Origin of the sequence: Streptomyces tibetensis, assembly GCF_040647715.1 — a bacterium.
GTDB classification, from domain to species: domain Bacteria; phylum Actinomycetota; class Actinomycetes; order Streptomycetales; family Streptomycetaceae; genus Streptomyces; species Streptomyces tibetensis_A.
Genome location: NZ_JBEZCR010000008.1, coordinates 285,057 through 397,579, shown reverse-complemented (window position 1 = coordinate 397,579; position 112,523 = coordinate 285,057). Strand labels below are relative to the sequence as shown.

At 71.8% G+C, this 112,523-nt stretch carries 106 protein-coding genes and 1 riboswitch (1 of these 107 only partly in view); of the genes, 48 read left to right on the top strand and 58 right to left on the bottom strand.

What is annotated here, in order from left to right:
• Positions 1 to 429, bottom strand: partial view of an ABC-F family ATP-binding cassette domain-containing protein gene (locus AB0B29_RS23375; protein ID WP_362242920.1) — the 5' end (the start) only. Its footprint begins 1,170 nt before the window's first position; 429 of the gene's 1,599 nt are visible here — the first part of the coding sequence; its start codon is at positions 427 to 429; the stop codon falls past the left edge of the window.
• Between the two features lie 279 nt (positions 430 to 708).
• Between AB0B29_RS23375 and AB0B29_RS23370 the strand changes: the two genes are divergently transcribed.
• The gene (locus AB0B29_RS23370) at positions 709 to 1,125 is read left to right on the top strand and encodes a VOC family protein (protein ID WP_362242918.1); all 417 of its coding nucleotides are present in this window, start codon (positions 709 to 711) and stop codon (positions 1,123 to 1,125) included.
• A gap of 19 nt (positions 1,126 to 1,144) precedes the next feature.
• Here the strand turns inward: AB0B29_RS23370 and AB0B29_RS23365 are convergent, their stop codons facing one another.
• From AB0B29_RS23365 to AB0B29_RS23355, 3 genes are all read right to left on the bottom strand, one after another.
• Complete coding sequence (locus tag AB0B29_RS23365; protein ID WP_362242916.1) at positions 1,145 to 2,545, bottom strand: hypothetical protein; 1,401 nt, start codon at positions 2,543 to 2,545, stop codon at positions 1,145 to 1,147.
• A gap of 282 nt (positions 2,546 to 2,827) precedes the next feature.
• The gene (locus AB0B29_RS23360) at positions 2,828 to 3,955 is read right to left on the bottom strand and encodes an alpha/beta hydrolase family protein (protein WP_362242913.1); all 1,128 of its coding nucleotides are present in this window, start codon (positions 3,953 to 3,955) and stop codon (positions 2,828 to 2,830) included.
• Positions 3,956 to 4,310: 355 nt separating this feature from the next.
• Positions 4,311 to 5,042 carry a class II aldolase/adducin family protein gene (locus AB0B29_RS23355; protein WP_362242910.1) on the bottom strand — a complete coding sequence of 244 codons (732 nt, stop codon included), beginning with the start codon at positions 5,040 to 5,042 and terminating at the stop codon, positions 4,311 to 4,313.
• 296 nt (positions 5,043 to 5,338) lie between these two features.
• On the opposite strand from AB0B29_RS23355, the gene AB0B29_RS23350 reads away from it, so the two are divergent.
• The 15 genes from AB0B29_RS23350 to cobC all read left to right on the top strand — a co-directional run bounded on the left by AB0B29_RS23350 (position 5,339) and on the right by cobC (position 24,442).
• Positions 5,339 to 6,604 (top strand): inorganic phosphate transporter, encoded by a 1,266-nt coding sequence (locus AB0B29_RS23350; RefSeq protein ID WP_362242908.1) that lies wholly within the window; start codon positions 5,339 to 5,341, stop codon positions 6,602 to 6,604.
• Positions 6,605 to 6,635: 31 nt separating this feature from the next.
• Entirely contained in the window at positions 6,636 to 6,857 is a 222-nt protein-coding gene (locus AB0B29_RS23345; RefSeq protein ID WP_362242905.1) for a hypothetical protein, read from the top strand.
• A gap of 119 nt (positions 6,858 to 6,976) precedes the next feature.
• Positions 6,977 to 7,134: riboswitch (cobalamin riboswitch) on the top strand.
• A gap of 100 nt (positions 7,135 to 7,234) precedes the next feature.
• Positions 7,235 to 8,188, top strand: a complete 954-nt coding sequence (locus AB0B29_RS23340) for a cobalamin biosynthesis protein (protein ID WP_362242903.1) — start codon at positions 7,235 to 7,237, stop codon at positions 8,186 to 8,188.
• Position 8,189: 1 nt separating this feature from the next.
• Positions 8,190 to 9,698 (top strand): cobyric acid synthase, encoded by a 1,509-nt coding sequence (locus AB0B29_RS23335; protein ID WP_362242900.1) that lies wholly within the window; start codon positions 8,190 to 8,192, stop codon positions 9,696 to 9,698.
• The gene (gene cobN / locus AB0B29_RS23330; protein ID WP_362242898.1) at positions 9,695 to 13,351 is read left to right on the top strand and encodes a cobaltochelatase subunit CobN; all 3,657 of its coding nucleotides are present in this window, start codon (positions 9,695 to 9,697) and stop codon (positions 13,349 to 13,351) included. The genes AB0B29_RS23335 and cobN overlap by 4 nt, the downstream gene beginning before the upstream one ends.
• Positions 13,348 to 15,345 (top strand): putative cobaltochelatase, encoded by a 1,998-nt coding sequence (locus AB0B29_RS23325; RefSeq protein ID WP_362242895.1) that lies wholly within the window; start codon positions 13,348 to 13,350, stop codon positions 15,343 to 15,345. Before cobN ends, AB0B29_RS23325 begins: the two co-directional genes overlap by 4 nt.
• Positions 15,345 to 15,944, top strand: a complete 600-nt coding sequence (gene cobO / locus AB0B29_RS23320) for a cob(I)yrinic acid a,c-diamide adenosyltransferase (protein ID WP_079308227.1) — start codon at positions 15,345 to 15,347, stop codon at positions 15,942 to 15,944. The genes AB0B29_RS23325 and cobO overlap by 1 nt, the downstream gene beginning before the upstream one ends.
• Positions 15,941 to 17,347, top strand: a complete 1,407-nt coding sequence (locus AB0B29_RS23315) for a cobyrinate a,c-diamide synthase (protein ID WP_362242892.1) — start codon at positions 15,941 to 15,943, stop codon at positions 17,345 to 17,347. The genes cobO and AB0B29_RS23315 overlap by 4 nt, the downstream gene beginning before the upstream one ends.
• Entirely contained in the window at positions 17,344 to 18,093 is a 750-nt protein-coding gene (gene cobI / locus AB0B29_RS23310) for a precorrin-2 C(20)-methyltransferase (protein WP_362242889.1), read from the top strand. The genes AB0B29_RS23315 and cobI overlap by 4 nt, the downstream gene beginning before the upstream one ends.
• A gap of 52 nt (positions 18,094 to 18,145) precedes the next feature.
• Entirely contained in the window at positions 18,146 to 18,964 is an 819-nt protein-coding gene (cobM, locus tag AB0B29_RS23305; protein WP_362242886.1) for a precorrin-4 C(11)-methyltransferase, read from the top strand.
• A complete protein-coding gene (gene cbiE / locus AB0B29_RS23300; protein ID WP_362242884.1) occupies positions 18,961 to 20,199 on the top strand; it encodes a precorrin-6y C5,15-methyltransferase (decarboxylating) subunit CbiE in 1,239 nt (412 codons plus the stop codon). Before cobM ends, cbiE begins: the two co-directional genes overlap by 4 nt.
• Positions 20,196 to 21,887: a precorrin-3B C(17)-methyltransferase gene (gene cobJ / locus AB0B29_RS23295; protein WP_362242881.1), complete on the top strand. Its 1,692-nt coding sequence runs from the start codon at positions 20,196 to 20,198 to the stop codon at positions 21,885 to 21,887. Before cbiE ends, cobJ begins: the two co-directional genes overlap by 4 nt.
• A complete protein-coding gene (locus tag AB0B29_RS23290; RefSeq protein ID WP_362242878.1) occupies positions 21,884 to 22,471 on the top strand; it encodes a precorrin-8X methylmutase in 588 nt (195 codons plus the stop codon). The genes cobJ and AB0B29_RS23290 overlap by 4 nt, the downstream gene beginning before the upstream one ends.
• Positions 22,468 to 23,397, top strand: a complete 930-nt coding sequence (locus AB0B29_RS23285; RefSeq protein ID WP_053670747.1) for a sirohydrochlorin chelatase — start codon at positions 22,468 to 22,470, stop codon at positions 23,395 to 23,397. Before AB0B29_RS23290 ends, AB0B29_RS23285 begins: the two co-directional genes overlap by 4 nt.
• The gene (cobC, locus tag AB0B29_RS23280; RefSeq protein ID WP_362242875.1) at positions 23,387 to 24,442 is read left to right on the top strand and encodes an Rv2231c family pyridoxal phosphate-dependent protein CobC; all 1,056 of its coding nucleotides are present in this window, start codon (positions 23,387 to 23,389) and stop codon (positions 24,440 to 24,442) included. The genes AB0B29_RS23285 and cobC overlap by 11 nt, the downstream gene beginning before the upstream one ends.
• 156 nt (positions 24,443 to 24,598) lie before the next feature.
• Here cobC and AB0B29_RS23275 read toward each other — a convergent pair whose 3' ends face one another.
• Positions 24,599 to 25,510, bottom strand: a complete 912-nt coding sequence (locus AB0B29_RS23275) for an SCO1860 family LAETG-anchored protein (RefSeq protein ID WP_362242872.1) — start codon at positions 25,508 to 25,510, stop codon at positions 24,599 to 24,601.
• A gap of 186 nt (positions 25,511 to 25,696) precedes the next feature.
• On the bottom strand, positions 25,697 to 26,788 hold the full coding sequence (locus AB0B29_RS23270) for an amidohydrolase family protein (protein ID WP_362242869.1): 1,092 nt from the start codon (positions 26,786 to 26,788) through the stop codon (positions 25,697 to 25,699).
• Positions 26,789 to 26,922: 134 nt separating this feature from the next.
• Here AB0B29_RS23270 and AB0B29_RS23265 point away from each other — a divergent pair, with 134 nt between their 5' ends.
• The 6 genes from AB0B29_RS23265 (at position 26,923) to thpD (ending at position 32,164) form a co-directional block, all read left to right on the top strand.
• Positions 26,923 to 28,023, top strand: a complete 1,101-nt coding sequence (locus tag AB0B29_RS23265) for a pyridoxal-phosphate-dependent aminotransferase family protein (protein WP_362242867.1) — start codon at positions 26,923 to 26,925, stop codon at positions 28,021 to 28,023.
• A 57-nt stretch (positions 28,024 to 28,080) separates the two neighbouring features.
• Entirely contained in the window at positions 28,081 to 28,617 is a 537-nt protein-coding gene (locus AB0B29_RS23260; RefSeq protein WP_362242865.1) for a DinB family protein, read from the top strand.
• 339 nt (positions 28,618 to 28,956) lie between these two features.
• Positions 28,957 to 29,463 carry a diaminobutyrate acetyltransferase gene (gene ectA / locus AB0B29_RS23255; RefSeq protein ID WP_362242863.1) on the top strand — a complete coding sequence of 169 codons (507 nt, stop codon included), beginning with the start codon at positions 28,957 to 28,959 and terminating at the stop codon, positions 29,461 to 29,463.
• A 64-nt stretch (positions 29,464 to 29,527) separates the two neighbouring features.
• The gene (ectB, locus tag AB0B29_RS23250) at positions 29,528 to 30,799 is read left to right on the top strand and encodes a diaminobutyrate--2-oxoglutarate transaminase (protein ID WP_362242860.1); all 1,272 of its coding nucleotides are present in this window, start codon (positions 29,528 to 29,530) and stop codon (positions 30,797 to 30,799) included.
• Positions 30,800 to 30,843: 44 nt separating this feature from the next.
• The gene (locus AB0B29_RS23245; RefSeq protein ID WP_053670739.1) at positions 30,844 to 31,242 is read left to right on the top strand and encodes an ectoine synthase; all 399 of its coding nucleotides are present in this window, start codon (positions 30,844 to 30,846) and stop codon (positions 31,240 to 31,242) included.
• A 7-nt stretch (positions 31,243 to 31,249) separates the two neighbouring features.
• Complete coding sequence (gene thpD / locus AB0B29_RS23240) at positions 31,250 to 32,164, top strand: ectoine hydroxylase (protein ID WP_362242857.1); 915 nt, start codon at positions 31,250 to 31,252, stop codon at positions 32,162 to 32,164.
• A gap of 366 nt (positions 32,165 to 32,530) precedes the next feature.
• Here the strand turns inward: thpD and AB0B29_RS23235 are convergent, their stop codons facing one another.
• From AB0B29_RS23235 to AB0B29_RS23215, 5 genes are all read right to left on the bottom strand, one after another.
• Positions 32,531 to 33,583: an aminotransferase class V-fold PLP-dependent enzyme gene (locus AB0B29_RS23235; RefSeq protein ID WP_362242854.1), complete on the bottom strand. Its 1,053-nt coding sequence runs from the start codon at positions 33,581 to 33,583 to the stop codon at positions 32,531 to 32,533.
• Between the two features lie 96 nt (positions 33,584 to 33,679).
• The gene (locus AB0B29_RS23230) at positions 33,680 to 34,396 is read right to left on the bottom strand and encodes a DsbA family oxidoreductase (protein WP_362242851.1); all 717 of its coding nucleotides are present in this window, start codon (positions 34,394 to 34,396) and stop codon (positions 33,680 to 33,682) included.
• Positions 34,397 to 34,469: 73 nt separating this feature from the next.
• Positions 34,470 to 34,964, bottom strand: a complete 495-nt coding sequence (locus AB0B29_RS23225) for a GNAT family N-acetyltransferase (protein WP_362242849.1) — start codon at positions 34,962 to 34,964, stop codon at positions 34,470 to 34,472.
• A gap of 46 nt (positions 34,965 to 35,010) precedes the next feature.
• Positions 35,011 to 35,619 carry a DUF1349 domain-containing protein gene (locus AB0B29_RS23220; protein WP_362242847.1) on the bottom strand — a complete coding sequence of 203 codons (609 nt, stop codon included), beginning with the start codon at positions 35,617 to 35,619 and terminating at the stop codon, positions 35,011 to 35,013.
• A gap of 99 nt (positions 35,620 to 35,718) precedes the next feature.
• On the bottom strand, positions 35,719 to 37,248 hold the full coding sequence (locus tag AB0B29_RS23215; protein ID WP_362242844.1) for an aldehyde dehydrogenase (NADP(+)): 1,530 nt from the start codon (positions 37,246 to 37,248) through the stop codon (positions 35,719 to 35,721).
• Between the two features lie 132 nt (positions 37,249 to 37,380).
• On the opposite strand from AB0B29_RS23215, the gene AB0B29_RS23210 reads away from it, so the two are divergent.
• The 6 genes from AB0B29_RS23210 (at position 37,381) to AB0B29_RS23185 (ending at position 42,586) form a co-directional block, all read left to right on the top strand.
• Positions 37,381 to 38,154, top strand: a complete 774-nt coding sequence (locus tag AB0B29_RS23210) for an IclR family transcriptional regulator (RefSeq protein ID WP_362242841.1) — start codon at positions 37,381 to 37,383, stop codon at positions 38,152 to 38,154.
• Positions 38,155 to 38,157: 3 nt separating this feature from the next.
• A complete protein-coding gene (locus AB0B29_RS23205) occupies positions 38,158 to 38,631 on the top strand; it encodes a GNAT family N-acetyltransferase (RefSeq protein WP_362242839.1) in 474 nt (157 codons plus the stop codon).
• Between the two features lie 88 nt (positions 38,632 to 38,719).
• A complete protein-coding gene (locus AB0B29_RS23200; RefSeq protein WP_362242836.1) occupies positions 38,720 to 38,929 on the top strand; it encodes a hypothetical protein in 210 nt (69 codons plus the stop codon).
• Positions 38,926 to 40,176 carry a sensor histidine kinase gene (locus AB0B29_RS23195; RefSeq protein WP_362242833.1) on the top strand — a complete coding sequence of 417 codons (1,251 nt, stop codon included), beginning with the start codon at positions 38,926 to 38,928 and terminating at the stop codon, positions 40,174 to 40,176. The genes AB0B29_RS23200 and AB0B29_RS23195 overlap by 4 nt, the downstream gene beginning before the upstream one ends.
• A 213-nt stretch (positions 40,177 to 40,389) precedes the next feature.
• Entirely contained in the window at positions 40,390 to 41,052 is a 663-nt protein-coding gene (locus AB0B29_RS23190) for a response regulator transcription factor (RefSeq protein ID WP_362242831.1), read from the top strand.
• Between the two features lie 76 nt (positions 41,053 to 41,128).
• Positions 41,129 to 42,586, top strand: a complete 1,458-nt coding sequence (locus AB0B29_RS23185) for a peptidoglycan D,D-transpeptidase FtsI family protein (RefSeq protein ID WP_362242828.1) — start codon at positions 41,129 to 41,131, stop codon at positions 42,584 to 42,586.
• 107 nt (positions 42,587 to 42,693) lie between these two features.
• Here AB0B29_RS23185 and AB0B29_RS23180 read toward each other — a convergent pair whose 3' ends face one another.
• Positions 42,694 to 44,151, bottom strand: coding sequence for an NCS2 family permease (locus AB0B29_RS23180; protein WP_362242825.1), 1,458 nt, complete (start codon positions 44,149 to 44,151; stop codon positions 42,694 to 42,696).
• 270 nt (positions 44,152 to 44,421) lie between these two features.
• Between AB0B29_RS23180 and AB0B29_RS23175 the strand changes: the two genes are divergently transcribed.
• The 4 genes from AB0B29_RS23175 to AB0B29_RS23160 all read left to right on the top strand — a co-directional run bounded on the left by AB0B29_RS23175 (position 44,422) and on the right by AB0B29_RS23160 (position 49,383).
• On the top strand, positions 44,422 to 45,021 hold the full coding sequence (locus tag AB0B29_RS23175) for a SigE family RNA polymerase sigma factor (protein WP_362242822.1): 600 nt from the start codon (positions 44,422 to 44,424) through the stop codon (positions 45,019 to 45,021).
• On the top strand, positions 45,018 to 45,869 hold the full coding sequence (locus AB0B29_RS23170) for a hypothetical protein (protein ID WP_362242819.1): 852 nt from the start codon (positions 45,018 to 45,020) through the stop codon (positions 45,867 to 45,869). The genes AB0B29_RS23175 and AB0B29_RS23170 overlap by 4 nt, the downstream gene beginning before the upstream one ends.
• 84 nt (positions 45,870 to 45,953) lie before the next feature.
• The gene (locus AB0B29_RS23165) at positions 45,954 to 46,787 is read left to right on the top strand and encodes a pectate lyase (protein WP_362242816.1); all 834 of its coding nucleotides are present in this window, start codon (positions 45,954 to 45,956) and stop codon (positions 46,785 to 46,787) included.
• Between the two features lie 379 nt (positions 46,788 to 47,166).
• Positions 47,167 to 49,383 carry a family 43 glycosylhydrolase gene (locus tag AB0B29_RS23160; protein ID WP_362242813.1) on the top strand — a complete coding sequence of 739 codons (2,217 nt, stop codon included), beginning with the start codon at positions 47,167 to 47,169 and terminating at the stop codon, positions 49,381 to 49,383.
• Between the two features lie 7 nt (positions 49,384 to 49,390).
• On the opposite strand, the gene AB0B29_RS23155 is transcribed toward AB0B29_RS23160, so the two are convergent.
• The 19 genes from AB0B29_RS23155 to AB0B29_RS23065 form a co-directional block, all read right to left on the bottom strand.
• Positions 49,391 to 50,503 carry a right-handed parallel beta-helix repeat-containing protein gene (locus AB0B29_RS23155; protein ID WP_362242810.1) on the bottom strand — a complete coding sequence of 371 codons (1,113 nt, stop codon included), beginning with the start codon at positions 50,501 to 50,503 and terminating at the stop codon, positions 49,391 to 49,393.
• A gap of 39 nt (positions 50,504 to 50,542) precedes the next feature.
• Positions 50,543 to 51,700 carry a dienelactone hydrolase family protein gene (locus tag AB0B29_RS23150; protein WP_362242807.1) on the bottom strand — a complete coding sequence of 386 codons (1,158 nt, stop codon included), beginning with the start codon at positions 51,698 to 51,700 and terminating at the stop codon, positions 50,543 to 50,545.
• Positions 51,687 to 52,952 carry a pectate lyase family protein gene (locus AB0B29_RS23145; RefSeq protein ID WP_362242804.1) on the bottom strand — a complete coding sequence of 422 codons (1,266 nt, stop codon included), beginning with the start codon at positions 52,950 to 52,952 and terminating at the stop codon, positions 51,687 to 51,689. Before AB0B29_RS23145 ends, AB0B29_RS23150 begins: the two co-directional genes overlap by 14 nt.
• Positions 52,945 to 53,973 carry a pectinesterase family protein gene (locus tag AB0B29_RS23140; protein WP_362242801.1) on the bottom strand — a complete coding sequence of 343 codons (1,029 nt, stop codon included), beginning with the start codon at positions 53,971 to 53,973 and terminating at the stop codon, positions 52,945 to 52,947. Before AB0B29_RS23140 ends, AB0B29_RS23145 begins: the two co-directional genes overlap by 8 nt.
• Positions 53,974 to 55,101 (bottom strand): pectinesterase family protein, encoded by a 1,128-nt coding sequence (locus AB0B29_RS23135; RefSeq protein ID WP_362242798.1) that lies wholly within the window; start codon positions 55,099 to 55,101, stop codon positions 53,974 to 53,976.
• Positions 55,102 to 55,211: 110 nt separating this feature from the next.
• Positions 55,212 to 56,525 carry a pectate lyase family protein gene (locus AB0B29_RS23130; RefSeq protein WP_362242795.1) on the bottom strand — a complete coding sequence of 438 codons (1,314 nt, stop codon included), beginning with the start codon at positions 56,523 to 56,525 and terminating at the stop codon, positions 55,212 to 55,214.
• 36 nt (positions 56,526 to 56,561) lie between these two features.
• Positions 56,562 to 57,359, bottom strand: coding sequence for a rhamnogalacturonan acetylesterase (locus AB0B29_RS23125; protein WP_362242792.1), 798 nt, complete (start codon positions 57,357 to 57,359; stop codon positions 56,562 to 56,564).
• Between the two features lie 148 nt (positions 57,360 to 57,507).
• The gene (locus tag AB0B29_RS23120; protein WP_362242789.1) at positions 57,508 to 58,854 is read right to left on the bottom strand and encodes an ABC transporter substrate-binding protein; all 1,347 of its coding nucleotides are present in this window, start codon (positions 58,852 to 58,854) and stop codon (positions 57,508 to 57,510) included.
• 49 nt (positions 58,855 to 58,903) lie between these two features.
• Entirely contained in the window at positions 58,904 to 60,886 is a 1,983-nt protein-coding gene (locus tag AB0B29_RS23115) for a pectinesterase family protein (RefSeq protein WP_362242786.1), read from the bottom strand.
• A gap of 43 nt (positions 60,887 to 60,929) precedes the next feature.
• Entirely contained in the window at positions 60,930 to 62,438 is a 1,509-nt protein-coding gene (locus tag AB0B29_RS23110; protein WP_362242783.1) for a glycoside hydrolase family 43 protein, read from the bottom strand.
• Complete coding sequence (locus tag AB0B29_RS23105; RefSeq protein ID WP_362242780.1) at positions 62,435 to 63,280, bottom strand: PmoA family protein; 846 nt, start codon at positions 63,278 to 63,280, stop codon at positions 62,435 to 62,437. Before AB0B29_RS23105 ends, AB0B29_RS23110 begins: the two co-directional genes overlap by 4 nt.
• A complete protein-coding gene (locus AB0B29_RS23100; protein WP_362242777.1) occupies positions 63,277 to 64,428 on the bottom strand; it encodes a Gfo/Idh/MocA family protein in 1,152 nt (383 codons plus the stop codon). The genes AB0B29_RS23105 and AB0B29_RS23100 overlap by 4 nt, the downstream gene beginning before the upstream one ends.
• Positions 64,429 to 64,448: 20 nt before the next feature.
• Complete coding sequence (locus AB0B29_RS23095; protein WP_362242775.1) at positions 64,449 to 65,735, bottom strand: pectate lyase family protein; 1,287 nt, start codon at positions 65,733 to 65,735, stop codon at positions 64,449 to 64,451.
• Positions 65,732 to 66,625, bottom strand: a complete 894-nt coding sequence (locus AB0B29_RS23090) for a carbohydrate ABC transporter permease (protein WP_362242773.1) — start codon at positions 66,623 to 66,625, stop codon at positions 65,732 to 65,734. Before AB0B29_RS23090 ends, AB0B29_RS23095 begins: the two co-directional genes overlap by 4 nt.
• Complete coding sequence (locus AB0B29_RS23085; protein ID WP_362242770.1) at positions 66,622 to 67,557, bottom strand: carbohydrate ABC transporter permease; 936 nt, start codon at positions 67,555 to 67,557, stop codon at positions 66,622 to 66,624. Before AB0B29_RS23085 ends, AB0B29_RS23090 begins: the two co-directional genes overlap by 4 nt.
• A 160-nt stretch (positions 67,558 to 67,717) precedes the next feature.
• Complete coding sequence (araD, locus tag AB0B29_RS23080; protein WP_362242768.1) at positions 67,718 to 69,448, bottom strand: L-arabinonate dehydratase; 1,731 nt, start codon at positions 69,446 to 69,448, stop codon at positions 67,718 to 67,720.
• A complete protein-coding gene (locus AB0B29_RS23075; protein ID WP_362242765.1) occupies positions 69,445 to 70,356 on the bottom strand; it encodes a dihydrodipicolinate synthase family protein in 912 nt (303 codons plus the stop codon). Before AB0B29_RS23075 ends, araD begins: the two co-directional genes overlap by 4 nt.
• Positions 70,353 to 71,012 (bottom strand): GntR family transcriptional regulator, encoded by a 660-nt coding sequence (locus tag AB0B29_RS23070; RefSeq protein ID WP_362242762.1) that lies wholly within the window; start codon positions 71,010 to 71,012, stop codon positions 70,353 to 70,355. Before AB0B29_RS23070 ends, AB0B29_RS23075 begins: the two co-directional genes overlap by 4 nt.
• 194 nt (positions 71,013 to 71,206) lie before the next feature.
• On the bottom strand, positions 71,207 to 71,806 hold the full coding sequence (locus tag AB0B29_RS23065) for a TIGR03086 family metal-binding protein (protein WP_362242759.1): 600 nt from the start codon (positions 71,804 to 71,806) through the stop codon (positions 71,207 to 71,209).
• A gap of 289 nt (positions 71,807 to 72,095) precedes the next feature.
• On the opposite strand from AB0B29_RS23065, the gene AB0B29_RS23060 reads away from it, so the two are divergent.
• A complete protein-coding gene (locus AB0B29_RS23060; protein WP_362242757.1) occupies positions 72,096 to 73,334 on the top strand; it encodes an MFS transporter in 1,239 nt (412 codons plus the stop codon).
• 36 nt (positions 73,335 to 73,370) lie between these two features.
• On the opposite strand, the gene AB0B29_RS23055 is transcribed toward AB0B29_RS23060, so the two are convergent.
• Positions 73,371 to 74,537, bottom strand: a complete 1,167-nt coding sequence (locus AB0B29_RS23055; RefSeq protein ID WP_362242754.1) for a hypothetical protein — start codon at positions 74,535 to 74,537, stop codon at positions 73,371 to 73,373.
• Entirely contained in the window at positions 74,534 to 75,475 is a 942-nt protein-coding gene (locus AB0B29_RS23050; RefSeq protein WP_362242752.1) for a 5-dehydro-4-deoxyglucarate dehydratase, read from the bottom strand. Before AB0B29_RS23050 ends, AB0B29_RS23055 begins: the two co-directional genes overlap by 4 nt.
• A 270-nt stretch (positions 75,476 to 75,745) precedes the next feature.
• On the opposite strand from AB0B29_RS23050, the gene AB0B29_RS23045 reads away from it, so the two are divergent.
• The 8 genes from AB0B29_RS23045 to AB0B29_RS23010 all read left to right on the top strand — a co-directional run bounded on the left by AB0B29_RS23045 (position 75,746) and on the right by AB0B29_RS23010 (position 83,425).
• A complete protein-coding gene (locus AB0B29_RS23045; RefSeq protein WP_362242750.1) occupies positions 75,746 to 76,555 on the top strand; it encodes an NAD-dependent epimerase/dehydratase family protein in 810 nt (269 codons plus the stop codon).
• A 307-nt stretch (positions 76,556 to 76,862) separates the two neighbouring features.
• Positions 76,863 to 77,630 carry a DeoR/GlpR family DNA-binding transcription regulator gene (locus tag AB0B29_RS23040; protein ID WP_362242747.1) on the top strand — a complete coding sequence of 256 codons (768 nt, stop codon included), beginning with the start codon at positions 76,863 to 76,865 and terminating at the stop codon, positions 77,628 to 77,630.
• Between the two features lie 87 nt (positions 77,631 to 77,717).
• A complete protein-coding gene (locus AB0B29_RS23035; protein WP_362242745.1) occupies positions 77,718 to 79,091 on the top strand; it encodes an ABC transporter substrate-binding protein in 1,374 nt (457 codons plus the stop codon).
• Positions 79,088 to 80,029 carry a carbohydrate ABC transporter permease gene (locus tag AB0B29_RS23030; RefSeq protein WP_362242743.1) on the top strand — a complete coding sequence of 314 codons (942 nt, stop codon included), beginning with the start codon at positions 79,088 to 79,090 and terminating at the stop codon, positions 80,027 to 80,029. Before AB0B29_RS23035 ends, AB0B29_RS23030 begins: the two co-directional genes overlap by 4 nt.
• Positions 80,026 to 80,850, top strand: coding sequence for a carbohydrate ABC transporter permease (locus tag AB0B29_RS23025; RefSeq protein WP_362242741.1), 825 nt, complete (start codon positions 80,026 to 80,028; stop codon positions 80,848 to 80,850). Before AB0B29_RS23030 ends, AB0B29_RS23025 begins: the two co-directional genes overlap by 4 nt.
• A complete protein-coding gene (locus AB0B29_RS23020; RefSeq protein WP_362242738.1) occupies positions 80,847 to 81,836 on the top strand; it encodes a zinc-dependent alcohol dehydrogenase family protein in 990 nt (329 codons plus the stop codon). Before AB0B29_RS23025 ends, AB0B29_RS23020 begins: the two co-directional genes overlap by 4 nt.
• A gap of 73 nt (positions 81,837 to 81,909) precedes the next feature.
• Complete coding sequence (locus tag AB0B29_RS23015) at positions 81,910 to 82,131, top strand: hypothetical protein (RefSeq protein WP_362242735.1); 222 nt, start codon at positions 81,910 to 81,912, stop codon at positions 82,129 to 82,131.
• Between the two features lie 64 nt (positions 82,132 to 82,195).
• The gene (locus AB0B29_RS23010; protein ID WP_362243086.1) at positions 82,196 to 83,425 is read left to right on the top strand and encodes a TerD family protein; all 1,230 of its coding nucleotides are present in this window, start codon (positions 82,196 to 82,198) and stop codon (positions 83,423 to 83,425) included.
• Between the two features lie 85 nt (positions 83,426 to 83,510).
• Here the strand turns inward: AB0B29_RS23010 and AB0B29_RS23005 are convergent, their stop codons facing one another.
• From AB0B29_RS23005 to AB0B29_RS22980, 6 genes are all read right to left on the bottom strand, one after another.
• Positions 83,511 to 84,092: a TetR/AcrR family transcriptional regulator gene (locus AB0B29_RS23005; protein ID WP_362242732.1), complete on the bottom strand. Its 582-nt coding sequence runs from the start codon at positions 84,090 to 84,092 to the stop codon at positions 83,511 to 83,513.
• A gap of 38 nt (positions 84,093 to 84,130) precedes the next feature.
• Positions 84,131 to 84,283: a hypothetical protein gene (locus tag AB0B29_RS23000; RefSeq protein ID WP_362242729.1), complete on the bottom strand. Its 153-nt coding sequence runs from the start codon at positions 84,281 to 84,283 to the stop codon at positions 84,131 to 84,133.
• Positions 84,284 to 84,433: 150 nt separating this feature from the next.
• Entirely contained in the window at positions 84,434 to 85,459 is a 1,026-nt protein-coding gene (locus AB0B29_RS22995) for a LacI family DNA-binding transcriptional regulator (RefSeq protein WP_362242726.1), read from the bottom strand.
• Positions 85,460 to 85,738: 279 nt separating this feature from the next.
• Complete coding sequence (locus tag AB0B29_RS22990) at positions 85,739 to 86,125, bottom strand: VOC family protein (RefSeq protein ID WP_362242723.1); 387 nt, start codon at positions 86,123 to 86,125, stop codon at positions 85,739 to 85,741.
• Between the two features lie 17 nt (positions 86,126 to 86,142).
• Positions 86,143 to 87,588 carry an alkaline phosphatase PhoX gene (locus AB0B29_RS22985; protein ID WP_362242721.1) on the bottom strand — a complete coding sequence of 482 codons (1,446 nt, stop codon included), beginning with the start codon at positions 87,586 to 87,588 and terminating at the stop codon, positions 86,143 to 86,145.
• Between the two features lie 186 nt (positions 87,589 to 87,774).
• Entirely contained in the window at positions 87,775 to 89,193 is a 1,419-nt protein-coding gene (locus AB0B29_RS22980) for a hypothetical protein (RefSeq protein ID WP_362242718.1), read from the bottom strand.
• A gap of 314 nt (positions 89,194 to 89,507) precedes the next feature.
• On the opposite strand from AB0B29_RS22980, the gene AB0B29_RS22975 reads away from it, so the two are divergent.
• The gene (locus AB0B29_RS22975) at positions 89,508 to 91,337 is read left to right on the top strand and encodes an endonuclease/exonuclease/phosphatase family protein (RefSeq protein WP_362242715.1); all 1,830 of its coding nucleotides are present in this window, start codon (positions 89,508 to 89,510) and stop codon (positions 91,335 to 91,337) included.
• A gap of 68 nt (positions 91,338 to 91,405) precedes the next feature.
• Here AB0B29_RS22975 and AB0B29_RS22970 read toward each other — a convergent pair whose 3' ends face one another.
• The 5 genes from AB0B29_RS22970 to AB0B29_RS22950 form a co-directional block, all read right to left on the bottom strand.
• On the bottom strand, positions 91,406 to 92,377 hold the full coding sequence (locus AB0B29_RS22970; RefSeq protein ID WP_362242712.1) for a DMT family transporter: 972 nt from the start codon (positions 92,375 to 92,377) through the stop codon (positions 91,406 to 91,408).
• A gap of 69 nt (positions 92,378 to 92,446) precedes the next feature.
• A complete protein-coding gene (locus tag AB0B29_RS22965; RefSeq protein ID WP_362242709.1) occupies positions 92,447 to 93,175 on the bottom strand; it encodes a 2OG-Fe dioxygenase family protein in 729 nt (242 codons plus the stop codon).
• Positions 93,176 to 93,193: 18 nt separating this feature from the next.
• Positions 93,194 to 94,393, bottom strand: coding sequence for an argininosuccinate synthase-related protein (locus AB0B29_RS22960; RefSeq protein ID WP_362242706.1), 1,200 nt, complete (start codon positions 94,391 to 94,393; stop codon positions 93,194 to 93,196).
• 416 nt (positions 94,394 to 94,809) lie between these two features.
• Positions 94,810 to 95,175, bottom strand: a complete 366-nt coding sequence (locus tag AB0B29_RS22955) for a DUF3618 domain-containing protein (protein WP_362242703.1) — start codon at positions 95,173 to 95,175, stop codon at positions 94,810 to 94,812.
• Positions 95,172 to 95,591: a phage holin family protein gene (locus tag AB0B29_RS22950; RefSeq protein WP_362242700.1), complete on the bottom strand. Its 420-nt coding sequence runs from the start codon at positions 95,589 to 95,591 to the stop codon at positions 95,172 to 95,174. The genes AB0B29_RS22955 and AB0B29_RS22950 overlap by 4 nt, the downstream gene beginning before the upstream one ends.
• Positions 95,592 to 95,768: 177 nt before the next feature.
• Here AB0B29_RS22950 and dapA point away from each other — a divergent pair, with 177 nt between their 5' ends.
• On the top strand, positions 95,769 to 96,713 hold the full coding sequence (dapA, locus tag AB0B29_RS22945; RefSeq protein WP_362242698.1) for a 4-hydroxy-tetrahydrodipicolinate synthase: 945 nt from the start codon (positions 95,769 to 95,771) through the stop codon (positions 96,711 to 96,713).
• Between the two features lie 87 nt (positions 96,714 to 96,800).
• Here dapA and AB0B29_RS22940 read toward each other — a convergent pair whose 3' ends face one another.
• The 4 genes from AB0B29_RS22940 to AB0B29_RS22925 form a co-directional block, all read right to left on the bottom strand.
• Positions 96,801 to 97,031 (bottom strand): hypothetical protein, encoded by a 231-nt coding sequence (locus tag AB0B29_RS22940; protein WP_362242696.1) that lies wholly within the window; start codon positions 97,029 to 97,031, stop codon positions 96,801 to 96,803.
• Between the two features lie 118 nt (positions 97,032 to 97,149).
• Positions 97,150 to 98,139 carry a 2,3,4,5-tetrahydropyridine-2,6-dicarboxylate N-succinyltransferase gene (gene dapD / locus AB0B29_RS22935; protein WP_142164661.1) on the bottom strand — a complete coding sequence of 330 codons (990 nt, stop codon included), beginning with the start codon at positions 98,137 to 98,139 and terminating at the stop codon, positions 97,150 to 97,152.
• 331 nt (positions 98,140 to 98,470) lie between these two features.
• Positions 98,471 to 99,019, bottom strand: a complete 549-nt coding sequence (locus AB0B29_RS22930; protein ID WP_362242693.1) for a TetR/AcrR family transcriptional regulator — start codon at positions 99,017 to 99,019, stop codon at positions 98,471 to 98,473.
• The gene (locus AB0B29_RS22925) at positions 99,019 to 99,339 is read right to left on the bottom strand and encodes a DMT family transporter (RefSeq protein ID WP_362242690.1); all 321 of its coding nucleotides are present in this window, start codon (positions 99,337 to 99,339) and stop codon (positions 99,019 to 99,021) included. The genes AB0B29_RS22930 and AB0B29_RS22925 overlap by 1 nt, the downstream gene beginning before the upstream one ends.
• A 202-nt stretch (positions 99,340 to 99,541) precedes the next feature.
• Here AB0B29_RS22925 and AB0B29_RS22920 point away from each other — a divergent pair, with 202 nt between their 5' ends.
• Entirely contained in the window at positions 99,542 to 100,369 is an 828-nt protein-coding gene (locus AB0B29_RS22920) for an AbfB domain-containing protein (RefSeq protein WP_362242687.1), read from the top strand.
• A gap of 56 nt (positions 100,370 to 100,425) precedes the next feature.
• Here the strand turns inward: AB0B29_RS22920 and AB0B29_RS22915 are convergent, their stop codons facing one another.
• The 8 genes from AB0B29_RS22915 to AB0B29_RS22880 are packed head-to-tail and all read right to left on the bottom strand — an operon-like array spanning position 100,426 to position 107,003.
• A complete protein-coding gene (locus AB0B29_RS22915; protein ID WP_028809645.1) occupies positions 100,426 to 100,758 on the bottom strand; it encodes a metal-sulfur cluster assembly factor in 333 nt (110 codons plus the stop codon).
• Positions 100,755 to 101,225, bottom strand: a complete 471-nt coding sequence (gene sufU / locus AB0B29_RS22910; RefSeq protein ID WP_033310795.1) for a Fe-S cluster assembly sulfur transfer protein SufU — start codon at positions 101,223 to 101,225, stop codon at positions 100,755 to 100,757. Before sufU ends, AB0B29_RS22915 begins: the two co-directional genes overlap by 4 nt.
• A 19-nt stretch (positions 101,226 to 101,244) precedes the next feature.
• Complete coding sequence (locus AB0B29_RS22905; protein WP_362242684.1) at positions 101,245 to 102,501, bottom strand: cysteine desulfurase; 1,257 nt, start codon at positions 102,499 to 102,501, stop codon at positions 101,245 to 101,247.
• Positions 102,498 to 103,262 carry a Fe-S cluster assembly ATPase SufC gene (gene sufC / locus AB0B29_RS22900; RefSeq protein ID WP_362242681.1) on the bottom strand — a complete coding sequence of 255 codons (765 nt, stop codon included), beginning with the start codon at positions 103,260 to 103,262 and terminating at the stop codon, positions 102,498 to 102,500. The genes AB0B29_RS22905 and sufC overlap by 4 nt, the downstream gene beginning before the upstream one ends.
• Before the next feature lie 7 nt (positions 103,263 to 103,269).
• A complete protein-coding gene (locus tag AB0B29_RS22895; protein ID WP_053670666.1) occupies positions 103,270 to 103,587 on the bottom strand; it encodes a non-heme iron oxygenase ferredoxin subunit in 318 nt (105 codons plus the stop codon).
• Positions 103,584 to 104,807, bottom strand: coding sequence for a Fe-S cluster assembly protein SufD (sufD, locus tag AB0B29_RS22890; protein WP_362242679.1), 1,224 nt, complete (start codon positions 104,805 to 104,807; stop codon positions 103,584 to 103,586). The genes AB0B29_RS22895 and sufD overlap by 4 nt, the downstream gene beginning before the upstream one ends.
• Positions 104,808 to 104,862: 55 nt before the next feature.
• Entirely contained in the window at positions 104,863 to 106,284 is a 1,422-nt protein-coding gene (gene sufB, locus AB0B29_RS22885; RefSeq protein ID WP_053670664.1) for a Fe-S cluster assembly protein SufB, read from the bottom strand.
• On the bottom strand, positions 106,281 to 107,003 hold the full coding sequence (locus AB0B29_RS22880) for a helix-turn-helix transcriptional regulator (protein WP_362242676.1): 723 nt from the start codon (positions 107,001 to 107,003) through the stop codon (positions 106,281 to 106,283). Before AB0B29_RS22880 ends, sufB begins: the two co-directional genes overlap by 4 nt.
• 161 nt (positions 107,004 to 107,164) lie before the next feature.
• On the opposite strand from AB0B29_RS22880, the gene AB0B29_RS22875 reads away from it, so the two are divergent.
• The 4 genes from AB0B29_RS22875 to AB0B29_RS22860 all read left to right on the top strand — a co-directional run bounded on the left by AB0B29_RS22875 (position 107,165) and on the right by AB0B29_RS22860 (position 110,859).
• Positions 107,165 to 107,977 carry an aminoglycoside N(3)-acetyltransferase gene (locus tag AB0B29_RS22875; RefSeq protein ID WP_362242673.1) on the top strand — a complete coding sequence of 271 codons (813 nt, stop codon included), beginning with the start codon at positions 107,165 to 107,167 and terminating at the stop codon, positions 107,975 to 107,977.
• Positions 107,978 to 108,008: 31 nt separating this feature from the next.
• Positions 108,009 to 108,932, top strand: coding sequence for an ABC transporter ATP-binding protein (locus AB0B29_RS22870; RefSeq protein WP_362242671.1), 924 nt, complete (start codon positions 108,009 to 108,011; stop codon positions 108,930 to 108,932).
• A 148-nt stretch (positions 108,933 to 109,080) separates the two neighbouring features.
• Positions 109,081 to 109,797 (top strand): ABC transporter permease, encoded by a 717-nt coding sequence (locus AB0B29_RS22865; RefSeq protein ID WP_362243083.1) that lies wholly within the window; start codon positions 109,081 to 109,083, stop codon positions 109,795 to 109,797.
• 54 nt (positions 109,798 to 109,851) lie between these two features.
• Positions 109,852 to 110,859, top strand: coding sequence for a COX15/CtaA family protein (locus AB0B29_RS22860; RefSeq protein WP_362242668.1), 1,008 nt, complete (start codon positions 109,852 to 109,854; stop codon positions 110,857 to 110,859).
• A gap of 35 nt (positions 110,860 to 110,894) precedes the next feature.
• Here the strand turns inward: AB0B29_RS22860 and AB0B29_RS22855 are convergent, their stop codons facing one another.
• Both AB0B29_RS22855 and AB0B29_RS22850 read right to left on the bottom strand, forming a co-directional pair.
• On the bottom strand, positions 110,895 to 112,001 hold the full coding sequence (locus AB0B29_RS22855; RefSeq protein WP_362242665.1) for an amidohydrolase family protein: 1,107 nt from the start codon (positions 111,999 to 112,001) through the stop codon (positions 110,895 to 110,897).
• 152 nt (positions 112,002 to 112,153) lie between these two features.
• Positions 112,154 to 112,486, bottom strand: coding sequence for a hypothetical protein (locus tag AB0B29_RS22850; RefSeq protein ID WP_362242662.1), 333 nt, complete (start codon positions 112,484 to 112,486; stop codon positions 112,154 to 112,156).
• Between the last annotated feature and the right edge of the window lie 37 nt (positions 112,487 to 112,523).

Here is a 112,523-nt window from a genome sequence, read left to right as displayed (position 1 = left end):
GGCGGCGATGGTGGCGGCCTCGGCCTCGGCGGCGTACCCGCCCTTGGTGAGGAACTCGGTCTCCTGGCGCTCGTACTGCTTGAGGGCCTTCTCGCGGGTGGCGCCCTGGCCGTTGGCGATGCGCTGTTCGTTCTCGCGCATCTTGCGGAGCAGCACGTCCAGGCCGCGCGCGGACAGGATGCGGTCGCGGGCGAGGACGTCGAGGTCGCCGGTGCGGGGGTCCTGCGGGAGGTAGCCGACCTCGCCGGAGCGGGTGATGGTGCCGCCGGCGGGGATGCCGTCGCCGGCGAGGCACTTGGTGAGGGTGGTCTTCCCCGCGCCGTTGCGGCCGACCAGCCCGATGCGGTCGCCCTTGGCGATGCGGAACGAGGCGTTTTCGATGAGGACGCGGGCACCGGCGCGCAGCTCGATACCGGAAGCGGAGATCACGGACAGACTCCAGGGCGGATACGGGGGCGGGATGGACGGATCAGGGGGTGCCGTGCCGCGCGTAGCACGCCGTTGGAAGGGCGGTGGCGGGCGACGGGCGGGCGTTCCCGCCGTCTAATGCGCGAGGAGAATGGCCATGGAGGACAGTCTAACGGGGACGTGCAACCACTTTTTCTGTGTGCGGGTGTTCGATCACCGGCGGCCGGACGGGGGAGCTTTGTCGGTGGCCGGTGGAACACTGAGGGGGACAGCCCCGCGAGACACGAGGAAGTGATCGCCATGGCAGGCACGTCCGGCGGGCGTCCGAGCATCTACCCGACGCTGCTGTACGCGGACGCGAAGGCGGCGATCCGGCAGCTCACGGAGGCCTTCGGGTTCACGGAGCTGTCGGTGTACGAAGGCGAGGACGGCTCGGTGCTGCACGCCGAGCTGGCCCAGGGCAACGGCGCGGTGATGGTCGGCACCAAGGGGCGGGGCGGGCTGTTCGACACGGCCATGAAGAACGCGGGCACCACGGGGGTGTACGTGGTGGTGGACGACGTGGACGGGCACCACCGCCACGCCGTGGAGCACGGCGTGGAGGTGCTGATGCCCCCGACGGACCAGGACTACGGCTCGCGGGACTACATGGCCCGGGACCTCGAGGGCAACGTGTGGAGCTTCGGGACGTACGCCCCGGAGATCACGACGGGCTGACGCCCCGGCCCGACGCGCCTCAGCTGCCTCCGGTGTGCACCTGGAAGGCGGCCCGGCGGACCGCCTTGGCCAGGGCCGGGTCGGGGTGTGCGGCGGCGAGGGCGACCAGCACCTGCACGGTGCGCGGGTGTCCCACGGCGCGTACCTCGTCCAGGAGCCTCGGGACGGTCGGCTGCACCGCCGACTCCAGGTGGCGCACCAGCAGCGGCGCCTCACCGTGGTCCGCGACGGCGGCGGCGGTGTCCACCCACAGCCAGGTCGCCTCCTCGCGGGTGAGGACCTCGTGGGCGTCCTCGGGGTCGGCGCCGTCGTGCTCGGCCAGCCACAGCAGCGCGTACGGCCTGAGCGTGGGCTCGTCCAGCACGCCCCGGACGTCCGGCTCGGCGGGGGCGCCGACCACGCGCAGCGCCTCGAAGGCGAGGCCGCGCAGCAGGGCGTCCTCGCCGCGGGCGGCGTCGAGGAGTTCGGTGACGGCGCTTCCGACCGGGCGGGCGGCGAGCCAGGCGCGGTACTCGGCACGGGCCGCGTTCGGTCGCAGCTGGGCGCAGCCTCGGAGCATGTCCTCGGCGGCCTGCTCGATGTTCCCGGCGGGGCTCTGCGCGGCGACGCAGATCTGCTCCAGCTTGACCCAGACGGCCCAGTTGCCGAGGGGGGTGAGAGTGGCCTGGCCGTCGCCGTAGGTGAGGGCGCCGACGGAGGCGAGGGCGCGCAGGGCCCAGTCCAGCAGCGGGGCGAGCGGGGCGTCGGTGGGCTCCGGTTCGGCCGGCGGCTCGGGCTGGGGGCCGTAGGGGATCTCGCAGCGGGCGGTCCGCAGCTCGGTGACCCGCTGCTCCAGGAGGTCGAGGAGCTGCTCGACGGGGACGGGGCCGGCGGACAGCTGGAGGAAGGAGAGCGCCTGCGGCATGGCCGAGACGACCTCGGCGACGGCGGCGGGCTCGTGCTCCGCGGGCTCCGGGTATGCGAGCGACCACGCGTCGAAGAGCGCGACCCAGCCGCGCAGCACGGCGCTGTCGTCGCGGTCCCAGGCGCGCAGCCGCCAGCCGGGGCGGGCGCTGTCGCCGTGCACCTCGACGAGGCCGGCGAGGCGGGCGGTGTCCCAGTCGGCCCTGACCTGAGCGGGGGTCAGGCCCAGATCGCGGGCGGCCCGTTCGGCGGTCGCGTCGGAGAGGGTGGCCTTGCCGTCGTCGGTGGCGCTGTCCCGGCCGGGGCCGAGCGCGGCGTCCGCCCAGCGGGCGACGCGCGCCGCGTCGGCCAGACCTGAGCGCGCCATTCTGGCCAGCTCCGCCGGTGCCGGGGTGCCCTCCGGGGGGCGCGGCGCGGGGCGGCGCGAGCGCCGCTGGTTCATCGTTGGAGGGGCGGCGGCCAGGGGTCGCGGGCGGACGAGTCGAAGCCTGGAGTCGCGCGGGATACGGGACGTCACGGGGGCAGTCTTCCGGTTGACGGTCCGAAAACCCAAACGGAATGTCACGGCGGGCGACGGGGATGGCCAACGCACCGGCTCACGGAAGTGGTCGAGGGCCGGGAATCGGCCAGTGGTACGACGCTAAACGGAATCGTGGCGACCGGTCCGCGGGGAGCGGGAGGAGAGGTGGTTGCTGCAGGGCGAACAGGGTGTGAACGGGAGGTGTGGGAGAGACCGCCGGGAGCGGCTCGGCGGGTGGTGGGCCGAAGACGGGGGCCGGAGTGGGGTCAGACAGTGGGGTCAGACAAGGGGCGTCAGGAAACGCCGGAGCGCCTCCTCGTAGCCTTCCGGGTCGGCGTTCCACATGGCGCCGTGCGGAGCGTCGGCGACGGTGCGGAGGGCGACCAGGTCGGGGCGGGCGTCGGCGAGCCGGCGCGACGGCTGCCAGGGGGCGACGGTGTCGTCCGGTCCGTGGAGCACGAGCGCCGGGACGCGCAGTCCGTCGGCCGGGGCCGTACTCGCGACGCGGTCGCCGGTCAGGGCTGTGCGGCCCTGGGCGGCGCGGACCGCGAGGGGCAGCAGCGCGCCCGGGGTGCGGCGGGCCGAGGCGAGGGCGCGCAGGGTGGCCTCCCAGTCGAGCACCGGGGAGTCCAGGACCAGCCCGGAGACGCGGTCGCGGAGCTCCGAGTGCGCGGCGGCGCGCAGGGCCATGGTGGCGCCGGTGGACCAGCCGTGCAGGACGACCTGCCGGGCCCCGTGGCGCACGGCGTAGCGGATGGCCGCGTCGAGGTCGCGCCACTCGGTCTCGCCGAGGTGGTTCAGGCCGTCGGGCGGGCGCGGTGCGCCCAGGTCGCCGCGGTAGGCGAGGGCGAGCACCGGGAAGTGGCTGCGGTGCAGGAACCCCATGACGTTCAGGGCGAGTTCCCGGGTGGTGCCCAGGCCGTGCACGGCGATCACCCAGGTGGTGCGCTTGCCCGGCACGAACCAGGCGGGCAGGGAGCCGAGTTCGCCGGGGACGTCTACGTCGGTGTGGTCGAGTCCGAGAGCGGTGCCGGGGTTGCCGACGTACACGTTCGGCGTGAGCCAGACCTTGTCCCCCGATTCCAGCGTGCCGTGCGTGACGGTCTCCAGGCGGCGCACGACGGTGTCGGCGGGGTGCTGGGTGCCGGTCAGGACCGGGCCGACGACGGCGTGGGAACCGTCACCGGAGAGGCCGTAGCGGCCGGGACGCAGGGCGGCGAGGTCCCGGGTGAGGCGGATCTGCCCGGCGGCGGTGCCGTGCACGGTGAGCCGGGGTTCGGTGGGCAGGGGCCTGCCGGGGGGCGCCTTGAGCGCGGCGTCGCTGGCGAGCCGGCCGGCGGCCACCGCGGCGGCCCCGGCCCCGATCACGGCGGTGACGGCAGCGGCCGTCGCTTTGACGATGCGCACGGCTCCAGTGTCCCGGCGGACGCCGCGGGTGACCAGTGGGAGGGAGCCGCGGGGTGATCTCCGCTGTCGCGACGGAGGGAGCCGGCGACCAGGGGGACGAGGCCGGGGGTGATCTCCGCCGTCCCAGCGGAGGGCGCGGGCAACCGGTGGGACGAGGCCCGGGGGGCCTCGCCGTCCCGACGGACAGCGCGGGCTGCGCGGGCGGCCGGTGGGACGGGGCCGGGGCCGGGGGTGATCTCCGCCGTCCTGGCGGACGGTCAGGGCGGCCGGTGGGACGGGGCCCTGGTGGTGGGGCTCCGCGGGCGGCCGGTGGGCCGGGCCGGGTGGTGGGCTCCGCGGCGGTCGTGCGGACGGCTCAGCCGCGCTGGCCGTAGCCGCGCAGGCGCTCTTCCACCTCCGTCAGCTGCTCCCGGGACAGCAGGCTCGGGGTCAGCCCGGGCACCGCGGAGGCGGTGAGCCACAGGCGGCACATCCACTCCAGCTGGGCGGTGCGGTCGTAGGCCTGGGCGAGGGTGCCGCCGTGGGTGACGGTGCCGTGGTTCTGGAGCAGGCAGCCGGAGCGGCCGGTGAGGGCGTGGAGCATGTTCTCGGCCAACTCCTCGCTGCCGTAGGTCGCGTAGGGGGCGACCCTGACGGGTCCGCCGAGCGCGGCGGCCATGTAGTGGACCAGCGGGAGCTCGGTCACGAGCGTCGAGACGGCCGTGGCGTGCACGGCGTGGGTGTGGACGACGGCCAGCGCGCCGGTCGTGCGGTAGACGGCGAGGTGCATGGGCAGCTCGCTGGTCGGAACGAGGGTGCCGAGGACCTGCCGGCCGTCGAGGCCGACGCCGGTCATGTCGTCCTGGGTCAGCCGGTCGTAGGGGACGCCGGACGGGGTGACCAGGACGGTGTCCCCGACGCGCACCGAGACGTTGCCGGACGTCCCGACGACGAGTCCCTCCGAGACCGTCCGGCGGGCCGTCGTGACGAGGTCGTCCCAGGCGCGTATCTCCTCCGGGCGCGCGGTCCTGCGGCATGGCTCCCCCGCACCCGCCTCGCGCCCCGGTACGTCCGCCGTGCCCCGCTCGTCGCCTCGCTGCTCAGCCATGCCGCGATCCTTCCAGGCTGGGCCCCGGGCCGCTGCGGGCGGGGTACGTCGGGGGCGGTCTTCGTACACGATCGCGGCGGCATCCCGACGCCTGACCGAGGTCCGTTCGACACGTCACTCGTACGAGTGACGCGGAACGCCCTCGGCGGTCGGCTGCCGAGGCGCCGGACGGCCGTTCCGAGGCGGAATGCCGACCCCCCGTTGCGGTCACCCCTGCGCCCCTCCCAGTTCATCTTCCGTTCACCCAGGTTCCCTACGTTCATCGAGCCAACAACCTCGAACGATTGCCTGGGTAAATGGAAAGCTTCTCGCTGATCCTCGCGATTGTGGTGGTAACCGCACTCGCGTTCGATTTCACGAACGGTTTCCACGACACCGCGAACGCGATGGCCACAACCATTTCCACGGGCGCCATGAAGCCCAAGGTTGCGGTGGCCATGTCCGCGGTCCTCAACCTGGTCGGCGCCTTCCTGTCCGTCGAAGTCGCCAACACGATCTCCAAAGGCCTCGTCGACGAGGCCGGCATCCGTCCCGAGGTCATCTTCGCCGCCCTGGTCGGCGCGATCCTCTGGAACCTGCTGACCTGGCTGGTCGGTCTGCCCTCCAGCTCCTCCCACGCCCTCATGGGCGGTCTGATCGGCGCCACGATCGCCTCCGCGGGCGTCGGCGCGGTGCACGGGGACGTGCTGGTCACCAAGGTGCTGATCCCGGCGATCGCCGCCCCGCTGGTCGCGGGCATCGCGGCGATGCTCGCCACGCGGCTGACCTACTCCCTCGGCAGCAAGGCCGACGGCAAGGCGTCCAAGAAGGGCTACCGGGCCGGCCAGATCGCCTCCGCGGGCCTGGTCTCCCTGGCCCACGGCACCAACGACGCGCAGAAGACCATGGGCGTCATCACGCTCGCCCTGGTCGCCGGCGGCGCCGTCGCGCCCGACTCGGACCCGCCCATGTGGGTCATCCTCTCGGCGGGTCTCGCCATCGCGCTCGGCACCTACCTGGGCGGCTGGCGCATCATCCGCACCATGGGCAAGGGACTGACCGACCTCCAGCCGCAGCAGGGCTTCGCCGCCCAGACCTCCGCTGCCACGGTCATCCTGGCCTCCTCGCACCTCGGCTTCTCCCTCTCCACGACGCACTCCGTGTCCGGTTCGGTGATGGGTGCCGGGCTCGGCCGCAAGGGCGGCGTGGTCCGCTGGTCCACCGCGACGCGGATGTTCGTCGCGTGGGGTCTGACGCTGCCGGCGGCGGCCCTGGTGGGGGCTCTCGCCGAGTACGTCACCGGCTTCGGCAGCTGGGGCACCGCCGTGGTGGCCGTCTTCCTCATCGCCTCCAGCGCGGCGATCTGGAAGCTGTCGCGGCGCGAGGTGGTCGACCACACCAACGTCAACGACACCGACAGCGAGATCGACGACGCGGAGCCCGCGGGCGTGGTCACCACGGCGATCGCCGCCGTGACGCCGCCCCCGGCGGGTGGCACGGCCACGGCGCCGGAGGACCCGGTCCCCTCGTTCCCGGCGCAGGCCACCGCCGAGCGCACGCCGACCACGACCACCACGGTCTGACCGCCACCGGTTACAAGGAAGAGTCTCCGATATGAAGATCGACTGGGCGGCCCTCGGCTCCGTCTTCGGCGTCAGCCTCGTGGTCACCGTGGCCCTCGTCGGCCTGTTCACCATCGGCATCACCGGCCTGTCGCGCCGCGAGCGGGCGGTGGCGCAGGGCGGGTCCGCGGGGCTCGCGGTCACCGGCGCGTACGCGTGCTTCGCGGCGTGTGCCGCGGCCGTGGGGTACGGGATCTATCTGATCGTGGCCTGAGGGCCCGACCGACCGCACGTCGTGTCCACCGGGCGGCACGGGACTTCGGTCCCGTGCCGCCCGGTCGTCGTGTGGCGGCAGGGGCGATGTGGGGTTCTCCACACTCTCCCCCCGCAGGTCAACGGCAAGTTGACGGCGGTTCCCGGCCGTGGTGGACTGCCGGGGCCAGTACGGCGGCAGGAGAGGAAGCCGGTGCGAGTCCGGCGCGGTCCCGCCACTGTCACCGGGGTAGCAATCCCCGGGAGCCAGGAACTCTCGCCGCCGGTCTCGTCGAACCAGGGCGTGGACACCCTGAGTGAGGACACATATCGCCATGCGCGGCTGCCGATCGAGGTTCAACACCCCACCCCTGCCCGCCCTCCTGGCCGGCTGAGCCCATGGGTGCCGGTCGCGTCTTCGCGTACGGCGCCGCCGCCGGTCTGATCGGTGACCTGCTGCTCGGTGATCCCCACCGGGGGCATCCGGTCGCCGCGTTCGGACGGGCCGCGGGCGCCGTGGAACGGGTGCTGTGGCGGGACCACCGCGGGTGGGGCGCGCTGCACACCGCCGTCTGTGCCGGAGGGGCCGTCGCCCTCGGGTCCGTCGCCGCGCGTGCCGTGCGCACCTCCCCCGCCGCCTCCGTCGCCCTGACCGCCGCCGCCACCTGGGCCGTCCTCGGGGGGACTTCACTCGCCCGGGAGGCCCGGACCATCGGCCGTGCCCTGGAGGCCGGGGACGTCGAGGCGGCCCGGGCCCGGCTGCCGCACCTGTGCGGGCGGGACCCGCAGGCCCTCGACGCCGACGGCATGGCCCGGGCCGTGGTCGAATCCGTCGCCGAGAACACCTCCGACGCGGTGGTGGGGGCCCTGGTGTGGGGGGCCGTCGGAGGGGTGCCGGGGCTGCTCGGGTTCCGGGCCGTCAACACCCTGGACGCCATGGTCGGGCACAAGTCGGCCCGGTACCGCCGCTACGGGTGGGCCTCCGCGCGGCTGGACGACCTCGCCGGGTGGCCGGGAGCGCGGCTGACCGCCGTGCTCGCCGCCCTGGCCGGGCCGGATCCGCGGGGGGCCGTGCGGGCCTGGCGGGCCGATGCGGCCAAGCATCCGAGCCCCAACGCCGGGCCGGTGGAGGCCTCGTTCGCCGGGGCGCTCGGGGTGCGGCTCGGCGGGACGCTCTCCTACGGCGGGCGGGTGGAGCACCGGCCCGCGCTGAACACCCAGGGGCGTGCCGTCGGTACGCGGGACGTCGAACGGGCCGTGCGGTTGTCGAAGCACGTCACCTGGCTCGCGCTGGGAGTGTGCGCCGGTGCGCGGTTGCTGATGAGCGCGCGGTCATCGAGAAGGGGGAAATGACATGAGCGGTGGGCTTCTCGTCGCCGGTACCACCTCCGACGCCGGCAAGAGCGTCGTGACCGCCGGGATCTGCCGGTGGCTGGTGCGCCAGGGCGTCAAGGTCGCGCCCTTCAAGGCGCAGAACATGTCCCTGAACTCCTTCGTGACGACGGAGGGTGCCGAGATCGGGCGGGCCCAGGCCATGCAGGCACAGGCCTGCCGCGTCGAGCCGACCGCGCTGATGAACCCGGTGCTGCTCAAGCCCGGTGGCGAACAGAGCAGTCAGGTGGTGCTGCTGGGCAAGCCGGTCGGGGAGCTGAGTGCGCGCGGCTACCACGGCGGACGGCAGCAGCAGTTGCTCGGGACGGTGCTGGACTGCCTGGAGCAGTTGCGGGGCACGTATGACGCGGTGATCTGTGAGGGGGCCGGTTCTCCCGCCGAGATCAATCTGCGGCGGACGGACATCGTGAACATGGGGATCGCCCGGAACGCCGGGCTGCCCGTGCTCGTCGTCGGTGACATCGACCGGGGCGGTGTGTTCGCCTCGTTCTTCGGGACGGTGGCGCTGCTGTCGCCCGAGGACCAGGCCTGTGTCGCCGGGTTCCTCGTCAACAAGTTCCGCGGGGACGTCTCCCTGCTGGAGCCGGGCCTGGACATGCTGTACGGGCTCACGGGGCGCAAGACGTACGGCGTGCTGCCGTTCCGGCACGGGCTCGGGATCGACGAGGAGGACGGCCTCAGGGTCTCTCTGCGGGGGGCCGTGCGGGAGTCCGTCGTCGCCCCGCCGGTCGGCGAGGACGTGCTGCGCGTCGCGGTGTGCGCCGTGCCGCTGATGTCCAACTTCACCGACGTGGACGCGCTGGCCGCCGAACCGGGCGTCGTGGTGCGGTTCGTGGACCGGCCGGAGGAGCTGTCCGACGCCGACCTCGTCATCGTGCCCGGCACCCGGGGGACGGTCCGGGCGCTGGAGTGGCTGCGCGAGCGCGGGCTCGCCGACGCCCTGGTCCGCAGGGCCGCCGAACAGCGGCCCGTCCTCGGCATCTGCGGCGGCTTCCAGATCCTCGGCGAGCACATCGAGGACGACGTGGAGAGCCGCCGGGGCCATGTCGACGGGCTCGGGATCCTGCCCGTGCGGGTGCGGTTCGCCCGCGAGAAGACCCTCACCCGGCCGCAGGGCGAGGCCCTCGGGGAACGCGTCGAGGGATACGAGATCCACCACGGGGTCGCCGACGTCCAGGGAGGCGCCGCCTTCCTGGACGGCTGCCGGGTCGGCCAGACCTGGGGCACGCACTGGCACGGCTCGCTGGAGTCGGACGGCTTCCGGCGGGCCTTCCTGCGCGAGGTGGCGGCCGCCGCGGGCCGTCGCTTCGTGCCCGCGCCGGACACCTCGTTCGCCGCGCTGCGCGAGGAGCAGCTCGACCGGCTCGGCGACCTGATCGAACAGCACGCGGACACCGACGCGCTGTGGCGGCTCATCGAGTCCGGCGCGCCGCAAGGACTGCCCTTCATTCCACCGGGAGCACCCGCATGAGCACTGTGTTGTTGTTGTCGACCGCCGACACGGACCTGCTGGCGGCCCGGGCCGCCGCCGGTGCCGACTACCGGATCGGCAACCCGACCCGCGTGGACGTCCGGGAGGAGCTGCCCGCCCTGCTGGACGGGGCGTCCGTCGCCGTCGTCCGGCTGCTCGGCGGCAAGCGGGCCTGGGAGGACGGGCTCGCCGCGCTGAAGGCCTCCGGCATCCCCACCGTGCTGCTGGGCGGCGAGGCCGTGCCGGACGCGGAGCTGATGGCCGAGTCGTCCGTCCCTGCCGGTGTCGTCGCGGAGGCCCTGCGGTACCTCGTGGAGGGCGGCCCGGACAACCTCACCGAACTCGCCCGGTTCCTCTCGGACACCGTGCTGCTGACGGGCGAGGGGTTCGTCGAGCCGCGGAAGATGCCCGAGTACGGCGTCCACGGCGAGCGTGAGATCGTGCCGGGCCGTCCGACCGTCGGCGTGCTCTTCTACCGGGCCCACGAGCTGAGCGGCAACACCGCCTTCGTCGACACCCTGTGCGACGCGATCGAGGCGCACGGCGCCAACGCGCTGCCCGTGTACTGCGGTTCGCTGCGCGGCGCGGACGCCGGGCTGTACGAGATCCTCGGGCAGGCGGACGCCCTGGTCGCCACCGTCCTCGCCGCGGGCGGCACCCACGCCTCGCAGGCCTCGGCGGGCGGCGACGAGGAGGCCTGGGACATCGGCGCCCTCGCCGAGCTGGACATCCCCGTGCTCCAAGGCCTGTGCCTGACGTCCTCGCGGCAGACCTGGGCGGATTCGGACGCCGCCCTCTCCCCCATGGACGCCGCGATGCAGGTGGCGATCCCGGAGTTCGACGGGCGGCTGATCACCGTGCCGTTCTCCTTCAAGGAGCAGGGCCCGGACGACGTGCCCGTCTACGTCGCCGACCCGGAGCGGGCCGCCCGCGTCGCCGGCATCGCCGTACGGCACGCGCGGCTGCGGCACAAGGACAACGCCGAGAAGAAGCTGGCGCTGGTCTTCACCGCGTACCCGACGAAGCACTCGCGGGTCGGCAACGCGGTCGGGCTGGACACCCCGGCCTCGGCGGTGCGGGTGCTGGACGCGCTGCGGGACGCCGGGTACGTCGTCGAGGGGCATCCGGACGAGGGTGACGAGCTGATCCACCGGCTGATCAACGCCGGCGGGCACGACGTGGAGTGGCTGACGGAGGAGCAACTGGCCGCCGCTCCCGCCCGGGTACCGCTGGCTGACTACCGGGCGTGGTTCGACACGCTCGACCCGGAGCTGAAGGACGCCATGACGGAGGCGTGGGGCGAGCCGCCGGGCAGCCTCTACGTCGACGGCGACGACATCGTGCTGGCGTCCCTGCAGTTCGGGAACGTCGTGGTGATGATCCAGCCGCCGCGCGGTTTCGGCGAGAACCCGATCGCGATCTACCACGACCCGGACATGCCGCCGTCCCACCACTACATGGCGGCCTACCGGTGGCTGGAGAACAGTTTCGGCGCCGACGCCATCGTCCACATGGGCAAGCACGGCACCATGGAGTGGCTGCCCGGCAAGGGGCTCGGGCTGAGCGGGGGCTGCGCCCCGGACGCGGTCCTCGGGGACCTGCCGCTGATCTACCCGTTCATCGTCAACGACCCGGGCGAGGGCACCCAGGCCAAGCGGCGCGGGCACGCCACGGTCGTCGACCACCTCGTGCCGCCGATGGCCCGCGCCGACACCTACGGCGACCTGGCCAAGCTGGAGCAGCTCCTCGACGAGTACGCGCTCGTCTCCGACCTGGACCCGGCGAAGGCCCCGACCGTGCGCGCCCAGATCTGGACGCTGGTCAAGGCCGCCGAGCTCCACCACGACCTGCACGTCGACGAACAGCCGGACGACGCCGAGTTCGACGAGTTCGTCATGCACATCGACGGCTATCTGTGCGAGATCAAGGACGTGCAGATCCGCGACGGCCTGCACATCCTGGGCGGCGGTCCGGTCGGAGAGCCCCGCGTCAACCTCGTGCTGGCCGTGCTGCGCGCCTCGCAGGTGTGGGGCGGTCAGGCCAACGCGCTACCGGGCCTGAGGGCGTCGCTCGCTCAGCACTTCGGGCTGGTGGAGAAGGAGCTGCTGGCCGAGCCGGGCGCTCCGGTGAAGGTGCCCGTCGAGCTGACGGACCTGGTGGACGGCCCCTCGCGCAGCGCCGCCGACGCGATCGACCTGCTGGAGCAGCTGTGCCGGCGGATCGCCGAGGGCATGGAGGAGCGCGGCTGGGCGGTCGCCGAGAGCGCGCCGCTGGTCCGGGAGGTCCTCGGCACCGAACTGCCGGAGGCTGTCGCGGTGCTGGAGTTCGCCTGCACCGAGGTCGTGCCGCGGCTGGAGAAGACCACCGACGAGATCGGGCACATCCTGCGGGCGCTGAACGGCGGCTACGTCCCGGCGGGCCCCTCCGGTTCGCCGACCCGCGGGCTGGTCAACGTCCTGCCGACGGGCCGGAACTTCTACTCCGTCGACCCCAAGGCCATTCCGTCCCGGCTGAGCTGGGAGGTCGGGCAGTCGCTCGCGGACTCGCTGGTGCAGCGGTATCTGCAGGACACCGGTGAGTACCCGACGTCCGTCGGCCTGACGGTGTGGGGCACCTCGGCGATGCGCACCCAGGGTGACGACATCGCCGAGATCCTGGCGCTGCTGGGCTGCCGGCCGGTGTGGGACGACGCCTCGCGGCGCGTGACCGGGTTCGAGGTGGTCCCCCTGGCGGAGCTCGGCCGGCCGCGCATCGACGTGACGGTCCGCATCTCGGGCTTCTTCCGGGACGCGTTCCCGCACGTCGTGGGCCTGATCGACGACGCCGTGCGCACGGTGGCCGAGCTGGAGGAGCCGGCGGAGTCCAACTACGTCCGGGCCCACGCCGACCAGGACACCGCCGAGCACGGCGACCGCCGCCGGGCCACGGCCCGCATCTTCGGCTCCAAGCCGGGGGCGTACGGGGCCGGTCTGCTGCCGCTGATCGACGCCCGCAACTGGCGCTCCGACGCGGACCTCGCCGAGGTGTACGCGGTGTGGGGCGGCTACGCCTACGGCCGGGGCCTCGACGGGCGGGCCGCGCGCGGGGACATGGAGACGGCGTTCAAGCGGATCGCCGTCGCCGCGAAGAACGTCGACACCCGCGAGCACGACCTGGTCGACGCCGACGACTACTTCCAGTACCACGGCGGCATGGTCGCCATGGTGCGGCACCTGACGGGCGCGAGCCCCGAGGCCTACGTCGGTGACTCGGCCACCCCCGACCAGGTGAAGACCCGCACGCTCGGCGAGGAGACGCACCGCGTGTTCCGCGCCCGGGTGGTCAACCCGCGCTGGATGGCGGCCATGCGGCGGCACGGCTACAAGGGCGCCTTCGAGATGGCGGCGACCGTGGACTACCTGTTCGGGTACGACGCCACGGCCGGGGTCGTGGACGACTGGATGTACGAGAAGCTCAGCGCCGAGTACGTCTTCGACCCGGAGAACCGGGACTTCATGAAGAAGTCCAACCCGTGGGCGCTGCGCGGCATCACCGAGCGGCTGCTGGAGGCCGCCGACCGCGGCCTGTGGGCCGAACCGGACGCGGAGACGCTGGAGCGGCTGCGCGCGACCTATCTGGAACTCGAAGGCGACTTGGAGGGCGACGAGAAGTGAGCACCCCCTTTCCGTTCACGGCCGTCGTGGGCCAGGACGACCTGCGGCTGGCGCTGCTGCTGAACGCGGTGTCCCCGGCGGTCGGCGGTGTGCTGGTGCGCGGCGAGAAGGGCACGGCCAAGTCGACGGCGGTGCGGGCGCTGTCGGCGCTGCTGCCTCAGGTCCCGGTCGTCCCAGGCTGCCGTTTCTCCTGCGACCCCGCCTCCCCCGACCCGGGGTGCCCGGACGGGCCCCACGAGGCCGGCGGCGGTGCCGAGCGGCCCGCCCGCATGGTCGAACTGCCCGTCGGCGCCTCCGAGGACCGGCTCGTCGGCGCGCTGGACATCGAGCGGGCCCTCGCGGAGGGTGTGAAGGCCTTCGAGCCGGGCCTGCTGGCCGACGCGCACCGCGGGATCCTCTACGTCGACGAGGTCAACCTCCTCCACGACCACCTGGTCGACCTGTTGCTGGACGCGGCCGCGATGGGCGCCTCCTACGTCGAGCGCGAGGGCGTCTCCGTACGGCACGCGGCCCGTTTCCTGCTCGTCGGCACCATGAACCCCGAGGAGGGCGAGCTGCGGCCGCAGCTGCTCGACCGCTTCGGGCTGACCGTGGAGGTCGCGGCCTCCCGGGAGCCGGACCAGCGGGTGGAGGTCGTCAAGCGGCGCCTGGCCTACGACGACGACCCGGCCGCCTTCGCCGCGCGCTGGGCCGAGGACGAGGCCGCCGTCCGGGCCCGGATCGTCGCCGCGCGTGAGCTGCTGCCGTCCGTGCGGCTGGGCGACGGGGCGCTGCGGCAGATCGCGGCGACCTGCGCGGCCTTCGAGGTGGACGGCATGCGCGCCGACATCGTGATGGCGCGCACCGCCACCGCGCTGGCGGCCTGGGCCGGGCGCACGGACGTGCTCGCCGAGGACGTCCGGCAGGCGGCGCTGCTCGCGCTGCCGCACCGGCGGCGGCGCAACCCCTTCGACGCGCCGGGGCTCGACGAGGACAAGCTCGACGAGACCCTGGAGGAGTTCGGCGGCTCGGACGACGACGACCCGGACCCGGATCCCGGCCCTGACGGGCCCGGCGGGGGTGGCGGACAGCCGGAGCCCGACGACGCACCGCAGGGCGACGGCGACACGGCGGCCCGGCCGGAGGCCGGCGAGGGCGGGCAGCCGCAGCCGTCGGGCGCCGGCGAGCAGTCGGCCGTACGGGCGTCGGAGCCGTTTCGCACCAAGGTGCTGAGCGTGCCCGGCATCGGGGAGGGTGCCGCCGGGCGGCGTTCGCGGGCGCGGACCGAGCACGGGCGGACGACCGGGGCCCGGCGGCCCCGGGGCGCGCTCACCAAGCTGCACCTGGCCGCGACCGTGCAGGCGGCGGCCCCGCACCAGCGGGCGCGCGGACGGTCCGGGCCGGGCCTGGTGGTGCGCCGGGACGATCTGCGGCAGGCCACCCGCGAGGGGCGCGAGGGCAACCTCGTGCTGTTCGTCGTGGACGCCTCCGGGTCGATGGCGGCACGGCAGCGGATGAGCGCCGTGAAGGGCGCCGTGCTGTCGCTGCTGCTGGACGCCTACCAGCGGCGCGACAAGGTGGGCCTGGTGACCTTCCGCGGCACGGACGCGGACGTCGCGCTGCCGCCGACCTCGTCGGTGGACGCGGCGGCGGCCCGGCTGGAGACGCTGCCGACGGGCGGGCGTACACCGCTCGCGGCGGGACTGCTGCGCGCGCACGACGTGCTGCGCGTGGAGCGGCTGCGCGATCCCGCGCGGCGGCCGCTGGTCGTGCTGGTGACGGACGGGCGCGCCACCGGCGGCCCGGAGCCGGTCGCCCTGGCCGGGCGTGCGGCGCGGCTGTTCGCGGCCGACTCGGTCGCCTCGGTCGTCGTGGACTGCGAGTCGGGGCCGGTACGGCTCGGGCTCGCCGGGCAGCTCGCCGGTGAACTGGGCGGTACGGCCGTGACATTGGACGAGCTGCGGGCGGACAGCATCGCCGGGCTCGTGAAGGACGTGCAGAGGAGGGCCGCGTAATGCCGCAGGGACAGCCGAGTGTGGTGCCGGACGACGGGCTGACGACCCGGCAGCGCCGGAACCGGCCGCTGGTCGTCGTCCACACGGGCGTCGGCAAGGGCAAGTCCACCGCCGCCTTCGGGCTCGCGTTGCGGGCCTGGAACCAGGGGTGGCCGATCGGGGTGTTCCAGTTCGTCAAGTCGGCGAAGTGGAAGGTCGGCGAGGAGAACGCCCTGCGGGTGCTCGGCGCCTCCGGCGAGGGCGGGTCCGTCGACTGGCACAAGATGGGCGAGGGCTGGTCCTGGGTGCAGCGCGACGCCCAGATGGACAACGAGGAGAAGGCCCGGGAGGGCTGGGAGCAGGTCAAGCGGGACCTGGCGGCCGAGACGTACAAGCTGTACGTGCTCGACGAGTTCGCCTACCCGATGCACTGGGGCTGGGTGGACACGGACGAGGTGATCTCCGTGCTGCGCGACCGGCCCGGGACGCAGCACGTCGTCATCACCGGCCGTAACGCGCCCGAGAAGCTCGTCGACTTCGCCGATCTCGTGACCGACATGTCGAAGGTCAAGCACCCCATGGACGCGGGCCAGAAGGGCCAGAGGGGCATCGAGTGGTGAGTGCTTCCGTCCCACGGCTGGTCATCGCCGCGCCCTCGTCGGGCAGTGGCAAGACCACCGTTGCCACGGGGTTGATGGCCGCGTTCGCCGCGCGGGGGCTCGCCGTGTCCCCGCACAAGGTCGGGCCGGACTACATCGACCCCGGGTACCACGCGCTCGCGACCGGGCGGGTGGGACGGAACCTGGACGCGTACCTGTGCGGGCCCGAGCTGGTCGGGCCGCTGTTCCTGCACGGGGCGCGGGGGTGTGACATCGCCGTCGTCGAGGGCGTGATGGGGCTGTACGACGGGGCGGCGGGCGAGGGTGAGCTGGCGTCGACGGCTCACGTCGCGAAGCTGTTGCGGGCGCCGGTGGTGCTGGTCGTGGACGCGTCGTCGCAGTCGCGGTCGGTGGCGGCGCTGGTGCACGGGTTCGCCTCCTGGGATCCGGAGGTGCGGGTCGGGGGCGTGATCCTGAACAAGGTCGCCTCGGACCGGCACGAAGAGCTGTTGCGGGAGGCGCTGGAGCAGGCCGGGGTGCCGGTGCTGGGGGTGTTGCGGCGGGCTGCGCAGGTGTCCACGCCGTCGCGGCATCTCGGGCTGGTTCCTGTCGCCGAGCGGCAGGGTGCGGCGGTCGAGGCGGTCGAGGCGATGGCTGCGCAGGTGTTGGACGGGTGTGATCTGGGGGCGTTGGAGGCACTGGCACGTGCAGCCGGTGCCGTACCAGGGGGCTCCGCCCCTTGGACCCCCTCCTCGCGGTCGGATGAAAGGCCGGCCACCCCCGCCGGCTCGACGCGGGCGGGTGAAGTGGTCGGGCGGCGGGCGCCTGTTGTCGCTGTCGCCAGTGGGGCTGCGTTCACCTTCTCCTACGCCGAACACACCGAGCTGCTCACCGCCGCCGGGGCCGAAGTCGTGACCTTTGATCCGTTGCGGGACGAGGAACTGCCGGAGGAGACCTCCGGGTTGGTGATCGGGGGTGGGTTCCCCGAGGTGTACGCCGCCGAGCTGTCCGCCAACGAACCCCTGCGCAAGGCCGTTGCCGAACTGGCGGCGAGCGGTGCTCCCGTGGCCGCCGAGTGTGCGGGGCTGCTGTATCTGTGCCGGGAGCTGGACGGGCTGCCGATGTGCGGGGTGCTGGACGCCCGGGCGCGGATGACCGAGCGGCTCACGCTGGGCTACCGGGACGCCGTGGCCGTGGGCGACAGTGTGCTCGCGGCGGCCGGGACACGGATGCGGGGGCACGAGTTCCACCGGACCGTCGTGGAGCCCGGCGCGGGGGCGGAGCCCGCCTGGGGGGTCCGGGGGCCCCGTCCGCGGGTCGAAGGTTTTGTACAGCGCGGTGTGCACGCGAGCTATCTGCACACGCACTGGGCGTCCGAGCCCGGTGTCGCCCGTCGGTTCGTGGAGAGGTGCGGGACGTCATGAGCAGCAGGCTGGTCGGAGTCGGGGTCGGGCCCGGGGATCCGGAGCTGGTGACCGTCAAGGGCGTCAACGCCCTGCGGGAGGCCGAGGTCGTGGTGGTGCCCGTGATGGCCGCGCCCGACGGAACGGACGGCGGGGAGCGCGGGCGGGCAGAGGCGACCGTGTTGCACTACGTGCCCGAGGAGAAGGTCGTCCGGGTCGTGTTCGCGCTGAACGAGCGCAGCGACCGGGAGCGGCGCGAGGCGGCCTGGGACGCGGCCGGTGAACGGGTCGCCGAGCTGCTGCGGCGGCACGCGTCGGTGGCCTTCGCGACCATCGGCGACCCCAACGTGTACTCGACGTTCACCTACCTCGCGCAGACCATCGCCGAGCTCGTGCCGGGGACCGTCGTGCAGACCGTGCCCGGGATCACCGCCATGCAGGACCTCGCCGCCCGGTCGGGTGCCGTGCTGACCGAGGGCACCGAGCCGCTCACGCTCGTGCCCGTCACCGCCGGGTCGGCCGTGTTGAAGGACGCGCTGGCCGGGCCCGGGACCGTGGTCGCCTACAAGTTCGGGCGGCAGGCGCACGAGGTCGCCGAGGCGCTGCGCGAGACGGGGCGGCTCGGCGACGCCGTGTGGGGCTCGGCGCTCGGCCTGCCGGAGGAGTCCGTGCGCCGGGCCGCCGAGCTCGACGACACGCCCCTGCCCTATCTGTCGACGCTCATCGCACCCGCCCGGCGTGACGGCGGACGCGGCGGAAAGCTCTGACGAGCCCCGCCTCCAGCCCCCGTTCCACCCCCTGTACGAGAGGACCCATCCCATGGCCGACGCCCCCGCCGGCAAAGTGACCTTCGTCGGTGCCGGCCCCGGCGCCGCCGACCTGCTGACGTTCCGTGCCGCGCGCGCCATCGCCGAGGCCGACGTCGTGATCTGGGCGGCCAGCCTGGTCCAGGAGGAGGTCCTGGAGCACGCCCGCGAGGACGCGGAAATCCTCGACTCGGCGACCATGTCCCTGGAGGACGTCGTCGCCGTGTACGAGCGGGCCCGCGACGAGGGGCTGAAGGTCGCCAGGATCCACTCCGGCGACCCGGCCCTGTGGGGCGGCACGCAGGAGCAGGTCGACCGCTGTGCCGCGCTCGCCATCGCGACCGAGATCGTGCCGGGGGTGTCCTCCTTCTCGGCCGTCGCGGCGCTCGCGCAGCGCGAGCTGACCATCCCCGAGGTCGCTCAGTCGGTCGTGCTGACCCGGCTCGGCGGCGGCAAGACGCCCATGCCGCCCGGGGAGGAGGTCAGGGAGTTCGCCAAGCACGGCACGACCATGGCCGTGTTCCTCTCCGCCGCCCGCAGCGGGCAGCTCGTGCGGGAGCTGCTGGAGGGCGGCTACCCGACGTCGACGCCGGTCGTGGTGGCGTACCAGGCGACCTGGCCGGAGGAGCTGGTCGTGAAGTGCACGATCGGCACGCTGGAGGAGACGGTCAAGGAGCACAAGCTCTGGAAGCACACCCTGTTCCTGGTCGGCCCGGCGCTCGACGCGCACGGCACCCGCTCGCACCTGTACCACCCGGGGCACTTCCACGGCTACCGCAAGGCCGACCCGGAGGCCCGGCGGGCGCTGCGCGAGCGGGGGGCGAGTACGTGATCACGGTGGTCGGCACGGGGACGGGGGCGGCGCCTTCCGACGACGTCCTCGCCGGTGCCGGGCTGGTGGTGGGCGGGCGGCGGCATCTCGACGCCGTACGGCTGCCGGAGACTGCGGAGCGGGTGGTGCTCGGGCCCCTCGCGCCGGCTCTCGACACCATCGGCGAGTACGTCGTGAAGGACCGTCCCGTGGTGGTGCTGGCCTCCGGTGACCCCGGGTTCTTCGGGATCGTGCGGGTGCTGGCCGAGCGGTTCGGGCCGGAGCGGCTTCAGGTGCGGCCCGGAGTGTCGTCCGTCGCCGCGGCGTTCGCGCGGATCGGGCTGCCGTGGGACGACGCCGTGGTGGTGAGCGCCCACGGGCGGGAGCTGCGGACGGCCGTCAACGTGTGCCGGGCGCAGCCGAAGACGGCCGTGCTGACCGGCCCGGGTGCGGGGCCGGCGGAGCTGGGTGCCGCGTTGCGGGACGCGGCACGGGTGCTGGTCGTCGCGTCCGGGCTCGGATCAAAGACGGAGCGCGTGGAGCGGGTGACGCCCGCCGAGGCCGCCGCCCGGGACTGGGGCACGGCGGTGAGCGTGGTGCTGTGCCTGGACGAGGCGCGGGCGCTCGGCCCCGTGCGGACGGTCGCGGGGCCCGGGGAGCGGCCCGCCGGCTGGGCCCTGGACGAGGCGGAGTTCACCCACCGGGACTCGATGATCACCAAGTTCGAGGTGCGGGCGCTGGCCCTGGCCCGGCTGGGGCCGCGCCCGGGCGACCTGGTGTGGGACGTGGGCGCGGGCTCGGGGTCCGTGGCCGTGGAGTGCGCGCGGCTGGGTGCGGCCGTGACCGCCGTGGAGAAGACCGCCGACGGGGTGGAGCGGGTCCGCGCGAACGCCGCCGCGCACGGCGTGGCCGTGAACGTGGTGCGGGGCGCGGCGCCGGACGCGCTGGCGGATCTCGCCGAGGAACCCGACGCCGTGTTCGTGGGGGGCGGCGGGCGTGAACTGCCCGCGATCGTCGCCGCGTGCGCGGGGCGTGCCCGGCGCACGGTGGTCGTCGCGATGGCGGCGCTCGACCGGGTGCCGGCCGCGCGCGAGGCCCTGACGCGTGCCGGTCTCTCCTGCGACGGCGTGCTGCTGCAGTCGTCGCGGCTCGCGCCGCTGCCCGGGGACGTGACCCGGCTCGCGGCGACCAACCCCGTTTTCCTGCTGTGGGGCGTCCGGCCTCCGGCAGCTGTCGAAGAAGGAGTCGCCCAGTGATCGGCCTCATTTCCGCCACGGCGGCGGGAGCGGCTGCGCGGGACCGGCTGGCCGCCGCGTGGCCGGACCGCACCCGTGTGTACGAGGGTCCCGTGGGGGACGCCGTACGGACCGCGTTCGCGCAGTGCGAGCAGCTCGTGTGCTTCCTGGCGACGGGGGCGGTGGTGCGGCTGGTGGCACCACTGCTGTCCGGCAAGACCGAGGACCCGGGCGTGGTGTGCGTCGACGAGGGCGGGCGGTTCGCCGTGTCCCTGCTGGGCGGGCACGCGGGCGGTGCCAACGAACTGGCCCGTGAGGTGGGCGAGGTGCTGGGCGCGGAGCCGGTGGTGACGACGGCCACGGACGCCGTGGACCTGCCCGGTCTGGACACTCTCGGCCTGCCCGTGGAGGGCGATGTCGCCGGGGTGTCGCGGGCGCTGCTGGACGGCGAGGCGGTGGCGCTGCGGGCCGAGGTGCCCTGGCCGCTGCCCCCGCTGCCGGTCGCGGAGGAGGGGCCGTACACGATCCGGCTCACCGACCGGCTCGTGACGGCGGCCGAGCGCGAGGTGGTGCTGCGTCCGCCGACGCTGGTCGTCGGCGTCGGGGCGTCCAAGGGCGCCCCGACGGAGGAGGTCCTCGGGCTGGTCGGGGACGCCCTGCGGGAGGCCGGGCTGTCGGTGGCGTCCGTCGCCGAACTCGCCACCGTCGACGCCAAGGCCGGGGAGGCCGGCATCGTCGAGGCGGCGCGGCGGCTCGGGGTGCCCCTGGTGACGTACTCCGCGGAGGAGCTGGCCGGGGTCGACGTGCCCAACCCGTCCGACGCGCCGCTCGCGGCCGTAGGGACCCCGTCCGTCGCGGAGGCCGCCGCGCTGGTCGGCGGGGGTGAACTGCTCGTGCCCAAGCGGAAGTCGGCCGCGAGCCCGGCGATGGCGACCTGTGCGGTCGTACGGCGGCCGGGGCGCGGGCGGCTCGCGGTGGTCGGGCTCGGACCCGGCGCGCGAGATCTGCTGACGCCGCGTGCGCAGGCCGAACTGCGGCGCGCTTCCGTGCTCGTGGGGCTCGACCAGTACGTGGACCAGATCCGTGATCTGCTGCGACCCGGCACCCGGGTCCTGGAGTCGGGGCTCGGAGCCGAGGAGGAGCGGGCGCGCACGGCCGTCGAGGAGGCCCGCAAGGGGCAGGCCGTCGCGCTGATCGGCAGCGGGGACGCGGGTGTCTACGCCATGGCCTCGCCCGCGCTGGCCGAGGCCTCCGACGACATCGACGTGGTCGGTGTGCCGGGGGTGACGGCGGCGCTCGCGGCCGGTGCGATCCTGGGCGCCCCGCTGGGCCACGACCACGTGTCGATCAGCCTGTCCGACCTGCACACGCCGTGGGAGGTCATCGAGCGGCGGGTCCGGGCGGCGGCCGAGGCGGACATCGTGGTCACCTTCTACAACCCCCGCTCGCGCGGCCGCGACTGGCAGCTCCCCAAGGCGCTGGGCATCCTCGCCGAGCACCGGACCCCGGCGACGCCGGTCGGTGTCGTGCGCAACGCCTCGCGGCCGGACGAGTCCAGCCGGCTCACCACCCTGGGCTCCCTCGACCCGGCGACGGTCGACATGATGACGGTCGTGACCGTGGGCAACACGGCGACGCGGGACATCGCGGGCCGCATGGTGACGCCGCGCGGCTACCGCTGGCAGTCGGCGCAGGAGGGCTCCGAGTGAACCGCGTCGTTCATCCCATCGAGGAGGAGTCCTATCGGCGCCTGCGCGCGCGGCTGGACACCTCGCACTTCCCGCCGCTGACCCGGGCGGTGGTGGAGCGGGTCATCCACTCCGCCGCCGACCTCGACTACGCCACCGACCTCGTCATGGACGAGGCCGACCTGGAGAAGGCGCACGCGGCGCTGCACGCGGGGGCGCCCGTGGTCGTGGACGTGGCGATGGTCGGCGCCGGCATCACCCGGCGCGAGACCGTCTGCCGCCTCGGTGACGCCCAGGCCGGTCCCGGGCTGACCCGGTCCGCGCACGCCATCCGGCTCGCTCACGAGCAGGTCGGCCCCGGCGCCCTCTGGGTGATCGGCAACGCGCCGACCGCCCTGGAGGAACTGCTGACCCTCGACGCCGACCCCGCACTCGTCATCGGACTGCCCGTCGGTTTCGTCGGGGCCGTCGAATCGAAGGCGGCGCTGCGCGAGAGCGGACTGCCCGCCGTGAGCAACGTGTCCGAGAAGGGCGGGTCGGCGGTCGCCGCCGCCGCGCTCAACGCCCTGCTGTACCACCCCACTTCCGCCGAGGAGAAACTGTGACCACCCCGCCCGCCCTGCTCATCGCCGGCCACGGCACCCGGGACGACGCCGGAGCCGAGGCGTTCCGCGACTTCGTACGGCGGCTGGGAGCCCGGCACCCCGAACTGCCCGTGGCGGGCGGCTTCATCGAGCTGTCCCCGCCGCCGCTGGGCGAAGCCGTCACCGAGCTGGTGGAGCAGGGCGTGCGGCGGTTCGCCGCCGTCCCGCTGATGCTGGTGTCCGCCGGGCACGCCAAGGGCGACATCCCGGCGGCCCTGGCCCGCGAGAAGGAGCGGCACCCGGGCATCTCGTACACGTACGGGCGTCCGCTGGGCCCGCACCCGGCGCTGCTGAACGTGCTGGAGCGGCGGCTGGACGAGGCCCTGGGGTCGGCGGGCCGCACGCCCGGCGACCGGTCCGACGTGACGGTGCTGCTGGTGGGGCGGGGCTCCACCGACCCGGACGCCAACGCCGAGGTGCACAAGGCGGCCCGGCTGCTGTGGGAGGGGCGCGGGTACGCGGGCGTCGAGACGGCGTTCGTGTCGCTGGCGGCGCCGGACGTGCCGAGCGGGCTGGACCGCTGTGTGCGGCTGGGGGCCCGCCGGATCGTGGTCCTGCCGTACTTCCTGTTCACGGGCATCCTGCCGGACCGGGTGCGGCACCAGACGGAGGGCTGGGCGGCCGCGCACCCGGAGGTGGAGGTGCTGTCGGCCGACGTCATCGGGCCGGAGCCGGAGCTGCTGGACCTGGTGTGGGAGCGGTACGAGGAGGCCGTCAAGGGCGATCTGCGGATGAACTGCGACTCGTGCGTGTACCGCATCGCGCTGCCGGGCTTCGAGGACAAGGTGGGCATGCCGCAGCAGCCGCACTTCCACCCGGACGACGACGACCACCACCACGGACACGGTCACGGGCACCACCACGGCGCTCACTCGCATGCGCACTGAGAGCGGGCACGATCTGCGTCACCACGGGGACGCGGAGGTCCGGGACGACGGCGGCTCGCTCGTCGACCTCGCCGTGAACGTCCGCGCGGACACGCCGCCCGCCTGGCTGCGGGAGCACATCGCCGCGTCGCTCGGTGGGCTCGCGGCCTACCCGGACGGCCGGGCCGCGCGGGCGGCGGTGGCCGCGCGGCACGGGCTGCCGGTGGAGCGGGTGCTGCTGACGGCGGGCGCGGCGGAGGCGTTCGTGCTGCTGGCGCGGGCGTTGAAGGTGCGGCGGCCGGTCGTCGTGCACCCCCAGTTCACGGAGCCGGAGGCGGCGCTGCGGGACGCGGGGCACACGGTCGGCCGGGTGCTGCTGCGGGAGGAGGACGGCTTCCGGCTGGACCCGGCGGCCGTTCCCGAGGACGCGGACCTGGTGGTGATCGGCAACCCGACGAACCCGACGTCAATCCTGCACCCGGCGGACGCGATCGCGGGGCTCGCCCGGCCCGGGCGGGTACTGGTGGTGGACGAGGCGTTCATGGACGCGGTGCCGGGCGAGAGCGAGGCCCTGGCGGGGCGGGTCGACGTGCCCGGGCTCGTGGTGCTGCGGAGCCTGACCAAGACGTGGGGGCTGGCCGGGCTGCGGATCGGGTACGTGCTGGCGGCGCCGGAGTCCGTCGAGGACCTCCAGCGGGCACAGCCGCTGTGGCCGGTGTCGACCCCGGCGCTGGCCGCGGCCGAGGCGTGCGTGGGGCCGCGGGCGGTGGCGGAGGCGGCCCACGCGGCGCACCGCATCGCCGCGGACCGTGCGCATCTGCTGACCGGCCTCGCCCGCTTCGGACCGGCCGGGCTGCGGGTTGCGGGTCCCGCACAGGGCCCGTTCGTCCTGGTCCGCCTGCCCCGGGCGGCCACCGTCCGCCGCCGCCTGCGCGACCTGGGCTGGGCCGTGCGCCGCGGGGACACCTTCCCCGGGCTGGACGAGGAGTGGCTGCGACTGGCGGTACGGGACCGCAGGACGACCGACGGGTTTCTGGAGGCGCTGGGGCGGGCGCTGGAGGACTGAGGGCCGAGTCCCTGTGAGCGCCGGCAGGTCCTGTAGCGGTGAGCGGGTCCCCGCAGACACCGCAACAGGCCCCCGGGGCCTAAACCCTGGTTCCTGTGGGCACCTCGGTACCTGTGGTTCCGGCCCCTCCCTGGCACACCGCTCCCGGTGGCGGGGTCAGCCCCGGCGGCGTGCCAGGGCCACCGCTCCCCCGCCTGCCGCGAGCATGACGACCGCGGCGCCCACGAGGTACGGCGTGGTCGAGCCGCCTCCCGTCTCGGCCAGGTCCGCCCCGGCGGGTTCGCCCTGCGGCTTCACGTCGGCGGGCGGCGTGGACGGCTCGGCCGGGGGTCGTGCGGCGGACTCGGGCTGCGGGGTCCTGCAGGTCGCCTCGGCCAGGGTGACCGTGCCGTCGACCTCCGCGACGTTCAGCTTCAGCGGGTCGACGGACACCTTGAGTTCGAGGGCGGTGGCGGCGGCCGTACGAGCGGTGGTCCGGGTGTTCGAGAGGTCCAGGCGCACCTTGCCGACCCCCGGCACCTTGACGTCCGTCGGGCCGCCCGCGGTCAGCGCCACGCGCTTGCCGAGGACGGTCACCGAGCCGGGCAGTCCGGTCGTGGCGAACGGCTTCCTCCCGACCTCGCAGGTGGCCCTGGCCGTGACCTTCTCGACCTCGATCAGCGACAGCATCGGCAGGCCGGGGACGTGGAGGCGGGCGTGGGCCAGGGTGGTGCTGCCCTCGGCCTTGGCGGCGGTCGTCGTGGCTCTCGCCTCGGCCACCTCGGCGCTCAGCACGCTGAAGGGCCGGCCGCCGTCCACCGCGTCGAGGGTGGCCGTCAGCGCGGTCTCGTCGGCGCTGCGCGGGGCCTGGACGTCGTTGAGGGAGACGGCGAGGGGGACGTTCACCGACTTGTTCAGCAGGAAGACGTCCAGGCCGGTGCGCAGCACGGCGGCGCTCGCGCGGCCGTGGTCGCCGGTGGCGTGCGCCGGGCTCACGCCGGTCAGTGCCACGGGCCCGGCGGCGAGGGCCGTGACGGTGGCGACGGTGGCCAGACGGCGGGCGGGCATGCGGAAGGAAGGGCTGTTCACGGTGGGGACTCCAGGAGAGACAGGCTCGGGACCCGGAAAGGATCGCCACACCGCGCACGCGGCGTCAGCGATCTGACGCCGCTTCACTCCAACGTGGCGGGACCGTGGATCCATTCGATTCCCGCGGCACAGGCGTTCCCCGTCCTCACCCTCGGGGGGCACCGCGCGTGACCCCCCGGGGCGGCCCTACCCGACCACGCGCCCGTTCAGCACCACCCGGCGCGGCGACGTCAGCACCCGTACGTCGGCCCGTGGGTCCTCGTCGTAGACGACGAGGTCGGCCGGGGCGCCCTCGTCCAGGCCGGGGCGGCCGAGCCAGGTGCGGGCGGTCCAGGTGCCCGCGGCGAGGGCCTCGACGGGCGGGATGCCGGCGGTGACGAGTTCGCCCACCTCGGCCGCGGCCAGGCCGTGGGCGAGGCCGCCGCCGGCGTCGGTGCCGACGAAGACGGGGATCCCGGCGTCGTAGGCGTTCCGCACGGTGTCGTAGCGGCGTTCGTGGAGCCGGCGCATATGGGCCGACCAGCGGGGGAACTTGCTCTCGCCGCCGTCGGCGAGCTGCGGGAAGGTGGCGATGTTGACCAGGGTCGGGACGATCGCGACGCCGCGTGCGGCGAACAGCGGGATGAGGTCCTCGATCAGGCCCGTCGCGTGTTCGATGCAGTCGATGCCCGCCTCGACGAGGTCCTGGAGGGAGTCCTCCGAGAAGCAGTGCGCGGTCACACGCGCGCCCAGGCGGTGGGCCTCGGCGATGGCCGCCTCGACGGCTTCACGGGGCCAGCAGGCCGACAGGTCGCCGAGGTCGCGGTCGATCCAGTCGCCGACCAGCTTGACCCAGCCGTCGCCGCGGCGGGCCTCCTGGGCGACGTAGGCGACCAGGTCCTCCGGCTCGATCTCCCAGGCGTAGTTGCGGATGTAGCGGCGGGTGCGGGCGATGTGCCGCCCCGCCCGGATGATCTTCGGCAGGTCCTCGCGGTCGTCGATCCAGCGGGTGTCGGAGGGCGATCCGGCGTCCCGGATGAGCAGGGTGCCGGCGTCCCGGTCCGTCAGGGCCTGCTTCTCGGCGACGTCCTCGGGGACCGGGCCGTGCCGGTCGAGTCCGACGTGGCAGTGCGCGTCGACGAGGCCGGGCAGGGCCCAGCCGACGACCGTGCGGACGTCGCGGGCGCCGGCGGGACGGTCGTAGGAGACGCGGCCGTCGACCACCCACAGCTCGTCCCGGACGTCCTCGGGTCCGACGAGCACCCGCCCCTTCACATGCAGCACCACCTGATCGCTCATGCACCGCACCTTAGTGAGCCGGGCGCGGCCGATCGACGGGGGCCGGTGCGGGCGGGACTCGCCGCGCGGGGGGCCGGGGGCGGCCGGTTACCCTCGATGCGGCCGAACCTGCTGTGAGTGAAGAGAGCATTGCCGTGACGCATCCGTTTCTGGACCTGGCCCCGCTCGGCGCGGACCGCTTCGCCGCGATCGAGGACCGTGTGGCGCGGCTGCTGAGCACCGGGCAGGACGTCGTGATCATGCAGGGCGAGGCGCTGCTGCCGCTGGAGGGCGCGATCCGCGCCACGGCCGGCCCGGGCACGACGGCGCTGAACGTCGTCACGGGGCCGTACGGCCAGACCTTCGGCGACTGGCTCCGGGACTGCGGGGCGACGGTGATCGACCTGGCGGTGCCCTTCCACACGGCGGTCACGGCCGAGCAGATCCGGCAGGCCCTCACCGAGCACCCGGAGATCGACTTCGTGTCCCTGGTGCACGCGGAGGCGGCGACCGGCAACACCAACCCGGTCGCGGAGATCGGCGAGGTCGTACGGGCGCACGGGGCGCTGTTCTACCTGGACGCCGTGGCGTCCATCGGGGCCGAGCCGGTGCTGCCGGACGCGTGGGGCGTGGACCTGTGCGTGATCGGTGCGCAGAAGGCGATGGGCGGCCCGGCCGGGGTGTCGGCGGTGTCGGTGAGCGAGCGGGCCTGGGCGCGGATGGCCGCCAACCCGAAGGCGCCGCGCCGGTCGTACCTGTCGCTCCTCGACTGGAAGGAGCGGTGGATCGACGGCGGCCGCAAGGCGCTTCTGCACGCGCCGGCCCAGCTGGAGATGCTGGCGCTGGAGGCCTGCGTGGAGCGGATCGAGGCGGCCGGTCTCGACGTTGTGATGGCGCGGCACGCGGCCGCCGCGGCGGCCACCCGGGCCGGAGCGGTCGCGCTCGGTGGCGGGCTGGAGCCGTACGTGTACGAGGCGCGGGACGCGGCGCCGGTCGCCACGACGCTGCGGGCGCCCTCCCAGGTGGTGGCGTCGGAGCTGGTCCGCCGGGCGCTGGAGGCGGATCCGGCGGTGCCGCTCGCCGCCGGCGGGGGTGCGCTGGCCAAGGAGATGATCCGGGTCAACCACTACGGCGCGGACGCGACGCCGGGGGCGGTGCGGGCGAGTCTGGCGGCCCTGGGCGCGGCACTGTCCGAGCAGGGTCTGCCGGTGGACGTGGAGGGCGCGCTGCGGGCCGCCGAGGAGTCATGGCGGTAGCCGTCGGCGGGGACGCGCCGGGGCACCGTTGTCGGCGCCCCGTGCCATGCTCCCCGTATGACCACCGACACATCCCCTGACACCCCGACCCTCCCCGACGGCCGCCCCGTTCCCCGCCTCACGGGCGACGAGCGGGCCATGCTCGAGAGCTGGCTGGACTTCCACCGGGCCACGCTGGAGCTGAAGTGCGCGGGGCTGGACGACGCGCAGGTGCGGATCGCCGCGGCCGAGCCGTCCTCGCTGACCCTGCTCGGGCTGGTGCAGCACCTCGCCGAGGTCGAGCGGAACTGGTTCCAGCGGGTGGCCGGCGGGCTCGCCGTACCGCCGCTGTTCGAGGACGCGACCGGTTACACGCTGGATCCGGCGCGTGGGCTGGACGAGGCGCTCGGGATCTGGCGGCGCGAGATCGCGCGGGGGCGGGAGCTGTGCGCCGGGCTGCCGCTGGACCACATCGGGCGGGTGGCCGAGGGGCCGGCGCCCGGGATGGAGGTCAGCCTGCGCTGGGTGCTCATCCACATGATCGAGGAGTACGCGCGGCACAACGGTCACGCCGATCTCCTGCGGGAACGCATCGACGGAGTGACCGGGGCCTGAATTGCACGTGCATTCCGCGACATCCCACATGTAAGCTGGCACACAATTAAGAATTTCCTCCAGGAAAGCTTCCCGTATTCTTCTGCCCGCTTTTCCCGGTCCTAAACGCGCAGATTTCGAGGACACTTGGAGGGGAAATTCAGGCAGACCTCGCGAGGCTTACACGGTTGTGACGCGTTACACATCGTGACCGCTTTGCCCGGGATTAACCGGACAATACCGGGCATCTCACCGCCTCTGCACGTGATCCCTCGCGCTCGCGTGATAACACAGACGAGGTCCATATGTAACCCCGATCGGCGATGCAATTTTGAATTTCGCTGGGTAAGTTCAATTTGCATGACCGCCGTACAAGCAGATCCGCAAATCGACCGCCCCACCGTGGCCGACGGAGCCGCACTCTGGCGGATGGCGAAGGACTCCAAGGTTCTCGACCTGAACTCGTCCTACAGCTATCTGCTGTGGTGCCGCGACTTTGCCGCGACTTCGGCCGTCGCCCGTGACGAGCAGGGCGAGCCGATGGGTTTCATCACCGGGTACGTGCGGCCGGACAGCCCGCGCACCCTGCTGGTGTGGCAGGTGGCGGTGGACGAGGCCCACCGCGGGCGCGGACTGGCCGCCGCGCTGCTCGACGGCCTGGTCGCGCGGACCGTGGCCGACCTCGGGGTGACGACGGTGGAGACCACCATCACCCCGGGCAACACCGCCTCGGAGCGTCTGTTCACATCGTTCGCCGAGCGTCACGGCGCGCGGCTGGAGCGCGAGGTGCTGTTCGACACGGCCGTGTTCCCCGACGGGCCGCACGACCCCGAGGTCCTGTACCGCATCGGACCGCTGTCCCACTGAGACTTCCCGCCCCACCCCACTCCCGTCCCACAGACTTCCCCCACGTACCGAGGAGCGATTCGTCGTGACCATCACCCAGCCCGACCTGAGCGTCTTCGAGACCGTCGAGTCCGAGGTGCGCAGCTACTGCCGCGGCTGGCCCACCGTCTTCGACCGTGCGGTGGGCAGCCGCATGTACGACGAGGACGGCCATGAGTACCTCGACTTCTTCGCCGGAGCCGGGTCACTGAACTACGGGCACAACAACCCGGTCCTGAAACGCGCGCTGATCGACTACCTGGAGCGCGACGGCGTCACGCACGGGCTCGACATGTCGACCACGGCCAAGCGCACGTTCCTGGAGGCCTTCCAGAACCTGCTGCTGCGCCCGCGCGACCTGCCGTACAAGGTCATGTTCCCGGGCCCGACCGGCACCAACGCCGTGGAGGCCGCGCTGAAGCTGGCGCGGAAGGTGAAGGGGCGCGAGTCGATCGTGTCGTTCACCAACGCCTTCCACGGCATGTCGCTGGGCTCGCTGGCCGTGACCGGCAACGCCTTCAAGCGGGCCGGTGCCGGTATCCCGCTGGTGCACGGCACCCCCATGCCGTTCGACAACTACTTCGACGGCACCGTCGAGGACTTCCTGTGGTTCGAGCGGCTGCTGGAGGACCAGGGCTCGGGCCTCAACAAGCCCGCCGCCGTGATCGTCGAGACCGTGCAGGGCGAGGGCGGCATCAACGTGGCCCGTCCCGAGTGGCTGCGCGCCCTGTCCGAGCTGTGCGAGCGGCAGGACATGCTGCTGATCGTCGACGACATCCAGATGGGCTGCGGCCGTACCGGCGCGTTCTTCTCCTTCGAGGAGGCGGGCATCGTGCCGGACATCGTCACCGTCTCCAAGTCGATCAGCGGTTACGGCCTGCCCATGTCGCTGTGCCTGTTCAAGCCCGAGCTCGACGTCTGGGAGCCCGGCGAGCACAACGGCACGTTCCGCGGCAACAACCCCGCGTTCGTCACGGCCGCCGCGACCCTGGAGACCTACTGGGCCGACGGTTCCGCGATGGAGAAGCAGACCCGCAAGCGCGGCGAGCAGGTCGAGCAGGCGCTGATCTCCATCACCGAGGAGAACCTGGCCGACGTGAAGGAGTACCGGGGCCGCGGCCTGGTGTGGGGCCTGGAGTTCCACGACAAGGAGCGCGCGAACAAGGTCGCCAAGCGCGCCTTCGAGCTCGGACTGCTCATCGAGACGTCCGGCCCCGAGAGCGAGGTCGTCAAGATGCTCCCCGCGCTCACCATCACGCCCGAGGAACTGGACGAGGGCCTGAGCACACTGGCCCGTGCCGTCCGCGAGACCGCCTGACACCGAACCGAGAGCACCACCCACCTAGGAGGCATCGCAGCACCGTGATTGTCCGTTCGTTCAAGGAGATCGAAGGTACCGACCGGCACGTGAAGGCGGCGTCCGGTACGTGGGAGAGCAAGCGCATCGTCCTCGCCAAGGAGAAGGTCGGCTTCTCCCTGCACGAGACGGTCCTCTACGCGGGTACGGAGACGTCGATGTGGTACGCGAACCACATCGAGGCCGTCGTCTGCGTGGAGGGCGAGGCCGAGCTGACCGACCACGAGACCGGGCTGACCCACACGATCACGCCCGGCACGATGTACCTCCTGGACGGGCACGAGAGGCACACGCTGCGGGTCAAGCAGGACTTCCGCTGCCTCTGCGTGTTCAACCCGCCCGTGACCGGACGGGAGGACCACGACGAGAACGGCGTCTACCCGCTGCTCACCGAGGAGGTGTGACGTTTCCATGACCGCCACCACCGACACGACCACCACCGCCGGTATCCCCGACCTGTACCCCACCCGCGGTACCAGCGAGGTGGCCACCCCGCGGCAGGACCCGGTCGTCTGGGGCGCGCCCGACGCGCCCGGGCCGATCGTGCCCGGCGACCTGCTGTCCTTCGAGCGCGACGGCTTCCTCGCCATCGACGAGCTCATCAGCGAGGACGAGGTCGCCGTCTACCGCAACGAGCTGAACCGGCTGGTGAACGACCCGGACATGCGGGCCGACGAGCGGTCGATCGTCGAGCCGAAGTCCAAGGAGATCCGCACGGTCTTCGAAGTGCACAAGATCAGCGAGGTGTTCGCCCGGCTGGTCCGCGACGAGCGGGTCGTCGGTCGGGCACGGCAGATCCTCGGCTCGGACGTGTACGTCCACCAGTCGCGGATCAACGTCAAGCCGGGGTTCGGCGCCAGTGGCTTCTACTGGCACTCGGACTTCGAGACGTGGCACGCCGAGGACGGTCTGCCGCGGATGCGCACGGTGTCGGTCTCGATCGCGCTGACCGAGAACTACGACACCAACGGCGGACTCATGATCATGCCGGGGTCGCACAAGACGTTCCTCGGGTGTGCGGGTGAGACGCCGAAGGACAACTACAAGAAGTCGCTGCAGATGCAGGACGCGGGCACGCCGTCGGACGAGGCGCTGACCCAGATGGCAACGCAGCACGGCATCAAGCTGTTCACTGGCAAGGCCGGTTCGGCGACCTGGTTCGACTGCAACGCCATGCACGGTTCCGGCGACAACATCACGCCGTTCCCGCGCAGCAACGTGTTCATCGTGTTCAACAGCGTGGAGAACACGGCGGTGGAACCCTTCGCCGCCCCGGTCCGGCGCCCGGAGTTCATCGGCGCGCGGGACTTCACGCCGGTGCAGTGACGGGCGTCCCCCCCGGCCGGGGGTCCGGGGGTTGCCCCCGGACAAGCACAGCATCGGCGCGCGGGACTTCACGCCGGTGCAGTGACGGGCGTCCCCCCGGCCGGGGGTCCGGGGGTTGCCCCCGGACAAGCACAGCATCGGCGCGCGGGACTTCACGCCGGTGCAGTGACGGGCGTCCCCCCCGGCCGGGGGTCCGGGGGTTGCCCCCGGACAAGCACAGCATCGGCGCGCGGGACTTCACGCCGGTGCAGTGACGGGCGTCTGCGGTGACGGGTGAAGTGACCGCGGACAGCGGTGACGTGACCGGGTGACAGAGCTGCCGGGTGGGGCCTCCTCGTGTGGGACGGGAGGCCCCACCCGGTTTTTTCATGCCGTCAGGGCGTCCAGGAGCCGGTCGACGTCCGCCGCGGTGTTGTAGAGGTGGAACGCCGCCCGCAGGTTCCCGGCCCGGTCGGAGACCTCGATGCCCGCCCGGCTCAGCTCACCCTGCCGCCGGCCGAGCCCCGGCACCGACACGATCGCCGAGCCCGGCGCGGCGATCGGCTCGTGGCCCAGCTCCGCGAGCCCGGCACGGAAGCGGTCCGCGAGGCCGGCATCGTGGGCGTGCACGACGTCGACACCGATCTCCTCCAGCAGTTCCAGGGACGCGCGCAGTCCCGCGTAGGTGAAGAGGGCGGGGCTGATGTCGAACCGCCGCGCGGAGTGGGCGAGTTCCTCGACGGGCCCGTAGCAGCTGTCCCAGGGGCGTTCCCCGGCGACCCAGCCGGCGAGCAGCGGTGTGAGGCCGCCGAAGTCCCGCGGGGCGACGAAGAACGCGGCCCCGTGCGGGCCCATGAGCCACTTGAAGCCGACGGCGGCGAGGAAGTCGTCGGCATCGGCCTCCATCGGCAGCCAGCCGGCCGACTGGGAGGCGTCGACGTAGGTGCGGGCGCCGTGCGCCCGGGCCGCCTCGCGCACCGCGGGCAGGTCGGCGAGACGGCCGTCGGCGGACTGCGCGGCGCTGACCGCGACGAGCGCGGTGCCGGGACGGACGGACTCGGCGACCCGCTCCAGGGGCACGGCGCGCACCTTGAGGTCGCCGCGCGCGTGGAACGGGTTCACCAGGGAGGAGAAGTCGGCCTCCGCCGTGAGGACTTCTGCACCGGCGGGCAGCGACGCGGCGATCAGCCCGCCGTACTCGGCCACCGAGGCACCGGTGGCGACCCGCTCGGCCGGAACACCGGCCAGCCGGGCGAAGGACGCGCGGGCGGCCTCCACGTCCTCGTACAGGGGCCCCAGGGGCGTGCCCTCGGCACGCATCCGCACCGCCCGCTGCACGGCGTCGACGGTCCGGGCGGGCAGCAGCCCGTTGCTCGCGGTGTTGAGATAGGTCTGCTTCGGGGTGAACTCGGCACGGACGAGGTTCTCGAAGGTCTCCATGGGTCCACTCTGCGTCCCCTGGATCTCCCCGTCCATTGCCGATTTCTGCGTGATGCCGCTAAGGAGCGCTTATGGGTGTGCTCCGACCTGGGCGTTTCAGTGCTGGGGCACGGCACAGCCGTCCGGGCCGCAGGCGTCCGCGTCCGCGCCGCCGTCCACGATCTTCAGGGGCGTGTGCTCGCCGTACGCCTGGGTCAGTGCCCGGGTGAAGACCTCGGCAGGCTGGGCGCCGGAGACGCCGTACTTCCGGTCGAGCACGAAGAAGGGCACGCCGTTCGCCCCGAGCTGCGCCGCCTCGCGCTCGTCGGCGCGGACCTCGTCGGCGTAGGCGTCCGGGTCGGCGAGCACCGCGCGCACGGCCTCGGCGTCCAGCCCGGCGGCCGCGGCGAGCTCCACCAGCCGCTCGTCGTCGTTGAAGACGGAGCGCTCCTCGGCGAAGTTGGCCCGGTAGAGCAGGTCGAGCAGTTGCTCCTGGCGGCCTTGTTCCTTGGCGAGGTGCAGCAGGCGGTGCATGTCGAAGGTGCTGCCGTGGTCGCGGCCGCGGGTGCGGTAGTCGAGGCCTTCGGCGGCGGCCTGGGCCCCGAGGTTGTCCTCGCCGGCCTCGGCCTGCGCGGCACTCATCCCGTACTTCTTGGTGAGCATCGTGATCACGGGCTGGATGTCGTCCTTGGCGCGGCCGGGGTCCAGCTCGAAGGAGCGGTGCACCACCTCGACGTCGTCGCGGTGCGGGAAGTCCCGCAGCGCCTTGTCGAAGCGGGCCTTGCCCACGTAGCACCAGGGGCAGGCGATGTCGCTCCAGATCTCGACGCGCATGTCTCGGCTCTCTCCAGGTCGTACGATACGGAGACTCCCTCCGCCGGATGGATGAACGTTCAAGCAGCAGGGTTCATTCCCCGGGCAGGGCGAGCCGCATCCGCAGGTGGTGAGCGCCCGGCTCGACCGGCTCCGGGATCCATCCCTGCCGCCGGTAGAACCCCTGGGCCCGCCGGTTGTCGACGTGCACCTCCAGGAGGGCCGTCCGCCTGCCGTCGGCCCGCCACTCCGCCACGCAGGCCGCGTGCAGCGCACTGCCGACTCCCTGGCGCCAGCGGTCCGGGTCGACGTGGAACTGGAACAGCTTCACCTCGTCCGCCGGGGCGTCCTCGGGCGTACGGAAGGAGGCGAGGCCGACCATGTGCCCCGCCTCCACGACGCACAGCACCCGCCCGTCCGGCCGGGTGAGGGCGCCACGCCAGGCCTCCGCCCAGTCGGTACCGTCCTGCGGCAGCCCGTCGGGGTAGTACGTGGCCCGGGCCCGGGCGTGCAGCGCGACGACGTCCGCCAGCTCGGCGGGCAGGACGGTACGGATCACACGGCCTGAGGTCACTCGGTCCTTGATCATGGAACCGATGACGTGCTCGCGCCCGGGAACGGTTCCCCGCCCTGCCTCAGCTGCCGTCGCGCAGGTCGTCCGGCCAGCTCGGCCTGAACTCGATGTGGTCGTACGTGACCACGCAGCCCTCCCCCATCGGGGACTGGGTCATGAAGCCGACCAGGGCGGCGCCGGTCTCCTTCTCGTCGCCGAGGGTGAACAGCCGGACGAACGTCCAGCGTTCACCGTCGCGGGACGCGTGGAAGGCGAAGGCGCGGCCGGTTCGGCTCACCCGGAGCCAGACGGAACTGCCGTCCACGGCGAAGGAGTTGGCGTCGTCGGAGCGCCCCCGGGTCACCACCGTGCAGACGGTGGGCACGTCCGGGGAGTACTCCAGGCAGAGCTTGGCCCAGGCCCGCTCCCCCACGTGGACGTAGAGCACCCCGGCGTCGAAGGCCGCGCCGAACCCGACGGTGACCTTGGCGATCAGCTGGAAGTCCCCCTCGGGCGCCCCGAGCAGCCGGGGCGCGTCGGAAGCGGGGTCCAGCCCTTCACCGGTGGGCGGCACGAACCGATCCTGCCGCGCCCCGGCCCACCCGGTGAGCACGCCGTCCTCGTAGGACCAGTGGGCTTCGGGCCCATACGTGCGCAAGCCGAAAGGAAGTTCGGGAAGTTCCAGATCCATTCGACCAAGTCTTCCAGCTCCGCCCCCAAGGGGCGCGGGGAACTGCGCAATCAGCCCCGACGGGCCCGCAGCCCGCAGTCCCCCGGCACCTCCAGGGCGCTAACGCTCCAAACGCCCGTTGAACCGCCGCGGCAGCCCCAAGGGGTTCTCGTCCCGCAGCTCCTGCGGCAGCAACGCCTCGGGGGCGTTCTGATAAGCGACAGGCCGCATCCACCGCTCGATCGCCGTCCCACCCACCGACGTGGACGTCGACGTCGTCGCCGGGTACGGCCCACCGTGGTGCTGGGCGGGAGCGACGGCAACCCCGGTCGGCCAGCCATTGACCAGCACGCGCCCCGCCAGCGGCGTCAGCTCCGCGAGGATCTCGGCGCCGCGCCCCTGCCCGGCTGCCTCCTCCTCGGACAGCTGCACCGTCGCCGTGAGGTTGCCCGGCAGCCGCGACAGCACCGCCTTGACCTCGGCCTCGTCCTCGTAGCGGGCCACCACGGTGACCGGCCCGAAGCACTCCTCCAGCAGCAGGTCGTGTTCGCCCTCCTCGGCCAGCCTGCTCGCCGGCACCGTGAGGAAGCCCGCGCTGACCGTGTGCTCGCCGCCCGCGCCCGGGGTGACCGGGGAGTCGACGTCGGGCAGTTCGGCCCGCTCGGCGACACCGGCCACGAAGTTGTCGCGCATGCGGTGGTCGAGCAGCACCCCGGCGTCGGTGTCGCTGACGGCGTCCGTCAGGGACTTCAGCAGGGCGTCGCCCGCGGCTCCGGAAGGCGCGAGGACGAGGCCCGGCTTCACACAGAACTGGCCGACGCCCAGCGTCATGGAACCGGCGAGACCGGTGCCGATCGCCTCGGCCCGCTCGGCCGCCGCGGCCTCGGTGACGACGACCGGGTTCAGCGAGCCCAGTTCACCGTGGAAGGGGATCGGCACGGGGCGGGCCGCCGCCGCGTCGAAGAGCGCACGGCCACCGCGCACGGAGCCGGTGAAGCCGGCCGCCGCTACCAGCGGGTGCTTGATCAGCTCGATGCCCGCCTCGAAGCCGTGGACCAGGCCCACGACGCCCTCGGGGATGTCGTGGCGGGCGGCGGCGCGACGCAGCACCTTGGCGACGTACTCGGACAGGGCCGGGTGGTCCGGGTGGGACTTGACGACGACCGGGCAGCCGGCCGCGAGGGCGCTCGCGGTGTCGCCGCCCGCGACCGAGAAGGCGAAGGGGAAGTTCGAGGCCGAGTAGACGGCGACGACGCCCAGCGCCACCTTGTAACGGCGCAGGTCCGGGATGGGCGGGGTCGCGGTGTCGTCGGGGTGGTTGATGACGACGTCGAGGAAGGCGCCCTCGTCGACGATGTCGGCGAAGGCCCGCAGCTGGTAGCAGGTACGGGCGAGCTCGCCGGTCAGCCGGACCGGGCCGAGCGCGGTCTCGGCGTCGGCGGTCTCGACGAGGGACTCCTCGGCCGCCTTGAGCTCGTCGGCGGCGGTGCGCAAGAAGGCCGCGCGGACCGTGCGGTCGGCCAGGGCGCCCCGGGCCTCGTGCGCGGCGCGGACCGCGGCGTCCACCTCCTGGGCTGTGGCCTCCACCGCAACCTGTTCACGCTGCTTCCCGGTTCGGGGGTCGACACTCCAGACTGGTGCTGCTGCCACCGCGGGTCCCTCCACACATGTAATGCCGCAGTACTGGGTCATCCACCAGGGACGTTCGATATACTGAACGCTGTCTCTGATGATGAATATGCTGTGGAGACTATTTCCCGGCCAACGAAGGGGTCAAGGGCGATGTCGGCTGGCGAGACGGGCGGCGGGGCACAGGTCAAGTCCGCGGTGCGAACGGTTGAACTGCTCGAATACTTCGCCGGACGCCCCGGCATGCACTCCCTCGCGGCGGTCCAGGAGGCCGTCGGATACCCCAAGTCCAGCCTCTACATGTTGTTGCGCACCCTGGTCGAGCTGGGCTGGGTGGAGACCGACGCGACGGGCACGCGGTACGGCATCGGGGTGCGGGCCCTGCTGGTGGGCACGTCGTACATCGACGGTGACGAGGTCGTCGCCGCGGCCCGCCCGACGCTGGACCGGCTCTCGGACGACACGACCGAGACGATCCACCTCGCCCGTCTCGACGGCACGAACGTCGTCTATCTGGCCACCCGCCAGTCGCAGCACTACCTGCGCCCCTTCACCCGCGTCGGCCGCCGGCTGCCCGCGCACTCCACGTCCCTCGGCAAGGCGCTGCTGAGCACGTACTCGGACGAGCAGATCCGCAAGCTGCTCCCGGAGTCGCTGCCCGCGCTGACCGAGCACACGATCACCGACCGCGAGAAGCTCATCGAGGAGCTGCGTCAGGTGCGGGAGCAGGGCTTCGCCGTGGACCGCGAGGAGAACACGCTGGGGCTGCGCTGCTTCGGCGTGGCGATCCCGTACCGCACCCCGGCGCGGGACGCGATCAGCTGCTCGGTCCCGGTGGCGCGGCTGACCCCGGCGCACGAGCAGCTGGTGAAGGACGCGCTCTTCGACGCGAGGGACCGGCTGACACTGGCCACCCGTAGGCTCTGAGACATGAATGTCGAGCTGCGCGCGGTCCACGACAGCGATCTGCCGGTCTTCTTCCGGCAGATGAACGACCCCGAGTCGCTGAGCATGGCGGCCTTCACCCCGGAGGATCCGGCGGACCGGGCCGCCTTCGACACCCGGTGGTCCCGGCAGCGCTCCTCGCCCGACGTAGTCGCCCGTACGGTCCTGGCCGACGGTGACGTGGTCGGCAGCGCGGCGGTGTACGGGATACCGGGCGAGCGCGAGGTGACCTACTGGATCGACCGCGCCTACTGGGGCAAGGGCATCGCCACGCAGGCGCTGCGGGCGCTGCTCGCCGAGGTGCCCGAGCGCCCTCTGTACGCGCGGGCGGCGTCGGACAACGCGGGGTCGCTGCGCGTGCTGGAGAAGTGCGGGTTCCGGGTGGTCGCGGGGGCCCGGGGACACGCCCCGGCGCGGGGTGCCGAGATCGACGAGACGGTGCTCATCCTGGAGGGCTGAGACACTCAAGTCCCCTCCTCCGTCCGGCGGAGGCGGATCGTCGCCGGGCAGGATGCGCCCGCGGCCTCCCTCGCGGGAACCTGCTCGCATGACCCGGTCGATCGCTCCTCCCACTCCTGTGACGGGGCGGGGGGCTGTCGCTGCCCCCGCCGTCGGCGCGACGGACCTCGCCGACCCGCCCGTGCCGTCGCGGCACCTCACCCGCGCCGGTCTGATGCCCGTCGGTCTGCTCGTCGCCGTCATCGGTGTCCACCCCTTCGCGGAGCGCTCGGCCGGGGCCGCGCGGCGTTCGGCATGAGCGGTGCCCGGCTGCTGTTCGGCCGGCGGGCGCGGTTGCGCTGGATCCATCTGGTTCTCGGCGGTGCGCTGTCCGTGCCGTACGTCCTGGTCGGCTCGGTGGTCATCGGCCCGGCCACCGGCGCCACGGACGTCCTGGGCTCCCTTCCCCTCCAACTCGCCTCGTTCGGCCTGGGTCTGCCACTCGCGGCCGTCACCTCGCTGTTCCCGCTGACCCGGCCCCTGGCGTCGGCCGCCGTGCGCTGGCTGTGCGGTGTGGACGCGGACCGGCTCGCCCTCGGGCCCGCGCGCACACGGGGCGAGAAGGGCCGTACGGCTGCCTGGTTCACGCTGCATCTCGGGTTCGGCGGGGTCATCGCGGGGATGTCGCTGGCGCTGCCACCGTTCGCCGTCACGCTGATCGTGCTGCCGGTCCTCGTGGCGGTGCGCGGCAACCGGCTCGGGCTGCCCGAAGTCCTCGACCACGCCTGGGTCCTGGCGCTCGCCCCGGTCGCGGGCGCGGCGTCGCTGGCCGCCCTCGCCGGCTGCGCGGCGGGCTGCGGAGCGCTGCTGGCCCGCTGGGCGCCCCTGCTGCTCGGTCCCACTCCGCGCGAGCGGCTCGCCGCCGCCGAGGCACGGGCGGCCGACCTCGCGGTGCGCAACCGGCTGGCGCGCGAGCTGCACGACTCCGTCGGCCACGCCCTGAGCGCGGTCACCCTGCAGGCGAGCGCGGCCCGCCGGGTCCTGGACTCCGACCCGGAGTTCGTACGGGAGGCCCTCGCCGCGATCGAGGACACGACCCGGCGGACGGTCGGTGAACTCGACGCCGTGCTGGGCGTGTTGCGTGAGGGCGACGTCCCCGGCACGGCACCGGCGCCGACGCTCGCCGACGACCTCGACGGGCTGCTGCGACGTACCCGGGCGGGCGGACGGCGGGTGAGCGCCGCGGTGGACGCCGACCCGGAGGCGCTTCCCCCGCTGCTGTCCCGTGAGGCCTACCGGATCGTGCAGGAGGGGCTGAGCAACGCCCTCAAGCACGCCGGTGAGCGGGCCGCCGTGGAGGTGCGGATCGCGGTGGCGGGCGGGGACCTGGAGATCATCGTGGAGAATCCGGTGACCGGCCCCGCATCCTCCCGCGCCGGCGGTGGCCACGGGCTGCGCGGCATCGCCGACCGGGCCAGGCTGCTCGGCGGCACCGCGGCGGCGGGACCTACCCCGGCACGGACCTGGCGGCTGCACGCACGCCTGCCGATGAGGGGACCCGCCTGACAGGAACCGCACGTCAGGGCCCGCACGACCGTCCCCTGTGAGAGGGAGCGCTCGACAGGGCCCGCATGGCCCGTCCCGCATGAGCGAACCCGCACGAAAGGGACCGAGCGACAGGAACCACACGACCGTCCCGTATGAGAGGAACCGCTCGACAGGACCCGCACGGCTCGTCCCATGAGCTGCCCCCGCGTGAACCCGTATGAGAGGACCCCCATGACCCGCCCGGCCCCGATCCGTGTCGTCCTCGCCGACGACGAGCGCATGGTGCGCACCGCGCTGCGCGCGATCCTCTCCGCCGAGCCCGACCTGGAGGTGGTGGGCGAGGCCGCCACCGGCGTGGAGGCGGTGTCGCTCGTGCGGGAGCTGCGGCCGGACGTCGTCCTCATGGACGTCCGGATGCCGCAGACCGACGGGATCCGCGCCACCGAGCAGATCCTCGCCACCCTGGACGAGCCGCCCCGGATCGTCGTCGTGACGACCTTCGAGAACGACTCCTACGTGTACGACGCGCTGCGCGCCGGAGCCGCCGGGTTCCTGCTGAAACGGGCGGACGCCGACGCGCTGGTGCAGGCGGTCCGGCTGGTGGCGCGCAGCGACAGCCTGCTGTTCCCGGCGGCCGTGCGCGCCCTGGCGACCGAGCACGCCCGCGCGCACCCGGCGCCGCCCGCCTGGGTGGCGAAGCTCACGGGACGCGAGGGGGAAGTGCTGCGGCACATGGCGCGGGGCCTGACCAACGCGGAGATCGCCCGGCTGATGGAGGTCGGGCCGGCCACGGTGAAGTCCCATGTCGCGGCGGTCCTGGCCAAGACCGGCACCCGCGACCGCACGCAGGCGGTGATCGCCGCGTACGAGGCCGGGATTCTGAACGGCGGATGAGAAAACCGGCCCGTCGGATGAGAAACCAGGACGGACGGGAACGTTCCGCCCGGCGTGGCTCGTCCTCCTGTTCGGAATGAACAAGACGATCAGGCGCGCTTCGGTCTTCTCGCTGCTCCTGGTGTTGGCTCTGCTGGTCAGGGCGACCTGGGTGCAGTTCTACGAGGGTCAGGCGCTGGCAGACGACAAGGACAACCGGCGGAACGCGATCGAGACGTACTCGGCGCCGCTCGGGAACATCATCGTGGGCGGCCGGTCGATCACCGGCTCGACGCCGACGAAGACGGGCGACCTGAAGTACAAGCGGACGTACACGGACGGCCCGCTGTACGCGGCGGTGACGGGTTACGCGTCGCAGGCGTACGCCCCGACTCAGCTGGAGGGCATCTACACCGACCTGCTCAACGGCACGGACAGCCGGCTCAAGTCCGTGATGGACACACTCACCAACCAGCGCGCCGAACCGGGCAACGTGGTCACGACCATCGACCCGGACGTGCAGAAGGCCGCCTACGCCGCGCTCGGCGACAAGAAGGGCGGTGCCGTCGCCATCGACCCGAAGACCGGGAAGATCCTCGCGGTCGTGTCGACGCCGTCGTACGACCCCTCCTCGCTGACCGACGCCAACACCGCGGGCGCGGCCTGGAAGAAGCTCACCACGGATCCGGAGAAGCCGCTGGTCAACCGTGCGCTGCGGCAGCCGCTGCCGCCCGGCTCGACGTTCAAGCTGGTGGTGGCGGCGGCCGCGCTGGAGGACGGGCTGTACTCGTCGGTGGACGAGAAGACCGACAGCCCGGACCCGTACACACTGCCGGGCACCAGCCGGGACCTGACCAACGAGAACCCGAACGCGCCCTGCACGAACGCGACCATCCGGACGGCGCTGGAGTACTCCTGCAACAACGTCTTCGCCAAGATGGCGGTGAAGCTCGGCCAGGACAAGGTGAAGGCGATGGCCGACAAGTTCGGCTTCGACGACGACAAGCTGGACGTGCCGGTCCGGGCCTACACGAGCGTGTACCCGTCGGACATGTACCCGTCGCAGACGGCGCTGACGGGCATCGGCCAGTTCGACGTCACGGCCACCCCGCTGCAGATGGCCATGGTGTCGGCGGCCATTGCCAACGGCGGCAAGCTGGTGTCGCCGCACATGGTCTCGCAGATCACGGACAGCGGGGGTGATGTGCTGCAGGACTACGACGACGACGCCGGCACGAAGGAGATCGTCAGTTCCTCGACCGCCGAGCAGTTGCGGTCGGCGATGGAGACGGTCGTGAACAAGGGCACGGGCACGAACGCCAAGGTGCCGGGCGCCACCGTCGGCGGCAAGACGGGTACGGCCCAGCACGGCGAGAACAACAGCCAGGTGCCCTACGCCTGGTTCACCTCGTACGGCAAGTCCGACTCCTCGGGCAAGGAGGTCGCCGTGGCGGTCGTCGTCGAGCAGTCGAACGCGGCCCGCTCGGAGGTCAGCGGCAACGGGCTCGCGGCGCCGGTCGCCAAGGCGATGATGCAGGCCGCGCTCAAGGACTGAGCCTCCGCCACTGAACCTCCGCCGCGGACAAGGCGTCTGTACAGACGAGACGGGCCGCCCCCTTCCCCCCGGGGGCGGCCCGTCCTCATGTCATCGCGGTCCCGGTGTCACTTCGCTCCCAGGAGCTGTTCGATGGGATCGATGGCGAAGTACACGAGGAACAGCGCCGAGGTCCCCCACAGCAGCCAGTGCACCTCCTTGGCCTTGCCGAGCACGGTCTTGATGACGACGTAGGCGAGGAAACCGGCGCCGATGCCGTTGGTGATGGAGTAGGTGAACGGCATCACCGCGATCGTGAGGAACGCCGGGATGGCGATGTCGTAGCGGTCCCAGTCGATGTGCTTGACCTGGGTCATCATCAGGAAGCCGACGGCGACCAGGGCGGGGGCGGCCGCCTGGAGCGGGACGATGGTGAGCAGCGGGGTCAGGAACAGCGCGAGAGCGAACAGGCCGCCGGTGACGAGGTTGGAGAAGCCGGTGCGCGAGCCCTCGCCGACACCGGCGGCGGACTCGATGTAGGAGGTCGCCGAGGAGGCGGAGGCCGCGCCGCCCGCGACCGCGGCGGCACCGTCGATGAGCAGCACCCGGCCGAGGTTCGGGACCTTGCCCTCCTCGTCGAGCAGGCCTGCCTCGGCGCTGATGCCGACGACCGTGCCCATGGTGTCGAAGAAGTCGGACAGGATCAGCGTGAAGATCAGCAGGACGACGGTGATGACGCCGACGCCGGGGGCGCTGAAGGCACCGAGCAGGTCGAAGTGGCCGATGAGCCCGAAGTCGGGGGCGTCGACGAGGTTGTCCGGCCAGGAGGGTGTCGTCAGGCCCCAGGACTTGATGTCGGCGAGGGAGTTGATCACGATCGCCAGCGCGGTCATGGTGACGATGCTGATCAGGATGGCGCCCTTGACCTTGCGGGCGAGCAGTCCGATCGTCAGCAGCACGCCGAGGCAGAAGACCAGCATCGGCCAGCCGGCGAGGGTGCCGGTGCCGCCCAGCTGAACGGGCACGGTGGTGTTCGCGGCGTCCGGGATGCGACTGACGAACCCGGCGTCGACGAAGCCGATGAAGGCGATGAACAGGCCGATGCCGACGCTGATCGCCTGCTTGAGCGGCTGGGGTATCGCGTGCATGACGGCCTCGCGCAGTCCGGTCACCACCAGCACGCAGATCAGCAGGCCTTCGAGGACGATCAGGCCCATCGCGTCGTCCCAGCTCATCAGCGGGGCGATCTGGAAGGCGACCACGGCGTTCAGACCGAGTCCGGCGGCGAGCGCGAGGGGCAGGTTGCCGCCGACGCCCATGACGATCGTCATCACCGCGGCCACCAGGGCGGTGGCGGTGGTGAGTTGCACGGTGTCCAGCTGGTGCCCGAACTTGTCCTTCGCGCTGCCCAGGATGATGGGATTCAGGACAAGGATGTAGGCCATCGTGAAGAAGGTGGCGAAGCCGCCGCGGATCTCCCGGCCGAAGGTGGAGCCTCGCTCGGAGATCTTGAAGAACCGGTCGACGCCGTTCGCCGGCGGTGCCGTGGCGGGTGGCCGGTCGGTGACCTGCTGGGGTTCGGTCATGGCGCGTGCTCCTCGGTGCCTGGGTGATCGGTGTGCGGATGCTGGCCGGATTGTGCCTGGGTTGAACCCTGTTCAGGTTTTCGCCGTGTTACGGAATCAGAGTCCGGCCCGCCACACGCTGTTCGAAGCCCCGTACGAACTGTTCGACGATCGCTGCTACGCTTCCCGATCTCGTCCGGGCCTCCCCCGGATGATCACATGTCATCTACATGGAACCCACAGGGTGCCCCGGCCGGGAGCGCCCGCAGCCGCTGGGAGGAGAGGTCGCCCGTGGGCACGGTCGTCGACGACGCCGCCTCCGTGGAGTTCCACGCCTTCTTCGAGCGTCACTACGCCGAACTGTCCCGCCTCGCCCACCTGCTGACCGGCGAGTCGGACACCGCCGACGACCTGGCGGCGGACGCGTTGCTGGCGCTGTGGCACCGCTGGGACCGGGTGCGCGCGGCCGACCATCCGGCGGCGTACGCGCGCGGTGTGGTCGCCAACCTGGCCCGCACCCGGATCCGCAGCGCGGTGCGCGAGCGGCGGCGCATCGCCCTGTTCTGGTCGCAGCGCGAGGAGAACACCGAGAACCCGGACGTCGCGGGCGTGGTCGACGTGCAGGAGGCGTTGCGCCGGCTGCCGTTCCGCAAGCGGGCCTGTGTGGTGCTGCGGCACGCGTTCGACCTGTCGGAGAAGGACACCGCCCTGGCGCTCGGTGTGTCGGTGGGTACGGTGAAGAGCCAGACCTCGAAGGGAATGGCCGAACTCCAGCGGCTGCTGGGGACGCAGGGCGTGCCGCAGCGGATGCACGCGACGCTGGGCGCTCCCCGCTGCTCGCCGGTTGTGGAGGGCGTACGCACCGGTGAGGGCGGAGGGAGGGACCGATGAGCATGCGGCGGGACGTGCACGAGGAGGTGCGCGCCCGGTTGCACGAGGCGGCCGGTGCGCACGTGCCCGACCGGGAGCGCATGCTGGCCCGGGTCGAACGCGGCATGGCCGGGCCTGCCGGTTCCGGCCGTCGGACGGTGCGTCCGCCGGTGTTCGGCTGGATGCGGGTGGCGGGGGCGACCGCCGCGGTCGCCGGCGTCCTGGCGGTGGGCGGCTATGCGGTGGCGTCCGCGGTGAAGGAGGAGGCCGCTCCGCGGCAGCGGGACGTGGCGACCTCTCCGACCCCGGCGCCCACGCCGTCCCCGGAGGCGACGAGCCGGGCCCCCGAACCCCCGGTGACGGTGAAGCCGGCACCGAGCCGGTCGCCCGAACGCCGCGAGTCCGGCCCCCCGCCGTCGGGGACGCCGAGCGCCCCGGCCGCCGGGCGGCCGCGCACCGCGGCAGAGGACGGCCCGCTGTGGTCGGACGGCTCGGTCGACCCGCACAGCAACGACTTCTGGGCGCAGAGCAACGTCACGCTCAAGACCCGGGAGCAACTGACCGCGCTGACCGTGCGGTTGCGGGTCGCCCAGACCGGCTCGGTCTCCGATGCGGGCGCCTGGTGCTCCCTGCCCGAGGACGACTTCAGCCTCGCGGTCGCCGAGCGGGACGGCTTCCTCGTCTACACCTGGACCCTCAGGGAGGGCCGCACGGTCCCGGTGGGCGAGTGGGTGTTCGCCGGCCAGTTCGGCCACGCTCGCGGGGGGCGCGACGCGGGCGGGGACCGCTACGCGGTGACGGCCACGGCCGGGTCGCGTCAGCTGTCGGCGGGCGGCGGCTTCGCCGCGGCGGCCGACGGCGACTCGTGAAAAATTCCTGAAGAGGCGGCAACCCTTTCCTCACCGGTGGCGACCCCTACCCGCAAGACCACCCCCCATCTGAGGAATCGGTACATGACTGCACCATCGCAACAGCGCGTCCGCCACCGCCGCAGCACCACCAAGCGGCGGGCGATGATCGCCGCGGTATCGGCGTTCGGCATCACGGGTGCGGCGATCGTCACCACGTCGCTGCTGTCGACGGCGGGCGCGGCGTCTGCGTGGCCCACGGACAAGGGCAAGACGCCCGTGTCCGAGACCATCCCGGTCTCCGGTGTGCGCGACGGCGGGATGAAGATGTTCTACGGCACCGGCGCGCTCGGCGGCGGCAGCCAGGACGAGGGCCAGGACCCGCTCTTCGAGCTGGCCGACGGCGCGGTCCTGAAGAACGTCATCATCGGCACCCCGGCGGCGGACGGTGTGCACTGCAAGGGCAGTTGCACGCTGCAGAACGTGTGGTGGACGGACGTCGGCGAGGACGCGGCCAGCTTCAAGGGCAAGTCCTCGTCCGCGGTGTACAAGGTGGTCGGCGGCGGCGCGAAGAACGCCGACGACAAGGTGCTGCAGTTCAACGGGGCAGGCACGCTGAACGTGTCGGGCTTCCAGGTGCAGAACGCCGGCAAACTGGTCCGCTCCTGCGGCAACTGCAAGACGCAGTACCAGCGCACGATCGTGCTCAGCGACATCGACGTGACCGCCCCGATGAACTCCATCGTCGGGGTCAACGCCAACTACGGCGACACGGCGACGCTGTCGAAGATCCGCATCCACGGTGACACCAAGAAGAAGATCAAGACGTGTGTGCGCTTCGAGGGCAACAACACCGGCAAGGAGCCCAAGGAACTGACGCCGCCCGGTCCGGACGGCAAGAGCTGCAGGTTCACGGCCTCCGACATCAGCTACCAGTAGGTCCTTCGCCCCAGTGACTCCGGTCGGCCCTCGTCCCCCCTTGGGCCGACCGGGACGCCGGGTGTCCGGCCCCCCAGCCGGGCGTCCCGGCACCTCGGCCTTCCGGAGCCCCCCTCCGGACGGCCGGACGGTACCGGCCGAGCCCCCCTCGGCCGGTCGGCAGGACGCCCCCGTCGCTTCGCACCGACGGGGGCGTCGCCGTGTGGCGGGACTTTTCCCACTCCGTCGTCGAGCCGACGGTCGAAGGCGTCGCGCCCCGGTGTCCCGAAAGTTTCGGAAACGCCGGCCTCACGCACACCCGTTGACGCCCTGCGCCCCTCCGGTGAAACTCCGAAGGCTGTTATCCAACAGAACCCCCCACACTCCGACAGGAAGTGTCATGCGCCCCCGCCTCGCCCGCACGCTCCTGCTCCCCTTCCTGGCCCTCACCGGCCTCCTGGTGACCCTCCTCGCCGCGCCGCCCAGCACCGCCGACCCCGGAGCCCCGCCCGTGAAGCACAGCACGTACGCCGGCTATCTCTTCGCCTACTTCACCGGCGAGGGCACCGCCGACGGCGAACAGATCCGCTACGCCCTCAGCCGCGGCAACGATCCGCTGCACTGGCGTGAGCTGAACGCCGGCAAGCCGGTGCTGACGTCCACGACCGGCGAGAAGGGCCTGCGCGACCCGTTCGTGATCCGCTCCCCCGAGGGCGACAAGTTCTACCTGATCGCCACCGACCTGCGGATGTACCAGAACTCCAGCGGCAGCTGGGACGACGTCCAGCGGCACGGCAGCAAGTCGATCATGGTCTGGGAGTCCACGGACCTCGTCCACTGGACCGACCAGCGCCTGGTGAAGGTCTCGCCGGACAGCGCGGGCAACACCTGGGCCCCGGAGGCCTACTGGGACGACAAGCTCGGTGAGTACGTCGTCTTCTGGGCGTCGAAGCTGTACGCCGACGACGACCCCGACCACAAGGGCGACACGTACAACAAGATGCTGTACGCGACCACGAAGGACTTCCGCACCTTCAGCGAGCCGAAGATCTGGAACGACCCGGGTTACTCGGTGATCGACTCCACCGTCGTGAAGTACGAGGACGAGTACTACCGCTACACCAAGGACGAGCGGGATCCCAGCTCCTCCAGCCCCTGCTCGAAGTTCATCACCGGCGAGAAGTCGACCTCGCTGACGTCCACGACGTACGGCCTCGTGGCCGACTGCATCGGCAAGGGCGCCATGGACCGCGGCGAGGGCCCGACGGTGTTCAAGTCGAACACCGAGGAGAAGTGGTACCTGTTCATCGACGAGTACGGCGGCCGCGGTTACGTGCCCTTCCAGACCACCGACCTCGCCTCCGGCAAGTGGACCCCGTCGACGAACTACCAGCTCCCGGCGAGCCCCCGGCACGGCACGGTGCTCCCGGTGACGCAGCAGGAGTACGACCGCCTGCTGGCCGCCTACCCCTCCACCCCCACCTCGGTCGTGGACGCGACGGCGAAGCACCAGAAGGGCTACGCGATCGTCACGGACAGCGCCTCGAAGGTCGTCCTGCCCATGAGGCCGGACGCCGATCTGCGGGGCCTCGCCCCGAAGCTGTGGGCCGGTGAGGGCGCGAAGCTCAGCCCGAAGTCCGGCACCCGGCGCGACTTCCGCACGCCGCAGAAGTACACGGTGACGGCCGCCGACGGCACCAGGCGCACCTGGACGGTCGAGGCGGTGCCCACCCGCAGTCCGCTGCTGCCCGGCCTGAACGCCGACCCCGACGTCCACTACCTGAACGGCCGCTACTGGATCTACCCGACCACGGACGGCTTCCAGGGCTGGAGCGGCACCAGGTTCAAGGCGTACTCGTCGAAGGACCTGGTCAACTGGAAGGACCACGGCGTCATCCTCGACCTCGGTCCTGACGTGAGCTGGGCCGACAAGAACGCCTGGGCACCCGCGATCGCCGAGCGCGACGGCAAGTACTACTTCTACTACTGCGCCGAGCAGCAGATCGGCGTGGCGGTGGCGGACTCCCCCGCGGGCCCCTTCAAGGACGCGCTCGGCAAGCCGCTGGTCGCCAAGGGCGGCTCCCTCAAGGGCCAGATGATCGACCCGGCGGTCTTCACGGACGACGACGGCCAGGCCTACCTGTACTGGGGCAACGGCCACGGGTACGTGGTGCCGCTGAACGACGACATGGTGTCCTTCGACGCCTCGAAGGTGAAGGACATCACCCCGGACAACTTCCGCGAGGGCTCCTTCGTGATCAAGCGGAAGGGCACGTACTACTTCATGTGGTCGGAGGACGACACCCGCAGCGAGAACTACCACGTGGCGTACGCGACGGGACCGTCCCCGCTCGGCCCGTGGACCAAGCGCGGGACGATCCTCGAGAAGCGGCCCGAGTACGGCATCCTCGGCACCGGCCACCACTCGGTGGTCAACACCCCCGGCACCGACGACTGGTACATGGTCTACCACCGCTTCGCCCTGGGCGGCCCCGGCCTGCCCGGCGGCGACGGCATGCACCGCGAGACCACCGTCGACCGCATGCAGTTCGCTGCCGACGGCAGCATCAAGCCGGTGGTGCCGACGCTGGAGGGGATCAAGCCGGTCAGGCGCTGACGCCGGCTCAGTCCATCGTCGCCCCGATCGTCGTGCTGCCCGTGGTCAGGAAACTGGTCGCGGGCAGCGCGCCGCCCGACTGGCGGGCGTTGTAGGTGGTCGAGGCGTTGGTGGACCGGAAGGCCGGGGTCGCGATCCCTGAGTCCCAGTTGTTGCCGGACGACGCCACCGACGAGCTCTTGCTCACCGACCCGCCCCCGTTGCTCACGGCGAGGTTCCTGCCGAGCCTCGCCGAGCCGGTCGCGAAGTAGTAGCCCCACTTGGCGTTGGCGTAGGCGGTGGTCCGGTTGATGACGATGGCGCCCTTGTTGCTGTTCTCGGTGAAGCCGTTGCCGGCGTTGTCCCAGGCGGCCGAGTTGTTGATGACGTGGGCGACCACCTCCCCGTCCCCGCCCAGTTTGTAGCCGTTGCCGTCGCCCGCGAAGGCGGAGTCGCTCCAGCGGTTCTTGCCGTTGCCGAACGCCCAGGTGTGCTCGACGGTGACCGGCGAGGAGAAGGACCAGAAGTCGAGTCCGTCGTCGGAGTTGTTGTACAGACGGGCCCCGGTGATGAGGTTGCCGGAGCCGGAGCCGAACTTCACGGCGATGCCGTCGGCGTTCTCGCCGTGCGTGGCCTTGTCGTAGTGGCCGTAGGAGTCGAGGTTGCGCACGGTGTTGTTCACGGTGCCGTCGCCGGTGAGCGTGAAGCCGGAGTCGCCGCCGTCGATGGTCTTGATGTTGTTCCAGTTGGTGCCGGTGCAGGACTGGCAGACGACGGCGCTGTCCGGGGAGTTCTGGAAGGTGAGGTTCGAGACGTTCCAGTAGTCGGCGGTGAGCTTGAGGATCCAGGATCCGGCGGGCAGCTTCGAACCGTCGATCTTGACGGTCTCCGAGCCGTACGCGGTGAGGGTGACCGGCGAGGAGGACGTGCCGTTGGCCGTGGACTGGAGGGTGGCCGTCGGGTAGTAGGTGCCGCCGCGCACCTGGATGACGGTGCCCGGTGCGGCGTTCTTGACCGCGTTCGCCAGGTCGGTGGCATTGGCGACGACCACGGTGGCGGCCTGGGCCTGGGTGGGGAGTACCGCGAGGCCGGCACCCAGCGTGAGGGCGGCCAGGGTGGCGAGGGTGCTACGACGAGACATGGGAGATCGGTTCCTTTTTCGTACGGGTGGGGGGATGGCTCACAGGACGGAGTCGAGCCAGCGGAAGACCTCGTCCTGGAGGGGGTCGGTGAAGACGTGGCCGAGTTCCGGCCATGTCCTCAGCCGCAAGCGCTCCTCGGCGTGGCGGGACCGCCAGACGGCGCGCAGCTTGTCGTGGGCGACGCGCACGCCGTCCGCGGGGAACAGCGGGTCGAGCCCGCCGTTGAGGAACAGCATCGGCCGGGGGGCGGCGATGCTCGCCACGTCGGGGATGTCGAGGTGCCGGGCGAGGCCGGGGTGGAGCATGTGGAACGACGACTGCCCGCGCAGCGTGTTGTTGCCCGGCACCATCATTTCCTTCAGGCCGGTCATCCAGCAGACGCTCGCGGCGGCCGCGACCTGGTCGCTGAGGGCGGCGGTCTGCCAGGCGCGGTAGGCGCCCATGGAGAAGCCGACGGCCGCGACCCGCCGGGCGTCCACCCGGTCGAGACCCGCGAGGAAGGCGGCCGCGCGCTGGTCCTCCCGGGCCATGAGCCCGGCGAGCGAGGAGCCGAGGTGGTAGAAGTTGGAGGCCAGGGCCTGCTGCTGGTCGTAGGCGAGGGGGCCGCGGTCGCCCCAGCCGAGGGCGTCCAGGCAGAGCACGACGTAGCCGCGCCGGGCCAGTTCGTCGCCGACGAAGCGCCCGCTGAAGTACTTCTCCGCCCACGCCTCGGCGGAGGCGAGACGCGTGTCGTCGTACCAGGGGCGGACGAGCTTCTCCTTGCCGATGTCGAACTTCGCACCGTGGTCGTGCAGGAGCAGCACGGCGGGGAACGGCCCGGGGCCGTGCGGGGTGAGCAGGGCGCCGCGGACCCGTTCGTATCGGGTGAGGGAGACGGTCACCAGTTCGCGGGTGTAGTCCCGCGCCCTTGAACGGCCGCCGGACTCCGGCGCGTACGGCGTCCCGTCCTGCCGCTCGACGAGGAGGTGCTCCTCGACCGTGGCCCGGGCGGCACGCCGCCAGGCGCGGAAGTCGCGGATCGGGGACCGGCCCCAGGCGAGCGGGAAGGTCAGGGCGTCCTTCAGCGCCGGGTGGAAGTCGGGCAGCGGGCCGTCCACGACCGCCGCCTCCGCCCCGCTCACCGCTCCCCCGCCCAGCAGCGCGGTGCCCGCCCCGACCACGAACGTGCGTCGTCCCAGGGCTTCATGGGCGTCCATGGGGCCTCCCGGCTCCGGCGTGCCGCGTCACGTACCGCTCGACCGCCGCCGGGGAGGTCAGGGCACGGTGGTCGTAGGTGTCGGCCGGGTCCCAGCCGACGTCGTTCCCGAGGCCCAGAGCGCCCGCCACGGCGTCGAGCCGGGCGGGACGGCCGTTGAACCAGGAGCCGGTGTCGTGGAACTGCGCGCCCCCGTAGGCGGCGACGGCGAGCGACGGCCCTCCGCGGGGATACCGGAAGACGTTGCGTTCGGAGAAGATCGCCGACTCGACGCCGACGCCCAGGGCGTACAGCGGCGTCCGGCCCCGGTGGACGTTGTTGACGACGTGCACCTGCCCGAAGCGGACCCGGGGGGCGCGCTGCACGATGTCGCTGAACAGGTTGCGGGCGAAGGTCACCTTGAGGTGCCCGCGGTCGCGGTCGCCGCGTCCGTCGCCCGACCCGATGAGGATCGCCTTGTCGTGGTTCTCGAAGCGGCTGTCGGAGACGGTGATCAGGTCGGAGCCGTCCTCGATGTCCAGCAGCCCGTCGTGCCGCTGCACGCGCTCGCCGTGGAAGCCGAGGGGCGCCTCGCGGTCGGGGTAGCGCCCGTCGGTGAAGGTGCAGTGGTCGATCCGGATGTACCTGCCGGTGATCACGGTCATGGCGTCGAAGCGGGCGTTCCAGTTGCCGTGGGTGCCGTCGTCCGGGGACCAACCGGTGAAGTGGTCGACAGGTGCTTCGAGGTGCAGGTTCCGCACGATGATGTTGCTGCCGGTGTTGACGGTCAGGAACACCCCGAGCAGCCGGGCGTCGCGGCCGGCGCCCTCGAGCGTGGTGTTGCTCGGCACGGTGAGCTGGATCTGTGCCTTCTCCTTGTTCGACCCGGCCTGCCGGAGCTGCCGCTGCCGCTTGCAGTGGTCGAAGCGGGTGTCGGACCAGGTGGAACCGTCCTCGCCGAAGCAGGACATGTACGCGGCGAGGTCGTATCCGGGCGCGTAGTCCTGCTCGCCGAGCAGGGAACCGTCGTCGCTCTCGTGGCCGTTGATGTCGCCGTGGACGCGGATCACCTTGGGCGCTGTCGGGTCGCCGTCGTTCGCTAGGGCGGCCTTGAGCTCGGCGCGCGTGTGCACGGTCCAGGTCCGGCCGCCCGCCCCGCCGCTCGTGCCGGGGCCGGTCGAGGCCCAGCCGGTGGGGGCGCGGTCGGCGGCGGTGGCCGGGGCGGCCGGCCAGAGCAGGCACAGTCCGAGGAGGAGCGCGGCGGCCCTACGCATAAGGCCGCCAGTCGCCGAGGTAGGTCTCCCTGGTGTGCGACCGGGCCTGCGCGCGGCTCAGCAGGGGCCGGTTCGCGGGCACCCGGACCGCCGCCCCCGGCCCCGTGTTCCGGTACTCGGCGAACCGCATGCTCTGCCACGGGTAGGCGTCCCGCATGTTCGTGTAGGGGGCCGCCGCGTCGATGCCGGGCCCGATCCGGGTCTCCCGCACGACCAGCGACGGCCATGCCGTGGTCTCGTACGACGGCACCCAGGGCCGGGCCAGCTTGTACGCCGCGTCCTCGGCGCCGGAGGTGATCCGGCAGCGCACCGCGAGGATGCCGTGCGGATTGGCCCGGGCCGTGGAGGGGGCGAAGACCATGCCCTTGGGCGTGAAGTCCACGTCCCGCGCCAGCGTGCGGAAGTGACAGTGCTCGAACACCGCCGTGGCCCGCCCGAAGACGAAGTCCACGTCGCCCTCGATGTAGCAGTCGCGAAAGTACTGCCGGTCGAAGGTGTCCAGGGCGCCGGTCTCGACGAAGAGGGTGTCCTGGTGGGCCAGGAGCCGCACGTTCTCGAAGCGGGTCCGGTCGCCGTACGTGTACGCCGCCACGGCCTGCGTCCCCGTGATCTCGGGGTGGTCGGCGCGCAGCCAGTCGTTGGCCAGGGTGAGATCGCGGACGGTCAGCCCGGGGGCCGCCGAGGTGAAGGTGGCGGACCCGGCGGTGCCGTAGGTGCCCGAACCGTCCGGCCTGGGCGTGCCGTTGGCGTTGTCGTGGACGATGACGGTGTCGCGTGGATCCCTGGTCGCACCCCTGAGGGTCAGCCCGGCCTTGGCGGCCGGGACGCCGACGACCTCGCGGTACGTCCCCGGGTGCACGACGACGGTCCATCCCGGGCCGCTCACGGCGTCGACGGCGGCCTGGACGGAGTCGCCGGGGCGGACGTGCAGGACGCGGCGGCCCGCCGAGGCGAGGGCGGGCGCGGAGCCGGTGGCGACCAGCCCGGCGGTGATGCCGGTGAGGAGGGTGCGCCGGTGCACTCAGCACACCTCCTTCCACGGCTCCCAGTCACCGAGGTAGGTCTGCCGGGTGTGCGCCCGGGCCTGCCGCGGGGTGAGCTGGGGCCGGTTGGCGGGGACCGTGACGGCCGCGCCCGGGCCGCTGTTGCGGTACTCGGCGAAGCGCTGGGCCTGCCACGGGTAGGAGTCCGACATGTTGGCGTAGGGGGCGACCGCGTCGATGCCCGGGCCGAGCCGGGTGTCCCGCACGGTGAGCATGGGGCGGGCGGTGGTGTCGGAGCTGGGCACCCAGGGCCGGGCCAGCTTGTAGAAGCCGTCGGGTGCCGCGCTGCTGACGCGGCTGCGGGTCACCAGGTAGCCGAGCGGGTTGGCGCCGGCGGTGGACGGCGCGAAGACGAAGCCGTAGGGGGCGCCGGCCAGGTCGGTCCGGGTGAGGGTCCGGAAGTGGCACCGCTCGAAGACGGCGGTCGCCCGTCCGAAGACGAAGTCGACGTCGCCCTCGGCGTAGCAGTGACCGAAGTACTGGCGGGCGAAGGTGCCCAGCGCCATGGAGTCGGCGTACAGGGTGTCCTGGTGGCCGAGGAACCGGCAGTGGTGGAAGGCGGACCGGTCGCCCTGGACCTTGAGGGCGACGGCCTGGGTGCCGGTGGTCTCCGGGTGGTCGGCGCGCAGCCAGTCGTTGGCGAAGGTGATCCAGCGGGCGGTGAACCCGTCGGCCTGCACGGTGGTGGTGGCCGAGCCGGTGGTGCCGTGGGTGCCGCCGCCGGGCTTGGGGGTCCCGGCCGCGTTGTCGTACACGATGACGACGTCACGGGGGTCCTCGCTCGCCCCGATCCAGGTCATCTCGGTACGGGTGCGGTCGACGGCCACCGTTTCGCGGTGGACACCCGGGGCGAGGACGAGCGTCCAGCCGCTGCCGGTGGTGGCGGCGACGGCGGCACGGACGGAGCGGTGGTCGCCGCGGCCACGCGGATCGACGTACAGCGTTCTGGGGTCGAGGCGGGCGGCCGGTGAACCGTAGCGGCCGAACGGGCGCTGCCGCCCGGTGGCCCGTGCGGGCACCGGCGCGAGGGCGAGAGCGGGGGCCACCCCGGCACTCGCGACGAGGAATCCCCTGCGGGAGAGGGGACGGTGGACGTGCGAGGACATGCGGCTGTCCCTTCGCTTCACGGTGCGGCTGTGCGGGGGGATGGTCCGGCGAGGGGCCGGGACGGGCGCACCTCGTGGTGTGCGCCCGGCCCGGCCGGTTCTCGGCGGCGTCAGCAGATGCGGCCGGCGCCCGCACGACGGTCGACGATGCCGGGGAGGGCCTTCGCCGAATCGACCTTGGTCCGCAGCGTCGGCGTCCAGCCGGCGTCCGACTGGAGGGTCTCCTCGGGGATCTCCGCGTTGTGCACGGCGATCAGGTCGGTCTTCTTGCCGTTGACGTAGTTGTCCGCGGCGGTGACCGGTGCCTCCATCCACTTCTTGAGGATCTTGGCGGGGCTGATCCCCTTCGGCAGGGTGAACGCGTTGTGTTCGGCGACGAGCCGGGACTCCTTGCCGATGCCGAAGCTGTAGACGTAGTCCTGACCGGCCACGAAGTGGTTGTTGTACGAGTCGACCTGTCCGAAGCGCACGCGGGGAGCGCGTTCGATGACGTTCCGGAAGAGATTGTGGTGGAGCGTCACCTTCAGCTTGCCCCGGTCGCCGACGGCGGTCGACTCGCTGTCGCTGTTGCCGATCATGAGCGTCTTGTCGTGGTCGGCGAAGACGTTCCAGGAGGCGGTGACGTAGTTGGACCCCCGGACGATGTCCAGCTCGCCGTCGTGCTGCTGGTACAGCGCGCCGAAGTACGTCGGTGCCTCGCTGTCGGGGTGGCTGCCGTCGGTGAAGGTGTTGTGGTCCAGCCAGACGTGGGTGGAGCCGTAGACGACGGCGGTGTCGTACTCGGAGTTCCAGGCGCCTGTGGAGGTGTCGGTCGGGTCCCACTGCGGGAAGCAGTCGAGCGGGCTCTCGAAGGTGAGGTTGCGGACGATGACGTTGTCCACGCCTTTGATCTGGAGGCTGGCGCCCTTGAATCCCGCGTTCTTCCCGACCCCGATGATGGTGGTGTTGGCGGGCACGTTGGCCTTGATGGTCTGGTCCTGGTTGTCGGCGGAGACGCGGCGCAGTCCCTCGGGACTGTCGGCCGGCTCCCCGCTCAGGTCCTTGTCCGTCCCCCACGTCTCAGGGGCGTACTTCTTCAGATAGGCGTCGAAGTCGTAACCGGTAGCGGCGAAGGCGTCGCACCCCTGGGAGACCGCGTCGACGGTCCCCTTCACTTTGATGATCTTCGGTGCGCTGCCGCCCGCGGCGAGGGCGGCCTTGAACTGGGCCCAGGTGGTCACGGTGTACACGTGCTCGGCGTCGGCGGCGGAACCGCCGTTGGTCCCGGTGCCTTCGGAGGCCCATCCGTCGCCGGCCCCGAGGGTCTGGCGAGCGACGTCCCGGGGCTGGGCCTGCGCGCCGGGGCCGCTCAGGGACAGCACGAGCGCGGTGCAGCCGATGAGCAGGGCCGTTCTCGCTATGACATGATCATGACACTTACGCATGTGTATGCGGCTCTCTTCCTTCTTCGTCGGGGGGCGCTACACCGCGGCCTGCGGCCAGGTGATCCAGGACTCCGGAATCCGCTCGTCCAACCGCCGCACGTCACGCGGCTCGAGCACCCGGGTGCGGAGCAGCTCCCGCGCCACGAGCCGGGCCACCTCGATGGCTCCCGGCGGGTTGAAGTGCGTGTTGTCCTGCTCGGTCGCCGTCCAGTTGAAGTACTTCTTGGTCTCCTCGACCCCGAGCCGCTGCCACAGCGCGATGGACAGCGCCTGGATGTCGAGCAGCGTGACCTGCTCCTCCTTGGCGAGCGCCCGCATCGCGGCCGGGTAGTCGCGGTGCGTCGGCAGGGCCTTGCCGGCCGTGTCGAACTTACGCCGCTCGACGGACGTGGCCAGCACGGGCCGCGCCCCGCGGGCCCGGGCCCCGTCGATGTACTGCCGCAGGTACTGCTGGTACGTCGACCAGGGCTCGGTGTACCGCGTGGGGTCCTCCGCCTTCTCGTCGTTGTGGCCGAACTGGATGAGCAGGAAGTCGCCCGGCTTGATCTGCCGGAGGATGACGGCGAGCCGCCCCTCGTCGACGAAGCTCTTGGAACTGCGGCCGTTGACCGCGTGGTTGGCCACCGGCCGGTCCTTGTGGAGGAAGAACGGCAGCGCCATCCCCCACCCGGTCTCGGGCGCCACGTCGGCGTACTTCTGTGCGGCGGTGGAGTCACCGGCGATGTAGAGGGTCCGGGCGCGGCGGCCGGTGGCCTGTGCGGTACCGGTCGTGGCGAAGGCGAGGGGGACGGCGGCGACAGCGGCCGCGGTGACTTGTCTACGGCTCAGTGACACGACAAACCCTTCTTTCAACGGGCCCGCGCGGGGCCTCGAGGGGGCGCTGGGGGGGTGCTTCTCGTACGGGGTGCCGCCACGAGTGCGACCGGCCCGGGACGGCCTGCGGCCCGCACGGCGCAGGCCGTCCCGGGGTGGCACCGGGGCCTCAGCCCTTCTGCTGGTCCCACTCCGCCTGGGCCTCGTTGAGCTGGTCGGCCATCTTGTCCAGGAACTCCTTGGCGCTCATGTCACCGAGCAGGACCTTCTGGAAGGCGGGCTCGTTGTCGGCCTTGGAGATGGTGTTCCAGTCCGGCAGGTAGTAGGGCAGCTGGACGATGGTGGTGGAACCGTCGTTGAGTGCCTCCGCTGCGAGCTTGGTCGGCTCGGCCTTGGAGATCCAGGCGTCCTTGGCGGCGTCCGTGTTCGACGGGATGGCCCCGGCCGACTCGTTCCACTTGGAGTTGGATGCGTGCGAGGCGGCGAACTCGATGAACTTCCAGGCGGCCTCCTTGTTCTTGGAGCTCTTGAACAGGCCGAGACCGTCGACCGGGTTGGAGACCTGCACGCGCTTGCCGCCGGGGCCGGTGGGCTGCGGGATGCCGCGGAACTTGCCGGTGCCGAGCGCCTTCACGTGGTCCTGGTAGGAGCCCAGGTTGTGGTTCAGCATCCCGATCGTGCCGGAGTCCCACTGCGCGACCATCTTCGTGAAGTCGTTGTTGAGGTCGGCGGCCGGAGTGACCTTCTTGTACAGCGCCGCGTACTTCTCCAGCGCCGCCACGTTCTTGGGGTCGTTGACCGTGGTCTTCTTACCACTGGCGTCCCAGAAGGACGTGATGCCGGACTGCCCGTACATCGCGTCCAGTGCCTGTGCGATGGAGCCGGCGCCGCCGCGGATGGTGTAGCCGAACTCGTTCTTCTTGGCGTCGGTGAGCTTCTCGGCGGCGGCGTAGAACTTCTCCCAGGTGGTGGGCGCGTCCAGGCCGGCCTTCCGGAACAGGTCGGTGCGGTAGTAGAGGGTGCCGTTGTTCGCGGAGGTCGGGACCGAGTACAGCGCGTCGCCACCGCCGGCGGACTTCAGCGACTCGACCATGCCCTCGTTGAGCTTGCCCCGGAGCGAGGACTTGCCGAGCCGGCCGTCCAGCGGATCCAGCGCGTTCTGGGCGGCGAACCCGGCGGCCATCGCCGCGCCGATACCACCGACGTCCGGCAGGCCCCCGCCCTGGATGGCGGTGTCGACCTTGGACTGGTACTCGGTGGCGGAGATACCGACGTACTCGACCTTGACGGACGGGTTCGCCTTCTCGAAGTCGGCGATGATCTGCTTCCAGATGTCCGTGCGGACACCGCCGTTGTTGTCCCAGAAGACGATCTTTCCCTTGCCGCTGCCCTCGGCCCCCTTGTCCCCACCGGCCCCACTGCCGTCGTCGCCACAGGCGGTCGCCGTCAGCGCGAGGACGGAGCCCAGGGCGACGGCCGTGGCGGCGCGCCTGCTTCTGCGGATGCTGCTCTTCATCGGTCGGCTCTCTCTTCTGGATCAAACGGAGATGTGAAGTCGTGGGGGGTCAGTGGCGTGCGTGGGGCGCCCAGCCGTCGTTGCCCTTGAGGTAGGCGGTGACGGTGTGCGTCCTCGCGTCCTCGTGGCTCATCTGCGGCCGGTCCGGGGTCACGGTGGCTCCCGGCCCGTAGTTGCGGTACTCGGTCAGGCGGGCGTCCTTCCACGAGAAGCCGCTCATGTCGGTCCACGGCGAGGACTTGATCGCGGCGGGCAGCCGGGTGTCGCGGATCAGCACCTGGGCCACCGCGTTCGGCTCGCCGCCCGGGTGCCAGGGCCTGCCCAGGTGGAAGCTTCCGGCCGGTGCGTCGCTCACGATCTTCGAGCGGGTGATCAGGAACCCGTACGGGTTGCCCGTCCATGTCGAAGCGGCGGTGACCCACCCGTTGTTGGTCGTCGACCCGCGGCTGAGCGCCTTGATGACGGACCGTTCGATCACGGTCGTGGCACGCCCGTAGATGAAGTCGACGTCGCCCTCGATGTACGAGTCGCGGACGTACACCCGGCTGATCACGTTCAGCTTGGGGCTGTCGGTCATCAGGGTGTCCTGGTTGCCGAGGAAGGCGGTGTTCTCGAAGACGATCCGGTCGCCGGTCGTCTTCATGGCGAGGGCCTGCTCGCCCTTCAGCTCGACCGAGGCCTCGTCGAAGTCGTTGCTGAAGGTGAGGTTGCGGGCGGTGACGTCGTTGGCGGCGATCCGGACGGTGGCGCTTCCGGTCGAGCCCCCGTACTCGGCGGGTGTGTCGAAGACGATGACCGTGTCGGAGCGGTCCCGGCCGGTGCCGCGCAGCTCGATGTTCGGCTTGCTCGCGGGGACGAACACCTTCTCCCGGTAGGTGCCCGGCGCGACGGCGATCGTCACCGGGAGGTCGTTGCCCTCGGGGACGGCGTCCACGGCGGCCTGCACGGTCGGGTAGGCGCCCGGGACGTGGAGGGTCACTCCGATCCGCTGCTGCGGGCCGGAGAACTTCGTCACCAGGGCGGGGACGGCGCGGGCGGGGTCGAGCCGGTAGTCGTAGAAGTCCCGCGGGGCGAAGGCCGCGCCCCGTTCGTCGGTCCGCCCGCTCGTCTTCCTCAGGATCGACCCCCGCTCCACCAGCTCCGCGGTGGCGTCGGCCTGGTAGGGGTGCTGGACCCGGTCGTAGTAGCTGTTCTCGATGACCATCTTGGTGCGGCCCCGGGACCAGTTCCCGTACGTCCACACGGGGTCCCGGTCGGCCACCTGTGCCGATATGTAGTTGTTGTACAGGTGCGCGTAGGCGCAGTTGTCCGCCGAGGGGTTGCGCTGCTTCGTACCGGTGAACCAGTTGTGGTCGATGGTGATCTGCGTCTGGACGTTGTCCGTCCAGCCGATCCCGAACGCCTTGTTGTGGTTGCTGAACTGGTTGTAGGAGACGGTGACGTACTGACTGTCCTTGCGGATGTCGAGCAGGCCGTCGCCCATGCGGGTGAAGCGGTTGTGGTCGATCCAGACGTGGTGGACGGCGTCCATCTGGATGGCGTCGAAGTCGTTGGTCTTGCCGTCCCAGTCGCCCTCGACGTAGGAGTCGCGGATCGTCAGGTTGCGGATGACGACGTTGTGCGTGCCGGGCTTCAGATGCAGCTCGCCGTGGACGATCTCGCCCGTGTCGCCGACACCGATGATCGTCTTGTTCGACGCCACGACGATGTCCGAGCCGAACGGCGCGACGGCGACCGATCCCGCCACCCGGATGACGTACGGCTCTTCGGCGGCCGCGTACTTCGCCAGTGCCGCCTGGTCGGTGACCGTGACGACCTTGCCGCCGGCACCGCCCGTGGTGCCTCCGGCCAGCGAGGCGAAGCCGTGGGCCTGGTCGGTCCAGCGGGCGGCCGCCGGTGTGGATGTCGCGGCGCGGGGTTCGGCGGCCCCCGCCTCACCGGTCGCGCCCAGGCCCAGGGCGGCGACCAGGCCGGCAACGGCGGCCAGGGCGACACCCGGTCTGGGCAAGCGCTTGCTACGGAGGTGCGTCATTGCGGCTCCCAACAGGCGTGATCGAGCGTGCGGATGCGGTGGGTTACAGGTCGGTGATCCGGAAGTGCGTGAACGTCGCGGCGCCCGCGTGTCCCGGCCCGACGGGCGCGAGGGCGAAGAGGCCGAGCAGGGCGCCGACCCAGCGCCACGGGGTGGCGGCGAAGACGGGACCCGACGGGCAGGGCCCGTCACCGAGGTCGTGGAAGAAACGGCAGCGGGCTCCGGAGTCGATTTCGATGCGGAGCCTGGCGCGCCCCTCGGGTGCGGGGCACGGGTGGGCCGCGTCGCGCTCCCGCTCGGCGACCCCCTCGGCGAACCGGTGCACGAGGTGGACCGTGCCGTCGGCTCCGCGCTGCAGGCCGATCCAGCCGAACGCGTCCCCCAGGACCGCGAGTCCGGCGCGGGCCCCCGGCTCCTCACTGTGCAGGCGCAGCTCCACCTCGACGGCGGACGGGGTGCCGGGCAGCCGCTGGGTGAGGAGGTTCGGGAGTTTCCGCAGGTCGTGAATGTCCGTCGAACGGACGCAGGTGAGCCGCAGCCCGTCCCCGGAGTGCTGGGTGGCCCAGCCGTCCCGCCGGTTGGCCGTCCACTGCCACTGGCGGCCGTACCGTCCGCCGGGGAAGTCGTCGTCGGTGGCGGGGGCGGCGGGCGGCTGCGGTGGCAGGTCGGGGCGGCGGTGTTCGGTGACGGGGGCGCCGTCGTCCCCGAGCACCGGCCAGCCGTCCGGGCTCCAGCGCATCGGCTGGAGGTGGATGACCCTGCCGTACGCGCCGCGCTGCTGGAAGTGCAGGAACCAGTCCTCGCCGGACGGGGTGCGCACCCAGCCGCCCTGGTGGGGTCCGTTGACGTCGGTGTCCTTCTGCTCCAGGACGATCCGCTCCTCGTACGGCCCGAAGAAGCCGCGCGAGCGGAAGGCGCCCTGCCAGCCGGTCTCGACGCCGCCGGCGGGGGCGAAGATCCAGAACCAGCCGTCGTGCCGGTAGAGCTTGGGGCCTTCGAGGGTGAACCAGCCCGGTATGCGGTCGCCGTCGACGATCACCTTGCCCTCGTCGAGAAGGCCGGTGCCGTCAGGGCGCATGCGGTGGCCGGTGAGGCGGTTCTTGACGCCCGAGCGGGACTTGGCCCAGGCGTGGACCAGATAGGCCTCGCCGGTCTCGTCGTCCCACAGGGGGCAGGGGTCGATCAGCCCCTTGCCCGCCTTCAGCAGGTGCGGCCGGGTCCAGGGGCCCCTGACCTGCGGGGCGTTGATCTGGAAGATGCCCTGGTCGGGGTCGCCCCAGAAGATCCAGAAGCGGTCGTCGTGATACCGGAGGGCGGGGGCCCAGACGCCGCAGTCGTGCCGGGGCGTGGCGAACTCCTCGGCCGGTTCGAGGCGGTCCAGGGCGTGGCCGACCAGGGTCCAGTTGACGAGGTCCCGGGAGTGCAGCAGCGGCAGGCCGGGGGCGCGGCTGAAGCTGGAGGCGGTCAGGTAGAAGTCGTCACCGACGCGGACGACGTCCGGATCGGACCAGTCGGCGTTCAGGATCGGATTGCGGTAGGTCTCGGAGGTCACGGGCTCACCGCCTTGCGGACGAGGGCCGCCGCGGTGTCCCGGTCGAGACGGCCGTCGGCGACGACGCTGACCACCCGGCGCACCACGGTCTCGCCCGGCGGGAGGGGTATCCGCTCGTCGTGGGCCAGTGAGGAGCCGACGCCCGGGTACTCCTCGGTGCGCACGAACCAGGGGTCGCGGCGGGTCTGTTCGGTGGCGCCGGCGAAGACCAGCGTCCAGGTGCCGCCCCGCAGCGCGAGCCAGTCGGCGGGGCGGCCGTGGACCTGCTCCTCCCCGTGGGCGGCGGCCGTGAAGACCTCCGGCGCGGAGGACTCCTTGCGGGCCCGCCAGAAGAAGCCGCCGTAGGCCGCGCCCGGGCGTCCGTTGGTCGCCGGGCTGCCGATCGACAGCGGGCTCCCGGTGACGTTGGTGAGGGAGAACGTGACGTCCAGCGCCCAGGCCCGGTCGGTGAGTTCAGAGGCCGCGACCGTACGGCGTTCGCGCAGCAGTTCGCCGCCCACGGCCACCCAGCGCAGCTCCTCGACGAAGCCGTCCGGGTCGCGCAGCTGGAAGGCGACGTGCCGCTGCGAGCCGTGGTTGTCGAGCTCGGTGGGGCCCTGGTCGCGGACGTAGGTGCGTCCGCCCCAGAAGTTGAACCCCTCGACGTCGGGAACGGCGACACCGACGCCGAGGTGGTGTGCGTGGTCGGCCGGGGTCAGTTCGGTCACGGCCGTACCGGAAAGGGTGGTGACGGGGTGCAGGTAGGGGCGCGGGGAGAGCCGGGCCGGCAGTTCGGGCCGGGTGACGTACCGGCCCACCGGCCGGCCCGCGACGCGCAGGACCGCTGTGCCGTTGCTGGTCATCGGGGGCTCACCTCGTTCGACAGGGGCGCCCAGGGGGCGCCGAGCTCGGAGTAGAGGGAGAGGGTGTCGGCGGCGGCCGCGACGAGCCCGTCGATGCCGGGCACCACACGGCGGTTCTCTTCGGGGATCCGGTGCCAGGCGGAGTCCGGCAGGGGCGCCGGGTCGGGGGCGGTGCGGATGGCCTCGACGACCTTCATGAAGGCGCCGGTCTCGTCCGGCGGGACGAGCAGGTCGGCGCCGGTGGTGAGGTGGTCGACGAGGTTCTCCAGCAGGTCGGTGCGGCCGTGCTCGGATTCCTGCGGCCCGTGTCCCGCGCGCTGGAGCAGCACGCGGTCCTGCTTGTACCAGAAGGTGATCCGGCCGGTGCTGCCGTGCACGAGCACGTACGGCTCGTCCGCCTCCTCGGCGCACAGGGTCGCGGCGACCGTGACCGGGTGGCCCTGCGTGGTGGTGATCCGGACGCAGGAGGTGTCGTCGGACTCGATGGCGTTGGCGCGCAGCAGTTCGGTCTCGATGCCGGCGACGTCCTCGGCGCGGGTGCTGCCACCCAGGGCGAGGGCGGTGGCGACGGCGTGGGCGAGGGGGTTGGTCAGCGCGCCGTCGATCACGTCGACGCCGTTCAGCCGCCGCTTGCCCGCCCAGGGCGCCCGGCGGAAGTAGTCCTCGTCGCGCACCCAGGCACCGGCGCCGCCGAGCCCGACGAGCTTGCCGATCGCGCCCTTCCCGATCAACTCGCGGATGGCCGTCAGGGCGTGCGAGCCCAGCGACTGGAAGCCGATCTGGCAGACGACTCCGGCCGCGGCGACCCCGTCGGCCATCCGGCGGAACTCGGCGTAGGAGGGTGCGGGCGGCTTCTCCAGAAGGAGGTGCACGCCGCGTTCGGCCGCCGTGAGGGCGAGGCCGGTGTGGGTCGGGATCGGGGTGCAGATCACGGCGATCCGTGCGCCGGTGGAGTCCAGCAGGGCGCCGAAGTCGGCGGACTGCTCGGGCGTACCGAGGTCGCCGAGTTCCTCCTCGGTCAGCGGCGTCAGCTCGCAGACGCCGACGAGCCGCACGAGGCCCTGCTTCTGGAGCCGGCGGATGTTCTCGACGTGCCAGCGGCCGTGGCCCCTGGCACCGGCGAGGACGACAGGCAGAGGTGTGTTCATGGCGTCGATCATGCGGCCGGTCACCGGACCCTCCCCGCACCCGCGCCGCGGGCCACCGCCCGGTCGGCCTCCCGGGCGCTGTCGATCCGCCCGTGCAGGGTGGGCGTCCAGCCGACGTCGCCCGTCAGGTCGCGCTCACTGCCCGAGTTGTAGGCGTTGTGGATCGCGAGCAGGTCGACCGGGAAGCCGTTGAAGAGCGTGCCGCTCTGGTGCAGGGCGCTGCCGTTCCAGCTCTTGACCAGGTCGGCGACCTCCACATGGCCGGGCGCGTGGAAGGCGTTGTTCTCGGCGTACATCCTCGACTCGGTGGAGACGCCGAGCGAGTAGCGGTAGTCGTCGCCGGTGATGTCGTAGCGGTTGTTGTAGACGTGGACCTGGCCGAAGCGGACGCGCGGGGCGCGCTGGACGACGGACTCGAACGCGTTGTGGTGCAGGGTGACACGGAGCTTGCCGCGGTCGCTCGTCGCCGTGTCGCTGTTGCCGATGAGCATCGCCTTGTCGTGACCGGTGAAGCGGCTCCAGGAGACGGTGACGAGGTCGGAGCCGTTGGTGATGTCCAGCAGGCCGTCGTGGCGAAGGTAGTTGCGGGCGAAGTAGGTCGGCTCCTTCGCGTCGGGGTGGCCCTTGTCGCTCAGGGTCACATGGTCCACCCACACGTGGCTGGCCCCGGTCAGCCAGATGTTGTCGTAGGCCGTCTTCCAGTCGCCGAGGCCGCCGGTGTTGGGCTGCCAGACGGGGAAGCAGTCGTAGGCGTCGCGCACGTCGAGGTTGCGGATGATCACGTTGTCCGCGTTCCTCACCTGGAGGCTCGCGCCCTTGAGGACGGCCGAGTCGCCGAGGCCGACGATCGTGGTGTTCGAGCCGACGGGCAGCACGATCCGCTCGGCCTGCCGGGCGGCGGAGGCCTGGCGGGCCTTCTCCTGGGGGCCGCTGGGTTTGGCGGCGCCCCAGGTGCGGGGGTCGTAGGCGGCGAGGTACTTCTTCAGGCCGTAGCCGCCGGTGGCGTAGTCGGCGCAGTCCAGCCGGTCGCCGTCGTCGTCGGTGTTGGCGTCGATGGTCCCGGCGATCTTGATGATCTTCGGGGTGTCGCTGCCGCCGTCGAGGGCGCGGACGAGTCCGGCGCGGTCGGTGACGGTGGAGACGTGTCCGGCATCGGCGGCGGCGCCTCCGGTGGTGCCCGAGCCGTACGCGGCCCAGCCGTCGTCCGCCGGGAGGGTGTCGCGGCCGATGTCGCGGCTCTCGGCCTGGGCAGGGATGCTCAGGACTCCCAACATGAGGCCCGCCAGGGCCACCTGGAGCGTTCTCATCCCTTCACCGCCCCCGCGCTGAACCCGGTGATCAGCCACTTCTGGATGAAGGCGAACACGATCACCACAGGCACGGCGGCGATGATGCCGCCCGCGGCGAGCGCGCCCAGGTCGACGCTGTCGGCACTCATCAGACTGTTCAGGCCGACCGGGATCGTCTGCTTGTCCTGGTTGTTCAGGAACATCAGGGCGAACAGGAAGTGGTTCCAGGAGTGGACGAAGGCGAAGGATCCGACGGCGATCAGACCGGGCCGCAGCAACGGCAGCACCACGATGCGAAAGGCCGTCATGCGGTTGCAGCCGTCGACCCAGGCCGCCTCCTCCAGGGAATACGGCACGTTCTTGATGAAGTTGCTGATCAGGATCATCGACAGCGGCAACTGGAAGACCGTCTCGGCGAGGATGACACTGCCGAGCGAGTTGATCATCTGGAGCTCGGCGAAGATCTCGAACAGCGGGACCAGCAGCAGCGCGCCCGGCACGAACTGGGAGCACAGCAGGGCCAGCATGAACGCCCGCTTGACCTTGAAGTCGAACCGGGCGAGGGCGTAGCCGCCGGCCAGCGCGACGAGCGTGGTCATGAGCAGGGTGGCGACGCCGACGAGCACGCTGTTGGTGAAGTAGGTGCCGAAGCTGCGGTCCGTCCAGACCTTCTCGAAGTGGTCGAAGGTCACCGGCCAGGGCACGAGCGAGGTCGAGCCGGCCGGGCGCAGCGAGAAGAGCAGGATCCAGTAGAAGGGGATGAGGGTGAAGATCAGGTAGATGCCCAGGGGCAGGTAGATCTGCCAGCGGGGCGCCTCGTCCCAGGCGCGCCTGCCCTTGGGGTGCGGGGGTTCGGGGCTGGCCGGCGCCGGCGCGGGCGCCGTTTTGGTGGCTTCCTTGACGCTCACTTGCCCTCGCCTCCGAACTTGCTCAGCCGCAGGTAGACCATCGAGCAGAAGAGCAGGATCACGAACGCCACCGTGGTCAGGGCCGACGCGTAGCCGAAGTTGTGGGCGTCGACGGATGTGTTGGCGATGTACAGCGGCAGCGTGGTCGTCTCGCCCGCGGGACCGCCGCCGGTCAGGGTGTAGAGCAGGTCGACGTTGTTGAACTCCCAGACCGCGCGCAGCAGGGTGGACAGGATGATGGCGTCCTTCAGGTGCGGCAGCGTGATGTGCCAGAACTGCTTGATGCGGCTCGCGCCGTCGACCTCGGCGGCCTCGTAGAGGTCCTTCGAGACGGACTGGAGGTCGGCGAGGATGAGGATCGCGAAGAAGGGCACGCCGCGCCACAGGTCGGCGACGACCGCCGCCGGGAACACGGTCGAGGTGTCCGACAGCCAGCTGGTGCCGTAGGAGCCGATGCCCATGTCCGCGAGGTAACGGGTGATGCCCGTCTGGGAGTTGTAGAGCAGCACCCAGATCGCGGAGGTCAGCACGCCGGAGACGGCCCACGGGGAGAACACCAGGGCGCGTCCCAGCCCCCGGCCCACGAAGGTCTGGTTGACGATCAGGGCGAGCGCGAGGCCGAACAGCAGCTGGAGTCCGACCTCGACGACCACCCACTTGGCGCTGAAGACCAGGGTGTCCCAGAAGACCGGGTCCTTGGTGAAGGCGTGCACGAAGTTGTCGAAGCCCGCGTAGCCGTTGCGCCACGGCTTGGTGGGGTTGTAGTTCTGCAGGCTGTAGTAGAAGACGCTGATGACCGGGTAGGCGATGAACCCCAGCATGAGCAGGGCGGCCGGCGCGATCAGCAGGTACGGGAGTTTGCGCGGCGTGGCGGAGGCCCGGCGCCGCCGGGGTGGCGCGGGCGGTTTCGCCACGGCTGCGGCTTGGGCCATGACAGGGTCTCCGATCTAGGTACGGTCGTACGGGAAGCGCTTTCTCGATCTGTGCGAGTCCGCCCGGAAGCGCGGTACGGGGTGCCTCTTGCGGTGGTGTGGCGAGTGCGGACTCGTTGTGCTCTGTCGCGCAGTTCCCCGCGCCCCTGAGTGGGACCGGTCAACCGGCGTAGGGATCCGGGGCCTTTCCGGGCCTTGCCAAGAACTCGAAGTCGCAGCCGGTGTCGGCCTGGGTGATCTGGTCGTTGTAGAGCGCGCCGTAGCCGCGCTCGTAGCGGGTGGGGGGCGGCGTCCAGTCCGCCCTGCGCCGCTCCAGCTCCTCGTCGTCCACGTGGAGGTGGAGGGTGCGCGCCTCCACGTCGAGGGTGATGCTGTCGCCGGTCCGTACGAGGGCGAGCGGGCCGCCGATGTACGACTCGGGCGCGACGTGCAGCACGCACGCGCCGTAACTCGTGCCGCTCATGCGGGCGTCGGAGATGCGGACCATGTCCCGGACGCCCTGCTTGAGCAGGTGGTCGGGGATGGGGAGCATGCCGTACTCGGGCATGCCCGGGCCACCCTTGGGGCCGGAGTTGCGCAGCACCAGGACGCTGTCCGCGGTGATGCCCAGCTCCGGGTCGTTGATGGTGCGCTGCATGCTCTTGTAGTCGTAGAAGACGACCGCGGGCCCGGTGTGCTTGAGCAGATGCTGCTCGGCGGCGATGTGCTTGATGACCGCGCCGTCCGGGCAGAGGTTGCCGCGCAGTACGGCCACTCCCCCCTCGGCGGCGACCGGGTTCTCCCGGGTGCGGATGACGTCGTCGTCGTGGACGACGGCGCCCCCGATCTGCTCTCCCAGGGTCCCGTTGACGGTGGGCCGGTCCAGGTGCAGCAGATCGGTGATCCGGGAGAGGAAGGCGGGCAGACCACCCGCGAAGTGGAAGTCCTCCATGAGGTACGTCCGGCCGCCGGGGCGGACGTTGGCGAGCACCGGCACCGTGCGGGCGATGCGGTCGAAGTCGTCGAGGGTGAGCTCGACACGGCAGCGCCCGGCCATCGCGATCAGGTGGATGACGGCGTTGGTGGAGCCGCCGAGCCCGAGCACCGTGGTCACGGCGTCCTCGAAGGCCTCGCGGGTGAGGATCGACGACGGCTTGAGCGCGGTCCAGGCGAGCTCCACGGCACGGCGCCCGGAGGCGGCGGCCATCCGCTCGTGCCCGGAGTCGACGGCCGGGATGGAGGAGGCGCCCGGCAGCGTCATTCCGAGGGCTTCCGCCGCCGCGGTCATGGTCGACGCGGTCCCCATGGTCATGCAGTGACCGGGCGACCGGGCCAACCCGCCCTGCAGCTCCCGCAGTTCGCAGTCGGTCAGGTTGCCGGCGCGGTGCTCGTCCCAGTACTTCCACATGTCGGTGCCCGACCCGAGGGTCTCCCCGCGCCAGTGACCGGGCAGCATCGGCCCCGCCGGCACGAAGAGGGACGGTACGTCGGCCGAGGCCGCGCCCATGAGCAGAGCGGGCGTCGACTTGTCGCAACCGCCCAGCAGCACCGCCGCGTCGATCGGGTACGACCGCAGCAGCTCCTCCGTCTCCATCGCGAGCAGGTTGCGGTAGAGCATCGGGGTCGGCTTCTGGTACGTCTCGGAGAGCGTGGCGACCGGGAACTCCAGCGGGAAGCCGCCGGCCTGCCACACCCCCCGCTTGACCGCCTCGGCGCGCTCGCGCAGATGGACGTGGCAGGGGTTGATGTCGGACCAGGTGTTCAGGACGGCGATCACCGGGCGGCCCCGGTACTCCTCCGCCTCGTAACCGAGCTGGCGCATCCGGGCGTTGTGCGACCAGGTGCGCAGCTGCCCTTCGGCGCCGTACCACTGGTGGCTCCGGAGCTCCTCCGGACGCAGTCTGCCGGTCATATGGACCACCCCGCGGCGATCGCGGCGACCTCGGAGCGCTCGCTCTGAGGCAGCGCCCTGCTCGGCGGGCGGACCTCGCGGCGGCACAGCCCGAGGGAGGCGAGCGCCTCCTTGACGACGGTGACGTTGTCGGCGGAGCCGTTCGCGGCGCGCAGTTCCTCGAAGCGCCGGATCTGCTCCCAGACCTTCATCGCGGCCGGGTAGTCACCGGAGCGCAGCGCCTCGATCATGTTCAGGGAGACGGCCGGGGCGACGTTCACCAGCCCCGAGGTGAAGCCGGTGGCACCGGCGGAGAAGTAGGAGGGGGCGTACGGCTCGGCGAGCCCGGCCACCCACACGAACCGCTCCAGACCCGCGTCCCGGGCGAACGCGGCGAACCTGGACGCGTCGGGGACGGCGTACTTCACGCCGATGACGTTCGGGCAGGCGTCGGCGAGTTCGGCGAGCCGGACCCCGGCGAGCTGCGGGTTGCGGATGTACGGGACGACGCCCAGCTCGGGCACGGCCTCGGCGATGGCGCGGTGGTAGTCGACCCAGCCGGCCTGCGAGACGTAGGGGTGGACGGGCTGGTGGACCATCACCATCTGCGCGCCGAGCTCCCGGGCGTGCCGGGCGGAGGCGACGGCGGTCGGGACGTCGTGTCCCACGCCGGCCAGCACGACGGCCCGCTCGCCGGCCTCGTCGATCGTCAGCTCCGTGACGAGCCTGCGCTCTTCGGGGGTCAGGGCGTAGAACTCGCCGGTGTTGCCGTTCGGGGTGAGGGTCGTGATGCCGCCGTCGAGCAGCCGGCGCAGCAGGGCCCGGTGGGTGTCCCGGGCGACGGAGCCGTCCTCGGCGAACGGGGTCACCGGGATCGCCACCACGTCGGCCAGGGCCGCCCGCTGGGTCTCGAACGCCACGCTGCTCATTCCTGACCTTCCTGTTCCAGTCCTGCCTCGGGGAAAGCGCGCTGCACGAAGGACGCGATGTGGGCGTGCAGGGCACGCGCCGCGCCGTCGGCGTCGCCGTCGAGGGCGAGCCGCAGGATCTCCCGGTGCTCACCGGCCTCCCGCTCCCAGGAGGGCGAGGCGGCCCAGGCGACCGCGGAGACCAGGGCGGCCTGGTCGCGGACCTCGTCGAGCATCCGCCCGAGCAGCGGGTTGCCGCACGGCAGGTACAGGGCCCGGTGGAACTCCCGGTTGGCGAGGGAGCGCTCGGCGGTGTCGGTGGCGGCGTCGGCGCGGGTCAGCGCCTCGCGGGCGACGTCCAGGGAGGCCCCGCGCTGCACGGCCCGCCGCAGCGCCTCGGGCTCCAGCAGCAGCCGCACGTCGTAGACCTCGCGCGCCATGTCCGCGTCCACCAGGCGCACGGTGACGCCCTTGTACTGGCTCATCACGACCAGCCCGGTGCCCGCGAGGGTCTTGAGCGCCTCGCGCACCGGGGTCTTCGACACCCCGAACTGCGCGGCGAGCTCGGTCTCGACCAGCGCCTGCCCGGGCGTCAGCTGCCCGGTGAGGATGCGGTGTTTGATCCCTTCCAGCACGTACTGCGTGCGGGAGGGGATCGGCGTGGGCACAGAGGTCATGCGCGCCTCTCGGATCTCGCGTCTCGGTGGATCGCGTATCGGATCTCGCGTATCGCGTCTCATATATGACGTACGAAGTACGACGCGATGACGGTAGGAGGGCGCGTGGGGTTCGTCAATGCTTTCGGCAGAGGTGGATGCAATCGCTTTCTATGAAGGGCCGTCCGGGCGGAGGGGTTCTGACGGGATACGTCCTAGAAGGCGCGCGTCCACCCCGGGTCCCGCCCGCTCAGTCCCACCGCCCGGTCCAGCGGGGACGCGGCCGCGTCGACCGTGACGATCGGGCCGAAGATGGCGCCGCGCTGGGGATCGTCGGCGGAAGCGGCGAGGAACTCGTGGCAGGCCCCGAGGGCGGCCGGGTCGGGGTCGTACGGCTGCCCGGTGGCGCGGGCCAGGTCCCAGCCGTGGATCACCAGTTCGTCGACGGCGACCAGGCCCGCGATCTCGCCGGGCAGGTCGACGCCCCCGGCCCGGGTCATGCCGGTCCAGGCGGCCGGGTCGCGCCAGGCCTCGGCCAGTTCGGCGAGGACCTTGGGCAGGTCCTCGCGCCAGCCGGGCGCGAGGTCGGGGCGTGCGGTGCCCGGGCTGGTGTCGGTCGTGGCGCCGAGGTCCTTGCGGGCGGCGTCACGAAAGGCGGCGGACAGTCCCGCCAGGTGGCCGAGCAGGTGGCGGACCGCGTACTCGGGGCAGGGAGTCGGGCCGTCCAGCTGTTCGTCACCGACACCGGCCACGAGCTGCGCAAGGGCCTGAGTCTGGGGTCCGAGGTCGAGGGTCGGGCTCGTTGTGTCGGTCATGCGTGCTCCTCCGGAGTGTGGTCCTGAGGGGTGGACCGACGGGGGCCGCGAAACTCATCGCCCGCCGGGGGGACCGGCTTCCACCGGCGGGACCCGCTGCTGCCGACGGCATCTGTTGCCGCCGGCCTGGGCCCGCTTGTGTCCTCGCGATCCGCTGCTGCCCGGCGGGACCGCTCCTGCGGGGCGGAACCCGTTCCGCCGGGCAAGATCAGCTCCCGTCCTTCGGACCCGCCGTCTAAGGCACCTGCCCGATCCGCTCCCCAGGGCCTTAGCGCCACGATGGCCGGGCATGACGACCAAGACGACCTGGCCCCTCGTGCGCGTCCTGCGTGACCGCGACGCAGGGCTGTACCTCTCCGGTGTGGTGGTCTCCGGCTTCGGCACCTCCGCCCTGTGGCTGGTGTCCGGCGTGTGGGTCAAGGACCTCACCGGCTCGGACGGCCTGGCCGCGCTGTGCATGCTCGCCATGTGGCTGCCGGCCCTGGCCGGACCGCTGCTGGGCACCCTCGCCGACCGGGCCCGCCGCAAACCGCTGCTGATCGGCGTGAACCTGCTCCTGGGCGCCCTGCTGCTCACGCTTGTGCGCGTCGACGCGCCGAGCGACGTGTGGCTGCTGTACGCGGTGCTGTTGGTGTACGGCGCGGCGGGCGTCGTCCACGACGCGGCCGAGTCGGCGCTCGTGGCGAGGGCGGTCGAGCCGTCCCTGCTGGGCGACTTCAACGGCCTGCGCATGACCGCCACCGAGGGCATGAAGGTCGTGGCTCCGCCGGCGGGCGCGGGCCTCTTCGCGGCGTACGGGGGCGCTGGCGTCGCCCTCCTGGACGCGGCGACGTTCGTGCTGGCCGCGGGGCTGTACGCGATGCTGCGGGTGCGGGAGGAGAGGCCCGCGCCGCCCACCGGCAGTGGTCGGCAACGGACCGCCGAGGGCGCCCGGCACCTGTGGGCGCACCCCCTGCTGCGCCCGCTGGTCCTGGCGGCCGGGGTCACGATGCTGTGTGCCGGCCTCAACGGGGCGATGGTGTACGCCGTGGTCGACGACCTCGGGCACTCCCCCGGGTACACCGGCGTGTTGTACGCCGTGCAGGGCGCCGGTTCGGTCGCGGCCGGTCTGCTCTGCGGCCCCGCCCTGCGCCGGCTGGGGACGAGGCGCTTCGCGGCGTCCGGCGTCGCGCTGCCGGCCATCGCGGTGGCGCTCAGGGCGGTGCCGTCGGACCCGGTGGCGCTGGTGTGCAGCGCGGCGATCGGCATGGGGCTGCCCGCGGTGCTGATCGCCGCGCTGACGTCCGTGCAGCGCGAGACGCCCGGTGCGCTGCTGGGCCGGGTCACGGCCACCGCCCACACCGCCGTGTACGCCCCGAACGTGGTCGGGCTGGCCGCCGGAGCGGCCCTGGTGGAACTGGTGGGCCACCGGCTGGTGCTGGTGGCCCTGGGCGTGGTCCTGCTGGTGACGGCCGCGGCGCTGTGTCAGGCCCCGGCGAGGGATGAGCGGACCGTCTCCAGGTCGTCGTCGGACGCCGGCCCGGCGTGATACAGCCGCAGTTCGATGCCGGCCGCAGCCCCCGTGTCAGGCCCCGGCGAGGGCGGAGCGGACCCTCTCCAGGTCGTCGTCGGACGCCAGCCCTGCGTGATACAGCCGCAGTTCGGTGGCGCCCAGCCGGCGTGCCTCGGCGGCGTCGGCGGCGAGGGTGCCGGGGCTGCCGCCCATCCCCGAGACGACGGGGAAGTTGGCGGCGACGACGGCGCCCTCACGGCCCTGGCGCGCGAACGGCGTCAGCGTGCCGGGGCCGCCCGCGCACGGCACGACCACGCCGTCCGCCACGGACAGGATGTGCGCCGGGTCGACCCCGGGGTTGGCGCCGACGTGGTACGACACGGGATCCGCGTGCAGCAGCACCTGGAAGCCGTCGGGGGCCGCCGCCCGGACCGCCGCGACGGCCTGCTCCTGGAGGGCGCGGGCGGTTTCGTCGCGGTACGCGCGCGTGGTGTTCGCGAGGGCCTCGCCGAGGAGCTTCTCGATGCCCGCCCAGCCTTCCCCACCGGAGGGCGCCCCCTGCCAGACCGGCTCCAGCGCGGTCCGCACGGCGGCCGCCAGCTCGTCGGCGTCCAGGCCGTGCCGGCCGTAGCCCTCGCGGCAGGACGGGCAGAAGCACAGCGCCATGAGGTACTGCCCGGCCTCCCCGAGGGCGACGCCGCCGGTCTTGTCGTGGGCGTGCAGATGCTCCAGGCCGTACCAGCCGAGGGACTCCAGTTCGGTGCCGCTCGCCCCGGGCCGGACGGCCGCCTCGGCCGCCAGGTCGACGAGGTACGCGCGCGTGGCGGGCTGCGCGATGCACGGCGCCCACGGATAGCGGTCGCCGTAGGCGTTGACGACCGAGGTGCCGGGGTGCTCGGCGCCCAGGCGGGAGTTGTGCGCGAGGACGACCCAGGTGTGCACCTCGAGACCCGCACCGGCGAGGGCGGTGGCTGCCTCACCGAAGGCGTCTCCCGGGGCCCAGGCGCCGGCCGCGTAGGGGCGCAGCTCGCGCCCGGCCCAGCGGTCGTCCGCCGGGTACAGCACGGCGGCGTGCTCGGCGGTGACGATGCGGTGGCGCGGGTGGCGGGGCGTGAGGGCGCGGGTGGAGTGGTAGGCGGCGGCGAGCGTCACCTGCTCCACGCCGAGCGCGGCGATCCGGGCGGGTGCCTCCGGATCCCCGTTGACGTCCCAGGGGTAGACGAATGCCGACGCCTTCACTTGGTCTCCTCCAGCAGCGCGTAGCCCCGCTCGATCACTTCGGCGAGCTGCTTCACATGATCCTCGCTCGGCTCGTGCAGCGGTGACCGCACCTCCCCCACGTCGAGGCCGCGCAGCCGTACACCGGCCTTGACCAGGGCGACGGCGTAGCCGCGGCCCTGGGCGCGCAGTTCGACGAACGGGCGGTAGAAGCCGTCCAGCAGCTTCTCCACCACGGTGTCGTCGCCGGTCCTGAGGGCCTGGTGGAAGGCGAGGGCGATCTCCGGCGCGAAGCAGAACACGGCGGACGAGTAGAGCGTGACGCCGAGGGCGCGGTAGGCGAGCTGGGTCTGCTCGGCGGTCGGCAGGCCGTTGAAGTAGAGGAAGTCGCCCGGGGCCTCGGAGCGGACGGCACTGACGACGCGCTGCATGAGGTCGAGGTCGCCGAGCCCGTCCTTCAGGCCGATGATCCCGTCCGTGCGGGCGAGTGCGACGACCGTCTCGGGGGTGAACACGGCGTTGTCGCGCTGGTAGACGATGACCGGCAGGGCGGTCGCGGCGGCCACCTCGCGGTAGTGCCGCAGCAGCCCCTCCTGCCCGGCGACGACGAGGTACGGCGGCATGGCGAGCAGGCCGTCCGCCCCGGCGGCCTCGGCGAGTCGGGCGTAGCGCACGGCGAGCGCGGTGCCGTACCCGGCGCCGGCGACGACCGGCACCCGCCCGTCGGCGGCCTCGACGGCGGCCCGTACGCAGGCCTCGAACTCCTCGGGCGTCAGGGCGTGGAACTCGCCGGTGCCGCAGCAGGCGAAGACGGCGGCGGCTCCGGCCTCCACCCCGCGCCGGACGTGGGTGCGGAAGGTGTCGAGGTCAACGGAGCCGTCGGTGCCGTAGGCGGTGACCGGGAAGAACAGCGGCCCGCTGGGGATGTCGAGTCGAGCGGCGAGAGGGGCTGGCGTCACAAGCTCTCCCGGTTCCATATTCATGATTGACGTCTATATTTCTGAACGGACCCACGCTAAGGCGCCCCCTCGACACCGGTCAAGCGCGCACACCCGCGAGGCAGCTGCGGATTCACCCCGTCCGCGGCATACTTGACGGGCTCCGCCCCGGATCCTTAGCGTGTCCACGCATATGAATGCCGTGCGCTCATGTGCATGCCAGGCGATCACACGCATGGCGATCAGCACGCTTGGCGACCAGCACGGTCGGCGATCAAGGAGAACCCGAGGATGCCCGCTCCCCGCACCGTCCTGCTCACCGGCGCCGCCGGCGGCCTCGGCACCCTGATGCGGGACCTGCTCCCGGCCTACGGCTACGACCTACGCCTGCTGGACCTGCGCCCGGTCGAGGGCGAACCCGACGCGATCACCGCCGACCTCGCCGACCGGGGCGCCGTGCGCGAGGCGGTCCGGGGCGTCGACGCGATCCTCCACCTCGCGGGCATCTCCCTGGAAGCCCCCTTCGAGAAGATCCTCACGGCGAACATCGAGGGGACCTACCACCTGTACGAGGCCGCCCGCGAGGAGGGCGTCGGCCGGATCGTCTTCGCCTCCTCCAACCACGCCGTCGGCTACACCCCGCGCCCCCGGGGCGACGACCCCCTGATCCCGATCGACACCCCCCGCCGCCCGGACACCTTCTACGGCCTGTCCAAGTGCTTCGGCGAGGACCTGGCACAGCTCTACTGGGACAAGCACGGCCTGGAGACCGTCTCGGTCAGGATCGGCTCCTGCTTCCCCGAGCCGACCAGCGTGCGCATGCTCTCGGTGTGGATGAGCCCCGCCGACGGCGCCCGCCTCTTCCACGCGGCCCTGACCGCCGAACACGTCGGCCACACCGTCGTCCACGGCTCCTCCGCCAACACGCGCCTGTGGTGGGACCTCACCTCCGCCCGGGCGCTCGGCTACGAGCCGCAGGACGACTCCGAGCCGTACGCCGAGAAGCTCATCGCCGAACAGGGCGAACTGCAGGACGGCAACGAGGCACACGCCTACCTCGGTGGCCAGTTCGTGACGGACCCGCCGATCTGGCCGTACTGACACCTCGGACCGATGCGGGCGGGCACCGAACGGGCCCGCCCGCACCCCTGTCCGGGCACGGACCGGCTCCTGAGGGCAGGCGCGACAGCGCCGCCCCCAGGGGCGCGGAGAACTGCGCGACCAGCCACAACAGACCCGCAGCCGCCATACGACCGCACCGCCTGGGCCAGTGGGCCCGCTCCGCCCGAACGGGCATACGCGGTCACTATCACCCGAGCAACAGACCTGGTCACCACACCCCACCCGCTGTACAACTTCCTCCAGACGGCCCGAACGGGCACCGCACGACAGGAAGGCGGGTGACCGAATGACCAGAACCGCGGAAGAACGCCAGCGGGAAATCGTCCGCGCCGCCCGCACCACAGGCGCCGTCGACGTCAACACCCTCGCGGCTCAACTCGGCGTGGCCAAGGAGACCGTGCGGCGAGACCTGCGCGCCCTGGAGGACCACGGCCTGCTCCGCCGTACCCACGGCGGCGCCTACCCCGTGGAGAGCGCCGGCTTCGAGACCACGCTCGCCTTCCGCGCCACCAGCCACGTCCCCGAGAAACGCCGGGTCGCGGCCGCCGCCGCCGAACTCCTCGGCGACGCCGAGACCGTCTTCGTCGACGAGGGCTACACCCCGCAGCTCATCGCCGAGGCACTCCCCCACAACCGGCCGCTGACCGTGGTCACCGCGTCCCTGCCGGTCGCCGGCGTCCTCGCCGAGGCCGAGCAGATCTCCGTACTGCTGCTCGGCGGCCGGGTGCGGCGCGGCACCCTCGCCACCGTCGACCACTGGACGACGAAGATGCTGTCCGGCTTCGTCGTCGACCTGGCGTTCATCGGCGCCAACGGCATCTCCCGCGAACACGGCCTCACCACCCCCGACCCGGCCGTCAGCGAGGTCAAGGCACAGGCGATCCGGGCCGCCCGGCGCGTGGTCTTCGCAGGCGTGCACACCAAGTTCGGAGCGGTCAGCTTCTGCCGGTTCGCCGAGGTCGGCGCGCTGGAGACGATCGTGACGAGCACCCGGCTCCCGGCCGCCGAGGCCCACCGCTACTCGCTGCTCGGACCACAGGTCCTCCGCGTCTGACCCACCCCCTGGCCTCCCACCGGGTGCAGCCGCGCCTTGCCATGCCCCTTACCTCCCCATACATCCCATACATTCCAGGAGCGATCCATGCGAACCCAGAGCCGACGACGGCCACCGCGAGCCCCGCTCGCCCTGGCCGCCGCAGGGACGCTGCTCGCCCCGCTGCTGTCCGGCTGCTGGGTCGGCGCGGGCGGGACCGGCTCCGGCGGTGACGCCATCAACGTCCTGATGGTCAACAACCCGCAGATGGTCGAGCTGCAGAAGCTGACCCGCGCCCACTTCACCGAACAGACGGGCATCAAGGTCAACTTCACGGTCCTGCCCGAGAACGACGTCCGCGACAAGATCAGCCAGGACTTCGCCAACCAGGCCGGCCAGTACGACGTCGCCACCCTGTCCAACTACGAGATACCGATCTACGCCCGCAACGGCTGGCTGCACGAGATGAACGGCTACGTGGCGAAGGACCCCGCCTACGACGAGCAGGACGTGCTCAAGCCGATGCGCCAGTCCCTCACCGCGGACGACGGCAAGCTCTACGGCCAGCCCTTCTACGGCGAGTCGTCGTTCCTGATGTACCGCAAGGACGTGTTCGACAAGAAGGGCCTGGCGATGCCCGCGCACCCCACCTGGCGGCAGGTGGCGGACCTCGCGGCCCGGGCCGACGGCGCCGAGCCCGGCATGAAGGGCATCTGCCTGCGCGGCCTGCCCGGCTGGGGCGAGGTCATGGCCCCCCTCACCACCGTCGTCAACACCTTCGGCGGCACCTGGTTCGACCAGGACTGGAAGGCACGACTCGACTCCCCCGCCTTCGAGAAGGCGACCAAGTTCTACGTCGACCTGGTGCGCGCACACGGCGAGTCCGGCGCCGCCCAGTCCGGCTTCGCCGAGTGCCTCAACAACATGACCCAGGGCAAGGTCGCCATGTGGTACGACGCCACCTCCGCGGCCGGCTCGCTGGAGGCGGCGAAGTCCCCGGTCAAGGGCAAGATCGGCTACGCCCCCGCCCCCGTCGAGAAGACCGAGTCCTCCGGCTGGCTCTACACCTGGGCCTGGGGCATCCAGAAGGCCTCCCGCAACCCCGACGACGCCTGGAAGTTCGTCTCCTGGGCCTCGGGCAAGGACTACGAGGAGCTGGTCGGCGACCAGGCCGGCTGGTCGAACGTCCCCGCCGGCAAGCGGGCGTCGACGTACGCCAACGCCGACTACCGCAAGGAGGCCGGTGCCTTCCAGGAGATGACCAAGGAGGCCATCGAGAAGGCACGGCCGACCGATCCCGGCGTCCAGCCGCGGCCCGCGCCCGGCATCCAGTTCGTCGGCATCCCCGAGTTCACCGACCTCGGCACCCAGGTCTCCCAGGAGATCAGCGCGGCCATCGCCGGACGCCAGTCCGTCGAGTCGGCCCTGAAGAAGTCACAGGCGCTCGCCGAGAAGATCTCCGAGGAGTACGAGGGACGATGACCGCGACGACCACGGCCCCCGTGGCCTCTCCCGGGATACCCGCCCCGGCCCGCCGCCCCTCCGCCCGGCTGCGCGCCTGGGCGACCAGAGCACCCCTGCTGCCCGCCCTGATCTTCATGATCGTCGTCACCCAGCTGCCCTTCGTGGCCACGCTGGTGATCTCCTTCTTCGACTGGAACTCCCTCTATCCCGACGCCCGGCACTTCACCGGCGTCGACAACTACCAGGAGGTCCTCACCGACCCGGACCTGCGCCACTCGGTGTGGACGACCGTGCTGCTGACGGTGGCGGTGGTGCTGGCGAGCCTGGTGCTGGGACTCGCACTCGCCCTGCTGCTGGACCGGAGGTTCCGCGGCCGGGGCGTCGTACGGACGCTGCTGATCGCGCCGTTCCTGGTGGTACCGGTCGCGGCGGCCCTGCTCTGGAAACATGTGCTCTACAACCCTGAATACGGCCTGCTCAATGGGTTGTTGCACTACGTGGGCGGCCCTCAGCCGGACTGGATCTCCAGCACCCCGCTGCTCGCGGTCGAGGCATCCCTCGTCTGGCAGTGGACACCGTTCATGATGCTGATCCTGCTCGCCGGCCTGCAGAGCCGCGACCACGAGCAGATCGAGGCCGCCCGGGTCGACGGCGCGAGCGACTGGCAGATCTTCGTCCACCTGACCCTCCCCCATCTGCGCCGCTACCTCGAACTGGGCGCTCTGCTGGGCTCGATCTACATCGTCCAGAACTTCGACGCGGTCTTCACGATCACGTCCGGCGGCCTCGGCACCGCCAACCTCCCCTACACCGTCTACCAGAGCTTCTACCAGGCCCACGAGAACGGCCTCGCATCGGCCGCGGGCGTCCTGGTGGTCATCGGCTCCATCGTCATCGCGACCTTCGCCCTGCGCGTGGTGTCGTCCCTGTTCCGCGAGGAGGTGTCCCGCGCATGAGCGTCGTGCGCCGCAACGGCCTCGGCCTGCTGGCCTGGCTGGCCGGGATCGTGTTCTTCCTGCCCATCGCGTGGATGACACTGACGTCGTTCCACTCGGAGTCCGACGCCGCGACGAACCCGCCGTCCTTCGCCGCCGCCCTCACCCTGGACGGCTACCGCGAGTTCTTCGGCGCGGGTGGCGGCGCGAGCCCCTGGCCGGCCCTGGTCAACTCCACCGTCGCGTCCGCGGCCTCGACACTGCTGGTCCTGCTGCTGGCCTTCCCGGCGGCGTACGCGCTGTCCATCAACCGGGTGCGCAAGTGGACGGACGTGCTGTTCTTCTTCCTCTCCACGAAGATGCTGCCGGCCGTGGCGGGCCTGCTGCCGCTCTACCTGTTCGCCAAGAACGCCGGGATGCTCGACAACATCTGGCTGCTGGTCATCCTCTACACCTCCATGAACCTGCCGATCGCGGTGTGGATGATGCAGTCCTTCCTCGCCGAGATCCCGGTCGCGGTGATCGAGGCGGCGAAGGTCGACGGGGCCCGGCTGCCCACGATCCTCGCGCGCGTGGTCGCACCCATCTCCCTCCCCGGTATCGCCGCGACGGCGCTGATCTGCTTCATCTTCAGCTGGAACGAGCTGCTGTTCGCCCGGGTGCTCACGGGTGTGGTCGCCGAGACCGCCCCCGTCTTCCTGACCGGCTTCATCACCAGCCAGGGCCTGTTCCTGGCGAAGGTGTGCGCCGCGTCGCTCGTCATCTCCCTGCCGGTGCTCGCCGCGGGGTTCGCCGCCCAGGACAAGCTGGTCCAGGGCCTGTCGTTGGGAGCCGTGAAATGAAGGCCGCCGTCATCGAGTCCGTGGGCAAGGCCGTCGTCACCGAGGTCCCGGACCCGACGCCAGGGCCGCGCGAGGTCGTCGTCGAGGTCGCCGCCTGCGGGCTGTGCGGAACGGACCTGCACATCCTCCAGGGTGAGTTCGCCCCCAAGCTCCCGATCGTGCCCGGGCACGAGTTCGCCGGCGAGGTCGTCGGAGTCGGCACGCAGGTCACGGAGGTGGCGGTGGGCGACCGGGTCGCCGTCGACCCGTCCCTCTACTGCTACGAGTGCCGCTACTGCCGCACCGGCCACAACAACCTCTGCGAACGCTGGGCGGCGATCGGGGTGACGACGGCCGGAGGGGCGGCGCAGTACGCGGTGGCCCCGGTGGCGAACTGCGTGAAGCTCCCCGAGCACGTCCGCACCGAGGACGCGGCGCTCGTGGAGCCGCTGTCCTGCGCGGTCCGCGGCTACGACGTGCTCCGCTCCCGCCTCGGCGCGCACGTCCTGGTCTACGGCTCCGGCACCATGGGCCTGATGATGCTGGAGCTGGCCAAGCGCACGGGCGCGGCGAGCGTGGACGTCGTCGACGTGAACCCGGCCCGGCTGGAGACGGCCCGCCGCCTCGGCGTCTCGGCGTCGGCGGCCACCCCCGACGAACTGGACCGCCCGCAGGGCTGGGACCTGGTGATCGACGCCACGGGCAACGCGGCGGCGATCCAGGACGGGCTGGACCGGGTGGCCAAGGCGGGCACGTTCCTGCAGTTCGGCGTGGCCGACTACGCGACCCGCGTGACGATCGATCCGTACCGCATCTACAACCAGGAGATCACCATCACGGGCTCGATGGCGGTGCTGCACAGCTTCGAGCGGGCGGCGGAGCTCTTCGCGAACGGCGTCCTGGACCCGGACCTGTTCATCAGCGACCGCATCCCGCTCGAGCGGTACCCGCAGGCGCTGGAGCAGTTCGCGGCGGGGGTCGGCCGGAAGATCGTGGTGGTGCCGTAGGCCGACCGCGCAGGAGGGCCGGGGCAGACGAAATCCGGTGGGGCGTCCGCCCCCGCCCCCCTACGCTCACGGCATGCCACGACCCCACGGTTTCACCTACGAGCAGCACGCGGGCGGAACCGTCCGCATCAGCCACCACGGCCGCCCCGCCACCACCCTGAACGGCCCCCGGGCCACGCAGTTCCTCGCCGAGGTCGAGGCGTCCGACCCCCAGCTGGTCATGGCCCGCTGGACCGGCAACTACAAGCGCGGCAACGAACGCGCCGCCCGGGACCATCCCCGTAACCGCCGGTGACCCGATTGGCCGGATGGTAAGGGAACGGCAAAACCGCCTCGCTCGTTCACCCGGCATGACAGCTATGACCCCCGGCTCGAACATCCCCCTGTCCGCCGCCCGCGTGACGGTGGACGTCGCCGCCCCGGTGCGGCTCGACGTATCGGGCCTGCTGCTCACCGCCGACGGCAAGGTGCGCTCCGACGACGACTTCATCTTCTACAACCAGCCGTCGGGTCCGGGCGTGACGTACCGCTCGGGCGGCGGCAGTGCCCCCGACGCGATCGTGGTCGACACGACGGCCCTCCCGCCCGGCATCGAGAAGATCGTCGTCACGGCCAGCCCGGACGCCGCGGGCCAGACCTTCCAGGGCATCGAGCCGACGGCCACGATCCGCGACGCGGACGGCGGCTCCGTCCTGGCCACGTTCACGCCACCGCAGCTCGGCAGCGAAACGGCCCTGGTGATCGTGGAGGTCTACCAGCGAGGCGGCCGGTGGAAGGCCCGCGCCGTCGGCCAGGGCTACGCGAACGGCCTCGCGGGTATCGCCACGGACTTCGGGGTCACGGTGGAGGAGCCGGCCGCCGCCGCGCCCCAGCCGGTGACCCCGCCCCCGGCCCCGGTGCAGCCGCCCGTGGCTCCGCCCGCCCCGGTGCAGCAGCCCGTGACCCCGCAGGTCGCCGCGCCCGCCGCTCCGCCGGCCCCGGCCACACCTCCCCCGCCCGCGCCCGGCGCCGGGAAGATCAACCTCGACAAGGGCCGTGTCAGCCTCCAGAAGAACCAGACGGTCTCCCTCGTCAAGGGCGGCCGCCCCCTGCTCTCCCAGGTCAGGATGGGCCTCGGCTGGGAGCCGGCGTACCGCGGCAAGGACATCGACCTGGACGCCTCGGTCATCGCCTACGGGCCGCAGCGCAACCACATCGACAGCTGCTACTTCGGCAAGCTCCAGATCGTGGGCGGCGCCATCCGGCACTCCGGCGACAACCTCACGGGCGAGGGCGGCGGTGACGACGAGACCATCATGGTCGACCTCGGCCGCCTGCCCCAGGAGGTCACCGGTCTGGTCTTCACGGTGAACTCCTTCTCCGGCCAGAAGTTCACGGAGGTCGCCAAGGCCTACTGCCGCCTCCTGGACGGCACGACCGGTGAGGAACTGGTCCGCTTCGACCTCACCGGCGCCGAGCCGCAGACGGGCGTGCTGATGGCCAAGCTGATCCGCCAGTTCTCCGGCGAGTGGGAGATGACGGCCATGGGCGACTTCGTGAAGTCCCGCACGGTGAGGGGGATGGTGAAGCCGGCGGCCCAGGCGCTGTGACGCGCCGGTTCCCCGCGCCCCTGAGGGGCGCGGGGAACCGCGCGACAAGCCACACACCCGCCGCATGCGCACACTGACCCCGCCCCTACGGCCCGTGAGTCCGCGGTCGCACCCCCTCCGTCAGCACGGTCAGATACCGCCGGATGTGCCCGCACTCCGCGTCCGCCAGCTCCGCAGCCGCCGCGACACCATGGGCCAGTCGCAGGATGTCGATCGGCTCGATGTCACGCCGTAGCGCGCCTGCCTCCTGGGCCGCCCGGACCAGTCGCCCCGCCGCGCCCTTGACCGAGTCGCCGCAGGCTGTTCCCACGGGGGAGCCGGTGGCCGCGACCGCCGGACCCAGCAGGGACCGCAAGCCCCGCATCCTGATCAGCCCGGCGCCCAGTTCGTACAGCCACTCGGCCAGAGCCTCACCGGGCGGGAGTTCGGCGGCGAGCTCGTCCGCCCGGGCCGCGATCGCCTCGACACGCTCCAGGTACGCGGCCTCCAGCAGTGCCTGCCGGGTCGGGAAATGCCGGTACAGCGTGCCGGAGCCGACCCCGGCCCGCTTGGCGATGTCGTCGAGCGAGGCGCTCTCCCCGTGCTCGGCGAAGGCCTCCGCAGCGACCGCCAGCAACCGCTCGTGGTTGCGCCGGGCATCCGCCCGCATGGGCCTGACCTGCGCCACGCGACCTCTCCTCACGAACCGGGGACTTTCTCCGCACTCTACCGAGGCGGCGCTCCGGCACCCGGCACCTCCCTCTTCATCGCCCCCGCCGCCAGGTCCCGCAGGAAGTGCCGCGCCCCGAACAGGAACACCACGATCAACGGGATGACGCTCATCAGCGCACCGGCCATCACCAGGGGAAGCGAGGACAACGACGTCGGCGGGCGCGTGGTAGTCGGGCCGACGTCTCTCGGTGGGGGGGTTCCGACCGCCCGTGAACGTCGTTCACGTGAGCGTTGCCGTCGAGTATCGAGGGGTCAGAAATCCGGTATCGAGGGAACCACGAGGCCGATCTGCCTCGGTCAGGCGGAGTCGCGCACCACGAGTTCGGGTGTCACCCAGGCCTCCGCGCCCCGCAGCGGCTCCTCGCCCGCGCGCAGCCGGGCCACCTGCTCCACGGCCAGCCGTCCCAGCTGCCGCTTGTCGATGTGCAGGGTGGTCAGGGCGGGTTCGACGAGCTCGCCCAGCGAGAGACCGTCGAACCCGAGCACGGCCAGGTCACCCGGAACGCTCCGGCCACGCCGTCGGGCGGTGCGCATCGCCCCGACGGCGATCAGGTCGTTGAAGCCGAAGACCGCGGTGACGTCGGGCCGCCGGGCCAGCAACCGCTCCATGCCGGCCTCGCCACCGGCCACGCTGTGCTCGGGGCACACCACGACCCAGTCCTCGTCGACCGGCAGTCCGAGCCGCCGCGCCTGCTCCACGAAGGCCTGTCGACGCGGGCCGGGACCGTGCACGCCGTCCAGCATGCCGATCCTGCGGTGCCCGGCACGGAACAGATGGTCCAAGCCCTGCTCGACACCGGAGGCGGCGTCGATGCCCACGGCCGCGAACCGGGTCTGCTGCGGCCCACGCTCCAGCAGCACCAGCGGCACGCCGCCGAGATGCCGGGCCAGCACGTCGTCCGGACCCTTGAAGTAGCCGACGACCGCGTCCGCCTGGTGGGAGAGCACGTCGAGCGCCTCCCGCTCCCTGGCCTCGTCGATCCGGGAGTCCCACACCACGACCTGCCAGCCCCGCTGCTCGGCCGCCTCCAGCACTCCGGCGGCCACCTCGGGGAAGAACGGATTGCGCAGGTCCGGGATGACCAGACCGGCCGTCACCGCACCCTTCTGGACGAGTCCGCGCGCGAACCGGCTGGGCCGGTAGTCCAGGAGCCGCGCCGCCTCGAGGACCCGCTCCTTGGTGCCGGGGTCGATCTCACCCTTGTCGTTGACCGCCCGCGAGACCGTCTGACGCGACACCCCGGCGAGCCGTGCGACGTCGTGGATCGTGGCCCGGCGCCGGGCACCGTCGGGCCGCTCCGCACGCTGATCGTCCGTCCGCACGTCCAGCACTGTATCCGCCCCCGAACCCTGGCCGGCAGGGAAGCCGGACGGACGCCACCGAGCGCCCGCACCCGCGTACGGCGAGAAGGGTCCGTGTCCGGGGGGGGGTGTCCGCCCGCAGCGGTTGGCGCGTCGACGGACAGTCACTCGGTATGGCACCCCATCGCGCCGTTCCGAGGACGGACCCCCCGGCGCGGCCCCGGCTTGCACCCTGCGGTCAGCCGAAGCGAACGCGGTCGCAGCCGGCCGATCACCCCAGCACGGCATCCACCGCTCCCGTCAGTCGCCGAGCTCCGTGAAGAGCGTCAGCTGAAGCGCCCCCGGCGCTTCGAGCCGCGAGTTCAGCGAGTTCCAGGGCGTGCGTGTCGGCTCGGCCACGACCTCCGCTCCCGCAGCGGCCAGTTTCGCCGTGGTGGCAACGGAGTCGTCCACCTGGAAGGCGACCCGGATGTGCCCGCCCACCCGCCGCCCGACCTCGACCTCGTCGATGAACGCGGCGTGGTTCGGGTCGGTCAGCTCCAAGGTGGCCCGCCCGGCGTCGAGGATCGTGACCCGCCCGTCCTCCGAGGCGAACGCGCCCTGCTCGGTCAGGCCGAGCACGTCCCGGTAGAAGTGCCGCGCGGCGTCGTAGTCCTCGGGTCCGCCGAAGAGGACGCCCCCACTCATACGGGTGACTCGGCGTTCTACCGCTTCTGCCGCTTCCAGGGCCCGGTGATGGCGAGCATGATGCCCGGCGTCTGGATGTTGGCGTACAGCGTGCGCCCGTCGGGTGAGAAGGTGACACCCGTGAACTCGCTGTACTCCGGCTCCTCCGCGGTGCCGATGTTCAGTTCGTTGCGGGCGATCGGGTAGGTGCGGCCGCTGTCGGTGGCGCCGAACAGGTGCTGTACGCCTTCCCCGTCCTCGGCGATGACCAGGCCGCCGTACGGGGAGACGGTGATGTTGTCGGGGCCGTCGAACGCACCGTCCTTCGACGGGTCGGGGTTCACGCCGAGCAGGACCTTCAGCGTCAGCGTGCGGCGCTTGGGGTCGTAGAACCAGACCTGCCCGTCGTGCTGGACGGGGCTCTCCTCACGGGCGTAGGAGGAGACGATGTAGGCACCGCCGTCGCCCCACCACATGCCCTCCAGCTTGCGGGCCCGGGTGACCTGGTCGTCCTTGAACTGCTTGCGCACGGGCGTGGTGCGGGCGTCGCGGTCGGGGACGTCCACCCAGTCGACGCCGTAGACGGTGCCGATCCTCGTGGCGCGGGACAGGTCGTCGACGAACTTGCCCCCCGAGTCGAAGCACTTGGGCGCCTGGAGGATCCCGGCGTCGTCGGCGAGCCCCCGGAACTTCCCGGGGCCGTACGCGAAGCCCCCGGGCGGGGTCCAGCGGAAGAAGAGACCGTTGGGTCCTGCGGCGTCCTCGGTCAGGTAGGCGTGGCCGCGCTTGGGATCGATGACGACGGCCTCGTGGTCGTAGCGGCCGAAGAACTTCAGCGGCTTGGGGGCACGGTTGGCGCGCCGGTCGCAGGGGTCGACCTCGAAGACGTAGCCGTGGTCCTTGGTCATGCCGTTGACGCCGGCCTTGTCGGAGTTCTCCTCGCAGGTGAGCCAGGTGCCCCAGGGCGTGCGGCCGCCGGCGCAGTTGGTGGAGGTGCCGGCGATGCCCACCCACTCGGCGACGCGTCCGTCGGGGCGCACCTCGACGACCGTGCAGCCGCCGGCCGCGGCCGGGTCGTAGACCAGGCCCTCGGTGAGCGGCACCGGGTGCTCCCAGTTGGCGCGCGGTCCCTTCAGCTCGTGGTTGTTGACGAGCAGCGTGGTGCCCCGGGGGCCGTCGAAGGTGGCGGTTCCGTCGTGGTTGGAGGGCGTGAACTCGCCGGATTCCAGCCGGGTCCTGCCGCTGTAGGTGATGATCTTGTAGGTGAAGCCGGCGGGCAGGGCGAGGAGGCCCTTGGGGTCCGGGACGAGCGGCCCGTAGCCGACTCCGTGCCGGGCGTCCGCCGCCTCGTCCCCCGCGCTGACGGTGTCGTCGGACGCGAGGGCGTTCGGCGCGGTGGCGAGGGCGCCGACACTGCCCGCCAGCGCCACTCCGGCACCGGTGATCGCGGAGTTCCTGGCGAAGTCCCTACGGGTGAGCGACATGGTGTCTCCTGTGACGGTGAGAATGCCGTGGGAGGTGGCGGACCTCGTGCGGCAACACCGTCCCGCCCGTGTCTGAACGGGGGTTGAACAACGCGCTAAGGGGCGCGGGGAACTGCGCGACCAGCCACAGCTCACCCGCACTCGAGGTCCGGGCCAGCCACAGCTCACCCGCACTCGGGGTCCCGCTCAGCCCCCCTGCTGCGACCGAGCCTTGAACGCGGCCTTCCGCGCTTCCTTCGCCACCTTCTTGTCGGGATGCAGCCGCCCCATCGCCTCCAGCACATCGGCGGTCGCCGGGTGATCAACCCGCCACACGGCCTCGAAGAACCCGCCGTGCTGGCGCGCGAGCCCCTCCACGAGCGCCCGCAGCTCCTCGGAGTTCCCCTCCGCGGCCAGCTGCGCGGCCACCGTGTCGATGGTCAGCCAGTAGACCATCGCCTCGGACGGCGCGGGCACGTCCGCCGCACCGTGCTCGGTCAGCCACACCCGGGCGAGCCCGCCCAGTTCAGCGTCGTCGAGCACCTCCCGCAGCGCGGGCTCGGCCGAGGCCCCCACCAGCGACAGGGCCTGCTGACACCGCAACCGCCGCAACGGTGCCCCGGCGTCGGAGCCCCGAGCCGCCGCCAGCAACTCCCGCGCAGCGGCCAGCGATTCCCGCCGCCGAAGCCACTGCTCGGTCTCGGCCTGCGCGGCACCGGGCGGGAATTCGGCCGTGCCGTCGAGCAGCGCGTCGGCTCCCTTGTCCGCGAGGTCGCCGACGGCCGGCACCTCGAACCCGGCCTCCAGCAGCCGTGCACGCATGCCGTACACCCCGAGCGGGGTGAGCCGGACCATGCCGTACCGGGAGACGTCGGTGTCGTCGACGGGCGCCGCGGGTTCCTCGTCGGCGTCGGCCATGAGCGCCTCGTCCACCGGCTGGTAGGCGACGAAGCCCACCGGCTCCAGCATCCGGAACTGGTCGTCCAGCCGCATCATCGCGTCGGACACCTGCTCCAGGACGTCGTTGGTGGGCTCGCCCATGTCGCCGGGCACGATCACCGAGGCCGCCAGCGCCGGGAGCGGCACCGGGGCCCCGTCGGGCGCGTCCTCGCCGGCGGTCAGCAGATAGAGGTTGCCGAGCACGCCGTCGAGGAACTCGGCCTCGCCCTCGGGGTCCCAGTCGAGGGCGGAGAGGTCGACCTCGCCGTCCTCGTCCACGAGCCCGTCCAGATCGGGCACGCTCGCGTCGGCGAGCACGGTCTCCAGCGCGGCGAGCCACACGGTGAGCACGTCCTGCGGCGAACCACCGGTGAGCAGGGCCAGGTCCGCACCGGCCGTCACGGTGCCCTGCTCCTCGTCGACGACCTCGACGAGCCCGGCGTCCACGGCGACCCGCCACGCCTCGCCGGCGTCCGCGGCCGCGTCCTCCCCGCTCAGCCCGAGCGCCTCCGCGGCCGCGGGCAGCTGCTCGTCGACGAGCCCTCCCCCGGCGTCGACGCGGGTGTCCGGCCCGGCCCAGCGGGCGAGCCGGGCGGCCCGGGACAGCAACGGCGTGGACAGCGCGTCGCGCGCCAGCTCCGCTTCGGGGTGCAGCCGCACCGGCGGCAGGGGGGAGCGGTCTGACATCGGCTGTTTCTCCTAGCGCGCCTCTGGTGACTCAACCGCTCAGCCTAGACGGATATCCACCCATGCCGCCCACTTCATCTCCCGGTCGGGTGCCGTACATGGCCGAAACCTTGACAAGTGACATGCACAGGCTGGAGATTGACGCGCGTAGAAGTCGGCGGACAGTTGTTCACCGGGCCGGCCCCACCAGGCCCACCCGTCCAGACCGGTCTACGCGCGTCACCGCATCCGCCCCACAGGTAGCGACAGTCCAGCCTTTCCACATGTCTCCGCCCTCGTCCCGGCGCCCTGTCACGTCCCCGGAGGGAATCCCGTTGCCGAGCAAGTCGTCCGCGCGTCTCGCCGCGCTCACCGTCGCCGCCGCGTGTTCCGCGGCCTCCACGATCGTCCTCACCAGCCCCGCGCACGCGGAGTCGGTCCGCGTCCACGACATCCAGGGCAGCACCCGGACCTCCCCGTACGCCGGGAAGCAGGTCACGGACGTGGCCGGAATCGTCACCGGCATCCGGACCTACGGCTCGTCCCGCGGCTTCTGGATCCAGGACCCGACCCCGGACGCCGACCCGGCGACCAGTGAGGGCGTCTTCGTCTTCACCGGCTCCGCCCCGAAGGGGGTCGCCGTCGGTGACTCCGTCACGGTCGGCGGCACGGTCACGGAGTACGTCCCCGGTGGAGCGGCCTCCGGCAACCAGTCGGTGACGGAGATCACCAAGCCGACGACGACGGTCGTCTCCAGCGGCACCGTGCTGCCCGCCGCCACGGCGATCACCTCGCGCTCGGTCCCCGCCGCCTACGCGCCCGCCGGCGACGCCGCCGCGAACGGCTCGGTCAACGCGCTGCCCCTGAAGCCCTCGAAGTACGCCCTGGACTACTACGAGGCGCTGGAGGGCATGTCCGTCCGGGTTGCCGACACCCGCGTCATCGGCGCCACCGACCCGTACACCGAGCTCTGGGTGACGGTGAAGCCGCACGAGAACCGCAACCGCCACGGCGGCACGGTCTACGGCTCCTACGACGACCAGAACACGGGCCGCCTGCAGATCCAGTCCCTCGGCGCCACGGCGGACTTCCCCAAGGCGAACGTGGGCGACACCCTGGCCGGCACCACCGCGGGCCCTCTGGACTACAACCAGTTCGGCGGCTACACCCTGGTCGCGAGCGAGCTCGGCACGCTGAAGAGCGCGGGCCTGGAGCGCGAGACGACCCGCCGGCAGCGCTCCTCCGAACTGGCCGTCGCCACCTACAACGTCGAGAACCTCGACCCGACCGACGACACCTTCGCCGCGCACGCCGCCGCGATCGTGAACAACCTGAAGTCGCCCGACATCGTGTCCCTGGAGGAGATCCAGGACAACAACGGCGCGAAGAACGACGGCACGGTCGCCGCCGACCAGACGCTGACCAAGCTGATCGACGCGATCGTCGCGGCGGGCGGCCCGAAGTACGACTGGCGTTCGATCGACCCGGCCGACGGCGCCGACGGCGGCGAGCCGGGCGGCAACATCCGTCAGGCGTTCCTGTTCAACCCCGAGCGCGTCTCCTTCACGGACCGCGCGGGCGGCGACGCCACGACGGCCACCGACGTGACGAGGATCCGCGGCAAGGCCCACCTCACGCTCAGCCCGGGACGCATCGACCCCGCCGACGAGGCCTGGCAGAACAGCCGCAAGCCGCTGGCCGGCGAGTTCGTCTTCCGCGGCCGCACCGTCTTCGTGATCGCCAACCACTTCAACTCCAAGGGCGGCGACCAGGGCCTGACGGCGCAGTACCAGCCGCCGTCCCGCAGCTCCGAGACGCAGCGTCACCGGCAGGCCACCCTGGTGAACGCCTTCGTCAAGGACATCCTCGACACGCAGAAGAACGCGGACGTCATCGCGCTGGGCGACATCAACGACTTCGAGTTCTCACAGACCGCGAAGCTCCTGGAGGGCCGCGGCGAACTCTGGTCCGCGATCAAGTCGCTGCCCCGCAACGAGCGTTACTCGTACGTCTACCAGGGCAACAGCCAGGTCCTCGACCAGATCCTGGTCAGCCCGTCGATCCGCCGCGACTGCGACTTCGAGTACGACAGCGTGCACATCAACGCGGAGTTCAACGACCAGATCAGCGACCACGACCCACAGGTCCTGCGCTTCCGTCCGTGACACCACGCGTACAGGGGCCGGCCGGGCGAAACGCCCGGCCGGCCCCTGTGCACTTGCGCTCCACGGGGCTACGTTCGCGCGACCTCACGGATGTCCTGGCTCTGCGGCTGCCGGGGCGCGTCGGCCACTGGACGGGGTTCGGCGGCGCGGCGCCCCCAGGTGGTGCCGGCGAGCACGAGGACGGCTCCGAGGTACCCGAGGGCACCCGGGCGGTCGCCGCCGAGCGCGACACCGATGACGGCGGCCCAGAGGGGCTCGGTGCCCTGGAGGAGGCTGACCCGCGAGGGGGAGCTTCGCCGTACGGCCCAGAGCTGGACGAAGAAGGCGAACAACGTGCACATGAGGGACAGGTAGAACAGGTTGGCCCACTCGGCCCCGGTGAAGGACGCGGCCAGTTCCCAGGGCGGGGTTCCGCCGAGCGGGGACAGGACCGCGAAGGCCACGACGGCGGTGCCGAGCTGGACGAAGGTGAGGGTCGCGTCGTCGGTGTCGCGCACGGCGGGGAGACGGTGGGTGACCAGCACGTTGGCCGTGCGGGCGAGGGCGGCCAGCAGGATGAGCAGGTCGCCGAGGGACGGCGTGGTGAAGCCGGTGCCCTGGGTGAGCAGGGCGACACCGAGCACGGACAGCGCCGCCGCGGCCAGGAAGGAACGGCCGGGCGGGGTGCGGGTGAGGGCGGCTTCGGCAAGGGGGGTGAAGATCATGGTGAGGCTGATGATCAGCCCGGCGTTGGTGGCCGAGGTGTGGACGACGCCGTAGGTCTCCAGCAGGAAGACGGCGGTGAGGATCAGCCCGAGGATGCCTCCGCCGCGCAGTTCTCGTGCCGTCAGCCGCCGCAGCCCGCGCCGGGCCGCCAGGCCGAGGAGCGGGATGGCGATGAGGAAGCGCAACAGGAGCAGCGCGATGACGGAGTCCGCGTGGGTGATGTCCTTGGTGGCCAGGTAGCTGGAGCCCCAGACGATCGCGACGAGAAGGACGGGGCCGTCGCTCAGCCAGGCCCTGCGGGGGCTGGTTCGGCCGGCGGGGGACGCGGTAGGCATGGAAACCCTCCGGGGTGGACCGGGCCCCGGCCGCCGGTAAGGGGCGGCCGGGGCTGGTGGTGATGCGGGTCAGCGGGCGGTGTAGGCCATCACCAGGACGTCGCGGTGGGCGGGTTCCGTGGCATCGACGGGGTGGACCGGGGTGACCGAGTGCAGGGTGCGGCGGTCGTCTCCGAGCAGCAGGTCGCCGGGCGTGGAGAGGGTGGTCGTCAGCAGGTGGGTTCCGTCGTCGGAGTAGACGGAGCTCTCACCGCCCGTGACGTTGAGCCGGTCGATGAGCAGGGAGGTGATGAAGGTGACACCGTCGCGGTGGCGGCCCTCCGGTGCGGGCTGGCCGGCCTCGGCTCCGGCCGTGATGCGGTACGGGTGGAGCTTGATGTTCCAGTGCCGGGTGCCGTCGACGGTGCTGAAGACGCTGCCCAGGGTGACCAGGAGGGTGCGCAGGAGCGGGTCTGAGGTGAACGCCGCGGTCAACGGCTCGAAGAGCCGGTCCACCCCGCCGTTGAGCGGGTTGACCTCGCTCTCCTGCCGGTACGGCTCGTGCGGGAGCAGGGTCAGCTCGCCGGTGCCGAGGTCCAGGTCGTACTGGCCGTAGCGGCGGTAGCGGTAGGTGCCGCCGTCCGCCATGTGCGTGTCGAGGCTGAGGTCGTCCCAGTTGGAGGCGAAGCGTGTCCAGTCGGCCTCGACGGCACCGAGCAGGCGGGTGAGCTCTGCTGCGGGGAGCAGGTGTCCGCCGGGGCCGGACAGTGCCGTGATGGCGGCTTCCGCTTCGGGGGCGAGCGTGATGTTGCCGGTCATGGGGTGTCCTTCCGAGGGTCAGGCCAGGGCGGGCTGGGGTGCGGCGTGTGCGGCGGTCTCGAGGGCGATGGAGTGCTCCTCCCACCGCTCGCGGTCACGCAGGTAACGCGGTCGCGGGGCAGTGATCGCCCGTGTCTCGGCACCGCCCACGTGGAGCTCCCAGGTGACCTGGCCGGTCGTCCGCCGGGCACAGATGTCGATGAACTGCTGGGCTGCGGTGCGCAGTTCACCGAACCAGCGGCCCTCCAGCGCCTCGCGCACCCAGACCTGCTCCAAATGCTGCTTCTCCCGGATGAGTTCGGCGTCCAGGCAGGCGGACTCGACGTGGCGGTAGGAACGCAGCAGCAGCCAGGCGGCCGGCATCTCGCGGATCTCCAGCACCTTCTCGCCGTGGTCGAGGTGCTCCAGTCCGGAGTAGCGGCCGAGTCCGTATGCCCCGACGCGCCGGTTCAGTGCGGCTGTCAGGTCGACGAGGGGCAGGTGTTCACCGTCCAGGGTGACGGGGAGACCGGCCTCGAAGCCCACTGAGACGGTGTCGGCGGCCAGGTGGGGGTCCAGGGCGCTCCAGCGGTACATGCCCTCGGGCACGGCGTGGTTCTCGGGGTCGTCGAGGATGCCGGACTCGAATTCGCGGCACCACAGGTTCGAGTCCCCACTGACCGCCCGTCCGGCCAGCAGGTCGACGCCGGCGCTTCGCAGGGCGGCGTGCTTGGCGTCGCGGTCGACGGGTTCGAGGTCGTAGGGACTGCCGTACAGACCCGGGTAGCCGAGCAGACTCAGTGCGCCGTTGAGGCGGCGCAGGGTGTTCTGCGATCGGTTCGCGGTGTGGATGACCGCTTGGGCGCCCAGCTCACCGGCGAGTTCGACGGCGGCCTGCGCGATCAGAGGGCGGCTCAGGGTCGAGCTGACCGGGTGGATGCCCAGGTAGACGGCCTGCGCGGCGATCGCCGGAGCGACGAAGGATGCTGCGAACTCCTGCTTGCGGTCCAGAATGTGCAGCGTTACGCCGAGGGCGTCGGCGATCTGCTGTTTGTAGGCACTGGACTCGTCCTCACCCAGGTCGACACTGACCGCGTGAACGTCCGTCAGGCCGAGCTGACGCAGTCTCAGCAGTAGGTAGGAGCTGTCCAGTCCGCCGCTGAACAGCGTCACCACCGGACGGGAGGGGTCGAGCAGGCCTTCGATCTGCCGGAAGGAGCGGATGGGAGGCGTGGGCATGAGGTCCTCCAGTGACATCGGAGGGGAACGGGACCTGTGGCACACCGCAGCCACCCCGTTGTGACTGAAGCACCCGAAGATCAACTCCGGGTACGTGGACACTACAAGCAGCCACCCGTTCACACTCTGGTGACGAATATCACCAAGAACATGACAAGGTGTTAAGGCCATGTAAACGCGCAGCTCACGCCACCCCTGGCTCGGATCACCGGCATACCTTTCCGCACTCTCCGGTCTCATCATGCGAGAGGAGTACGCGCCTCAGAGCGGCCACCGGCGAGACAATCCCCCCTCGTCTCATGACAGTTGACGGGCCGACAGACAACGGGCCGCCCGCACCGCACGGGCCACGACACACGACAGCCCGGCCCCGACCGCCGGAGGCGGGTCAGGACCGGGCATGCGGGTCAGACCGCTCAGTGATGCCCGTGCGCATGCCTCCAACGCAACACCCCGACAGCCACCACGGCCCCCGCCGCCCCGGCCACCAGCACCGGCTTCGGATGCCGCATCCCGGCCCGCACCACCGTCCGCACCGGACGAGGCCCCGTGTGCGCCGCCCGATCGTGCACGGTGTGCCCCGCCTGCGCGGCACTGCTGCGCAACTGCACCGTCATCGCCCCGGCCTTGTCCCGCAGATCGGCGGCCCGCGCCCGCGCACGGCCCTTCACATCCGCCTTCCCGGCCAGCTCCTCCACGGTGTTGCCGAGTTCGGCACGAGTCCGCTCGATCTGCCGTCGCAGCTCATCGGGGCCCTTCGCCCCGCCCGTCGCCTCCGTCATCGATGCGCCCTCTCCTTGATCTCCTCCACGTCCGCCCTGACACTGCCGAGCGCCTGCTCCGGCGTGGGCGGCGCGGCCTTCCGCAGCTGTGCCCGCCCGGTCGCCGCCAGCACCGCCGCGATCACGAACAGCACGCCGGTCACGATCAGCGCCGCGGCCCACACGGGCAGGACCAGCGAGAGCGCGGCGACGCCGGCACCGCAGAGCACCAGCAACCCGGCATAGGCGACGGCGCCCGCCGCCCCGAGCAGCCCGCCGCCCCGCCCCGCACGCCTCCCCTTCTCGGCGAGTTCCTCCTTGGCGAGCGCCACTTCCTGCCGCATGAGCGTGGAGAGCTGCTCCGTGGCCTGCCCGACGAGTTCACCCACGGAGCGGCGCTCGTCATGCACGGCCCGATGATCGATGGTCCCGGTCACGGTGCCTCCTCTCGACGTCAGGAACAACCGGGTACCCGTGCGGCCCCGCTGCTACCCAGCGATCCGGGCTCGCCGACGGTTCGACGGCGTCCACCCACCCACCATGAAGCACTACTTAGCGATACCAGGTAGCAAATTTAAGTGGAGCTACACAAAGCTCCAGCCGAGACTACCCCCATGACCACATCGCCACCCGCAGCCCCCGTACCCGCCGCAGCCTCCGTGCCCGCCGCACGGCCCGCCGCACCCCTCGGCCGCGCCCTCTGCGCCATGATCACTCCCTTCGCACGGTCAGGTGCCCTGGACCTCGACGGCGCCCAGCGCCTCGCCACCCACCTGGTGACCAACGGCTGCGACGGCCTGGTCCTCTCCGGCACGACGGGCGAGTCCCCCACCACCACGGACGCCGAGAAGTCCGACCTCGTCCGAGCCGTCCGCGAGGCGGTCGGCGACCGCGCGAAGGTCATCACCGGGATCGGCACCCCCGACACCCGGCACTCCACCGACCTGGCCCTGGAGGCCGAGAAGGCGGGCGCGGACGGTCTGCTGGTGGTGTCGCCGTACTACAGCAGACCCCCGCAGGACGCGATCGAGGCCCATGTCCGGGAGATCGCGGACACCTGCGAACTGCCCTTGATGGTCTACGACATCCCCGCCCGCACCGGCACCCGCATCGAACCGGAAACCATCCTCCGCCTCTCCGAGCACCCCAGGATCGTCGCGGTCAAGGACTGCTCCCACGACTTCCTGGGCGCCCAGAAGGTACTGGCCCGGACCGACCTGGCGTACTACGCGGGCTGCGACGAACACAACCTCGCGCTGTACGCCGTGGGCGGCACGGGCTACGTCAGCACGGTCGCGAACGTGATCCCGAACCACCTGCGGGCGGTCCTGGACGCGTTCGACGCGGGCGACACCGCCCGGGCGGCCCGGCTCCAGCAGCAGGCCACCCCCCTCATCGAGGCGATCATGGCGGCGGGCCTGCCGGGTACTGTCACCGCGAAGGCACTTCTGAACGCCCTGACCCTCCCCGCAGGGCCGGTTCGCCGCCCCCTTCAGCCGGCCGGCCGTGGAGCGACCGACGAACTGCTCTCGCTCCACGACGCCCTGACCAGCACGTGATCACAGGCCGTGCCGAGGGAAGGTTCCGGGAGCGCGCCGAACAGGCCGACCCGGTGGCCGAGGCACTGGAGACCTCCGCCCGCCCGCTCAGTTCCAGGCGTACCCGTCACCGAACAGCAGCGTGTGCTCCAGCACGTCCTCCGCCGGGTCGTCGATCTGACCGGTGTTGACGTTGATCAGACCGACCCGGTGGCCGTTGTGCGAGCCGGTGTTGGTCTCGTCGGCGTGCGCGGCGCCCGCCGGCAGCCAGCACACCGCCAGCGTCGCGGCCGCCCCGGCCAGCCCGCGCACCACGGCCCGCCCCCGCTCGTTCCTCATGTCCCCGGTCCTCGTTTCGTCGTTCCGGCGTCTGATCGGACACTGCGTCCACCCGTTCATCTGCCGAAACCACCGCAAGGTCACGCAGGGTCATCCGTACGTGATCGTGCCGGGGCCGTCAGTTGTGGCTGTGCAGGATCTCGTTGAGCCCGCCCCACACCGCGTTGTTCGGCCGGGCCTCGACCGTGCCGGTGACCGAGTTGCGGCGGAAGAGGATGTTGGAGGCGCCGGACAGCTCGCGGGCCTTGACGATCTGGCCGTCGGGCATGGTGACGCGGGTACCGGCGGTGACGTAGAGGCCGGCCTCGACGACGCACTCGTCGCCGAGGGCGATGCCCACGCCCGCCTCTGCGCCGATCAGGCAGCGCTCGCCGATGGAGATGATGACGTTGCCGCCGCCGGACAGGGTGCCCATGGTCGAGGCGCCGCCGCCGATGTCCGAGCCGTCGCCGATCACGACTCCGGCGGAGATGCGGCCCTCGACCATCGACGTACCGAGCGTGCCGGCGTTGAAGTTGACGAAGCCCTCGTGCATGACGGTGGTGCCCTCGGCGAGGTGCGCACCGAGGCGGACGCGGTCGGCGTCGGCGATCCGGACACCCTTGGGGGCCACGTAGTCCGTCATGCGCGGGAACTTGTCGACGGAGGTCACCTGCAGGTGCAGGCCCTCGGCGCGGGCGTTCAGCCGGACCTTCTCGAGGTCGTCGACGGCAACCGGGCCGAGCGAGGTCCAGGCGACGTTGGCGAGGAAGCCGAAGATGCCGTCCAGGCTCTGGCCGTGCGGCTTGACCAGACGGTGGGAGAGCAGGTGCAGGCGCAGGTAGGTGTCGTGCGCGTCGATCGGCTTCTCGTCGAGCGAGGCGATGACCGTGCGGACCGCGACCACCTCGACGCCGCGGCGGGCGTCCGGGCCGATCGCCGCGGTCGCGCCGCCGCCGAGCAGCTCCGCGGCGCGTTCGGCGGACAGCCGCTCGGTGCCGGACGGGCCGGGCTGGTCGGCCAGCTCGGGAGCGGGGAACCAGGTGTCGAGAACGGTGCCGTCGGCGGCGATCGTGGCGAGGCCGGCGGCCACGGCGCCGGTGGTGCGAGGAGCAGTCGTGTCGGTCATGAGGGCAACCTAACCGGCGGACACCGATCGATGCGAACCGGTGCGAGGGCGTCTCACGGGACGGGCGGTATCCACCCCTCGAAGAGGCCTCTCAGCAGCGGGGACACCCACCCACGGCGGTCCGCCCACGACACCCGTCCGGACCGCCGCCCACGCACACCATCGACCGAGCCGCCCGCTCACGACACCTCTCGGGTCCGGCACTCACACGCACACCCCTCCACGGCGGCCCGCAGACGACACGGCGGCTGAGACCGGCTCCGCGCCCGGCGACTCCGGCCACGGCACGACTTCGTCCTGGACGCCCTCCCCGCCGCCCCTCCCTACCGCCTCACCCCCGGGCCCCCGCCAGCACCCGCGCCAGCACCTCGCGGGCGTACTCCTCGTCATACGGCGCCCCCGTCAGCAGGACTTGGAGGCAGATGCCGTCCACGACCGCCACCAGGGCCCGGGCGGTCGCCCGGTCGGTACGCCGGGACAGCAGCTCGGCGACGCCTGCCGCCCACTCGGCGGCGACGGACCGCAGGGCGGGCCGGCGCAGGGCGGCCAGGTACAGCTCGTACTCCAGCTCCACCCCGGTACGGTCGCCCGCGAGCCACTCCCCCATCCAGCCGGCGAGTTCGGCTGCGAGATCGGTGCGGGGGTCCTCGAGGCCGCCACGCGAGGCGATCACCTTGGCGAAGCCCTCGTTGGCCTGCCGCAACGCGGCGACCAGCAGCTCGTCGAGGGTCTTGAAGTGGTAGGTCGTCGAACCGAGCGGCACATCGGCCTCGGCGGCCGCACTGCGGTGGCTCAGCCCGGCGATCCCCTTCGCCCCGACGACCCGGATCGCCGCGTCGATGATCCGCTGCCGCCGCTCGGGGTCGTGGCGCCGGGCCATCAGTGGGCCCCGCCCAGGTTCAGCACCACGACCCCGGCGATGATCAGCGCGATCCCGGCGGCCTTGACGACGGTCATCCCCTCTCCCAGGAACGCGAACCCGATCGTGGCGATGGCGGCGGTGCCGACGCCGGCCCAGATCGCGTAGGCCGTGCCGACCGAGACGGTCCTCAGGGTCTGTGCGAGCAGCGCGAAGGAGACGGCATACCCGAGGACCGTGAGCAGCGAGGGCCCGAGCCTGCTGAAGCCGTCGCTGTACTTCATGGCGGTGGTGGCGCCGACTTCGGCGGCTATGGCCCCGGCCAGCAGCAGATATCCCATATGTACGACCGTACACAACCATCTGTACACCCGTACACAACGGCGGCTTGATCACGAGGGGACACCGCTCTGGCAACGGAGAGAAACCGCTGTCACCAAACGAGTCACAGGCGCACCAGGCGTCCACTACGGTGTCACCGATCACACACCGGGCCACCACAACTGCGCCGCTGTCAAGGGTGCCCCGCTGGAGGAACAGCGCATGTCAGAAGACAAGTCCCGGCCGCCACAGGACCGCCCCTGGGAGAGCGGCTGGGCCCCGGACACCACCCGGGCACCGGGGACGCGACGGCTCTGGCTGGCAGGTGCGCTGGCCCTCGCGACGATCACCGCGTGCGCCACGGCCATCACCGTGATGAACAGTGAGGCCGATCAGGCCGACTCCCGCGCGGCGGAGCCGACCACCCTCAGCAGTTCGGCCCCGGGCGGCCTGATCTCCTTCGCGACCCCCTCAGCGACCGGCACCCCCAAGCCCGGCGCGGACCGCCGCCGCCCGTCCCCCACCCCCACCACCAGCGCTCCCACGGCCACCCCGAGCCCGAAGCCCGAGAAGAAGGCCCCGAAGCCGCCAAAGGCGTCCTCCACTCCTTCGAAGCACCCGAAGCCCCCGTCCTCCCCCGGCATATCCATACGCTCGGTCAACTTCCCCGACCGCTACTGGCGGGTCAGCGACGGCTATGTACGGCTGGACCAGATCGGCTCCGGACAGCGCGAGGACGCCACCTTCCAGCGCGTCGCCGGTCTCTCCGACTCCTCCTGCTACTCCTTCACCACCGCGGACGGACGCTATCTGCGCCACCGCAGCTTCGTCCTGGTCGCGAACAGCGACGACGGCTCGTCCCTCTTCCGTCAGGACGCCACGTTCTGCCCCCGCTTCTGGTCCCGCTCGGGAACGCTCACGCTGGAGTCGGTCAACTACCGGGGGCGCTTCCTGCGCCACCGCAACTTCCAGCTCCGCCTGGACCCCCTCGAGAACAGTCACCAGTACTACTCGGACGCGTCGTTCCAGATCGTCTCCGGGCTGGGCTGAGCATGCGGGAGGGCGGCACCCGCACAGGGTGCCGCCCTCCGTCGCGTCAGCGGATCTCAGACGTTGAAGCCGAGAGCCCGCAGCTGCTCGCGCCCGTCGTCCGTGATCTTGTCGGGGCCCCACGGGGGCATCCAGACCCAGTTGATGCGCAGTTCGCTCACGAGGCCGTCCGTGGCGGACTTCGCCTGGTCCTCGATGACGTCCGTCAGCGGGCAGGCCGCCGAGGTCAGGGTCATGTCGAGCGTCGCGATGTTCGCGTCGTCGATGTGGATGCCGTAGATCAGGCCGAGGTTGACGACGTCGATGCCCAGTTCCGGGTCGACGACGTCGTACAGCGCCTCACGGACCTCTTCCTCCGAGGCCGGCTTCATCTCAACGGTCTCGCTCATGCCGTCGTCTCCTTCTCGGCGTCGGCTCCGCCCAGTACCTGGGCCGTCGCGTCCTTCCAGGCCATCCAGCTCAGCAGGGCGCACTTCACCCGGGCCGGGTACTTGGACACCCCGGCGAACGCGACCGCGTCCTCCAGGATGTCCTCCATCGCGTCGTCGGGTTCGAGCTTCCCCTTGGACTGCATCAGCTCCAGGAAGGTCTCCTGGATCTTCCGCGCGTCGGAGAGGTCCTTGCCGACGAGGAGGTCGTTCAGTACGGACGCGCTCGCCTGGCTGATCGAACAGCCCTGGCCCTCGTACGAGACGTCCTCGATCGTGGTTCCGTCGTACTTCACGCGCAGCGTGATCTCGTCACCGCACGTCGGGTTGACGTGGTGCACCTCGGCGTCGCCATCCCGCAAGCCCCGCCCGTGCGGGTTCTTGTAGTGGTCCAGGATGACTTCCTGGTACATGGAGTCCAGTTTCATGCGAGCGCTCGCCAACCCCTCAGCCGAAGAAGTTCCGTACGTGCTCCAGGCCGTCGACCAGTGCGTCGATCTCGGTCGGCGTGGAGTACAGATAGAACGACGCTCGCGTGGTCGCAGGAATTCCGTACCGCAGGCAGACCGGCCGTGCGCAGTGGTGGCCGACCCGGACCGCGATGCCCTGCTCGTCGAGGACCTGACCCACGTCGTGCGGGTGGATGTCACCGAGGGTGAAGGAGATCGCCGCGCCGCGCTCCTCGGCCGTGGTCGGGCCGATGATGCGCAGGTCGGGGACCTCCAGCAGCCGCTTCACCGCGTACTCGGTGAGGGCGTGCTCGTGGGCGAGGATCTTGTCCATGCCGATCGAGTTGAGGTAGTCGATCGCCGCGCCGAGACCGACCGCCTGGGCGATCGGGGGCGTGCCCGCCTCGAACTTGTGGGGCGCCGGGGCGTAGGTCGAGGAGTGCATCGACACCGTCTCGATCATCTCGCCGCCGCCGAGGAACGGAGGCAGGTCCTCCAGCAGCTCCTGACGGCCCCACAGGACGCCGATGCCGGTCGGGCCGCACATCTTGTGGCCGGTGAAGGCGACGAAGTCGGCCTGAAGGGCCTGCACGTCCAGCGGCATGTGCGGCGCGGCCTGGGAAGCGTCGATGCAGACCAGGGCACCGACCTCCTGGGCGCGGCGCACGATCGCTTCGACGGGGTTCTGGGTGCCGAGGATGTTGGAGACCAGCACGAAGGAGACGATCTTCGTCTTCTCGGTGATGACCTCGTCGATGTTCGACAGGTCCAGGCGGCCGTCGTCGGTGAGGCCGAACCACTTCAGCTTCGCGCCCGTGCGCTGCGCGAGCAGCTGCCACGGCACGATGTTGGAGTGGTGCTCCATCTCCGTGATGACGATCTCGGTGTCGGAGTCCACGCGGTAGGGCTCGTCGGCCCAGCCCAGCATGTTCGCCACGAGGTTCAGCGACTCCGAGGCGTTCTTGGTGAAGATCACCTCGTCGCGGGAGGGCGCGTTGATGAACTCGGCGACCTTGTCGCGCGCGCCCTCGTACAGCGCCGTGGCCTCCTCGGCGAGCACATGCACACCGCGGTGGACGTTGGCGTTGTAGCGCTCGTAGTACTCGCTCAGGGCGTCCAGCACCTGGCGCGGCTTCTGGCTGGTCGCCGCGTTGTCCAGGTACACGAGCTTCCGGCCGTCGTGGACCTGGCGGTCCAGGATGGGGAAGTCCTTGCGGATCGCCTCGGTGTCGAGGAGGCCCGGCAGCTGTGTCACGCGGATACGCCACCCTTCGTGTATGCCTCGTACCCCTCGTTCTCCAGCTTGTCGGCGAGCTCGGCTCCACCGGACTCGACGATCCGGCCGGCGGAGAACACGTGGACGAAGTCGGGCTTGATGTAGCGCAGGATGCGCGTGTAGTGGGTGATCAGCAGGGTGCCGACTTCGCCCGTCTCGCGGACGCGGTTGACGCCCTCGGACACGACGCGCAGGGCGTCGACGTCCAGACCGGAGTCGGTCTCGTCGAGGATCGCCATCTTGGGCTTGAGGAGCTCCAGCTGGAGGATCTCGTGGCGCTTCTTCTCACCGCCGGAGAAGCCCTCGTTGACGTTGCGCTCGGCGAAGGCCGGGTCCATGTTGAGGCGCTCCATGGCCTCCTTGACCTCCTTCACCCAGGTGCGCAGCTTGGGGGCCTCGCCGCGGATGGCGGTGGCGGAGGTGCGCAGGAAGTTCGACACGGACACGCCCGGCACCTCGACCGGGTACTGCATCGCGAGGAACAGGCCGGCGCGGGCGCGCTCGTCGACGGACATCTCGAGGACGTCCTCGCCGTCGAGGGTGACGGTGCCGCCGGTGATCGTGTACTTCGGGTGACCCGCGAGGGAGTAGGCGAGGGTCGACTTGCCGGAGCCGTTGGGGCCCATGATGGCGTGCGTCTCGCCCTGCTTCACGGTGAGGTCGACGCCCTTGAGGATCTCCTTCGTGGCGTTGTCGGCCTCGACGGTGACGTGCAGGTCTCGGATTTCAAGCGTTGCCATGGGTGCCTCAGGACTCCTGGGTGAGGGAGACGAGCACGTCGTCCCCTTCGATCTTTACGGGGTATACGGGGACGGGGCGCGTCGCCGGGAGGGCGTCGGGCTTGCCGGAGCGGAGGTCGAAGCGCGAGCCGTGCAGCCAGCACTCGATGTGGCAGTCGTCGACCTCGCCCTCCGCCAGGGAGACGTTCGCGTGCGAGCAGATGTCGTGGATCGCGAACACCTCGCCCTCGGTCTGCACGATGGACAGGGGCGTGCCGTCGAGTTCCACCCGTTTCGGGGTGTCCTCCTCCAGCTCGCCCAGTCCACAGGCGCGTACGAAGGTCATGCGACCGCCGCCTCCAGCTCCTCCTCGATCTTGGCGATCAGGCGCTCCTCGATGTCGGGGAGGCCGATCTGCTGGACCAGCTCGGCGAAGAAGCCGCGGACCACCAGGCGCCGGGCCTCGTGCTCCGGGATGCCGCGGGCCATGAGGTAGAAGAGCTGCTCGTCGTCGAAGCGCCCGGTCGCCGAGGCGTGACCGGCGCCGACGATCTCGCCGGTCTCGATCTCGAGGTTCGGTACGGAGTCGACCCGGGCACCGTCGGTGAGGACGAGGTTCCGGTTCATCTCGTACGTGTCGGTGCCCTCGGCCTTGGCCTCGATGAGCACGTCACCGATCCACACGGCGTGCGCGTCCTCGCCCTGGAGAGCGCCCTTGTAGACGACGTTGGACTTGCAGTGCGGGACGTTGTGGTCGACCAGGAGGCGGTGCTCCTGGTGCTGGCCCTGGTCGGTGAAGTACAGGCCGAACAGTTCGGCCTCGCCGCCGGGGCCCGCGTACTGCACGCGCGGGTGCAGCCGGACCACGTCGCCGCCGAAGGTCACGACGACCGACTTGAAGGAGGCGTCGCGGCCGACGAGCGCGTTGTGCTGGGCGACGTGGACGGCCTTCTCGTCCCAGTCCTGGACGGAGACGACGGTGAGCTTGGCGCCGTCGCCCAGGAGGTACTCGACGTTGGCGGCGAGCACCGCGTCACCGGTGTGGTCGATGACCACGACGGCCTCGGCGAAGGCGCCCAGCTCGATCACCTGGTGGCCGAAGGCGGTGCCTCCCTCGCCGTGCACCGAGATGCGGATGGGCTCGGTGAGGACGGTCTCCTTGGGGACGGTCACGACCCCGGCCTTCTCGAACGCCGAGTAGGCCTGGGCGGCGACGCGGTCCACGGGGGTGCCGGCCTTGCCGAGCCGCGCGTCGTCGCGGCCGACGGCCTCGACGGTGACGCCCTCGGGAGCCTGGACGTCGACCTTCACGCCGTTGCCGGTGGTGACGGCGGTGCCGTCGTGCAGGCCGCGCAGGCGCTCCAGCGGGGTGAACCGCCATTCCTCCTCCCGGCCGTGCGGGACGGGGAAGTCCGCCACGTCGAAGGAGGGGGGCGCGCTCATGCGGGTGGCGACGGTCGACTCCGCGGCGACCGCGATCGAGCCCGCGGTCGTCGATCCCACGGGTGGGGGTCCCCCCTGTCCGAGCGCAGTCGAGGACTTGGGGGAGTTCTGGGCCTCAGCCATGGCTGTCGTAGTGCTCTCTTTCCGTTACGTAAGGGCTTGATGGACGGCGGCGGGACTAGCCGACCGCGCCTTCCATCTGCAGCTCGATCAGCCGGTTGAGTTCCAGCGCGTACTCCATGGGGAGCTCCTTGGCGATGGGCTCGACGAAGCCGCGCACGATCATCGCCATGGCCTCGTCCTCGCTCAGGCCGCGGCTCATCAGGTAGAAGAGCTGGTCCTCGGAGACCTTGGAGACGGTCGCCTCGTGGCCCATGGACACGTCGTCCTCGCGGACGTCCACGTAGGGGTAGGTGTCCGAGCGGGAGATGGTGTCGACGAGCAGCGCGTCGCAGAGCACGTTCGACTTGGAGCCCGGGGCGCCCTCGCCGATCTCGATCAGACCGCGGTAGGAGGTGCGGCCACCGCCGCGCGCGACGGACTTCGAGACGATGTTGGACGACGTGTTCGGCGCCATGTGCACCATCTTGGCGCCGGCGTCCTGGTGCTGGCCCTCGCCGGCGAAGGCGATGGACAGGGTCTCGCCCTTGGCGTGCTCGCCCATGAGGTAGACGGCCGGGTACTTCATCGTCACCTTGGAGCCGATGTTGCCGTCGACCCACTCCATGGTCGCGCCCTCGTACGCCACGGCGCGCTTGGTGACCAGGTTGTAGACGTTGTTCGACCAGTTCTGGATGGTCGTGTAGCGGCAGCGGGCGTTCTTCTTGACGATGATCTCGACGACCGCCGAGTGCAGCGAGTCCGACTTGTAGATCGGGGCGGTGCAGCCCTCGACGTAGTGCACGTAGGCACCCTCGTCGACGATGATCAGGGTCCGCTCGAACTGGCCCATGTTCTCCGTGTTGATGCGGAAGTAGGCCTGGAGCGGGATCTCCACGTGGACGCCCGGCGGCACGTAGATGAAGGAGCCGCCCGACCACACGGCGGAGTTCAGCGACGCGAACTTGTTGTCACCGACGGGGATGACGGTCCCGAAGTACTCCTTGAAGAGCTCCGGGTGCTCCTTCAGCGCGGTGTCGGTGTCGAGGAAGATGACGCCCTGCTCCTCCAGGTCCTCGCGGATCTGGTGGTAGACGACCTCGGACTCGTACTGCGCGGCGACACCGGCGACGAGGCGCTGCTTCTCCGCCTCGGGGATGCCGAGCTTGTCGTACGTGGCCTTGATGTCCTCGGGCAGGTCCTCCCAGGACTCCGCCTGCTTCTCCGTGGAGCGCACGAAGTACTTGATGTTGTCGAAGTCGATGCCCGACAGGTCCGAGCCCCAGTTCGGCATGGGCTTCTTCTCGAACAGGCGCAGGCCCTTGAGGCGGAGCTTGGTCATCCACTCCGGCTCGCTCTTCTTGTCGGAGATGTCCCGGACGACGTCCTCGTTGATGCCGCGCTTGGCGGAAGCGCCGGCCGTGTCGGAGTCGGCCCAGCCGTACTCGTACTTGCCCAGGCCCTCCAGCTCGGGGTGGGCAGTCTCCGTGGGGAGAGTCATGCGGGGTTCCTCCCGGCCGTGCTTGCAGATGCGTTGTGGGAAATCTTGGGGATGAACGTCGTGCAGACGCCGTCGCCGTGCGCGATGGTGGCGAGCCGCTGTACGTGCGTACCGAGCAGCTCGGCGAAAAATTCCGTCTCCGCCTCGCACAGTTGCGGGAACTGCCCGGCGACGTGGGCGACCGGACAGTGGTGCTGGCAGAGCTGCTCACCCTGCTGAGGGTGAGGCGCGCTGCGCGCCGTAGCAGCGTACCCGTCGGCACTCAGGGCCTTGGCCAGCGCTTCGGCCCGCTTCTCGGGCGGCACGCCCTCGACCGCGCGGCGGTAGGCGCCCGCCTGCGCGGCGATCCTGGCGCGGGCGAAGGCGGCGATCGCCTCGTTGCCGCCCTCGCGGTCGGCGATCCAGCGCAGGGCGTCGGCGGCGAGCGTGTCGTACGACTGGTCGAAGGCGTCCCGGCCGCAGTCCGTCAGGGCGAACACCTTGGCGGGCCGGCCACGGGTCCGCGCCCCGTACACCCGCTGCTCGCGCGCTTCCACGACTCCGTCGCCCGTGAGGGCGTCGAGGTGCCGGCGCACGGCGGCCTGAGTGAGGCCCAGCCGCTCGGCGAGCTCGGCGACGGTCGAGGGGCCGTGGTCCAGGATGGACCGGGCGACTCGGTTGCGGGTGGACCGCTCCCCGGTCGCCAGCTCCTCGTGGGGTGCCTCGCCGACGTTTTTCACAACGCCATTGTTGCGTAATTCCTCCGGACCGGGCAAGCCGCGCATGCGGCACCCGACGGTGCCCTGCGTCACTTAGGTAAACCTAATCCGACCTGCGGAAACGATCTCTGATCGATCAAACGGGTGGCATGCGGCAGCCGTATCGGGGACACTCCACAACCATGCCCACACCGCCTCCGACCGGCCCTCTTGTCACCCGCGAGACGCTTCGGACCCAGCTCGGCGAGCTCGGCGTGCGGCCCGGCGAGACCCTCCTCGCGCACTCCTCGCTCAGCGCCCTCGGCTGGGTCAACGGCGGCGCCGTCGCGGTCGTGCGAGGACTGCTCGACGCGCTCGGCCCGAAGGGCACGCTCGTGGTCCCCACCCAGACCGGCGACCTGTCCGACCCGGCCCTGTGGAGCAACCCGCCCGTGCCCCCCGAATGGTGGGCGGCCATCCGCGCCACCATGCCCGCCTACGACCCGCGGATCACTCCCAGCCGCGGCGTCGGCGTCGTCCCCGAGACCGTGCGCACCTGGCCCGGCGCACTGCGCAGCGCGCATCCGCAGACCTCGTTCGCGGCGCTCGGCCCCCGCGCGGCGGAGATCCTCGACGGGCACGCGCCCGACTGCCGGCTCGGTGAGCGCAGCCCGCTGGCGAAGCTGGAGGCGATGGGCGCCCGGGTGCTGCTGCTCGGCGCCGGCTACGCCTCCTGCACGAGCTTCCACCTCGCCGAGTACCGGATTCCGTCCCCGCGTGTCGTCGTGGGCCGGCCGGGGCCGGAGGGCTGGGAGACGGTCACCGAGGTGTCGATCAGCTCGGACCGCTTCGACGAGCTGGGCTACGACTTCGAACGGGACCGTCCCGTCGTGCGCGGAAAGGTCGGCGCGGCCGAGGCACGGCTGTTCCCCGTGGCGGACGCGGTGGCCTACGCCGAACGGTGGCTGGCGGTCCACCGGCCCCGGGACGAGGAATTCCTCCACCCGCCGGTCTGAGGTCCGGCCCGCCTCCCTAGACTCTGGACCCATGCGAAGTGAGCCCGTGATCCAGGTCCAGGCCCTGGTGAAGCGGTACGGCACGAAGACCGCGGTGGACGGGCTCGACCTGGTGGCCCGGACGGGCGTGACCGCCGTGCTCGGTCCCAACGGAGCCGGCAAGACGACCACGGTCGAGACCTGCGAGGGGTACCGGAAGCCGGACTCCGGCACGGTGCGCGTCCTGGGCCTCGACCCGGTGAGACAGTCCGCGGACCTGCGGCCCCGCATCGGCGTGATGCTTCAGTCCGGCGGGGTCTACTCGGGCTCCCGGGCCGACGAGATGCTCCGCCACGTGGCGAGGCTGCACGCCCATCCCCTGGACGTGGATGCGCTGATCGAGCGCCTGGGCCTCGGCTCCTGCGGCCGTACGACGTACCGGCGGCTGTCCGGCGGGCAGCAGCAGCGGCTCGCGCTGGCCATGGCCGTGGTCGGGCGGCCGGAACTGGTCTTCCTGGACGAGCCGACCGCCGGGCTCGACCCGCAGGCCCGCCGCGCCACCTGGGACCTCGTGCGGGACCTGCGCGCCGACGGCGTCTCCGTCGTCCTGACCACCCACTACATGGACGAGGCCGAGCAGCTCGCGGACGACGTGGCGATCATCGACGCCGGCCGGGTCATCGCCCAGGGCTCCCCCGAGGAGCTGTGCCGGGGCGGCGCCGAGAACACGCTCCGCTTCACGGGCCGGCCGGGCCTCGACGTCGGCTCGCTGCTGAAGGCCCTGCCCGCCGACTGCTCCGCCGCCGAGCTGACACCGGGCTCGTACCGGGTCGTCGGCAAGGTCGACCCCCAGCTGCTCGCGACGGTCACCTCCTGGTGCGCCCAGCACGGCGTGATGCCGGAGAAGATCTCGGTGGAGCGGCACACGCTCGAAGACGTCTTTTTGGAGCTCACCGGCAAGGAGTTGCGCTCATGATTCCGCCTCACACGGAGGTCGGCCGGGGGTCCGGGGGTCGTCCCCCGGGAAGACACAGCTTGGAGCTCACCGGCAAGGAGTTGCGCTCGTGACCGTCACCGGCACCGGGACGTACACGCCGAAGCCCGGCGCGGCGCCCCTCCCCCGCATGATCGCGGCCCAGGCCGTCCTCGAGACGAAGATGCTGCTGCGCAACGGCGAGCAGCTGCTGCTGACCGTCGTCATCCCGACCCTGCTCCTGGTGCTCTTCAGCACCGTGGACATCGTCGACACCGGCGCCGGCGAAGCGGTCGACTTCCTCGCGCCCGGCATCCTCGCGCTCGCGGTGATGTCGACCGCGTTCACGGGCCAGGCCATCGCCACCGGCTTCGAGCGCCGCTACGGCGTGCTGAAGCGGCTCGCCTCCTCGCCCCTGCCCCGCTGGGGCCTGATGACGGCGAAGACGCTGTCCGTCCTGGTCACCGAGGTGCTCCAGGTGATCCTGCTGACGGTGATCGCCTTCGCGCTCGGCTGGTCGCCGCACGGCAACCCGTTCGCCGTACTGCTGCTCCTGGTCCTCGGCACGGCCGCCTTCTCGGGCCTGGGCCTGCTGATGGCCGGGACGCTGAAGGCGGAGGCGACGCTGGCCGCGGCCAACCTCGTGTTCCTGCTGCTGCTCGTCGGTGGCGGGGTCGTCGTGCCGCTCGACAAGTTCCCCTCCGGAGCGCAGGACGTCCTCGGCCTGCTGCCCATCGCGGCGCTGTCCGACGGGCTGCGGGACGTGCTCCAGCACGGCGCCGGGATGCCCTGGGGGGACCTCGGGATCCTGGCCGTGTGGGGAATCGTGGGCCTGGCCGCGGCCGGGAAGTTCTTCCGCTGGGAGTAGGGACGGTGTCCTGTGACCGACCCTCGTGAACGCATGCACAAGCGGCGGCCTACGATGGTTCGCGTGCCACACGTGACCCGCGCCGACGCCCAGGCCGCCCTGCGCAACCCGCTCGCCTTCATCGCCGAGCGCTGGACCCCGGAACCCCGGACGGTCCGGCGGGCGGCCCTGACCGCACTGCTGATGTCGGTGATCATCGTCGTCACCGGCGGCGCCGTGCGCCTGACCGGCTCGGGCCTGGGCTGCCCGACCTGGCCCAAGTGCACCGACGACTCGCTCACCGCCACCAGCGCGATGGGCTTCCACGGCGCCATCGAGTTCGGCAACCGCATGCTGACGTACGTGCTGTGCGCGGCCGTCGGCTGGGCGATCATCGCCGCGCGCTCGCAGAAGCCGTACCGGCGGGGCCTCGTGCGGCTGGGGTGGGCGCAGTTCTGGATCGTGATGAGCAACGCGATCCTCGGCGGCATCGTGGTGCTGGTCGGACTCAACCCGTACACGGTCGCGGCGCACTTCGTGGCGACGTCCGCGCTCATCGCGGTGGCCACGGTGATGTGGCAGCGCACCCGTGAGGGCGACGCGGCGCCACGCCCGCTGGCCGGCAAGGCCGTGCAGCAGCTGGTGTGGTTCCTGGTCGCGGCGGCCGCCCTGCTCATCCTGGTCGGCACGGTCGTCACCGGTGCCGGACCGCATGCGGGCGACTCCAGCGAGGTCGAGCGGATGCCGGTCGACTGGGAGACGGTGAGCAAGCTGCACGCCGTGCTGGCGTGGATCGTGGTGACGCTGACGTTCGCCCTGTGGTTCGTCCTCAAGGCGGTCGACGCGCCGCGGAACCCGCTGAACCGCACGCGCGAGCTGTTCCTGATCCTGCTCGCGCAGGGCGTCATCGGGTACGTCCAGTACTTCACGGATCTGCCCGAGATCCTGGTCGGCCTGCACATGCTCGGTTCGGCCGTGATGTGGATCTGGGTGCTGCGGGTGGTGCTGTCGCTGCGGGAGCGGCCGGAGGCCACCGTCGACATGCCCGGTCCCACCGCCGAGGCGACCCTGACCAAGGCCTGACTCCGCCGGTTCCCGCGACCTGATCCGGACAGGCCCTAGTCGAGCCCGTACACCCTGCGTGCGTTTCCCGACGCCAGCATGCCCGCCACCCGCTGCGCGTCGGCCAGGGACCAGGCGCCCTCGGCGACCCAGGTGCCCAGCACCCGCCCGAGGGCCTCACGGAAAAGCCGGGCCCCCACCACGTGCAGTTCGGGCAGGCCCTGCGCCCCGGTGGAGAAGAGGATCTTGCCGAACGGGGCCAGTTCGAGGATCTCCGCGAGGACGGTCGCGGCCCGGGCGCCCGTGCGGACCAGGGCGGCGCCGCAGTCGACGTGGACGTGCGGGAAGACTCCGGCGAGATGGGCGGCCTGCCGGTGATACGGGTAGCCGTGCAGCAGCACCAGGTCCGTACCGAGACCGGCGGTGGCCCGTACGAAGTCCGTCAGCAGCACCGGGTCCGTACGGTCGATCCGCAGCCCCGGCGCGCCCAGCCCCGCGTGCAGCTGGAGCGGCAGCCCCGAGGCGACCGCGCTCCACAGCAGATGCCGTAGCAGCACCGGGTCGCTCAGCTCCCCGCCGACGCCCCGCCCGGCGAGCCAGCGGCCCGCCGCGCCGCGCACCTCCCCCGGGCCGGGCGGCTCGGGCGCGAGCGCGAGGCCGTGCCGTACACCGGCGACCGAGGTGAAGGCGACGGCGTTCGCGGCGGCCGTGTGCACCGACTCGGCGAGGTTGGCGAGGAAGGACTCGACGGTTCCGGAGGTGTCGGCGACCTGCTCGGCGAGGAGTTCCAGGCGCACGATCTCGCGGGCCTCCGCCGCTCCCGCTCCGGCCAGCTCGCCGGGCTCGGTCAGGTCACCGGGGAGACCGGTGTCGACCAGGTACGTCGTGATGCCGCTGCCACGCAGGAGGCGGCGGCCGGACTCCAGGACGCCCAGTTCCCGGCGTCGGGCCAGGTAGCGGGCGGGTTTGCAGTGGGGTTCCAGGCCGAGCAGGGGCGGGCACCAGCGCCGCACGGCGAAGCCGGTCTGGGTGTCGAAGAGGGTGGTGCCGGGGGCGGGTGGGCCCTCGGTGCGGCTGAGGTGGGCCTCGAAGGTGCCGAGGCCCAGCTCCGTGCGGAGCACGCCGTGGCAGTACTGGTCCACCAGTAACGGCGTTTCGATCATCCGGGCCTCCCGGGGTGGACCCTGTTGCTCTCAAGGGTCCTAACGGGTGAACCGGGGTGAAGGTCGCGGTCCCGTAGGGGGTGCGGGTCAGCGCGCGGCTGCGGACCGGATGTGGCCGCTCGCGCAGTTCCCCGCGCCCCTGGGTCGGCTGCTCAACTGTTCTTGGGGCCGCCTACCTGGATCCCCGCCATGCGGGACCACTCGTAGCGGCCCGTCTTCACCTTCGCCGCGAAGTCGCCGTCGAAGGACTCGTGGCGGGTGATGCCCGACTTCTCCACGGCCTTCTCTGCGATCTCGTAGGTGGGGGCGACCAGGTCGCCCCAGTTTCCGTCCTCGCCGACCAGGACGATGCGGGCGCCGCGCTCGCCGAGGTAGGCGACCTGGCCCTCGGCGCCGCCGTGGGCCTTCGAGAAGGAGGAGATCTGCTGGGCCAGCCGGGCCGCCTTGCGCTCGGCCTTCGGGTCAACCTGCTGCGTGTCTGCCATGCCCAGGATGCTACTCACCGGTAGATCGACTGGCGAG

Coding starts and splice junctions, on each gene's coding strand:
- AB0B29_RS22855 (WP_362242665.1), bottom strand. CDS start 112,001: ATGATCGAAACGCCGTTACTGGTGGACCAGTACTGCCACGGCGTGCTC.
- AB0B29_RS22980 (WP_362242718.1), bottom strand. CDS start 89,193: ATGTCAGACCGCTCCCCCCTGCCGCCGGTGCGGCTGCACCCCGAAGCG.
- AB0B29_RS22965 (WP_362242709.1), bottom strand. CDS start 93,175: ATGACCGGCAACATCACGCTCGCCCCCGAAGCGGAAGCCGCCATCACG.
- AB0B29_RS23020 (WP_362242738.1), top strand. CDS start 80,847: ATGAAGGCCGCCGTCATCGAGTCCGTGGGCAAGGCCGTCGTCACCGAG.
- AB0B29_RS23130 (WP_362242795.1), bottom strand. CDS start 56,525: ATGCGTAAGTGTCATGATCATGTCATAGCGAGAACGGCCCTGCTCATC.
- AB0B29_RS22960 (WP_362242706.1), bottom strand. CDS start 94,393: ATGCCCACGCCTCCCATCCGCTCCTTCCGGCAGATCGAAGGCCTGCTC.
- AB0B29_RS23200 (WP_362242836.1), top strand. CDS start 38,720: ATGACCCGGTCGATCGCTCCTCCCACTCCTGTGACGGGGCGGGGGGCT.
- AB0B29_RS23030 (WP_362242743.1), top strand. CDS start 79,088: ATGACCGCGACGACCACGGCCCCCGTGGCCTCTCCCGGGATACCCGCC.
- ectA (WP_362242863.1), top strand. CDS start 28,957: ATGACCGCCGTACAAGCAGATCCGCAAATCGACCGCCCCACCGTGGCC.
- AB0B29_RS22985 (WP_362242721.1), bottom strand. CDS start 87,588: ATGTCGCTCACCCGTAGGGACTTCGCCAGGAACTCCGCGATCACCGGT.
- AB0B29_RS23095 (WP_362242775.1), bottom strand. CDS start 65,735: ATGAGAACGCTCCAGGTGGCCCTGGCGGGCCTCATGTTGGGAGTCCTG.
- AB0B29_RS23355 (WP_362242910.1), bottom strand. CDS start 5,042: ATGGCTGAGCAGCGAGGCGACGAGCGGGGCACGGCGGACGTACCGGGG.
- AB0B29_RS23155 (WP_362242810.1), bottom strand. CDS start 50,503: ATGTCTCGTCGTAGCACCCTCGCCACCCTGGCCGCCCTCACGCTGGGT.
- AB0B29_RS23060 (WP_362242757.1), top strand. CDS start 72,096: ATGACGACCAAGACGACCTGGCCCCTCGTGCGCGTCCTGCGTGACCGC.
- AB0B29_RS23165 (WP_362242816.1), top strand. CDS start 45,954: ATGACTGCACCATCGCAACAGCGCGTCCGCCACCGCCGCAGCACCACC.
- AB0B29_RS23010 (WP_362243086.1), top strand. CDS start 82,196: ATGACCCCCGGCTCGAACATCCCCCTGTCCGCCGCCCGCGTGACGGTG.
- AB0B29_RS23085 (WP_362242770.1), bottom strand. CDS start 67,557: ATGGCCCAAGCCGCAGCCGTGGCGAAACCGCCCGCGCCACCCCGGCGG.
- AB0B29_RS22875 (WP_362242673.1), top strand. CDS start 107,165: ATGCCCACACCGCCTCCGACCGGCCCTCTTGTCACCCGCGAGACGCTT.
- AB0B29_RS22865 (WP_362243083.1), top strand. CDS start 109,081: ATGATCGCGGCCCAGGCCGTCCTCGAGACGAAGATGCTGCTGCGCAAC.
- dapA (WP_362242698.1), top strand. CDS start 95,769: ATGACCACATCGCCACCCGCAGCCCCCGTACCCGCCGCAGCCTCCGTG.
- cobI (WP_362242889.1), top strand. CDS start 17,344: ATGAGCAGCAGGCTGGTCGGAGTCGGGGTCGGGCCCGGGGATCCGGAG.
- sufU (WP_033310795.1), bottom strand. CDS start 101,225: ATGAAACTGGACTCCATGTACCAGGAAGTCATCCTGGACCACTACAAG.
- AB0B29_RS23345 (WP_362242905.1), top strand. CDS start 6,636: ATGAAGATCGACTGGGCGGCCCTCGGCTCCGTCTTCGGCGTCAGCCTC.
- AB0B29_RS23025 (WP_362242741.1), top strand. CDS start 80,026: ATGAGCGTCGTGCGCCGCAACGGCCTCGGCCTGCTGGCCTGGCTGGCC.
- AB0B29_RS23190 (WP_362242831.1), top strand. CDS start 40,390: ATGACCCGCCCGGCCCCGATCCGTGTCGTCCTCGCCGACGACGAGCGC.
- cobM (WP_362242886.1), top strand. CDS start 18,146: ATGGCCGACGCCCCCGCCGGCAAAGTGACCTTCGTCGGTGCCGGCCCC.
- AB0B29_RS23145 (WP_362242804.1), bottom strand. CDS start 52,952: ATGCGTAGGGCCGCCGCGCTCCTCCTCGGACTGTGCCTGCTCTGGCCG.
- AB0B29_RS23040 (WP_362242747.1), top strand. CDS start 76,863: ATGACCAGAACCGCGGAAGAACGCCAGCGGGAAATCGTCCGCGCCGCC.
- AB0B29_RS22850 (WP_362242662.1), bottom strand. CDS start 112,486: ATGGCAGACACGCAGCAGGTTGACCCGAAGGCCGAGCGCAAGGCGGCC.
- sufC (WP_362242681.1), bottom strand. CDS start 103,262: ATGGCAACGCTTGAAATCCGAGACCTGCACGTCACCGTCGAGGCCGAC.
- AB0B29_RS23120 (WP_362242789.1), bottom strand. CDS start 58,854: ATGAAGAGCAGCATCCGCAGAAGCAGGCGCGCCGCCACGGCCGTCGCC.
- cobO (WP_079308227.1), top strand. CDS start 15,345: ATGCCGCAGGGACAGCCGAGTGTGGTGCCGGACGACGGGCTGACGACC.
- AB0B29_RS22940 (WP_362242696.1), bottom strand. CDS start 97,031: ATGAGGAACGAGCGGGGGCGGGCCGTGGTGCGCGGGCTGGCCGGGGCG.
- AB0B29_RS22920 (WP_362242687.1), top strand. CDS start 99,542: ATGTCAGAAGACAAGTCCCGGCCGCCACAGGACCGCCCCTGGGAGAGC.
- AB0B29_RS23340 (WP_362242903.1), top strand. CDS start 7,235: ATGGGTGCCGGTCGCGTCTTCGCGTACGGCGCCGCCGCCGGTCTGATC.
- AB0B29_RS22955 (WP_362242703.1), bottom strand. CDS start 95,175: ATGACGGAGGCGACGGGCGGGGCGAAGGGCCCCGATGAGCTGCGACGG.
- AB0B29_RS23135 (WP_362242798.1), bottom strand. CDS start 55,101: ATGTCCTCGCACGTCCACCGTCCCCTCTCCCGCAGGGGATTCCTCGTC.
- sufB (WP_053670664.1), bottom strand. CDS start 106,284: ATGACTCTCCCCACGGAGACTGCCCACCCCGAGCTGGAGGGCCTGGGC.
- AB0B29_RS23235 (WP_362242854.1), bottom strand. CDS start 33,583: ATGGAGACCTTCGAGAACCTCGTCCGTGCCGAGTTCACCCCGAAGCAG.
- AB0B29_RS23195 (WP_362242833.1), top strand. CDS start 38,926: ATGAGCGGTGCCCGGCTGCTGTTCGGCCGGCGGGCGCGGTTGCGCTGG.
- AB0B29_RS23185 (WP_362242828.1), top strand. CDS start 41,129: ATGAACAAGACGATCAGGCGCGCTTCGGTCTTCTCGCTGCTCCTGGTG.
- araD (WP_362242768.1), bottom strand. CDS start 69,448: ATGACCGGCAGACTGCGTCCGGAGGAGCTCCGGAGCCACCAGTGGTAC.
- AB0B29_RS23070 (WP_362242762.1), bottom strand. CDS start 71,012: ATGACCTCTGTGCCCACGCCGATCCCCTCCCGCACGCAGTACGTGCTG.
- AB0B29_RS23045 (WP_362242750.1), top strand. CDS start 75,746: ATGCCCGCTCCCCGCACCGTCCTGCTCACCGGCGCCGCCGGCGGCCTC.
- AB0B29_RS23160 (WP_362242813.1), top strand. CDS start 47,167: ATGCGCCCCCGCCTCGCCCGCACGCTCCTGCTCCCCTTCCTGGCCCTC.
- AB0B29_RS23075 (WP_362242765.1), bottom strand. CDS start 70,356: ATGAGCAGCGTGGCGTTCGAGACCCAGCGGGCGGCCCTGGCCGACGTG.
- AB0B29_RS23220 (WP_362242847.1), bottom strand. CDS start 35,619: ATGGATCTGGAACTTCCCGAACTTCCTTTCGGCTTGCGCACGTATGGG.
- AB0B29_RS23100 (WP_362242777.1), bottom strand. CDS start 64,428: ATGAACACACCTCTGCCTGTCGTCCTCGCCGGTGCCAGGGGCCACGGC.
- AB0B29_RS22895 (WP_053670666.1), bottom strand. CDS start 103,587: ATGACCTTCGTACGCGCCTGTGGACTGGGCGAGCTGGAGGAGGACACC.
- AB0B29_RS23270 (WP_362242869.1), bottom strand. CDS start 26,788: ATGAGCGATCAGGTGGTGCTGCATGTGAAGGGGCGGGTGCTCGTCGGA.
- AB0B29_RS22930 (WP_362242693.1), bottom strand. CDS start 99,019: ATGGCCCGGCGCCACGACCCCGAGCGGCGGCAGCGGATCATCGACGCG.
- AB0B29_RS22990 (WP_362242723.1), bottom strand. CDS start 86,125: ATGAGTGGGGGCGTCCTCTTCGGCGGACCCGAGGACTACGACGCCGCG.
- AB0B29_RS23210 (WP_362242841.1), top strand. CDS start 37,381: ATGTCGGCTGGCGAGACGGGCGGCGGGGCACAGGTCAAGTCCGCGGTG.
- AB0B29_RS23170 (WP_362242819.1), top strand. CDS start 45,018: ATGAGCATGCGGCGGGACGTGCACGAGGAGGTGCGCGCCCGGTTGCAC.
- AB0B29_RS23065 (WP_362242759.1), bottom strand. CDS start 71,806: ATGACCGACACAACGAGCCCGACCCTCGACCTCGGACCCCAGACTCAG.
- AB0B29_RS23105 (WP_362242780.1), bottom strand. CDS start 63,280: ATGACCAGCAACGGCACAGCGGTCCTGCGCGTCGCGGGCCGGCCGGTG.
- AB0B29_RS23150 (WP_362242807.1), bottom strand. CDS start 51,700: ATGGACGCCCATGAAGCCCTGGGACGACGCACGTTCGTGGTCGGGGCG.
- AB0B29_RS23335 (WP_362242900.1), top strand. CDS start 8,190: ATGAGCGGTGGGCTTCTCGTCGCCGGTACCACCTCCGACGCCGGCAAG.
- sufD (WP_362242679.1), bottom strand. CDS start 104,807: ATGGCTGAGGCCCAGAACTCCCCCAAGTCCTCGACTGCGCTCGGACAG.
- AB0B29_RS23015 (WP_362242735.1), top strand. CDS start 81,910: ATGCCACGACCCCACGGTTTCACCTACGAGCAGCACGCGGGCGGAACC.
- AB0B29_RS22970 (WP_362242712.1), bottom strand. CDS start 92,377: ATGCCTACCGCGTCCCCCGCCGGCCGAACCAGCCCCCGCAGGGCCTGG.
- AB0B29_RS22915 (WP_028809645.1), bottom strand. CDS start 100,758: ATGAGCGAGACCGTTGAGATGAAGCCGGCCTCGGAGGAAGAGGTCCGT.
- thpD (WP_362242857.1), top strand. CDS start 31,250: ATGACCGCCACCACCGACACGACCACCACCGCCGGTATCCCCGACCTG.
- AB0B29_RS23035 (WP_362242745.1), top strand. CDS start 77,718: ATGCGAACCCAGAGCCGACGACGGCCACCGCGAGCCCCGCTCGCCCTG.
- AB0B29_RS23225 (WP_362242849.1), bottom strand. CDS start 34,964: ATGATCAAGGACCGAGTGACCTCAGGCCGTGTGATCCGTACCGTCCTG.
- AB0B29_RS23230 (WP_362242851.1), bottom strand. CDS start 34,396: ATGCGCGTCGAGATCTGGAGCGACATCGCCTGCCCCTGGTGCTACGTG.
- cobC (WP_362242875.1), top strand. CDS start 23,387: ATGCGCACTGAGAGCGGGCACGATCTGCGTCACCACGGGGACGCGGAG.
- AB0B29_RS23205 (WP_362242839.1), top strand. CDS start 38,158: ATGAATGTCGAGCTGCGCGCGGTCCACGACAGCGATCTGCCGGTCTTC.
- cobN (WP_362242898.1), top strand. CDS start 9,695: ATGAGCACTGTGTTGTTGTTGTCGACCGCCGACACGGACCTGCTGGCG.
- AB0B29_RS23180 (WP_362242825.1), bottom strand. CDS start 44,151: ATGACCGAACCCCAGCAGGTCACCGACCGGCCACCCGCCACGGCACCG.
- AB0B29_RS22925 (WP_362242690.1), bottom strand. CDS start 99,339: ATGGGATATCTGCTGCTGGCCGGGGCCATAGCCGCCGAAGTCGGCGCC.
- AB0B29_RS23260 (WP_362242865.1), top strand. CDS start 28,081: ATGACCACCGACACATCCCCTGACACCCCGACCCTCCCCGACGGCCGC.
- AB0B29_RS23350 (WP_362242908.1), top strand. CDS start 5,339: ATGGAAAGCTTCTCGCTGATCCTCGCGATTGTGGTGGTAACCGCACTC.
- dapD (WP_142164661.1), bottom strand. CDS start 98,139: ATGACCGACACGACTGCTCCTCGCACCACCGGCGCCGTGGCCGCCGGC.
- AB0B29_RS23115 (WP_362242786.1), bottom strand. CDS start 60,886: ATGACGCACCTCCGTAGCAAGCGCTTGCCCAGACCGGGTGTCGCCCTG.
- AB0B29_RS23370 (WP_362242918.1), top strand. CDS start 709: ATGGCAGGCACGTCCGGCGGGCGTCCGAGCATCTACCCGACGCTGCTG.
- AB0B29_RS22860 (WP_362242668.1), top strand. CDS start 109,852: ATGGTTCGCGTGCCACACGTGACCCGCGCCGACGCCCAGGCCGCCCTG.
- AB0B29_RS22870 (WP_362242671.1), top strand. CDS start 108,009: ATGCGAAGTGAGCCCGTGATCCAGGTCCAGGCCCTGGTGAAGCGGTAC.